General features: G+C 73.5%; 99 protein-coding genes and 1 riboswitch (1 of these 100 running past the window's edge). Of the genes, 59 read left to right on the top strand and 40 right to left on the bottom strand.

Going from position 1 to position 114241, the window contains the following annotated elements; translation table 11 throughout:
* Together xylB and ACQPYD_RS22285 are read right to left on the bottom strand one after the other, a co-directional pair.
* Nucleotides 1-269, bottom strand: the beginning of a protein-coding gene (gene xylB / locus ACQPYD_RS22290; RefSeq protein WP_433697521.1) for a xylulokinase. Its footprint begins 1114 nt before the window's first position; the window shows 269 of its 1383 coding nt (coding positions 1-269); its start codon is at nt 267-269; its stop codon lies beyond the left edge, outside the window.
* A 121-nt stretch (nt 270-390) separates the two neighbouring features.
* The gene (locus ACQPYD_RS22285; protein WP_402913029.1) at nt 391-1338 is read right to left on the bottom strand and encodes a sugar-binding transcriptional regulator; all 948 of its coding nucleotides are present in this window, start codon (nt 1336-1338) and stop codon (nt 391-393) included.
* A 206-nt stretch (nt 1339-1544) separates the two neighbouring features.
* Here ACQPYD_RS22285 and ACQPYD_RS22280 point away from each other — a divergent pair, with 206 nt between their 5' ends.
* The 5 genes from ACQPYD_RS22280 to ACQPYD_RS22260 are packed head-to-tail and all read left to right on the top strand — an operon-like array spanning nt 1545 to nt 6870.
* Nucleotides 1545-2906, top strand: a complete 1362-nt coding sequence (locus ACQPYD_RS22280) for an ABC transporter substrate-binding protein (protein ID WP_433697520.1) — start codon at nt 1545-1547, stop codon at nt 2904-2906.
* 58 nt (nt 2907-2964) lie between these two features.
* Nucleotides 2965-3891 carry a carbohydrate ABC transporter permease gene (locus tag ACQPYD_RS22275; protein ID WP_330158345.1) on the top strand — a complete coding sequence of 309 codons (927 nt, stop codon included), beginning with the start codon at nt 2965-2967 and terminating at the stop codon, nt 3889-3891.
* Nucleotides 3888-4769 carry a carbohydrate ABC transporter permease gene (locus tag ACQPYD_RS22270; RefSeq protein ID WP_433697519.1) on the top strand — a complete coding sequence of 294 codons (882 nt, stop codon included), beginning with the start codon at nt 3888-3890 and terminating at the stop codon, nt 4767-4769. The genes ACQPYD_RS22275 and ACQPYD_RS22270 overlap by 4 nt, the downstream gene beginning before the upstream one ends.
* Nucleotides 4769-5764, top strand: coding sequence for a zinc-dependent alcohol dehydrogenase family protein (locus ACQPYD_RS22265; RefSeq protein WP_344181858.1), 996 nt, complete (start codon nt 4769-4771; stop codon nt 5762-5764). The genes ACQPYD_RS22270 and ACQPYD_RS22265 overlap by 1 nt, the downstream gene beginning before the upstream one ends.
* A 14-nt stretch (nt 5765-5778) precedes the next feature.
* Nucleotides 5779-6870, top strand: a complete 1092-nt coding sequence (locus tag ACQPYD_RS22260) for an ABC transporter ATP-binding protein (RefSeq protein ID WP_433697518.1) — start codon at nt 5779-5781, stop codon at nt 6868-6870.
* A 135-nt stretch (nt 6871-7005) separates the two neighbouring features.
* On the opposite strand, the gene ACQPYD_RS22255 is transcribed toward ACQPYD_RS22260, so the two are convergent.
* The 4 genes from ACQPYD_RS22255 to ACQPYD_RS22240 are packed head-to-tail and all read right to left on the bottom strand — an operon-like array spanning nt 7006 to nt 10589.
* Nucleotides 7006-7521 carry a flavin reductase family protein gene (locus ACQPYD_RS22255; protein WP_433697517.1) on the bottom strand — a complete coding sequence of 172 codons (516 nt, stop codon included), beginning with the start codon at nt 7519-7521 and terminating at the stop codon, nt 7006-7008.
* 40 nt (nt 7522-7561) lie between these two features.
* Nucleotides 7562-8125, bottom strand: a complete 564-nt coding sequence (locus ACQPYD_RS22250; RefSeq protein ID WP_433697516.1) for an NADPH-dependent FMN reductase — start codon at nt 8123-8125, stop codon at nt 7562-7564.
* 24 nt (nt 8126-8149) lie between these two features.
* A complete protein-coding gene (locus ACQPYD_RS22245; RefSeq protein WP_433697515.1) occupies nt 8150-9313 on the bottom strand; it encodes an LLM class flavin-dependent oxidoreductase in 1164 nt (387 codons plus the stop codon).
* 25 nt (nt 9314-9338) lie between these two features.
* Nucleotides 9339-10589 carry an SfnB family sulfur acquisition oxidoreductase gene (locus ACQPYD_RS22240; protein WP_433697514.1) on the bottom strand — a complete coding sequence of 417 codons (1251 nt, stop codon included), beginning with the start codon at nt 10587-10589 and terminating at the stop codon, nt 9339-9341.
* 702 nt (nt 10590-11291) lie between these two features.
* Between ACQPYD_RS22240 and ACQPYD_RS22235 the strand changes: the two genes are divergently transcribed.
* From ACQPYD_RS22235 to ACQPYD_RS22220, 4 genes are all read left to right on the top strand, one after another.
* Complete coding sequence (locus ACQPYD_RS22235; protein WP_330158338.1) at nt 11292-11831, top strand: cysteine dioxygenase; 540 nt, start codon at nt 11292-11294, stop codon at nt 11829-11831.
* Nucleotides 11828-12250 (top strand): rhodanese-like domain-containing protein, encoded by a 423-nt coding sequence (locus ACQPYD_RS22230; RefSeq protein ID WP_433697513.1) that lies wholly within the window; start codon nt 11828-11830, stop codon nt 12248-12250. The genes ACQPYD_RS22235 and ACQPYD_RS22230 overlap by 4 nt, the downstream gene beginning before the upstream one ends.
* A 249-nt stretch (nt 12251-12499) precedes the next feature.
* Nucleotides 12500-12655 carry a hypothetical protein gene (locus tag ACQPYD_RS22225; protein WP_433697512.1) on the top strand — a complete coding sequence of 52 codons (156 nt, stop codon included), beginning with the start codon at nt 12500-12502 and terminating at the stop codon, nt 12653-12655.
* Nucleotides 12655-13914, top strand: coding sequence for a YeiH family protein (locus tag ACQPYD_RS22220; RefSeq protein ID WP_433697511.1), 1260 nt, complete (start codon nt 12655-12657; stop codon nt 13912-13914). The genes ACQPYD_RS22225 and ACQPYD_RS22220 overlap by 1 nt, the downstream gene beginning before the upstream one ends.
* 200 nt (nt 13915-14114) lie before the next feature.
* On the opposite strand, the gene ACQPYD_RS22215 is transcribed toward ACQPYD_RS22220, so the two are convergent.
* Nucleotides 14115-14699, bottom strand: a complete 585-nt coding sequence (locus ACQPYD_RS22215; RefSeq protein WP_433697510.1) for a winged helix-turn-helix domain-containing protein — start codon at nt 14697-14699, stop codon at nt 14115-14117.
* 239 nt (nt 14700-14938) lie between these two features.
* Between ACQPYD_RS22215 and ACQPYD_RS22210 the strand changes: the two genes are divergently transcribed.
* Both ACQPYD_RS22210 and ACQPYD_RS22205 read left to right on the top strand, forming a co-directional pair.
* Entirely contained in the window at nt 14939-15823 is an 885-nt protein-coding gene (locus tag ACQPYD_RS22210; RefSeq protein WP_433697509.1) for a MetQ/NlpA family ABC transporter substrate-binding protein, read from the top strand.
* 292 nt (nt 15824-16115) lie between these two features.
* Nucleotides 16116-17174, top strand: a complete 1059-nt coding sequence (locus ACQPYD_RS22205; protein WP_433697508.1) for an ABC transporter substrate-binding protein — start codon at nt 16116-16118, stop codon at nt 17172-17174.
* A gap of 80 nt (nt 17175-17254) precedes the next feature.
* Here the strand turns inward: ACQPYD_RS22205 and ACQPYD_RS22200 are convergent, their stop codons facing one another.
* From ACQPYD_RS22200 to ACQPYD_RS22190, 3 genes are read right to left on the bottom strand one after another with little or no spacing between them, the layout of a single operon-like run.
* A complete protein-coding gene (locus ACQPYD_RS22200; protein ID WP_433697507.1) occupies nt 17255-18052 on the bottom strand; it encodes a VOC family protein in 798 nt (265 codons plus the stop codon).
* 59 nt (nt 18053-18111) lie between these two features.
* Nucleotides 18112-18522, bottom strand: a complete 411-nt coding sequence (locus ACQPYD_RS22195; protein ID WP_433697506.1) for a VOC family protein — start codon at nt 18520-18522, stop codon at nt 18112-18114.
* 20 nt (nt 18523-18542) lie between these two features.
* The gene (locus tag ACQPYD_RS22190; protein ID WP_330158330.1) at nt 18543-18977 is read right to left on the bottom strand and encodes a helix-turn-helix transcriptional regulator; all 435 of its coding nucleotides are present in this window, start codon (nt 18975-18977) and stop codon (nt 18543-18545) included.
* A 382-nt stretch (nt 18978-19359) separates the two neighbouring features.
* Between ACQPYD_RS22190 and ACQPYD_RS22185 the strand changes: the two genes are divergently transcribed.
* From ACQPYD_RS22185 to ACQPYD_RS22170, 4 genes are all read left to right on the top strand, one after another.
* Nucleotides 19360-20415: an ABC transporter substrate-binding protein gene (locus tag ACQPYD_RS22185; protein ID WP_433697505.1), complete on the top strand. Its 1056-nt coding sequence runs from the start codon at nt 19360-19362 to the stop codon at nt 20413-20415.
* Nucleotides 20416-20420: 5 nt separating this feature from the next.
* Nucleotides 20421-21191, top strand: coding sequence for an ABC transporter ATP-binding protein (locus tag ACQPYD_RS22180; protein WP_267945428.1), 771 nt, complete (start codon nt 20421-20423; stop codon nt 21189-21191).
* Nucleotides 21184-22065, top strand: coding sequence for an ABC transporter permease (locus ACQPYD_RS22175; RefSeq protein ID WP_433697504.1), 882 nt, complete (start codon nt 21184-21186; stop codon nt 22063-22065). The genes ACQPYD_RS22180 and ACQPYD_RS22175 overlap by 8 nt, the downstream gene beginning before the upstream one ends.
* 254 nt (nt 22066-22319) lie before the next feature.
* Complete coding sequence (locus ACQPYD_RS22170) at nt 22320-22691, top strand: hypothetical protein (protein WP_433697503.1); 372 nt, start codon at nt 22320-22322, stop codon at nt 22689-22691.
* A 98-nt stretch (nt 22692-22789) separates the two neighbouring features.
* Here the strand turns inward: ACQPYD_RS22170 and ACQPYD_RS22165 are convergent, their stop codons facing one another.
* Both ACQPYD_RS22165 and ACQPYD_RS22160 read right to left on the bottom strand, forming a co-directional pair.
* Nucleotides 22790-23587 carry a TSUP family transporter gene (locus ACQPYD_RS22165; protein WP_433697502.1) on the bottom strand — a complete coding sequence of 266 codons (798 nt, stop codon included), beginning with the start codon at nt 23585-23587 and terminating at the stop codon, nt 22790-22792.
* A 135-nt stretch (nt 23588-23722) separates the two neighbouring features.
* Nucleotides 23723-24112, bottom strand: a complete 390-nt coding sequence (locus ACQPYD_RS22160; RefSeq protein WP_330158323.1) for a winged helix-turn-helix transcriptional regulator — start codon at nt 24110-24112, stop codon at nt 23723-23725.
* A gap of 83 nt (nt 24113-24195) precedes the next feature.
* On the opposite strand from ACQPYD_RS22160, the gene ACQPYD_RS22155 reads away from it, so the two are divergent.
* Nucleotides 24196-25146, top strand: a complete 951-nt coding sequence (locus ACQPYD_RS22155; RefSeq protein ID WP_433697501.1) for an NADP-dependent oxidoreductase — start codon at nt 24196-24198, stop codon at nt 25144-25146.
* Nucleotides 25147-25366: 220 nt separating this feature from the next.
* Here the strand turns inward: ACQPYD_RS22155 and ACQPYD_RS22150 are convergent, their stop codons facing one another.
* From ACQPYD_RS22150 to ACQPYD_RS22140, 3 genes are all read right to left on the bottom strand, one after another.
* Nucleotides 25367-25963 carry a Dps family protein gene (locus ACQPYD_RS22150; protein WP_433697500.1) on the bottom strand — a complete coding sequence of 199 codons (597 nt, stop codon included), beginning with the start codon at nt 25961-25963 and terminating at the stop codon, nt 25367-25369.
* Between the two features lie 193 nt (nt 25964-26156).
* The gene (locus tag ACQPYD_RS22145) at nt 26157-27362 is read right to left on the bottom strand and encodes a cytochrome P450 family protein (RefSeq protein WP_433697499.1); all 1206 of its coding nucleotides are present in this window, start codon (nt 27360-27362) and stop codon (nt 26157-26159) included.
* 309 nt (nt 27363-27671) lie between these two features.
* On the bottom strand, nt 27672-28853 hold the full coding sequence (locus tag ACQPYD_RS22140) for a PucR family transcriptional regulator (protein WP_433697498.1): 1182 nt from the start codon (nt 28851-28853) through the stop codon (nt 27672-27674).
* Between the two features lie 240 nt (nt 28854-29093).
* On the opposite strand from ACQPYD_RS22140, the gene ACQPYD_RS22135 reads away from it, so the two are divergent.
* Nucleotides 29094-29921: an aldo/keto reductase gene (locus ACQPYD_RS22135; protein WP_433697497.1), complete on the top strand. Its 828-nt coding sequence runs from the start codon at nt 29094-29096 to the stop codon at nt 29919-29921.
* A gap of 75 nt (nt 29922-29996) precedes the next feature.
* On the opposite strand, the gene ACQPYD_RS22130 is transcribed toward ACQPYD_RS22135, so the two are convergent.
* The gene (locus ACQPYD_RS22130; protein WP_433697496.1) at nt 29997-30158 is read right to left on the bottom strand and encodes a hypothetical protein; all 162 of its coding nucleotides are present in this window, start codon (nt 30156-30158) and stop codon (nt 29997-29999) included.
* A gap of 92 nt (nt 30159-30250) precedes the next feature.
* Between ACQPYD_RS22130 and ACQPYD_RS22125 the strand changes: the two genes are divergently transcribed.
* The gene (locus ACQPYD_RS22125) at nt 30251-30787 is read left to right on the top strand and encodes a RidA family protein (RefSeq protein WP_433697495.1); all 537 of its coding nucleotides are present in this window, start codon (nt 30251-30253) and stop codon (nt 30785-30787) included.
* Between the two features lie 85 nt (nt 30788-30872).
* On the opposite strand, the gene ACQPYD_RS22120 is transcribed toward ACQPYD_RS22125, so the two are convergent.
* Entirely contained in the window at nt 30873-31757 is an 885-nt protein-coding gene (locus ACQPYD_RS22120; RefSeq protein ID WP_433697494.1) for a sulfotransferase family protein, read from the bottom strand.
* Nucleotides 31758-31918: 161 nt separating this feature from the next.
* Between ACQPYD_RS22120 and ACQPYD_RS22115 the strand changes: the two genes are divergently transcribed.
* Complete coding sequence (locus tag ACQPYD_RS22115) at nt 31919-32728, top strand: SIR2 family NAD-dependent protein deacylase (protein WP_433697493.1); 810 nt, start codon at nt 31919-31921, stop codon at nt 32726-32728.
* Here the strand turns inward: ACQPYD_RS22115 and ACQPYD_RS22110 are convergent.
* The 3 genes from ACQPYD_RS22110 to ACQPYD_RS22100 all read right to left on the bottom strand — a co-directional run bounded on the left by ACQPYD_RS22110 (nt 32725) and on the right by ACQPYD_RS22100 (nt 38566).
* Nucleotides 32725-35973 (bottom strand): NACHT domain-containing protein, encoded by a 3249-nt coding sequence (locus ACQPYD_RS22110; protein ID WP_433697492.1) that lies wholly within the window; start codon nt 35971-35973, stop codon nt 32725-32727. The two genes, ACQPYD_RS22115 and ACQPYD_RS22110, sit on opposite strands and share 4 nt — an antisense overlap.
* Nucleotides 35974-36079: 106 nt before the next feature.
* Nucleotides 36080-36727 (bottom strand): uracil-DNA glycosylase, encoded by a 648-nt coding sequence (locus ACQPYD_RS22105; RefSeq protein ID WP_433702104.1) that lies wholly within the window; start codon nt 36725-36727, stop codon nt 36080-36082.
* 153 nt (nt 36728-36880) lie between these two features.
* Nucleotides 36881-38566, bottom strand: coding sequence for a protein kinase domain-containing protein (locus ACQPYD_RS22100; RefSeq protein ID WP_433697491.1), 1686 nt, complete (start codon nt 38564-38566; stop codon nt 36881-36883).
* Between the two features lie 170 nt (nt 38567-38736).
* Between ACQPYD_RS22100 and ACQPYD_RS22095 the strand changes: the two genes are divergently transcribed.
* A complete protein-coding gene (locus ACQPYD_RS22095) occupies nt 38737-41043 on the top strand; it encodes a protein kinase domain-containing protein (RefSeq protein WP_433697490.1) in 2307 nt (768 codons plus the stop codon).
* 83 nt (nt 41044-41126) lie between these two features.
* On the opposite strand, the gene ACQPYD_RS22090 is transcribed toward ACQPYD_RS22095, so the two are convergent.
* A complete protein-coding gene (locus ACQPYD_RS22090) occupies nt 41127-42932 on the bottom strand; it encodes a glycoside hydrolase family 15 protein (protein ID WP_433697489.1) in 1806 nt (601 codons plus the stop codon).
* A gap of 423 nt (nt 42933-43355) precedes the next feature.
* The gene (locus ACQPYD_RS22085; RefSeq protein ID WP_433702103.1) at nt 43356-43988 is read right to left on the bottom strand and encodes a YczE/YyaS/YitT family protein; all 633 of its coding nucleotides are present in this window, start codon (nt 43986-43988) and stop codon (nt 43356-43358) included.
* Nucleotides 43989-44358: 370 nt separating this feature from the next.
* Here ACQPYD_RS22085 and ACQPYD_RS22080 point away from each other — a divergent pair, with 370 nt between their 5' ends.
* Complete coding sequence (locus ACQPYD_RS22080) at nt 44359-45828, top strand: PLP-dependent aminotransferase family protein (protein WP_330158308.1); 1470 nt, start codon at nt 44359-44361, stop codon at nt 45826-45828.
* Nucleotides 45829-46087: 259 nt separating this feature from the next.
* Here ACQPYD_RS22080 and ACQPYD_RS22075 read toward each other — a convergent pair whose 3' ends face one another.
* On the bottom strand, nt 46088-46924 hold the full coding sequence (locus tag ACQPYD_RS22075; RefSeq protein ID WP_433697488.1) for an alpha/beta hydrolase: 837 nt from the start codon (nt 46922-46924) through the stop codon (nt 46088-46090).
* A 382-nt stretch (nt 46925-47306) separates the two neighbouring features.
* Between ACQPYD_RS22075 and moaA the strand changes: the two genes are divergently transcribed.
* The 4 genes from moaA (at nt 47307) to ACQPYD_RS22055 (ending at nt 54255) form a co-directional block, all read left to right on the top strand.
* Nucleotides 47307-48314, top strand: a complete 1008-nt coding sequence (gene moaA, locus ACQPYD_RS22070; protein ID WP_433697486.1) for a GTP 3',8-cyclase MoaA — start codon at nt 47307-47309, stop codon at nt 48312-48314.
* A 139-nt stretch (nt 48315-48453) separates the two neighbouring features.
* Entirely contained in the window at nt 48454-49641 is a 1188-nt protein-coding gene (locus ACQPYD_RS22065) for an RtcB family protein (protein WP_433697485.1), read from the top strand.
* Between the two features lie 51 nt (nt 49642-49692).
* Nucleotides 49693-50334: a molybdenum cofactor guanylyltransferase gene (gene mobA / locus ACQPYD_RS22060; protein WP_433697484.1), complete on the top strand. Its 642-nt coding sequence runs from the start codon at nt 49693-49695 to the stop codon at nt 50332-50334.
* A 117-nt stretch (nt 50335-50451) separates the two neighbouring features.
* Nucleotides 50452-54255, top strand: a complete 3804-nt coding sequence (locus ACQPYD_RS22055; RefSeq protein WP_433697483.1) for a HEAT repeat domain-containing protein — start codon at nt 50452-50454, stop codon at nt 54253-54255.
* A gap of 90 nt (nt 54256-54345) precedes the next feature.
* Here ACQPYD_RS22055 and ACQPYD_RS22050 read toward each other — a convergent pair whose 3' ends face one another.
* Nucleotides 54346-54564: a hypothetical protein gene (locus ACQPYD_RS22050; RefSeq protein WP_433697482.1), complete on the bottom strand. Its 219-nt coding sequence runs from the start codon at nt 54562-54564 to the stop codon at nt 54346-54348.
* Nucleotides 54565-55102: 538 nt separating this feature from the next.
* Here ACQPYD_RS22050 and ACQPYD_RS22045 point away from each other — a divergent pair.
* Complete coding sequence (locus ACQPYD_RS22045; RefSeq protein ID WP_267945396.1) at nt 55103-55312, top strand: dodecin; 210 nt, start codon at nt 55103-55105, stop codon at nt 55310-55312.
* Between the two features lie 61 nt (nt 55313-55373).
* Here ACQPYD_RS22045 and ACQPYD_RS22040 read toward each other — a convergent pair whose 3' ends face one another.
* The 3 genes from ACQPYD_RS22040 to ACQPYD_RS22030 all read right to left on the bottom strand — a co-directional run bounded on the left by ACQPYD_RS22040 (nt 55374) and on the right by ACQPYD_RS22030 (nt 58867).
* Nucleotides 55374-56159: a hypothetical protein gene (locus tag ACQPYD_RS22040; RefSeq protein ID WP_433697481.1), complete on the bottom strand. Its 786-nt coding sequence runs from the start codon at nt 56157-56159 to the stop codon at nt 55374-55376.
* 154 nt (nt 56160-56313) lie between these two features.
* Nucleotides 56314-57015: a cell wall anchor protein gene (locus ACQPYD_RS22035; RefSeq protein ID WP_433697480.1), complete on the bottom strand. Its 702-nt coding sequence runs from the start codon at nt 57013-57015 to the stop codon at nt 56314-56316.
* Between the two features lie 319 nt (nt 57016-57334).
* Nucleotides 57335-58867, bottom strand: a complete 1533-nt coding sequence (locus tag ACQPYD_RS22030) for an LCP family protein (RefSeq protein ID WP_433697479.1) — start codon at nt 58865-58867, stop codon at nt 57335-57337.
* Nucleotides 58868-59363: 496 nt separating this feature from the next.
* On the opposite strand from ACQPYD_RS22030, the gene ACQPYD_RS22025 reads away from it, so the two are divergent.
* Together ACQPYD_RS22025 and ACQPYD_RS22020 are read left to right on the top strand one after the other, a co-directional pair.
* Nucleotides 59364-60272 (top strand): Lrp/AsnC family transcriptional regulator, encoded by a 909-nt coding sequence (locus ACQPYD_RS22025; RefSeq protein ID WP_352984927.1) that lies wholly within the window; start codon nt 59364-59366, stop codon nt 60270-60272.
* Between the two features lie 259 nt (nt 60273-60531).
* A complete protein-coding gene (locus ACQPYD_RS22020) occupies nt 60532-61296 on the top strand; it encodes an RraA family protein (protein ID WP_433702102.1) in 765 nt (254 codons plus the stop codon).
* 91 nt (nt 61297-61387) lie between these two features.
* Here the strand turns inward: ACQPYD_RS22020 and ACQPYD_RS22015 are convergent, their stop codons facing one another.
* Nucleotides 61388-62089, bottom strand: coding sequence for a FadR/GntR family transcriptional regulator (locus ACQPYD_RS22015; protein WP_267945391.1), 702 nt, complete (start codon nt 62087-62089; stop codon nt 61388-61390).
* Nucleotides 62090-62257: 168 nt separating this feature from the next.
* Between ACQPYD_RS22015 and ACQPYD_RS22010 the strand changes: the two genes are divergently transcribed.
* The gene (locus ACQPYD_RS22010; protein WP_433697478.1) at nt 62258-63544 is read left to right on the top strand and encodes a CynX/NimT family MFS transporter; all 1287 of its coding nucleotides are present in this window, start codon (nt 62258-62260) and stop codon (nt 63542-63544) included.
* On the opposite strand, the gene ACQPYD_RS22005 is transcribed toward ACQPYD_RS22010, so the two are convergent.
* The 3 genes from ACQPYD_RS22005 to aceA form a co-directional block, all read right to left on the bottom strand.
* Nucleotides 63513-64331: a CPBP family intramembrane glutamic endopeptidase gene (locus tag ACQPYD_RS22005; protein WP_433697477.1), complete on the bottom strand. Its 819-nt coding sequence runs from the start codon at nt 64329-64331 to the stop codon at nt 63513-63515. The two genes, ACQPYD_RS22010 and ACQPYD_RS22005, sit on opposite strands and share 32 nt — an antisense overlap.
* A 67-nt stretch (nt 64332-64398) precedes the next feature.
* A complete protein-coding gene (locus ACQPYD_RS22000; protein ID WP_433697476.1) occupies nt 64399-64677 on the bottom strand; it encodes a DNA primase in 279 nt (92 codons plus the stop codon).
* A 260-nt stretch (nt 64678-64937) separates the two neighbouring features.
* On the bottom strand, nt 64938-66236 hold the full coding sequence (aceA, locus tag ACQPYD_RS21995; RefSeq protein WP_433697475.1) for an isocitrate lyase: 1299 nt from the start codon (nt 66234-66236) through the stop codon (nt 64938-64940).
* Nucleotides 66237-66453: 217 nt separating this feature from the next.
* Here aceA and ACQPYD_RS21990 point away from each other — a divergent pair, with 217 nt between their 5' ends.
* The gene (locus ACQPYD_RS21990; RefSeq protein ID WP_267945386.1) at nt 66454-67902 is read left to right on the top strand and encodes an XRE family transcriptional regulator; all 1449 of its coding nucleotides are present in this window, start codon (nt 66454-66456) and stop codon (nt 67900-67902) included.
* A 342-nt stretch (nt 67903-68244) separates the two neighbouring features.
* A complete protein-coding gene (locus ACQPYD_RS21985) occupies nt 68245-68595 on the top strand; it encodes a hypothetical protein (RefSeq protein WP_433697474.1) in 351 nt (116 codons plus the stop codon).
* 156 nt (nt 68596-68751) lie between these two features.
* Here ACQPYD_RS21985 and ACQPYD_RS21980 read toward each other — a convergent pair whose 3' ends face one another.
* Both ACQPYD_RS21980 and ACQPYD_RS21975 read right to left on the bottom strand, forming a co-directional pair.
* Nucleotides 68752-68898: a hypothetical protein gene (locus tag ACQPYD_RS21980; RefSeq protein WP_433697473.1), complete on the bottom strand. Its 147-nt coding sequence runs from the start codon at nt 68896-68898 to the stop codon at nt 68752-68754.
* A 480-nt stretch (nt 68899-69378) separates the two neighbouring features.
* A complete protein-coding gene (locus ACQPYD_RS21975; protein ID WP_433697472.1) occupies nt 69379-70608 on the bottom strand; it encodes an acyl-CoA dehydrogenase family protein in 1230 nt (409 codons plus the stop codon).
* Between the two features lie 588 nt (nt 70609-71196).
* Here ACQPYD_RS21975 and ACQPYD_RS21970 point away from each other — a divergent pair.
* The 13 genes from ACQPYD_RS21970 to ACQPYD_RS21910 all read left to right on the top strand — a co-directional run bounded on the left by ACQPYD_RS21970 (nt 71197) and on the right by ACQPYD_RS21910 (nt 86649).
* Nucleotides 71197-72075 carry an SPFH domain-containing protein gene (locus tag ACQPYD_RS21970; RefSeq protein ID WP_433697471.1) on the top strand — a complete coding sequence of 293 codons (879 nt, stop codon included), beginning with the start codon at nt 71197-71199 and terminating at the stop codon, nt 72073-72075.
* Nucleotides 72076-72272: 197 nt separating this feature from the next.
* The gene (locus ACQPYD_RS21965; protein ID WP_433697470.1) at nt 72273-73067 is read left to right on the top strand and encodes a hypothetical protein; all 795 of its coding nucleotides are present in this window, start codon (nt 72273-72275) and stop codon (nt 73065-73067) included.
* A 56-nt stretch (nt 73068-73123) separates the two neighbouring features.
* A complete protein-coding gene (locus ACQPYD_RS21960; RefSeq protein WP_433697469.1) occupies nt 73124-73801 on the top strand; it encodes a TetR/AcrR family transcriptional regulator in 678 nt (225 codons plus the stop codon).
* A gap of 99 nt (nt 73802-73900) precedes the next feature.
* Nucleotides 73901-74299 carry a MerR family transcriptional regulator gene (locus tag ACQPYD_RS21955; RefSeq protein ID WP_433697468.1) on the top strand — a complete coding sequence of 133 codons (399 nt, stop codon included), beginning with the start codon at nt 73901-73903 and terminating at the stop codon, nt 74297-74299.
* Entirely contained in the window at nt 74299-75276 is a 978-nt protein-coding gene (locus ACQPYD_RS21950) for an aldo/keto reductase (RefSeq protein ID WP_433697467.1), read from the top strand. Before ACQPYD_RS21955 ends, ACQPYD_RS21950 begins: the two co-directional genes overlap by 1 nt.
* Before the next feature lie 296 nt (nt 75277-75572).
* A complete protein-coding gene (locus ACQPYD_RS21945; protein ID WP_433697466.1) occupies nt 75573-78410 on the top strand; it encodes a hypothetical protein in 2838 nt (945 codons plus the stop codon).
* 370 nt (nt 78411-78780) lie between these two features.
* A complete protein-coding gene (locus ACQPYD_RS21940; RefSeq protein WP_433697465.1) occupies nt 78781-79191 on the top strand; it encodes a spore-associated protein A in 411 nt (136 codons plus the stop codon).
* A 292-nt stretch (nt 79192-79483) separates the two neighbouring features.
* Complete coding sequence (locus ACQPYD_RS21935) at nt 79484-80806, top strand: DUF5685 family protein (RefSeq protein ID WP_433697464.1); 1323 nt, start codon at nt 79484-79486, stop codon at nt 80804-80806.
* Between the two features lie 216 nt (nt 80807-81022).
* On the top strand, nt 81023-81733 hold the full coding sequence (locus ACQPYD_RS21930) for a Crp/Fnr family transcriptional regulator (protein ID WP_433697463.1): 711 nt from the start codon (nt 81023-81025) through the stop codon (nt 81731-81733).
* Nucleotides 81734-81852: 119 nt separating this feature from the next.
* A complete protein-coding gene (locus tag ACQPYD_RS21925) occupies nt 81853-82692 on the top strand; it encodes a hypothetical protein (protein WP_433697462.1) in 840 nt (279 codons plus the stop codon).
* 256 nt (nt 82693-82948) lie between these two features.
* Nucleotides 82949-84742 carry a hypothetical protein gene (locus tag ACQPYD_RS21920; protein ID WP_433697461.1) on the top strand — a complete coding sequence of 598 codons (1794 nt, stop codon included), beginning with the start codon at nt 82949-82951 and terminating at the stop codon, nt 84740-84742.
* Complete coding sequence (locus tag ACQPYD_RS21915) at nt 84739-85506, top strand: hypothetical protein (RefSeq protein ID WP_433697460.1); 768 nt, start codon at nt 84739-84741, stop codon at nt 85504-85506. Before ACQPYD_RS21920 ends, ACQPYD_RS21915 begins: the two co-directional genes overlap by 4 nt.
* Before the next feature lie 162 nt (nt 85507-85668).
* On the top strand, nt 85669-86649 hold the full coding sequence (locus ACQPYD_RS21910) for an SEC-C domain-containing protein (RefSeq protein WP_433697459.1): 981 nt from the start codon (nt 85669-85671) through the stop codon (nt 86647-86649).
* Between the two features lie 128 nt (nt 86650-86777).
* Here the strand turns inward: ACQPYD_RS21910 and ACQPYD_RS21905 are convergent, their stop codons facing one another.
* Nucleotides 86778-89060, bottom strand: coding sequence for a HelD family protein (locus ACQPYD_RS21905; protein WP_433697458.1), 2283 nt, complete (start codon nt 89058-89060; stop codon nt 86778-86780).
* Nucleotides 89061-89416: 356 nt separating this feature from the next.
* Between ACQPYD_RS21905 and ACQPYD_RS21900 the strand changes: the two genes are divergently transcribed.
* The 4 genes from ACQPYD_RS21900 to ACQPYD_RS21885 all read left to right on the top strand — a co-directional run bounded on the left by ACQPYD_RS21900 (nt 89417) and on the right by ACQPYD_RS21885 (nt 93638).
* On the top strand, nt 89417-91651 hold the full coding sequence (locus tag ACQPYD_RS21900; protein WP_433697457.1) for an anthranilate synthase component I: 2235 nt from the start codon (nt 89417-89419) through the stop codon (nt 91649-91651).
* Nucleotides 91652-91791: 140 nt separating this feature from the next.
* The gene (locus ACQPYD_RS21895) at nt 91792-91932 is read left to right on the top strand and encodes a GPGG-motif small membrane protein (RefSeq protein ID WP_402912862.1); all 141 of its coding nucleotides are present in this window, start codon (nt 91792-91794) and stop codon (nt 91930-91932) included.
* A gap of 252 nt (nt 91933-92184) precedes the next feature.
* Complete coding sequence (thyX, locus tag ACQPYD_RS21890; protein WP_330162378.1) at nt 92185-92982, top strand: FAD-dependent thymidylate synthase; 798 nt, start codon at nt 92185-92187, stop codon at nt 92980-92982.
* A 182-nt stretch (nt 92983-93164) separates the two neighbouring features.
* Complete coding sequence (locus ACQPYD_RS21885; RefSeq protein ID WP_433697456.1) at nt 93165-93638, top strand: SRPBCC domain-containing protein; 474 nt, start codon at nt 93165-93167, stop codon at nt 93636-93638.
* A 21-nt stretch (nt 93639-93659) separates the two neighbouring features.
* Here ACQPYD_RS21885 and ACQPYD_RS21880 read toward each other — a convergent pair whose 3' ends face one another.
* The 4 genes from ACQPYD_RS21880 to ACQPYD_RS21865 form a co-directional block, all read right to left on the bottom strand.
* Nucleotides 93660-95783 carry an ATP-binding protein gene (locus tag ACQPYD_RS21880; RefSeq protein WP_433697455.1) on the bottom strand — a complete coding sequence of 708 codons (2124 nt, stop codon included), beginning with the start codon at nt 95781-95783 and terminating at the stop codon, nt 93660-93662.
* A complete protein-coding gene (locus ACQPYD_RS21875) occupies nt 95780-96340 on the bottom strand; it encodes a DUF6879 family protein (RefSeq protein WP_433697454.1) in 561 nt (186 codons plus the stop codon). Before ACQPYD_RS21875 ends, ACQPYD_RS21880 begins: the two co-directional genes overlap by 4 nt.
* Nucleotides 96337-96555, bottom strand: a complete 219-nt coding sequence (locus ACQPYD_RS21870; protein WP_330162382.1) for a hypothetical protein — start codon at nt 96553-96555, stop codon at nt 96337-96339. The genes ACQPYD_RS21875 and ACQPYD_RS21870 overlap by 4 nt, the downstream gene beginning before the upstream one ends.
* A gap of 91 nt (nt 96556-96646) precedes the next feature.
* Nucleotides 96647-96808, bottom strand: coding sequence for a hypothetical protein (locus ACQPYD_RS21865; protein ID WP_433697453.1), 162 nt, complete (start codon nt 96806-96808; stop codon nt 96647-96649).
* A gap of 340 nt (nt 96809-97148) precedes the next feature.
* On the opposite strand from ACQPYD_RS21865, the gene ACQPYD_RS21860 reads away from it, so the two are divergent.
* Nucleotides 97149-98330, top strand: a complete 1182-nt coding sequence (locus ACQPYD_RS21860) for an amidohydrolase (protein ID WP_433697452.1) — start codon at nt 97149-97151, stop codon at nt 98328-98330.
* 34 nt (nt 98331-98364) lie between these two features.
* Here the strand turns inward: ACQPYD_RS21860 and ACQPYD_RS21855 are convergent, their stop codons facing one another.
* Nucleotides 98365-98721, bottom strand: coding sequence for a hypothetical protein (locus ACQPYD_RS21855; RefSeq protein WP_433697451.1), 357 nt, complete (start codon nt 98719-98721; stop codon nt 98365-98367).
* A 201-nt stretch (nt 98722-98922) separates the two neighbouring features.
* Here ACQPYD_RS21855 and ACQPYD_RS21850 point away from each other — a divergent pair, with 201 nt between their 5' ends.
* Nucleotides 98923-100176 carry a right-handed parallel beta-helix repeat-containing protein gene (locus ACQPYD_RS21850; RefSeq protein ID WP_433697450.1) on the top strand — a complete coding sequence of 418 codons (1254 nt, stop codon included), beginning with the start codon at nt 98923-98925 and terminating at the stop codon, nt 100174-100176.
* A gap of 133 nt (nt 100177-100309) precedes the next feature.
* Nucleotides 100310-100831 (top strand): DUF6309 family protein, encoded by a 522-nt coding sequence (locus ACQPYD_RS21845; protein WP_330161945.1) that lies wholly within the window; start codon nt 100310-100312, stop codon nt 100829-100831.
* 139 nt (nt 100832-100970) lie between these two features.
* Here ACQPYD_RS21845 and ACQPYD_RS21840 read toward each other — a convergent pair whose 3' ends face one another.
* On the bottom strand, nt 100971-101519 hold the full coding sequence (locus tag ACQPYD_RS21840) for a chorismate mutase (RefSeq protein WP_433697449.1): 549 nt from the start codon (nt 101517-101519) through the stop codon (nt 100971-100973).
* A 289-nt stretch (nt 101520-101808) separates the two neighbouring features.
* On the opposite strand from ACQPYD_RS21840, the gene ACQPYD_RS21835 reads away from it, so the two are divergent.
* The 8 genes from ACQPYD_RS21835 to gcvP all read left to right on the top strand — a co-directional run bounded on the left by ACQPYD_RS21835 (nt 101809) and on the right by gcvP (nt 114167).
* Nucleotides 101809-102642: a PRC and DUF2382 domain-containing protein gene (locus ACQPYD_RS21835; protein WP_433697448.1), complete on the top strand. Its 834-nt coding sequence runs from the start codon at nt 101809-101811 to the stop codon at nt 102640-102642.
* A gap of 111 nt (nt 102643-102753) precedes the next feature.
* The gene (locus ACQPYD_RS21830) at nt 102754-104145 is read left to right on the top strand and encodes a flavin monoamine oxidase family protein (RefSeq protein WP_433697447.1); all 1392 of its coding nucleotides are present in this window, start codon (nt 102754-102756) and stop codon (nt 104143-104145) included.
* A 324-nt stretch (nt 104146-104469) separates the two neighbouring features.
* Nucleotides 104470-105225, top strand: a complete 756-nt coding sequence (locus ACQPYD_RS21825) for a CDP-alcohol phosphatidyltransferase family protein (RefSeq protein WP_433697446.1) — start codon at nt 104470-104472, stop codon at nt 105223-105225.
* Nucleotides 105226-105429: 204 nt separating this feature from the next.
* Complete coding sequence (locus ACQPYD_RS21820) at nt 105430-107934, top strand: sugar phosphate nucleotidyltransferase (protein ID WP_433702101.1); 2505 nt, start codon at nt 105430-105432, stop codon at nt 107932-107934.
* Nucleotides 107935-108554: 620 nt separating this feature from the next.
* Nucleotides 108555-109097: an FHA domain-containing protein gene (locus ACQPYD_RS21815; RefSeq protein WP_267945351.1), complete on the top strand. Its 543-nt coding sequence runs from the start codon at nt 108555-108557 to the stop codon at nt 109095-109097.
* Between the two features lie 171 nt (nt 109098-109268).
* Nucleotides 109269-109742, top strand: a complete 474-nt coding sequence (locus ACQPYD_RS21810) for a bifunctional nuclease family protein (protein ID WP_267945350.1) — start codon at nt 109269-109271, stop codon at nt 109740-109742.
* 438 nt (nt 109743-110180) lie between these two features.
* Nucleotides 110181-110666 (top strand): MerR family transcriptional regulator, encoded by a 486-nt coding sequence (locus ACQPYD_RS21805; RefSeq protein WP_433697445.1) that lies wholly within the window; start codon nt 110181-110183, stop codon nt 110664-110666.
* A 419-nt stretch (nt 110667-111085) separates the two neighbouring features.
* Nucleotides 111086-111174: riboswitch (glycine riboswitch) on the top strand.
* Between the two features lie 98 nt (nt 111175-111272).
* Nucleotides 111273-114167, top strand: coding sequence for an aminomethyl-transferring glycine dehydrogenase (gene gcvP, locus ACQPYD_RS21800; protein ID WP_433697444.1), 2895 nt, complete (start codon nt 111273-111275; stop codon nt 114165-114167).
* Nucleotides 114168-114241: the final 74 nt, after the last annotated feature.

Below are 114241 nucleotides of genomic sequence, written 5' to 3'. Positions count from 1 at the left end.
TCGTTCCACAGCAGGGCCGGGCGGACGACCCCGCCGTCCGCGTCCACGGCGATCATGCCGTGCTGCTGTCCGGCGACGGCGACCGCCGCCACGTCGTCGAGCAGGCCCGAGGAGGCCTCCTCCAGGGCGGTCCACCACTCGCGGGGGTGGACCTCGGTTCCGTCGGGGTGCGGTGCGCGGGCCTCGCGCACCACCGCTCCGCTGTCGGCGTCGCAGACCACGATCTTGCAGGACTGGGTCGAGCTGTCGATTCCGGCGACCAGTGCCATGTCGGCTCCGTGAGGGTGAGGGGGGTGGGTGCTTCGGAGGGTGGCGGTTCGGAGTGGGAGGAGGGTTCGGCGCGCGGGCCGGCGCGCGGCGGGGAACGGCCCGGGCGGGCCCGCCGGCGGCTCAGAGGCCCGCCGCCTCGATGAGCGTGCGCGCCGTCGTGGTGTCGGTGACCAGGGAGGACACCACGCCGGTCTTGAGCACGGAGTGGATCGCCTGCGCCTTGCCGGCGCCTCCGGCGACCGCGACGACCTCGGGCACGTCGCGCAGCTGCTCCAGGGTGATGGCGATGATCCGCGAGGTCAGCTCCGGTGCGGTCGGCGTGCCGTGGACGTCCACGGTCCGCGCGCACACCTCGGCCTGCACGCCGTCGCGTTCGAGGGCGGCGCCCTCGGCCGGGGAGAGGGCGTCGCGGACCAGGGACAGGGTCGGCGACCAGGATCCGATGGCGACCACCGCCTTGTCCAGCTCCGCGTAGCGCTGCATCGCCCCGGCCACCTGGGGCTGGGCGCGCAGGGCGTCGGCGGTCGCGGGGTCGGAGACCACGAGCGGGGCGTAGATGGGGTAGGCCGGGCCGCGCGCCAGGCTGGCGACCCGCCGGACCAGCTCCACCGAGTTCTCCTCCACGCCGCCGGGGAGCACCCCGGTCAGCTGCACGACCGTGCACCGGGGCAGCTCGGCCAGCGCCAGCGTCATCGCGTTGAGCGTGCGCGAGCAGGCCAGGCCGAGGGTGTCGTCCTCCTCCAGGATCTCGGTGAGGTACTCGGCCGCGATCCGCCCCAGGCCGCGGTGCATGGCGCCGCCCTCGCCGGGGTCGACCACGGCGATCGCCTGGTGCAGCCCGTAGGCGGTCCGCAGCTGGTGGGAGAGGTCGGTGTCGACCTCGGTGGGCTCGGCGATCTCGATGCGCACGATGCCCGCCGCGCGCGCGTCGTCGAGGATGCGCGCGACCTTGAACCGGCTGATGCCGAAGTCCTCGGCGATGCGGATCTTCGACTCCCCGGCGATGTAGTACCTGCGCGCGATGGCGGTGGCGCGGATCAGTTCCGCCGGTCGGAACGCGGGTTTCATCGACAGCCTCCAGGGGTTCGCTCATATGAGCATACTGGCGCTCATTATTGCATCCCGTCTTGACCCGTGGCGCCAGTCACAACTTAAATGAGCCGCACGTTGCTCATCTGCTCTGGGCTCTGCTCATATGAGCAAACCCGTGGCGGCCGGACGCGCCCACGGGACACGGCTCCCCCGCACCCCGGGCCGCCCCCAGGAGGAAGAACATGCTCACACGCACGACGCGGCGCGGACTCCCGGCCGCGGCCGCCGCCACCGGCCTGGCGCTCCTCGCCACCGCCTGCGCCGGCGCGGGAGGCGGCGGCTCCGGCGGGGAGCGCGTCGTCACCGTCGCCACGGTGGCCAACCCCCAGATGGACGACATCCAGGCCCTCGCGGACGAGTTCAACGCCTCGCACCCCGGCATCACCGTCGACTTCGTCGTCCTGCCCGAGAACCAGCTCCGCGACCGCGTCACCCAGGACATCGCCACCCGCGGCGGCCAGTACGACGTGGTCACCGTGGGCACCTACGAGGTGCCCATCTGGGCGGAGAACGGCTGGATCCTCGGCCTCGACGAGTACGCCTCCGACCCCGGCTACGACATCGACGACATCATCCCGACCGTGCGCTCGGCCCTCTCCCACGAGGACCAGATGTACGGGGCGCCCTTCTACGGCGAGTCGTCGCTGCTCATGTACCGCGAGGACCTGTTCGAGGAGGCGGGCCTGGAGATGCCCGACGAGCCGACCTGGGAGGACGTCGCGGCCTTCGCGGAGGAGCTGGACAACCCCGGAGGAGGCGTCTCCGGGATCTGCCTGCGCGGCGTCCCCGGCTGGGGGGAGCTCCTCGCCCCGCTCAACACGGTCATCCTCACCCACGGCGGCCGGTGGTACGACGAGGACTGGAACGCGCACCTGGACTCCCCCGAGGTCGAGGAGGCCGTCCGGACCTACGTCGACCTGGTGGACGAGTACGGGCAGCCCGGGGCGCCCAACGCCGGGTTCACCGAGTGCCTGACCACCATGGCCCAGGGCGACGCCGCCATGTTCTACGACTCCACCGTCGCAGCGGGCAACCTGGAGGACCCCGACTCCAGCAGCGTCGCCGGCGACATCGGCTACGTCCCCGCCCCGGTCGCCCGGACCGAGCACGCGGGCTGGCTGTGGGCATGGGCGCTGTCGATCCCCACGACCTCCACCGACCCCGGGGCCGCCTGGGAGTTCGTCTCCTGGGCCACGTCCCGCGAGTACCACCGCCTGGTCGGGGAGCGCCTCGGCTGGGAGCGCGTGCCGCCCGGCGCCCGCGTCTCGACCTACGACATCCCCGAGTACCGGGAGGCGGCCGAGGCCTTCGCCGGACCCACCTACGAGGCCATCGGCAACGTCGACGTGGAGCAGCCCGGCCTGCACCCGCAGCCGTGGACCGGCGTCCAGTACGTCGCCATCCCCGAGTTCCAGGACCTGGGCACCCGGGTCTCACAGGAGATCTCCGCGGCCATCGCCGGACGGCAGTCCGTCGAGGAGGCGCTGCGCAAGTCCCAGGAGTACGCGGAGGAGACGGCTCTGTCCGGCGGCTACCGCGACTGATCCGGGGCCGGGCCGCCCCCGGCCGCACCGCACCGCCACGACACCTTCGAGGAAGCCCATGACCGCTCAGACCACGCCGGACACGGCGCGGCGCGGGCCCACCACGCGCGAACCCGCGCGGGGGGAGCGCTGGATACGCCGGACCCCGCTGCTGCCGGGCCTGCTGTTCGTCATCGCGATGACGCAGATCCCGTTCCTGTTCACCGTCTACTACAGCTTCCAGGACAGCAACCTGCTGCGCCCGGACTCCGGCTCCTTCGCCGGGATCGCCAACTACGGCCGGGTCCTGGGGGACCCGCTCTTCCGCAACGCCGTCGCGAACACGGTCGTCCTGACCGTCGGCGCCGTCCTGCTCTCCCTGGCCCTCGGGCTGGCGCTCGCGGTCCTCCTCGACCGCTCCTTCCCCGGCCGGGGGATCGTGCGCACCCTCCTGATCACACCGTTCCTGGTCATGCCCGTCGCCGCGGCACTGCTGTGGAAGACGTCCGTGTACCACCCCGTCTACGGACTGCTCAACTGGGCGCTGTCCCCGTTCGGGGTCGAGGCGGACTGGGTCAACGACTTCCCGTTGCTGTCCGTCGTCATGGTCCTCACCTGGCAGTGGACGCCGTTCATGATGCTCATCATGCTCGCCGGCCTGCAGAGCCAGTCCCCGGAGGTGCTGGAGGCGGCGCGCGTCGACGGCGCCCGGCCCCTCGCCGTCTTCCGCCGCATCACCTTCCCGCACCTGCGCCGCTTCGTGGAGCTGGCGCTGCTGCTCGGCACGATCTACATCGTCCAGACCTTCGACGCCGTCTACATGATCACCCAGGGAGGCCCCGGCCAGGCCAGCACCAACCTGCCCTACTTCATCTACCTCCAGGCCTTCCGCGCCTTCGACGTGGGCGAGGCCGCGGCCGCCGGGGTCATCGTGGTGGCCGCCACCCTGGTCGTCGCCATGTTCGCCCTGCGGGTGGTCTCCAGCCTCTTCGAGGAGGAGTCGTGACAAGCGTGACCGAGGCGCCGGCCCCCGCCGCAGCCCCCGAGGAGGGGCCCGCCCCCCGCAGGCGCCGGCGCCGACCGCTCCGCCCCGCCGTGGGCCTGCTCGCCTGGGCCGTGGGACTGCTGTTCTTCTTCCCGGTCCTGTGGATGTTCCTCACCGGGTTCAAACAGGAGTCGCAGGCCTCCACCGACCCGCCGACCCTCTTCTTCCGACCCACCCTGGACCAGTACGCCGCCGTGCTCGGCCGCGACTTCGTCCCGTACCTGCTCAACTCGCTCCAGGCCTCGGTCCTGTCCACGCTCCTGGCCGTCGTCCTGGGCCTCCCGGCCGCCTACGCGCTCTCACTGGTGCGCGTCCCCCAGTGGCGGGACTCGCTGTTCTTCTTCCTGTCCACCAAGCTGCTGCCGCCGGTGGCCATGATCCTGCCGCTCTACGTCATCGCCCAGAACCTCGGCGCCCTGGACGACGCCCGCACCCTCACCCTCGTGTACACGGCCATGAACATGCCGATCGCGGTGTGGATGATCCGCTCCTTCCTGGTCGAACTGCCCAAGGAGGTGCTGGAGGCCGCCCGGATGGACGGCGCGCCCAGGCTCACCGAGATGCGGCGCGTCATCCTGCCGATGATCGCGCCCGGACTGGCCGCCACCGCCCTGATCTGCTTCATCTTCGCCTGGAACGAGTTCTTCTTCGCCGTCAACCTCACCGCCACCCGAGCCGCCACCGTGCCCGTGTTCCTCGTCGGCTTCATCAGCGGCGAGGGGCTGTTCTGGGCCCGCCTGTCCGCCGCCTCCACCATGGCGGCCCTGCCCGTGATCATCGCCGGATGGACCGCCCAGCGCTGGCTGGTCCGCGGCCTCTCCCTAGGAGCTGTGAAGTAATGCGTGCACTCGTCGTCAGCGAACCCGGCCACTTCTCCCTGGAGCGGGTGGAGGACCCCGCCCCCGGCCCCCGCGAGGTGGTCGTCGCCCCCTCCGCCGTGGGCGTCTGCGGCACCGACCTGCACATCATCGACGGGGAGTTCGCCCCCACGCCCTACCCGATCGTCCCCGGACACGAGTTCGCGGGAACGGTCGTCGCACTCGGCTCCGAGGTCACCGGCCTGGCCGTGGACGACCGCGTGGCCGTCGACCCCTCCCTGTTCTGCGGCGCGTGCTCCAAGTGCGTCGTCGGCCGGGGGAACCTGTGCGAGAGCTGGAACGCCATCGGCGTCACCGGCCCCGGGGCCTGCGCCGAACTCGCCGTCGCCCCCGCCGCGTCCTGCTACCCGATCCCCGAGCACATGCCCTTCTCCCACGGCGCGCTCATCGAGCCCCTGTCCTGCGCGGTGCACGGCTTCGACCTGCTCCCGGGCCGGGTCGGGGAGCACTACCTCGTGTACGGGGCGGGCACCATGGGCCTGCTGATGGCCCAGCTCGCCCGCTCCGCCGGGGCCGCGAGCGTGTCCGTCGTGGACCCCAACAAGGACCGGCTGGCGGTGGCGGCCTCCCTGGGCGCCGACGCCGTCGCCCCCGGCCCCGACGAGCTCGACCGCCGCGACTGGGAGGTCGTCGTCGACTGCACCGGCGTGGTCGCCGCCATCGAGGACGGGCTGACCCGCGTCGCCCGGGGCGGCACCTTCCAGGTGTTCGGGGTGGCGCCGGCCGAGGCCACCGCGTCCTTCTCGCCGTTCCGCGTCTACAACGACGAGATCACCGTCGTGGGCAGCATGGCCGTCCTGCACAGCTACGGGCGGGCCGTGGACCTCATGGCCAAGGGAGTGGTCGACGCCGACGCCATGGTCACCGACACCTTCGCCCTGGACGGCTTCGGGGACGCCGTCGACGCGTTCCGGGCGGGCCGTGGCCGCAAGCTCCAGATCAACCCCCAGTTGTAGAGGAGGGATCCGCCGTGGCATCGGTCGGTTTCGAGAAGGCCACCCACTTCTACCCGGGCTCGGAGGCGCCCGCCGTCGACGAGCTGAGCCTGGAGGTGGAGGACGGGGAGTTCCTCGTGCTCGTGGGCCCCTCCGGGTGCGGGAAGTCCACCTCTCTGAGGATGCTCGCGGGGCTGGAGGAGGTGGACTCGGGCACCATCCGCATCGGGGGTGAGGACGTCACCGACAGCGGCCCGCTGGAGCGCGACATCGCGATGGTCTTCCAGTCCTACGCGCTCTACCCGCACATGTCGGTGGCGCAGAACATGGGGTTCGCCCTGGAGATGGCCAAGGTCGCCAGGCCGGAGCGGGAGCGCAGGGTCCTGGAGGCCGCCCGGCTCCTGGACCTGGAGCCCCTGCTGCACCGCAGGCCCAAGGCCCTCTCCGGGGGCCAGCGCCAGCGCGTCGCGATGGGGCGCGCGATCGTGCGCGAGCCCCGGGTGTTCCTCATGGACGAGCCCCTGTCCAACCTGGACGCCCAGCTGCGCGTGTCCACCCGCACGCAGATCGCCGCCCTCCAGAAGCGGCTGGGCGTGACCACCGTCTACGTCACCCACGACCAGGTCGAGGCGATGACCATGGGCGACCGGGTGGCGGTGCTCAAGGACGGGGTGCTCCAGCAGTGCGACAGCCCCGTGCGGCTGTACGAGCGCCCCGCCAACGCCTTCGTCGCCGGGTTCATCGGCTCCCCGGCGATGAACCTGAGGGAGTTCCCCCTGGTCCGTGAGGGGGTCCGGGTCGGCGACGCCGACCTGCCGCTCACCCCCGGCCAGCGGCGCAGGCTCGCCGCCGAGGGCGCGTCCTCCGCTCTGCTGGGCTTTCGCCCCGAGACGGTGGACCTGGTGGGGGAGGGCGAGGGGTTCGCGATGGAGGTGGTCCTGGTCGAGCACCTGGGCGCCGACTGCTACCTGCACGGCGGCCTCCCCGGGCACCCGGCCGACGGCGACCTGGTGGTGCGGGTGGCGCCGCACGCGGCTCCGGCGGCGGGCGCGACCGTGCGCCTGGGTGTGCGCCCCGGACGGGTGCACGTGTTCTCTCCGGGAACGGGGGAGCGCCTGGACGGCTGAGCGCCCCGCCGCCGCCCGGCCTCCGGGCGGCGGCGGGCTCCGAGGTCCGGACGCCCCCGCGCGGGCGGCCCCTCCCGGTGGAACGGCCCCGGGAGGGGCCCGTGCGCGGGGAGCCCTCCGCGGTACGGGAAGGGGTCAGCGCAGAGCCGAGACCCCGCCGAACGCACCCCGGTGGTAGACGAGCGGCGGACGCGGATCGTCCAGCACCAGCGTGTGCGTCACCTCCCCGACCACCAGCCAGTGGTCGCCGATCAGCCGGGTGTCGAACCGGGAGCAGACCAGGTGCGCGGCGGCCCCGTCCAGCAGCGGGACCTGCGACGGCCCCCGGCTCCACGCCGTCGGCGCGGCGAACCGGTCCTCCCCCCTGCGGGCGAACCGGTCGGCCAGGTCGGACTGCTCCTCGGTCAGCAGCTGCACCCCGAACTCGCCCGCCCTGCGCAGCGCCGGCCAGGTCGTGGAGGACTCCGCGATGTAGAAGGACACCAGCGGCGGGGCGAGGCTGACGCTGGTGAAGGAGGTGGCGGTCAGCCCCACGGGCCGTCCCTCCACGCTGGCGGTGATGATGACGACCCCGGCCGGGTGGTTGCGCAGTGTCGCGCGGAAACGGTCGGCCTCCGCCAAGGACGGGGAAGCGGTCTCGGCGATACTCAACGGACTCTCCCTTGTGGTGGGTGAAGAGAGGGGGGAGGACTCAGGCGGCGGCCGGCCGGCTGCGCACCGCCGCGCGCAGCACGGGGGCCGCGCGCCCGGCCCACGGCGCGAGCACCCCGTCCAGGCGCGGAGTGCCGCCGGTCCCGCCGTCGGCGGGGACCGCGTCCTGGAGCAGGGCCAGTCCGGACGCCGGAACGGTCGCGCCCAGTTCGAGCAGCAGCGGGCGCAGGTGCACGTCCACGGCCAGGGTGTGGGCCGCGGACGCCATCACCAGCACGGGCACGGCCGTCACCCCCGCCAGCCCGCCGGGCGGCAGCAGGTCCAGGAACACCTTCAGCAGACCGGTGTAGGTCGCCTTGTAGGTGGGGCTGGCCACGACCAGCAGGTCGGTGGCGCGCACCCTCTCCAGGGCGGCCTCCACCTCCGGCCGGGGGCCGGGGGCGAGCAGCAGCTGCCGGATCCGCGACAGGTCGAGCAGGTCGTCCGGTCCGGGCGCGTCCGGCAGCCCGGCCGCGCCCGCGGCGTGGCGGGCCACGGCCAGGCCGGCGGTGGCGGTACGGGAGTTCGGCCGGGGATTGCCGACGAGGACGGTGGTGGTGGTCATGGCGGTCTCCAGGACGGGGGGCGGTCAGGACGTGGCCGGGGCGGACACGGCGAAGGGGACGTGGGGGGCGGCGGACTCCTCCCCTCCCTCCGGGTGCTCCCACAGCCCTCGCTCCCGCAACAGCGGAAGTACCCCCTCGCCGAACCAGTAGGCCTCCTCCAGGTGGGGGTACCCGGACAGGACGAACTCGGTGGCCCCTGCCCGGTGGTACTCCTCGATCAGGTCGGCCACCTGGGCGTGGCTGCCCACCAGGGCGGTGCCGGCCCCGCCCCTGGCCAGGCCCACACCCGCCCACAGGTTGGGGTGGATCTCCAGGTCGGCGGCGCTTCCGCCGTGCAGTTCGAGCATCCGGCGCTGGCCCTCGGACTCGCTCATGGCCAGGTGGTGCTGCACCTGCCCCACGGTGTCGGGGGCCAGCCCGTCCAGCAGGCGCTGGGCCTGGGCCCACGCCTCCTCCTCGGTGTCCCGGCTGATCACGTGCAGCCGCACGCCGTAGTCGAGGGTGCGGCCGCGCTTGGCCGCCAGGGCGCTGACCCGGTCGATCTTGTCGGCGACCGCGCCGGGCGGCTCGCCCCACGTCAGGTACGTCTGCACGCGGCGGGAGGCCACGTCGAGCGCGGCGGGGGAGGAGCCGCCGAAGTAGACCGGCGGCAGGGGGTCCGGCGCCTTCGCGAGCCGGGCCCCCTCCACCGTGACGTGCTCCCCCCGGAAGTCGACGGTCTCCCCGCGCCAGAGCCGTTCGACGACCTGGAGGAACTCGTCGGTGCGCGCGTACCGGGCGTCCTTGTCGAGGAAGTCGCCGTGCTGCCTCTGCTCGGCGGACTCGCCGCCGGTCACCACGTTGAGCAGGAGCCGCCCGCCGCTGAGCCGCTGGTAGGTCGCGGCCATCTGCGCCGCCAGGGTGGGCGAGAGGAGCCCGGGGCGGAACGCCACCAGGAACTTCAGCCGCCTCGTGCTCCCGGCCAGCATCGCCGTGGTCAGCCAGGCGTCCTCGCACCACGCGCCGGTGGGGGTGAGGACGCCCTCGAACCCCAGCCGCTCGGCGGCTCCGGCGATCTGGGCGAGGTAGTCCAGGGTCGGCTCGCGGGTCCGCCAGGCCGAGGCCACGACGTCCGCGCCGTGGCCGCCGCCGACGATGCCGCGGCTGTCCCCCTGCGTGGGCAGGAACCAGTGGAAGGTCAGGGGCATTGAGGGACGCTCCTCCGTTGCGGGATCAGATCTGACCGTGCCGCGGTGGGCGGCGACGGTTGAGGGAGTACTCCCCGACGTGCTGGACCTTCCAGCGCACCGGGTCGTGGACGGTGTGGGTGCGGGCGTCGCGCCAGTGGCGGTGCAGGTTCTCGGAGTCGGCCGCGGCCCGCGTGCCCGCCACCTCGAACAGGGCGGAGGAGACCTCCACGGCGGCCCGTCCGCCGGAGACCTTGGCGGCGGCCACGGCGACCGAGGCCTCCGCGGTGGCGTCCTCCGCGCCGGGGGCGCCCGCGGCCAGGACGGCGTCGGCGGCGTCCACCCGGCCGGCGGCGGCGGCCAGCAGGGCCTCCGCGGCGCGCACCTGGATCTCCAGCTCGCCGAACCGGTGGACGAGCAGCGGGTCCTCGGGCGCGGTGTCGACGCCGCTCTCGAACCAGGGGCGGCTCTTGGAGCGCACGAAGGCCGCCGCCTCGGCCAGGGCGCCGCGCGCCGCGCCGACGTCGATGGCGGCGTGCAGCAGCTGCGCGAACGCGCCGTAGGTGGTGGGCCCCTCGAACGTCAGGTACTGGGGCAGGACCAGGTCGTCGGGCACGGCCACGTCGGCCAGGTGCACCGTGCCGCTGGCGGTGGTGCGCTGGCCCATGCCGGCCCAGTCGTCCTCGACGCGCAGGCCCGGGGCGTCGGCCGGGACGAAGGCGATGTGCGGGCGCGGTCCGTCCGGGGTGGCAGCGGGGGCGACCACGGCGATCCAGTCGGCGAGCAGCGAACCCGTGGCGTAGTACTTGCTGCCGTTGATCCGCCAGCCCCCGCCGCCGCGCTCCAGGCGGGTGGCGTGGGTGTGCGCGGTCCTCCCGGACCGCTCGGCCTGGGCGTTGGAGACGAGCGAGCCGGCGAGGACGTCGCCGAACACCCGGGCCCGCGCGCTCCCGCCCCCGCGCAGGCGCAGCGCGTTGAGGAACGCGAAGTGCGGCTGCGGGATCTGCGCCAGGCTGAGGTCGGCGGTGCCGAGCAGGCGCAGGATCTCGGCGACGGTCCCGGCGTCCGCGCCGGCCCCGCCCAGGGCGCGGGGCACGGTGATCCCGAGCAGGCCCGAGCGGGCCAGCTCGCCGACCTGCTCCCGGGGCGGACAGCGGTCGCGGTCGCGCTCGGAGGCGCCCTCCGCGAACCGGGGGACCAGGGCGCGGGCGGCCTCCACGGCCTCCGCGTCCGAGGCGATGACCCGGACCCCGCCGCCGGACGTGCCGGGGGTGGGGCCGGTGATGGTCTCGGACATGGTGGACCTCCTGCTGGGACGCACGCCGACGTGTGCCAGTAAATACCTACCGGAATTATGGGGAATCAAAGCACAGGTCGGTGTGCGGCGGGCGGCGGTTCCGTGTCCTCGGCGTGGTGTTCGACCAGGGGTGTCGTGCGGGGCCGGATGCGGCCGGGGTCCGTGCGGGGTGCGCGGCGGTCCCTGTCGGATGTCGGGCATCGGGCCGGCCTCCCGTCCGGTCGCGCGGCGTGGAGGGCGTTCCGGGCCGAGAGTCGGGCGGCTCCGCGCATGGCAGCCCTCTCGGCCCGGAACGCCGGGACCGGCCTCGCGTTCGTCCGCCCGGCGGGGTGGCCCGGGCGGCGCGGGTGGTCGGCGGGCCCTGGCCGACGGCTCCGCGATTCCGTCGGCCTCGTCCACCAGCTTGATCCGCTAACCCCATTTTGTCAACCGAAAAAGTAGGGAATCTTCGGTGGAGTGTGCACGGGAGAGGGGAGTGCGCAGGTCGGGCGGGGTGTGACGAGGGGTGTGGTGGTGTCGGGGCGGGCGTGACACGTGCGACGGAAGGCTCCTACCAACTAAACCTGTAGGGAATGTGGTTTACTGCGGTCATGGCAGTCAGAACACCGTCACACCTGCGGCCCCTCGCCTTCGACGGGCACTGTTAGCGGCCGCCGGACCAGCGCAGACTCCGACCGCCCACGAATCCGAGAGCAAGAACCCATGACCGACACCGCAGCCGCGCCCGCCGCGCCGACCCCGCTCACCCTGGACCGCCTGTCCGAGCTGACCGCCGCGGTCGCCGAGGAGGTCCGCCAGGGGCTCCACGAGATCCGCTTCGACGCCGAGAACCGCTGGTCGGTCCGCCTGCGCGCCGACGACTACACCGACGTCTGGCTCATCTCCTGGACGCCCGACCAGTCCACCCGGCTCCACGACCACGCCGGTTCGCTGGGCGCGCTCACCGTCGTCGCCGGAGAGCTGGTCGAACGCTACTGGGACGCCGGCCTGCGCGAACGCACCCTCGCCGACGGCGGGGGCGGCCGGTTCCCGCTCGGCCACGTGCACGACGTCGTCAACGCCGCCGCCGCGCCCGCCGTCAGCGTGCACGCCTACTCGCCGCCGCTGACCGCCATGCACTACTACGAGGTCAGCGGCGACAACGCGCTGCGCCGCACCGGCAGCATCCTGACCAGCGATCCCGAGCCCGACGTCCCCACGCTGGACGCCGTGCCCACGGCCGGGGCGGGGGAGCGGCGGTGAGCGCGATCGAACGGCTCCTCGACGGCAAGCGCGCCCGACTCGAACGGCTCTCGCCGGCCGAGGCGCTGCGCGCGCAGGAGGGGGGCGCGCTGCTGGTCGACACCCGGCCCGCGGTCAACCGCGAGGCCGAGGGGGAGATCCCGGGGGCGCTGGTGATCGACCGCAACGTCCTGGAGTGGCGGCTGGATCCCAGCAGTCCCGACCGGGTGCCCGAGGCCGACTCCGCCGACCGGCTCATCGTGCTGTTCTGCAACGAGGGGTACGCCTCCAGTCTGGCCGCCGCCCAGCTCCAAGAGCTGGGGCTGTCGAGGGCCACCGACATGGCCGGCGGTTTCCGCGCCTGGCGCGCCCGCGGGCTGCCCACCACCGAGCCCGTGCTCCGCGCCGAGCCCGGACCCGGGGCCGCGCGCCGGGGCTGAGGTCCCGGCCCTGCGCCGGGGCCGGTCCCGTCGCCGTGGGCCGGACACCGGGGCCGTGCTCCCCGTATCGTCACCGCCGGGCCGTCGGGCCCGGTCCCCTGCCCTTGCCGGGCGCCGGAACCGGGTCTGGCGCCTCGCACGGCCATTAACTACACTAAATGAGTAGGTTTAGTGTATTTAGTCGCCGTTCCGGTCGTATCCCGTCCCGTCCCCCGAGGGCGCCCCCGCGCCCGGAGATCGAGGAGAACCATGAGCGAGACACCCACCACGTCCGCGTCCACGCCCGAACCGCCTCCCCCACGGCCCCGGTGGCGGATCGGCGAGGACTGGGCGGCCACCGTCACCGGACTCGTGCTGCTCGGCCTGGCCCTGCTCGGGGTCATCCCGGCGGGACTGGTCCCCTGATGGCCGCACAGACCCCCGGCCCCGGAGAGGACGCCTCCCGGGCCGACGGCGCCGGCACGACCGGGACCGCGGACGGCGCGGCGGCCGCCCCCGACGACACCGCCGGTACCCCTGAGGGCGGCGCGGTCGGCGACGGCGGGGCCGACGTCCGGGAGGACGCGGACGCTCCGCGCGGACCCGGGGCACCGCTCTGGGCCGTCCTCGGCCTCCTCGTGGTCCTCGCCCTGGCCGCGGCCACACGCTTCCTGGAGTCCTGGGTCCCCGCCGCCGCGGAGGGGACCCCGTTGGGCGGCTTCGCCGAGGCCGTCGAGTACCCCGTCTACGCGATCCTGCTCGGCCTGCTGGGCAACCTGGTGCTCTCCCTCCTGGGGGTGCGCGACCGGCTGGCCCCGGCGTTCAGGACCGAGTTCCTCATCAAGACCGGTCTGGTCCTGCTCGGCTCCACGGTCCTGTTCGACGTCAGCGCCCAGGCCGCCGGACCCGCCGTCCTCCAGGCCCTGTTCCTGGTCACGTCGGTGTTCCTGTTCACCTGGTGGGTGGGCGGCAAGTTCGGCCTGGACGACCGGCTGCGGGCGCTGCTCGCCTCCTCGGTGTCCATCTGCGGGGTCAGCGCCGCCATCGCCGCGGCCGGAGCCGTGCAGGCGCGCAGGGAACAGCTCGCCTACACCGCGAGCCTGGTCATCCTGTTCGCCGTCCCCTCGATCTTCCTGCTGCCGTGGCTGGTCGGCGTGCTCGGGCTGAGCACCGCCCAGGCCGGCGCGTGGATCGGCGGCAACATCGACACCACGGCGGCGGTCGCGGCCTCCGGGGCGATCGTCGGCGAGGAGGCCCTCCAGATCGCCTCCATCGTCAAGGCCACCCAGAACGTCCTGATGGGCGTCGTGGCGGTGCTGCTGACCGCCTACTTCGCCTTCAGGGTCGCCCCCGCCGAGGGCGGCGGCGCGGTGGAGCGCCCCGGCCTGCGCACCCTGTGGGACCGGTTCCCCAAGTTCGTGCTGGGGTTCCTGGCCGCCTCGGTCGTCGCGACCCTGTGGTCCAACGGCCCGGCCGCCGACCCGCAGGCGGGCCTGGACACCGCCAGGGCCCTGCGCGACTGGTTCCTGATCGCGGCGTTCACCAGTATCGGCCTGGAGTTCAAGCTCGGCTCGCTGCGCGAGGCGGGCTGGCGGCCGATCGGCGTGTTCGGCCTCGCCACGGTGTTCAACCTGGCGGTCGGGCTGCTGCTCGCGGTGCTGCTCTTCCGCGGCTTCGCCTTCTAGGGCGTCCGGCCGGGGCCGCTCCGGCCCGCGGAGGAGAGGGGCGCGGCGCCTCCGGGCGGGGGCGCCGCGCCCCGCCGTGTCCGGGAGGTCCGCGCCCCGGACGCCGGCGGCCGACCGCTTCCGCGGGGCCGGGCGGTCCCGACGGCCGTCCCGGGAAGGGGCGGGGCTCCGGTGGGGCCGCCGCCGGGCGGCCCCACCGGTCAGCCGCCCAGGGGCGGCGACGGGGGGCCGTGGTAGATGTAGCCGACCTTGCGCACGGTCGCGATGAGGTCCCCGGCCCGGCCGAGCTTGCGGCGGAGCCGGTGGATGTGCACGTCGATGGTGCGCGAGTGCAGGTCCTTGCGGGAGCCCCACACGCGCTCCATCAGCTCGCGGCGGGCGATCGCGCGGCCGGGGGAGTCGGCGAGGCACTCCAGGAGCTCGTACTCCTGGTAGGTGAGCTCGATTTCCCGCCCGCCGGACCAGACCCGGCGGGCGTCGCGGTCGAGGAGCAGGGCGGCGCCCGGGGCGGGGAGCGGTCTGGCGCGGGCGTGGGGCTCGTCCACCACCACTCCGTAGACCAGCATGTACTTGCCGCTCTCGGGCAGGGGCAGCACGCCGAGGAGCGAGTGGTCGGAGCCGGGCTCCTCGGGGGAGGTCAGGACGGGGCCGCCGACGGCGCCGCCCGGCCCCGCCTCCGGCCGGGGCAGGGCGGCCAGGGACGGTTCGCCGCGCAGCGGGGCCGCGCTCCGCAGGGGCACGGCACGGGTGTCGACGCTGGGGAGTGAGCTGTGTGCGCTGAGCATGCCACCATCATGCGCCGTATTCCCGTTAATTTCTACCGGATTAGTCGGTAATATGGTCCATGTGGTTCACGCCACGCGAAGAGCGGGACGAAACGGATTATTCCTACCAATCCGGTGGGATAGTGTCTGATTGGGTCGGTAATACCCCACAGGGGGCACTGCCCGCCCGGGCCGACGGTGTTCGCGCCGACGCCGGGACCCCCGCGATCCTCCACCCCACGATCCCCTAAGGAGTGCACATGCGCACGACCTCAGCCGTCATCGGCGCCGCCGCCGTCACCCTGGCGCTCTCCGCCTGCGGCGCCCCCAGCGAGCAGGCCGCCGAGACCGAGAACGGCGGCGGGGACGTCCTGACCGTGGGGGTCAGCCCCGTGCCGCACGGCGACATCCTCGCCTTCATCGACGAGAACCTCGCCGAGGAGGCCGGGCTGGACCTGGACATCGTGGAGATCTCGGACTACAACACCCCCAACGCGGCCCTGGTCGAGGGGGAGCTGGACGCCAACTACTTCCAGCACCGCTCGTTCCTCGGCGAGTGGGTCGAGAACGGCCCCGACGCCGAGCTCACCTACATCACCGACGTCCACATCGAGCGCCTCGGCCTCTACTCCGAGAGCGTCGAGAGCGTCGAGGACCTGCCGGACGGCGCCGAGGTCGCGGTGCCCAACGACCCCGCCAACCTCGCCCGCGCGCTCGGCGTCCTGGAGGCCGAGGGCCTGATCACCGTCGACCCGGAGGCGGGCGAGTCCGCCACCGAGAACGACATCACGGACAACCCCCGGGACATCACCGTCACCCCGCTGGAGGCCGCCCAGCTGCCGCGCTCGATCTCCGACGTGGACGCGGCGATCGTCAACGGCAACTACGCCATCGAGGCGAACCTGCCCGAGGAGTCCAACGTCCTGGCCTGGGAGCCGGAGGGCGAGGACTACGTCGAGGCCTACGCCAACGGCCTGGTCGCCCTGGAGGAGAACGCCGACGACGAGCGCGTCCAGCTGCTCGCGGAGCTGCTGCACGACGAGCGCGTCCTGGAGTTCGTCCAGGAGTCCTGGCAGGGCGTCGTCCTGGCGGTCGACGGCGACGGCAACGTCGTCGAGACCGGCGGGGCGGCCGACGAGGAGTAGCCGTCCGGCGGCCCGGCCGGCCGCCGCGCACCCTTCCCCGTTCCCCGAGGGCGGTGGAGCCTCCCGGCTCCACCGCCCTTCGGCGTGTCCGGGGCTCTCCGGGGTGCGCCTGCGGGTCGCCGGTCACGTTCCGGAAGGCGGGGAAGACCCACCGTGACCAGGGCTCTCGCGCGACCGGGAGGCTCATATGTGACCTGCATCACCATGGGGCAAGTTCCACAAAACCTACTCATTTAGTAGAGTTTTACACGACCGGCCCGACCCTCCCCGAACCCCCGAATGAGGACCCGAGATGAGCATGCGCACGTCTGTGCTTCCGACCGCCGCCGCAGTACTGGCACTGGGACTGGTCGCCACCGGGTGCGGGAGCGAGGGGGACGGGGGCGGCGGGGACGGGGGCTCCGGCACCCTCACCCTGGGCTACTTCCCCAACATCACCCACGTCCCGGCCCTGGTCGGCGTGGAGAACGGGACCCTCGCCGAGGCCCTCGGCGACACCGCGCTGGAGACCCAGACCTTCAACGCGGGCCCCGACGCCATCAACGCCCTGTTCGCGGGCGAGGTCGACGCGACCTTCATCGGCCCCAACCCCGCCATCAACGGATGGGCGCAGTCGGACGGCACCGCGCTGCACATCATCGCCGGGTCCACCTCCCGGGGCGCCGGACTCGTGGTCCGGCCCGGCATCGACAGCGTCGAGGACCTGCCCGGCACCACCCTCTCCACGCCGCAGCTGGGCAACACCCAGGACGTGGCGCTGCGCTGGTTCGCCCAGGAGCAGGGCTGGGACGTCGACACCGAGGGCGGGGGCGAGCTGTCCGTCCTGCCCCAGGACAACGCCGAGATCATCGACAGCTTCGTCCTCGGCGAGATCGACGGCGCGTGGGTGCCCGAGCCGCACCTCAGCCGCCTGGTCGACGAGGCGGACGGCGAACTGCTCGTGGACGAGACCGACCTGTGGCCGGAGACCGGCGGCGAGTTCGTCACCACGCACCTGATCGTCAGCGCCGAGTTCCTGGAGTCCGACCCGGAGGCGGTCGAGAACCTGCTGCGCGGCCACATCGAGACCGTCGACTGGATCAACGAGAACCCCGAGGACGCCCAGACGGCGGCCATCGCCCACCTGGAGGCCCTCACCGGCGGCGGACTCTCCCCCGAGGTCGTCGCCTCCGCGTTCGAGAACGTGACCTTCACGGTCGACCCGATCGCCCCCTCCCTCCAGGGCGGCGCCGAGCACGCCGAGGCCGTCGGCCTCCTCGACCCGGTGGAGCTGGACGGCATCTACGCCCTGGACCCGCTCAACGGCCTCCTCGCCGAGGCGGGCCGCGACGAGGTCGCCGGGCTCGGCTGACGGACGGCGGCGGGCCCGCCCCGAGTTCTCGGGGCGGGCCCGGTCGGCGGACGCCGTGCGGCCCGGCCGCGCGGTTGCGGTCACACTCGTGCGGTGACCCTCCAGTGGTGACCGTCGGGATCGGTGAAGCGCCCGACGTAGCCGCCCCCGTCGGTTGGGACCGCCGGGGCGGTGACCCGGCCGCCCGCGGAGTCCGCCTCGGCGAGAAGGGTGTCGACCTCCTCGCGGGAACCGGCGGTGTGCGTGAGGGCGAGCGCGGAGAAGCCCTCGCCCTGCCCGTCGACCCCCGCGTCCCCGGCCAGTGCCCGGCGCGGCAGCAGCCCCAGGCGGCACGCGCCCGCGGAGACGGCGAAGTCGACGAACTTGTCGCCGTAGTCGTGGTCGGCGGCCATGCCCAGCGCCTCGTAGAACACCTTGGACGCCTTCGGCCGGGCGACGCCGAGGAAGACGGCGGTCTCGATCGGTCGCGGTACGGCGGGAACGGGGCCCGTGTCCTTCTTCGAGGCGGCGGCCAGCTTCCAGAGGGCCCCGTCCGGCGCCCGGTGGACGGCTGCGAACTCGCCGAAGAACTCTTTCCTCGCCGGTTTGACGACCGTCGCGCCGCCGGCGGTGGCGGCGGCGAGCAGAGCCCTGACCTCGGCGGGCCGCTGGACGATCGAGGAGAGGACGCAGCCCCGGAAGCCCGAGGTCGCGGGCTCCGCCCCGCAGGCCGCGGCGAGCTCGTCGATCTGCTGGAGCGCGAGTCGGCCGCTGCCGTGGAGGTCCAGTGCGGTGTCGCGGTCGTTGTCGGCCGTGGTCGCGAACGCGGACGCGTAGAAGGCGCGTGCGGCCGCCACATCCGGTACGCCCACGGTGATGATGTCGGGTGAGAGGGTCATCGGGTGCTTTCTTCGTGCTGCTGGTGGTCTGTCGAATGCGCGGGTGCGGCCCGTCCGGCTCAGAGGAGCTGGTGGACGCGGACGAGATTGCCCGCGGGATCGCGGAAGGCGCAGTCGCGGACCCCGTAGTCCTGGTCGGCGGGTTCCTGGACGACGTCGGCGCCCGAGGCCCGGACGCGGGCGAAGAACCCTTCGAGGTCGTCCGTGGCGAGCGTGACGGAGGTGTAGACGCCCTTGGCGATGAGTTCCAGGACGGTGCGGCGCTCGTCCTCGGAGACGCCCGGATCGGTGGCGGGCGGGTGCAGCACGAGGGAGGTGCCGGGCTGCCCGGCCGGTCCGACGGTGATCCAGCGCATGTCCTCGTAGCCCACGTCGTTGCGGACCTCGAAGCCCAGGGCGTCGCGGTAGAAGCCCAGTGCGGCCTCGGGGTCGGTCTGCGGGAGGAAGGCCTGGTGGATGGTGACGTTCATGGGCGCCACGCTACGCAGGACTACCGGGGGCGGGCTTCTCGATTCCTGACCGGCCTGTTCACGCGCTTGGCCAGGCAGGGCGGGATCCCCGCCCCGTCCCGGGAGCGGTCGCGGCGGTAGACGCTCGGCGGCACGCCCACCAGTTCGGTGAACCTCGTGCTGAACGTGCCCAGGGAGGAGAAGCCCACCGCGAAGCAGACCTCGGTGACGCTGAGGTCCCCGCGCCGCAGCAGCGTCATCGCCCGTTCGATCCGCCGGGTCATCAGGTACGAGTACGGGGACTCGCCGTAGACGCGGCGGAACTCCCGGCTCAGGTGCCCGGCCGACATGTACGCCCCGCGTGCCAGCGCCTCGACGTTCAGCGGCTCGGCGAACTCGCGGTCGATCCGGTCGCGGACGCGGCGCATCGCGGCGATGTCGCGCAGACGTTGTGCCTGCGCACCTCCAGGTTCCATGCCTCCATCGTTCCACGCCGCGCCGACGTTCGGGCGGGTTCGGCCCGCAACCGGCCCGTGCGGGGACAGCGGGCCGAACCCGCCGGTCCCGGGCCTCCGACACACCCGGGCGACGCCCGGTGATCTGGATCACATTGTGCGGAGTGGCGCCGATCGTGCGGGCGGGGTGCGGGGGTGCGGCGGGCGCCCGGTGGTGCTCATCGCGGCCGACGCGCCGTTCTGACCTGGGTCTTCTCGGTGGGTGGGATCATCCCTGGAGTGTGGTTCGGGGTATTTGGGCTGGTCATTCGGGAAGCGGGGGACGATTCGCCTGCTTCCACAAAACCTACTTATTAAGTAGAGTTTTGCTCGTCCTCCGACGCAGCACGAAAAGGACCACTCCATGCGTGTGCCCTCCCTCCCGCAGAGAACCGCCCTGGCGGCCCTGGCCGTCGGCCTGGCCGCCACCGGGTGCGGGGCGGCCGGCGCCGAGGAGGCCGACGGGTCCTCGCTGACCCTCGGCTACTTCCCGAACATCACCCACGCCCCGGCCCTCGTGGGCGTCCAGGACGGGATCATCCCCGGGGCCCTCGGCGAGGGCGTCGCCTTCGACACCCGCATCTTCAACAGCGGCCCCGACGCCGTCAACGCCCTGTTCTCCGGCGAGGTCGACGCCGCCTACCTCGGCCCCAGCCCCGCCGTCAACGGGTGGGCGCAGTCCGAGGGCCAGGCGCTGCACGTCGTCGCCGGGGCCGCCACCAGGGGGACCGGGCTCGTCGTGCGCGAGGGCATCGACTCCCTGGACGACCTGCGCGGCGCCACCCTGGCCACCCCCCAGCTGGGCGGCACCCAGGACGTGGCGCTGCGCTGGCTCGCCGAGGAGCAGGGCTGGGACGTCGACACCGCCGGGGGCGGAGACCTGTCGATCGTGCCCCAGGCCAACGCCGAGACCGTTGACGCCTTCGCCCTCGGCGAGATCGACGGCGCCTGGCTGCCCGAGCCCCACCTGAGCCGGGTGCTCGCCGAGGACGACGCGCACCTGCTCATCGACGAGGCCGACCTGTGGCCGCAGACCGACGGCCGGTTCGTCACCACCCACCTCGCGGTCGGCGCCGAGTTCCTCGACCGCAACCCCGAGGTGGTCGAGGACCTGCTGCGCGGCCACATCGCCTCCGTCGACCTGCTCAACGAGGAGCCCGAACGGGCGCGGGCGGCGGCCGGGGACCATCTGGAGTCGCTCACCGGCGCGCGGCTCGACCCCGGCATCACCGCGGCGGCCTTCGACAACGTGGCCTTCACCGTCGACCCCGTCGCCCCCTCGCTGCTCGCCGGCGCCGACAGAGCCGAGGCCGTCGGACTGCTCGAACCCGTCGACCTGAACGGAATCTACGCCCTCGACCTGCTCAACGGTCTCCTCGCCGAGGACGGACGCGAGCGGGTCGCCGGGTTGGAAGGGTAGGGCCCATGACCACCGTCACAGAGACGCCCGCGCGCACCGCCGCCGTGGAGATCCAGGACATCTCCAAGGTCTTCGGACACGGCAAGGGCGCCGTGACCGCGATCGACGGGATGTCCGTCACCGTCGGCACCGGGGAGTTCCTCGCCATCGTGGGCGCGTCCGGCTGCGGGAAGAGCACCCTGCTCTCCCTCGTGGCCGGACTCGAACAGCCCACGACGGGCAGCGTGGACGCGGGCGGCCACAAGGTCGCGATGATGTTCCAGGAGGCCGCGCTGTTCCCGTGGCTGACCGTGGGCGCCAACATCGAGGTGCCCATGAAGGTCAACAAGGTGCCCCGGGCCGAACGCAGGAAGCGCGTCGCCGAACTCCTGGACCTGGTGCGGCTCACCGGCTTCGACCGCAAGCGCCCCCACGAGCTGTCCGGCGGCATGCGCCAGCGCGTCGCCCTGGCGCGCGCGCTGGCCCAGGACGCGGACGTGCTGCTCATGGACGAGCCGTTCGGCGCGCTGGACGCCATGACCCGCGACATCCTCCACGACGAGCTGGAGCGGATCTGGCGCGAGAAGGAGCTGACCATCCTCTTCGTCACCCACAACGTGCGCGAGGCGGTGCGCCTGGGCGACCGGGTCGTGCTGCTGTCCAGCCGCCCCGGGCGGGTGATCGACGCCTTCCCGGTCGAGGGCGAGCGCCCCCGCCGGATCGACTCGGTGCAGATCGCCGAGCAGGCCGCCACCATCACCGACCGACTCCGCGAGGAGGTCTCGCGCCATGCCTGACACCGACGTGCGGGACGACCAGCGCCGCGTCCGCGGACTCGACGCCCTCGAACTCCAGCCCCGGCGCGGTACGGGGGAGCGCAGCGCCGCCGAGACCGCCGGGAAGATCTGGGCCGCGACCTGGCCCAAGCTGGCCGCGGTGGTCCTGGTGCTGCTCGCCTGGCAGGCGGTCGTGTGGTCCGGGTGGCGGACCGAGTTCGTCTTCCCCGGACCGGACAGGGTGCTGCCGACCCTCTTCCGGGAGATCACCACACCCGAGTTCTGGGAGGCCGTCCAGGTCACCATGCGGCGGGCCCTGACCGGCTTCGCCCTGGCCCTGGTCGTGGGCGTGATCATCGGCATCGCGGTCTCGCAGTTCAAGCCGCTGCGGGTGGCGATCGGCTCGCTGATCACCGGGCTCCAGACGATGCCCTCCATCGTGTGGTTCCCGTTCGCGATGCTGCTGTACGGCATCAGCGAGTCGGCGATCATGTTCGTGATCGTGCTGGGCGCGGCCCCCTCCATCGCGGGCGGGCTGACCTCTGGCATCGACTACGTGTCCCCGTCGCTGCTGCGGGCCGGACAGGTGATGGGCCTGCGGGGGGTGCAGCGGTACACGGTGCTGATCATCCCGGCGGCCCTGCCGATGTTCGTCACCGGCCTCAAGCAGGGCTGGGCCTTCGCCTGGCGCTCGCTGATGGCGGGCGAGCTGCTGGTGATCATCAACCAGCAGAACTCCATCGGGTGGGCGCTCAGCCAGGCGCGCCAGCTCAACGACGCCGAGCGGCTGCTCAGCTACATCATCATCGTGCTGGTCGTCGGCATCGTCATCGACGTGTTCTTCAACTGGGCCGACCGGGCGCTGCGCCGCCGCTGGGGCATCACCGGGTCCTGACCGGCACGGGCCCGTCGCAACGGACGGGGAGGACGCGCGCCGCCGCGCGCGTCCTCCCCGTTTTCGGCGTTCGGGGCAGGTCGGAGGCACCAGTCCAATCAAAGCCAATCAAAGCCACAAGAAGCCAACAAAAAAGCCACACAAAGCTGGTTTTTGACCGCTGGTGTGTGGTTGACTGCGTTGCGCCACTACCCCCGGTACGTCCCGGTCCCCGCTCGGCCGACCCGTGCCCCCTATGGTTTTTGGAGACGCACATGTCCATCTTCCGCAGAGGCAAGGCCCTGACGTCGTCGGTGCTCGCCGGCCTGCTCCTCACCTTCGGCCTCGCGCTCGCCGCCGCCTCCCCGGCCGCCGCCGCGGGCACCTTCCGGCTCTGCAACGTCGGCTCCGGCTACAGCGCCCAGGCGACCTTCCCGGATCGCGGCGGCTTCTCCACCTACGTCGTCAACTCCGGCCAGTGCACCAGCGTGAGCACCAACGGCAACGAGGGCTACTACGTGACCATCAGGAACAGCGGTGGGCGCCTGAAGTCGACCGGGGGCTACCGCATCCCGAGTGGCAGGAGCGTGGACTTCTCCACCGGCGGGACCTTCGCCGCTCCGCAGTTCCACGCGCAGGTCTACTAGAGGACCGCTCGTACCGGGGCCGGGCCGCGATGCGCGGTCCGGCCCCGTCGTCGTGCGGAAGGCCGCCGCACCGGGGCCCCGCCCCGACCCCGGCGGCCTCAGGGCAGCAGACCGGCCAGGTAGACCACGCCGGTGGCCGTGACGAGCGCGCCGAGCAGGAAGCGCAGCGGCTGCTCTCCCAGGCGGCGGGAGATCCCGATCCCCACCAGGGAGCCGAGCGCGCCCCCGAGTCCCAGCGCCAGGCCCACGCCCCAGTCGGGGGCCGCCGGGGCCGCGCCGAAACCGATCCGGTCGAACACCGCGTAGGCGGTCAGGCCCACCACGGACGTGGTCAGGGTGGTGGTCAGGGCGACCACGGCGGCCCGCGAGGTCAGCCATCCGGCCGCGCCGATGAGCAGCGGCGACAGCAGGGAGCCGCCGCCGATGCCCACCGCCGCGCCGAACAGCGCCGCGCCGCCCGCCGCGAGCGCGAGCAGGGCGCGGCCCCCGCGTGTGGGCCGCGCGCCCGTCGGCGGGTGAGCGGAGGCCCGTGTCCGGCGGACCGCGAACAGGCGCGCCCCCATGGCGAGCATGAGCACGGCGAGCAGGCCGCGGAAGAGCGCGGGATCGGACAGCCAGGTGACGCGCACGGCGGCGCCCGCCACCGCGCAGGGCACGGCGGCGGCCGTGGCCACGAGCATCTCCGCGCCGTGGCCGCGCGCCGACCGGGCCAGGCGGCTCAGGCCCAGCGGCGTGGCCACCACGTTGTAGAGCAGGTTGGTGGCACTGACCGCGGGTCCGTGCATCCCCAGGGCGCTGAGCTGCACGGGAAGCAGGAGGACGGCCCCCGAGATCCCCACGGGGGCCGTCACGGCCGCGACGGCGAATCCGGCCATGACGGCGACGAGGATCTCCATGCGGATAACTCTACTAAACAAGTGGGTTTTAGGGGGATTTTGGATGCTCCTCCGCGGATGTCCGGTGGCGGTGTCTCCGTCGCCGGAGCCCCGGGCCCCGTCCCGGCGGTCCCGCCCCCGCGCCGTTCCCGGGCGCTACACGGGTTCCACCGGCCGGGACGCGCGCTCGTCGTAGGCCGCGCGCGCCGAGGCGATCTCGTCCATGTGCTCCTCCGACCACAGGCGGATCGACCCCATCAGCGCCTCCACCTCGGCGCCGAGCGCGGTCAGGCTGTATTCCACGCGCGGCGGGGTCGTCGGGTACACCCGGCGGTCGACCAGCCCCGCCCGCTCCATCTCGCGCAGGGTCTGGGTCAGCATCTTCTGCGTGATGCCGTCCAGGCGGCGGCGCAGCTCGCCGAAGCGCGCGGGGCCGGGGGAGAGCACCCCCACCACCAGGCACAGCCACTTGTTGGACAGCAGGGAGAGGACGTTGCGGGACGCGCAGTTCCGCAGGTAGACATCGGCGCCGCCGAGTTCTCGCAAGTCAGGAGTGGTATACACCAGGTACCTACAGATGGGGAAAGTGCCTTCTATACAAGGGATACCTTAGACGGGAAGCTGGGCGCATGACAGAGCACATGCGCACCGTCCAGCAGAAGTCCGTCGGCGGCCCCGAGGTCCTGGAGATCGTCGAGGCCCCGGTGCCCGACCCCGCGCCCACCCACATCCGGGTGCGGGTGCACGCGGCAGGCGTCAACCCGACCGACTGGAAGATGCGGACCACCGGCTACTGGTACACGCCCCCCTTCGGCCAGGGCTGGGACGTCTCCGGGGTCGTCACCGCCGTCTCCCCGGGGGTCACCCGCTTCGCCGTCGGCGACGAGGTCTACGGGATGCCGAACTTCCCCCACACCCCCGGCGCCTACGCCGACCAGGTCACCGGCCCCGCGCGGCACTTCGCCCCCAAGCCCGCCGGGCTCGACCACGTCCACGCCGCCGCCCTCCCGCTCGCCGCGCTCACCGCCTGGCAGGCACTGGTGGACACCGCCGACGTCGGAGCCGGCCGGCGCGTCCTCATCCACGCCGCGGCGGGGGGCGTGGGCCACCTGGCCGTCCAGATCGCGAGGGCCCGGGGCGCCCACGTGATCGGCACCGCCAGCGCGGCCAAGCACGACCTCCTCCTGGGCCTGGGGGCGGACGAGGTGGTCGACTACGCGGCCGAGGACTTCGCCGAGGCCGTCGGCGACGTGGACGTGGTGCTCGACGCCATCGGCGGCGACTACCTGGAGCGGTCGCTGCGCACCCTGCGGCCCGGCGGGCTGTACATCGGCCTGCCCAACCCCTTCGACACCGAGGGGGTCGCCCGGGCCGCGGAGAAGGCGGGCGCGGGCGTCCGCGGCGTGACCCTGATGGTCGAACCCGACCACAAGGGCCTGGAGGCGGTCACCGCGCTCGTGGAGGAGGGGCGGCTGAAGCCGCTGGTCGCCGCGACCTTCCCCCTGGAGAAGGCCGCCGAGGCACACGAGCTGGGGGAGACGGGCCGCACCACCGGAAAGATCGTGCTGACCCTGACCTGACCCGGTCGCGGGGCGCCGCCGGACACGGGCACGCGGAGAGGGGCCGGGCCCCGGCCCGGCCCCTCCCGGTCGCGGCCGGTTCCCGCTCCGGGACCTGCGGGGTCCCCGGAGCGGACCGGAGCGCGAATCCCCGGCGCCCGGGGCGGATCCGCCGAACGCGAACCGGATGCGGGCGCCCGCGGGCCCCGCACGCCGTCCGGCCGTGCGGGGCCCGGACGCCTCAGGCGTGGACGAGCGGGGTGTCCACCAGGTGCTCGGCCACGAACCAGGCCTGCAGCTCGTTGACGCGGATCACCTCCGAGACCAGCAGGTCGTTCGTCCCGTCGTCGCCCATGTCCTGGGTTCGCGCGGCGGCGTCGTGGCAGTCCTCCAGGATGGTCTCGTGCCCCTCCAGGAGGCGGGAGAGCATCGCCGGCACCTCCTCGACGCCGTTCGGCGGACGCGGGATGTTGGTGATCTCGGCGACGTGCCGCGGGTCCCCGACCGCCACGCCGCCCAGGGTCTGGACGCGCTCGGCGATGGTGTCGATCAGCTCGGTCTGCTCGTCGGCGTGCTTGTCCATCAGCAGGTGGAGCTGGTAGAACGTCTGCCCGCGCATCAGCCAGTGGTGCTTCTTGTACAGGTCGTGCAGGATGCGGGTGTCGCACAGCACCTGGTTCAGCCGCTGGCACGAGTACATCCGCGCGTCGTGGGAGAGGCCGACCGGCAGCTGGCGAACCGTGCCGAACTCCTGGATCTCCTTGCCCTTCTGGTGCAGCCACGGCTGGCTGCTCCTGGGCTTGGGCGTCGTACCGGCCTTGCGGTCTGCGGTCGTCACTCTGGTCCCCCTCCAGTCGGTGTGACTCGTCTCGCGACTGGAGCGCACACGGCGGTGCGCTCCGTGTGTCAGTCTCGGTTACCCACCGGCGCCGGGCGGCTAACGTCCAGCCAACCGGGAGTAAGTTTTCTGTGCTTTCGCCGCTTCCGGTGCGGGCCCGGAGGGGGCCGCCCGCGACGGGCCCCGCCCACCGCTACCTCCCCGTGCGCACGGGCAGGGCGAACAGGCCGTGCATGATCATGCTCGGCCACCACCGCAGCTCGGACTCGTCCACCGCGAGGCGGAGCCCGGGGAACCGGTCGAGCAGGGCGCCGACCGCCACCCCGGCCTCCATCCGCGCCAGCTGCGCCCCGACGCAGAAGTGCGCCCCGTGCCCGAACGCCAGGTGCGCGTCCCCGCGCCCGGGCCGGAACCCGTCGGCGTCGTCGTAGCGCCCGGGGTCCCGGCCCGCGGACAGCAGGGAGACCAGGACCGGTTCGCCCGCCTCCAGCGCGACCCCGCCCACGGTGGTCGGCTTCCGGGGGAACCGCCAGGTCGCGTTCTGCAGGGGGCTCTCCAGGCGCAGCGTCTCCTCCACGGCCGGGCCGAGGAGCGCCCGGTCCGCGCACAGGCGCTCCCAGCGCTCCGGGCGGCGCAGCAGGGTGAAGAGCATGTTCCCGATCAGCGCCACCGTGGTCTCGTGCCCGGCGACCAGCAGCAGGAACGCCGTGGACGTCACCTCGTCGCGGCTCAGCTCCCCGGAGCGGTGCGCCTCGACCAGGTCGCCCAGCAGGTCGTCGGAGGGATCGGACAGGCGGGCGTCCACCAGTTCCCCCAGGTAGCGGTCGAACCAGTCGGTGGTCGCGGCGACGGCCTCCATCTCCTCGTAGGACGAGGAGTCGATGACCGCGGCCCGCCGGTGGAACTCGGGCCGGTCCGCCTCGGGAACGCCGAGGATGTCGCAGATGACGGCGATGGGCAGCGGGTAGGCCAGGTCCCGGACCAGGTCCGGCCGGTCGGAGGCCGCGATGCGGTCCACCAGGTCCGCGGTGACGCGTTCGGCGCTCTCCTTCAGGGCTCTGACACGGCGCGGGGTGAACGCCCCTCCCGCGACCCGGCGCAGCCGCGTGTGGTCGGGCGCGTCCACGTTGACCATGCTGCGCACCAGGCTGGGCCGGTGGTCGTAGGGGAGGCCGAGGCCGGCCGCGCGCCAGACGGCGTCGCCCGCCGCGGGGTCCTTGAGCATGTCGGGGTCGGCGAGGACCCGCCGCGCGTCGGCGTGACGGGTGACCAGCCAGGCCCACGCCCCGCTGGGCAGGTCGACGCGGTGCACGGGGGAGTGCTCCCGAAGCCAGCGGTAGGCGGGGTGGGGGTCGGCCTCGAACTCGGGGCCGTGCAGCTGCGGTGGGGAAACGGACATGGCGTGCCTCTCGTACCGGGGGGTGCTCCGGGTGCTTCCTACCCCCCGCGCCCCGCGGGCCTGCGCCGGAGGCCCCCGGCCGGTGGCCGCTTCCGGCCAGGCGCCGCGCACGCGCGGCCGGGGGCTCCTCGGTCGCTCCGCGCACACGGCCGGTGCGGACCGGGGGCGCGGCTCCGGCCCGTCCCGGCCCGTGGGAGGCCCCGCCGCCGGGGGCACGGGAACCCGCCCCCGGGCCGGCCCCGCAGCCGACCGCGACACCGGGCGGCCGCCGCCACGGGCGCCCGCACCCGCGGGTCGGTCCGCCCTGCGTCAGGGCGCGATGGCGCAGGCGGTCTCCAGCACGAAGCGCGGCCAGGGCCGGTGCGGGTCGTGCCCGGTCAGCTCCCGTACCCGGCGCAGCCGGTAGCGCAGGGTCTGGGGGTGGACGTGCAGGGCCTCCGCCGCGGTGGTCGCCGCCCCCTCCCGGAAGTAGGCGCGCAGCGTCTCCAGCAGGTGGGCGCCGCCCGCCGACAGGAGCGGGCCGAGCACGGCGCGGCGGACCGCGGACGGGGTGACCGGGCCGCCGTTCAGGAGGGCCAGCACGCACGCGTCGGCGTCACGCAGCAGCCCCTCGGGGCCGAACGCGTGCGGGGGCGCGGTCTCCAGGGCGTCGTCGGCCAACCGGTAGGCGGCGGACATGTCGGCGAGGGCGCGCGGCGCCAGGACGCACCCCCGCCAGGGGTGCGCGCCGAGCACGGCGGCCACCCTGCCGGCGTCGGCGGGGGAGGCCAGCAGCACCACCCGGCCCGCGCGCGTGGTGAGCAGCGGGTCCGCGCCGGCCGGTTCGACCAGGCCGAGCAGCGCCATCCCCGCCGACACGGCGTCCCCCTGCGGGGCGCCGACGGGGGGAGGCCCCTCCGGCTGCGCCACCACCAGGACCGCGGGGTCGGGCGGGGCGATGCCCAGGGTCCTCGCCCGGTCGCGGATCGCCCCCTGCGAGGCCTGCCGTCCGATGAGGAGGTCGTCCAGGAACGCCCGCCGGGCCCTCTCCAGGTCGGCGTCCAGCCGGTGGGCGGTCTCGGCGTGGCCCACCGCCAGGCTCTCCGAGATCTGGTCGATCGAGGTCAGCCAGAGTTCGCCCAGAGCGAACACGTCCGCCGCGTCGAGCCCGTCGGCCCCGTGCTCGGCGACGGCGCGCACCGCCGCCACCGACCCGACCCGGTGCGCCCGGACGACGGCGCCGATCGAACGCCCGTCCGCGGCCCGGGAGCGCCCGATGCCCCGCAGCCGCTCCACGTCGTCCGGGGGCAGCCGGGTCTCCCCGGCCACCCACAGCTCCATCGACCGGGACACCAGCCACCCGGTGATCGCGCGCACCTCCTCCAGCTGCGACCCGTGCAGCGCGCGGTAGGCCGGGACCTCGGCGTACACCTCGGCGACGATCCGCTCCACCAGCCCGGCGCGCTCCCGCGCCAGTCCGGCGCTGACACGGGCGCGCTGTTCGTGCCCCACCGGCCCACCTCCCGTCCCGGGCCGGCAGCCTACCGGGGGGCCGCGCGCGGCGACACGCCGGGCGCGGCGGTCCGGGCCGGAGCCGCCCCCGGCCCTGGGCAACGGTAAAAAGCCCGCACACGAGCGGCGCAGCTTCGGTCCGCCACCCGTGTTGACATGGCAGTATGCGACTGCGGCACGGGGAATGCCGTGCACTGTACGACAGCAGGGCCGTTCAGGGCCGACGGGGGATGAAAAAAGATGACGGTTCCGGGCATCACACTGGCCAATGGTGTGCGCATTCCACAGCTGGGCTACGGGGTGTGGCAGGTGCCCGACGACGAGGTGGAGCAGGCGGTCTCCACCGCGCTGGAGGCGGGCTACCGCAGCATCGACACCGCGGCAGCCTACGGCAACGAACGCGGGGTCGGCGAGGCCCTGCGCAGATCGGGACTGGACCGCGACGACCTCTTCGTGACCACCAAGCTCGCCAACCCGGACCAGGGCTACGACGCCACGCTGCGGGCCTTCGACGCCAGCGCCGACCGCCTGGGCATGGAGACCGTCGACCTGTACCTGGTCCACTGGCCGCTGCCCCGGCGCAACCTCTACGTGCCGACCTGGAAGGCGCTGGAACGCCTCTACGCCGAGGGGCGGGCGCGCGCCATCGGGGTGTGCAACTTCCAGGTGCCGCACCTGGAGAGGGTCATGGAGGAGGGCGGGATCACGCCCATGGTCAACCAGGTCGAGCTGCACCCGCTGCTCACCCAGAAGGCCGTGCGCGACTTCGACGCCGAGAACAACATCGCCACCGAGGCGTGGAGCCCCCTGGGACACGGAAAGCTCCTCGACCACCCCGACGTCACCGAGGTCGCCGAGGAGCACGAACGCACCCCGGCCCAGGTGCTCCTGCGCTGGCACGTCCAGCTGGGCAACGTGGTCATCCCGAAGTCGGTGACCCCCGAGCGCATCCGCTCCAACTTCGAGATCTTCGACTTCGAGCTCTCCGAGGAGGAGATGGACCGGATCAGCGGGCTCGACTCCGGCACGAGGTTCGGCCCCGACCCCGACGAGTTCGACGGCGACTAGGCGCCGGCCCCGGCCGACCGGCGACGGCCTCCGACCGGCAGCGGCCGGAAGCGGGGTCCGGACCGGAGCGGCGCGCTAGTCGCGCAGCTCGCGGTGCCTGCGGGCGCCGATCAGGGCGGCCTCGGGGCCGTTGCGGCGGACGCGGCCGACGTAGACGGCGCCCGCGATGAAGATGGCGATGAACAGCGCCAGCACGGCGACGAGGGCCAGGGCGGACAGCAGCAGTGAGATCGACATGGGCTCATCGTAGCCGCACGTCCTCGGAACACCCTCCGGGGGACCGTTCCGGGACGGGCGACGGGAGCCGCACCAACCCGGAGGGCACGCCGATGGACCGGACACCGCACGAGATCGTCAACCCGCTCTCCCTCGCCGATCCGGTGGGGTACTCCCACGCGCTCGTGGTCAGACCCGGGCGCCTCGTCCGCGTCGGCGGGCAGACCTCCCGGCGCCCCGACGGCAAGGTGGTCGGGGACTCCGTGGCTCAGCAGTTCGACCAGGCGCTCGCCAACCTGGTGGAGGCGCTGCGGGCCGCCGGCGCCGAGCCCGCCCACGTGGTGGACATGTGCGTGTACACCACGTCGATGCACTCCTACCGGGTCAACAGCGGCACCATCGGGTCCGTCTACCGGCGCCACATGGGCCGCTACTACCCGCCGATGACGGCGGTGGGCGTGACCGACCTGATGGACCCCGACGCCCTCGTGGCGCTGACGTGCACCGCCGTGATCCCCGAGGACGCCGCGGACGACCTCCTCCGCAGGGCCGAGGCGCGGGAGCTGGTCGAGGAGGCCGAGGAGACGCTGGCGGCCGACCCCCTCGCGGCGCGCGACCCGGGCGTCCGGCCCGGGCGCACCCGCCCGTAGCCCCGGGGCGCCGGGGCCTGTCCGGGCCCGGCGCCCCGCCGCGCCCCCGGCGACCGGGGTCAGGCCCCGTGGGCGGGGGCGGCGTTCACAGGTAGCCGAGCCGGGACAGCTCCACGCCCGCCACCTCGTGCACGTCCGTGTGCTGGTTCCGGGACAGGCGCTCGCGCCACGAACCCACGCCCCACGCCTGTTCGGTCAGCAGCTCCGACGCCGACACCCGGGCCCCGCAGAACTCCCGCAGCCGCTCCGCCGTCTCGACCTCGCCGCCGTGCACGTCCTCGTAGCGCAGGGTCAGCAGCCGGTCGGCCCCGATCTCCCGGCGCAGCAGGGCCGACATGCGCACCGCGCCCCGCCAGCGCATCGCGCACTTGGCGGCCGTGGAGCCCTCCGTGAAGGCGTCCAGGTCCGACTGGTCCTCCAGCCCGAAGAAGTGGTTCGGGAACTCGTGGTCCAGTTTCATGAAGCTCGGCTTCAACCAGGCCAGGGAGCGCTCGTCGTCCATCATGTCCGCGATGACGTCGCGGCCGTCCCGGATGATCTGGACGAACAGCGCGTCCGGGAACGCCGCGTGCAGGGCGCTCGCGGCGAACAGCAGGTCGGGGCTCGCGTCGCCGTAGCGGAGGGCGTCGGCGCTGTGCTCGCACGGTTCCGCGGAGGCGTTCGCGGGCACGCGGGCCCACGGACCGGGGCACCTGGGACAGGTCAGCGGGGTGAGCTGCCAGGCCTCGGCGTAGGCCTCGCGCAGGAGGCTCGCCGTTCCCGCGACCTTCTCCCGCGCCAGCGAGGGGCGTCTGGCCACGGCGTAGACGGCGTTGAGCACGCCCGGGGACCCCGCCCCCAGGTGGAAGCCGGGTGCGCGGGCCAGGGCGCGGGCGACCTCGGAGATCCCGGAGTGGGGGGCGCCCAGGACGAACACCGGGCGTTGGACCTTGGTCCCGTTGACCACGAGGATGTAGGACGGCTGCTTCATTTGTGTCGATTTTTGCACCCTTTGCCCCTCTCGCGTGCATCGGCCGCGCGTTTCACGCTCCGCGTCCGCGCGTTCCCGGCGCCGCGGCCCTCCGGAAGGGCGCACCGGGTCGGGGGAGAGCCTCGGGAAGCTCCGGTCCGGTGTCGCTGCAACAATGGGGTATGGCCTCGATGAGCACCCGTTCCGCGCCGTTCGCCGACCCCGAGGAGTTCGAGCGCGCCGCCGACCTCCTGTCCTCCGCCGGGAGCATCACCGTGCTCACCGGCGCCGGCGTCTCCACCGACTCCGGGATCCCCGACTTCCGGGGACCGAAGGGGCTGTGGACGACGAACCCGAGCGCGGAGGCCATGTCGGACATCGACTCCTACATGGGCGACGTGGACGTGCGCCGCGAGGTGTGGTCGCAGCGCCGCGTCCACCCGGTGTGGGAGGCCGAGCCCAACGCCGCGCACCGGGCGTTCGCCGACCTGCGGGCCATGGGCCGGCTGCGGGCGCTCATCACCCAGAACATCGACGGCCTCCACCAGCGCGGCGGGGTGCCCGACGACGCCGTCATCGAGGTGCACGGCACCATGCTGCGCATCATGTGCATGGCGTGCGGGCTGCGCACCCCCACCCCCGTGGTGCTGGAGCGGCTGGACGAGGAGTCCGACCCCCACTGCCTCGCGTGCGGTGGCATCCAGAAGGCGGACACCGTCTCCTTCGGCCAGCGGCTCGACCCCGACGTCATCGGCGAGGCCACCCGCGCCGCCCAGGAGTGCGACGTGTTCATGGCCGTGGGGACCTCGCTGACCGTCCACCCCGTGGCCGGGCTGTGCGACGTCGCGATGATGGCGCGCGCCGCCCTGGTCGTGGTCAACGCGGAGCCCACCCCCTACGACGACTTCGCGGGAGCGGTCCTGCACGACCCCATCGGGGAGGTCCTCCCGGCCCTGGTGAGCCGCGTCCGCGGGACGGCGCCACGGAACTAGCCGCCGCCACCCCCGCTGCCGTACTGGTTCGCGGCGGAGTCCACCCGCCGGAGGGGGAGGGCCGCGTCGACGGGCGGGGGATCGGACGGGGGCGGCGCCGCCCCCGGGCCGGCCGCGCGCAGGAGCCCCAGGACGTGTTCCCTCACCTGGTCGGTGACGACGTCCCCGGGCAGGGAGGCCAGGACCGGCATGACGAGGTCCGCGCCGAGCAGGGGGCCGGGGACGACCTCCCGCAGGTGCGCGAAGTAGCGGCGCAGCAGCTTCGCCAGGTGCTCGGGCAGCACGGTCGGGAAGGGCGCCGTCGAGGCCGCGGCCAGGTCGGCGGCGGCCTGGGTCAGCGTGATGAGTTCGAGGCGGCCCAGACTCGTCTGCGAGAGCAGCCTCCGGTAGCTGTCCAGGCGCTGGTGGGGGTGGAGCTGCGGGGGCTCCATGCGCAGCCGCTGGATCTCGTGCAGCTCGGCCCAGACCCGGTCGTCCTTCGGGTCCTGGTACCAGGTGCCCAGGTCGTCGGAGACGTGGCGCAGGTACGGCACGAGCCCGAGCGCGAAGCGCGCCGCCGTGCCGTTGACGCGCATCGCCATCGACCGGATCAGTCGGGAGGTGACCGAGTCGTAGGGCACGGTGACGCCGTAGGGGTCCATGACCACCGGGCCGGGATGCCTTCGCCTGCTCAGCTCGAACCCCATGCACTCCCCGACGTCGACGGGCGAGCCGTCCTCCCGCTCCAGCACGGTGACCACCCCGTCCTCCGACCAGCCGTCCAGGTGGCGGACGCGGATCGCGGACATGATGCTGTACCACTCCGCGCCGGGCAGGAGGCGCCACATCGACGTCGTGCCCCGGAGGAACTGGTCGGGCTCCTCGGCCCCGGGGAACAGCTCCCGGGCGTCCACCGGCTCCTGTCTGACCAGGACCAGCAGGATCATGAGGTTGGCGGTGTAGTTCGCCTCGCGGTGGGACAGCCGGAGCCGGGCCGGCTCGTACTCGGTGTAGGACCGGTTGGAGGCCGGGAACGGCGCCTCCTGGAACAGCTCCACGAGCAGCCGGGCGTAGTCCTCGCGGGCCTCCGGCTCCTCCGCGAACCGCCGCTCCAGCATCTCCGAGAGGAAGTCCACCACCTTGTCGCGCCCGGCGTAACCCGCGAACGACGACAGGGCGAACAGCTCGCCGTCGTCCGTGCGGACGCTCCGGCCCCGGCGGCGCGACGAACGCGCCCGGGCGTCGTCCAGGTCGGCCAGGGCCGCGTCCACGGCCCTGGCCACCAGGTACTCGCCGAAGGTGGCGTGCAGGAACTCGAACACGCTCGCGGATCCGTCGCCCACCCGGGCCCGGGACTCGTGGACGAAGAAGAAGCGCCCCAGCACCTGGTGCGCGGCGTCGATCCGCCCGTGCAGGCCCGGATCCTCGGGGCGCACCGCCGCGTCGGGCATGAGGACCGCGAGGTCCTGCTCCAGCTCGTCCGCGGTGACGCTCTGCTTGCGCCGGGTGAACATCGCCAGGGCGGCGACCTCCAGGCGGCGCAGCTCGTCCTCGACCGCCGCGGCGAAGTCGCGCGTGCCCAGCCCCGGCCGGTGCTTCTCCACCTCGCGCCGGGCGAACATGGTCAGCAGCCGCTCGTACAGCTCGCCCTGCCCGAGGGCGTCGCCCGCCCGGCGCAGGGCGTTGCCCTCGCCGTCGTACACGAGCAGCATCAGCAGGAGGAGGGGCTGCTCGGCCAGTTCCGAGTACGGCGCCAGCACCCCGGGCGTGAGGGGGGCCAGGCCGGAGGAGGCGAAGGCCCGCGCGTTCGCCCCGTTCCACACCTCCAGCATCTGCCCGATCCGCGGCTCGTCGAAGGGCTCCAGCCTGATCACGGTGGTGCCCTCCGGGAAGCGCGCCCGGTCGGCCACGACCGTGCGGCTGGTCACGACGACCACCACCGGCCGGCCCAGGGCCTCCTGCTGGAGCTGGAACTCCTGCACCCGCTCCAGGTAGTCGGAGCGGTCCACCCCGGTCGCCTGGAGGAGCTCGTCGAAGCCGTCCAGGATGATGACGGGGAGCGCGCCGTCCGCGGACTCCGCGAGTTCGCGCCAGGACACCCTGGTGTGGAGGGTGGCGGCCAGCCCCTCCTCGATCTGGACGTGGATGGGGGAGTTGGGCAGGACCGACCGCAGCTCCACCCGGATCGGCAGGAAGTCGGACTCGGGGAGCCTGGCGGAGAGCATCTCCGTGAACTTGGACTTGCCCGCCCCGGGGTGGCCGAGGACGACGGTGGGGAACCCGGTGCTGTCCGTGTGGACCAGGTGGGCGGCGAGGAACCCCTGGAGGTCGTCGAACAGGGTCTGCCGCTGCCACCACTCCTCGGTCGAGGGCGAGGCGCCGCCGTGGATCCGCGCGATCCGGCCGCGCGGCGGGATGTAGGCCTCTTCCAGGGGAGGCAGGACCAGACCCGGCGCGGTCTCGTTCGTCCTCAGGACGGGCTGCCGCAGGACCGCGCGGTAGGAGGCGGCCAGCTCCCTGCGCCGGACGTCCACCCCGCGCCGTGACGCGATCGCCGAGAGCTGCCGGTGCAGCTCCCCGAGGCCGGTGTCCAGGCTCCGGCGCGTGTGCTCGTGCGCCTCGAGCTGCGCCCACATGCCGAACTCGGGGATCTCCGAGGCGAGCCTGCGGTAGTTCTCCCGGTAGCGGTCGTGCGCGCGCCGGGGCAGGTCCAGCGCCAACAGCTGGAGGGAGGGGTGGTCCACGGACGTGATCCCGTGCTCCGCGGCAGCGGCCGCCCCCGGGATCCCCCGGACGAAGGCCTCGGCCGCGCCCGGGTAGAGCACGTCCCCCTGATCGGGCCCGCCCGTCTCCTGGAGGTGCGCGGAGGTCAGGGCCCCCGGCAGCGCGGGGTCGGCCGGATAGCCGTGGAGGACCGCCGCGAGCTGTCCCTCCGAGGCCGGCCGCAGGTCCTCCAGGGGGAACGGCACCGAGGCCGACTCCCAGGACTCCTCGACCGCCTCCAGGAAGGAGACGGTCAGGAGGATCCGTCGGGCGGCCGCGATCCTCTCGGTCCGCGACATCCGGCTCTCGCCGGAGATCTTGTCCCGGATCCCCTCGACGGCCTGCCGTCCCTTGCCGACCAGGTAGGACCTGGCCCCGAAGAGGTCCGGCACCCCCACCAGGCCGAGCCCGCCGTCGGCCAGCTTCTCCGCGAAGTCCAGGAGGTCCGAGTCGTTCTTGCCGAGGATCTTCAGCGCGTCCGCGTAGGAGAGCTCTTTCGCCATGGCCAGGGGGCCTTTCCGCTTTCAGGGGGTGGAACGCGGTCGGACCCGGCACCGGGGGAGGCGCCGAGTCCGCAGGTCGACAGGGGAAGGGGTGGAGCCGGTGGAGCTAGGGCAGCTGCCAGTCGACCGGCTTGGCGCCCTGCTCCTCCAGCATCGCGTTGGTCTTGCTGAACGGCCTGGAACCGAAGAAGCCGTTGCGCGCCGACAGCGGGCTGGGGTGCGCGGACTCGACGCACGGAACGCCCGGCATCATCGGGCGCAGGTTGCGGGCGTCGCGCCCCCACAGGATCGCCACCAGCGGCTTGTCGCGCTCGGCCAGTGCCCGGATGGCCTGCTCGGTCACGGCCTCCCACCCCTTGCCGCGGTGCGACCCGGCACTGCCGGGGGCCACCGTCAGCACCCGGTTGAGCAGCAGCACGCCCTGCTCGGTCCACGGGGTGAGGTCGCCGTTGGAGGGCATGGTCGTGCCGACGTCGTCCTGCATCTCCTTGTAGATGTTGCGCAGGCTCGCGGGCAGGCGCACGTCGGGGGCGACGGAGAAGCTCAGCCCCACGGCGTTGCCGGGGGTGGGGTAGGGGTCCTGGCCCACGATGAGCACGCGCACGTCGTCGAAGGGCTGCTGGAAGGCGCGCAGGACGTTGTCCCCGGCGGGCAGGTAGGTGCGTCCCTCGGCGACCTCCCTGCGGAGGAAGTCGCCCATCGCGGCGATCTGGGGCGCGACCGGCTCCAGGGCCTTCGCCCACCCGGCTTCCATGATTTCGTTGAGGTCCTTGGCCATGGCCAGAACCCTAGCGGCAGACAGCGACATCGACGCCCCGTCCGGACGATCGGCTTCCTCGCGACCCATAGATCTCACCCCCGTGCGCCGGCTGCCATGGGACCCACGATACTTCCACCGCCGTCCTCGTCACAGGGGCGGCGTGCCGCCTTGGCGGCGGGAGCGGTCCTGCCACTGACGCAGGTGGGCTCGGATGCGCGCCGTCGCCTCGCTCCGGGCGCCGTGCACCCGCGTGTACCGGGCGAGCAGCGCGTGGTACCGCCGGGCGGCCTCCGCCGGGCGTCCGGCGTGGCCCAGGTAGGCGGCGTGGTAGTGGAGGGCCCGCAGCGTCGCGGCGTCGTCCTCGCCCAGCCGCCGGGTCAGGTCCGGAACCAGCTCCTCCAGCAGCTCCACGGCCCGCTCCGGCCGACCCGCCTCGCCGACCTCGAACGCCAGGTACAGGCGCGTGGTCAGCACCCTCTCCGAGCCGGGCCCGTGCACGGCCACCAGGTCGGGCACCAGCTCCTCGTGCACCCTCGCCGCCAGCGCGTGGTCGCCCGCCCGCCCCGCGTTCGTGGCCAGGTAGTACCGGACGGCCAGCGTCTCCGGGTGCCGGGCCCCGTGGACCCGCAGCAGGTCGGACAGCAGGGAGTCCAGGAGGACCACCGCCCGCCGGTGCTCCCCGCTCTTGCCGGTCAGGTACGCCTCCTGGCGGCGTGCCCGCAGCGTGTCCTGGTGGTCGGGGCCGAACGTCGCCCGCAGCCGGGGCAGCAGTCCGCGCAGCTCCCGCGCGGCCGCCGCGAACTGCCCCGTGTCGGCGGGAGCGCGGGCCTCCTCCACCAGCGCCAGGAGGCGCGCGGGCTCCTCCGGGCCGACCGTCTCCGGGCGGGTGGTCCCCGCCCGCGTGTACGGCCGGGTGCCCGGGGCCGGGCCGACCGGCCCCGGCAGGGACCGCGGCCGGGACGGCCGCCCGGTGCGGGAGGGGAGGAAGGGCGCCAACCGGTCCCGCACGTCCTCGGCGCTCACGGGCCGGTCCTCCGGGCGTTTGGCCAGCATCGACGCCACCAGTTCCGACAGCGGCGCCGGCACCTCCGGGCGCAGCTCGGCGGCGGCCGCGGGGGTGTCGACCAGGTGCATGCGCAGCACGGCCAGCGGGTTGTCGGAGTGGAACGGGGGACGCCCCGTCAGCAGCTGGTACAGGATCGTGCCCAGGGCGTAGAGGTCGCCGGACCGCTCGACCTGCTCGCCGCGGACCTGCTCGGGCGGCATGTACAGGGGCGTGCCGATGACCTGGCCCGTCTGGGTGATGCGGCGGCTCTGGGTGGCCGCCGTGATGGCGGCGATCCCGAAGTCCAGCACCTTCACGGTGCCGCCCCCGGAGCCCTCCCCGACCACCATCAGGTTGCCCGGCTTCACGTCCCTGTGCACGACCCCCGCCGCGTGCGCCGCCCCCAGGCCCGACGCGGCCTGCGACACCAGGTCGGCGGCGCGCGGCACCGGCATCGGGCCGCTCTCCCGCAGGACCGCTGTCAGGGAGCGCCCGGACACCAGCTCCATGACCGCGTACACCGAGCCCGGGGCGCCGGGGGTGTCGTCCCGGCCGAAGTCGTGCAGGATCACCACGTTGGGGTGGCCCGCCAGGCGGGCGGTGATCCGCGCCTCGCGGCGGAACCGCGCGGAGACCTCCTCGGACCCCGCCCGGCCGGGCCGGATCAGCTTGACGGCGACATGCCTGTCCAGGAGCTCGTCGACGGCCCGCCAGACCTCGCCCATCCCGCCCCGGCCCAGGAGGGAGAGCAGGCGGTAGCGGCCGCCGAGGACCCGTTCTCCGGTCACCGCGGCCCCCGTCCGTGTTCGCGTGCGAGACGGCCGGCGGCCACTTACGGCCTTCCGGTCGTACAGGGCGTAAGAGTACATCCGCCCGCGTTACTGTGGTCTCCCGCCCGAGGGCGGGATCCCCTGCGCCCCAGAAGCGCCTGCCCCCCGTGTGGAATGAGTGTCAGAGAGTGAGCCTTCATCTCTACGTCGGTCCGGACACCCAACCGGACAAGTACCGCCTGGTGCGATCGGTGGGCCGCGGCGGCGAGGCCACCCTCTACCTCGCCGAGGTGACCCTGGCGGGACAGACCGAGCCCGTCGTGGTCAAGGTCCTCAACTCCGACGTGACCGCGAACGAGGAGCAGTTCGCCGAGCTCAGCGCCAGGTGGGGCGAGCAGGCGGAGCTGCTGCGCTTCATCAACCGGCTCGGGGTGGTCGGCGTCCGCGAGCACTTCGAGGGCGCCCCGGAGCACCCGGCCGAAGGGTCGGGCGAGTACACCGACCGCGCCCTCTACCTGGTCATGAACTACGTCCAGGGCGTGGACCTGCGCGACTGGCGGGCCGAGCACGCGGTGGAGGGGCCGCGCGGCCAGCGGGAGGCGCTGCGCTACCTGGAGCAGGTCGCCCTGGTGCTGGACGTGCTGCACTCCGGCCGTGCCACCCCCTCCAAGCGGGTGGTGGTGCACGGGGACCTGTCGCCCGGCAACGTCATGATCAGCGACGAGGGCCAGGCGACGCTGGTCGACTTCGGCCTGAGCCGGATCGCCGCGCGCCACATGACCGCCCGCCCCTGGTTCACCCCCGGGTACGCGGCCCCGGAGATCTTCACCGGCGAGTACTCGGCGGCCACGGACCGGTACGCGTTCGGCGCCATCGCCTACTTCACCCTCACCGGGGAGGACCCGCCGCCCGCCCCCGAGCAGCTGCGCGAGCGCTTCGGCGCGCTGCCCCTGGTCGCGAACGCGGGGGAGCGGCAGCGCGAGCTCGTCACGGCCATGTTCTCGGCCGAACCTGGCGACCGCCCCGAGGCCGCGGACTGGATCCGGGCCCTGCGGTCGCTGGCCACGTCGGCGCCGTGGACCGGGCCGGCCTCCGACCCGGGCGACGCCGTCCTGGCAGCGGCAGTGACCGAGACCCCCCACGGCGCCGCGGAGCCGTCCGCGCCGGAGTCCTCCGCCGGGGACGCGCCCGGCGCGCCGGAGGACCGTGCGGCGGCCCCGCGGGCCGAGGGCCCCGCCGCCGAGGGGGCCGCTCCGCCGCAGGGCGCCCGGTTCTCCGGCCCGCCCCCGGTGAGCGCCCCGGCCGGGGGCCCGCCCCCGCAGCAGGAGCGGTCCGGCGCCGAGGGGCCGCCCGCGCCCTCGGAGGCGCCCGCCGCGCAGGCGTCCGCCCCCGCTCCGTCCGCTCCGTCGGTGCCGGACGCCGACGACATGCCCCCGCGCCCCGTCGGCGGGCTGCGCGGCGCACCCCAGGCCGCCCCGGGGCCCCGGCGGTCCCAGGCGGCGCAACCCCCCGTCGGCCCCCCGGGCGCGGGGCAGGGCACGGCGCCCCGGAGGCCGGGGCAGACCGGGCCCCAGCCGGGGCAGCCGCCCCGCGGGCCGCGCCCCGGAGCACCGGCACAGGGCATGCCGAACCGGCGTCCGCCCGCCGGCGGAGCACAGCCGGGGGCCGGCGCCTACTCGGGCCCGGCCCTCCCGCCCCACCGGGCGCCGGCCGGATCCCGGCCCGGCTGGAGCGTCCCCCCGCGCCCCGAGGCCACCGGGGCCTTCGCCCCCGCGGCCCACGCGCCCGCCGAGGCCGCGGCGCCCGCCCGGCGGAAGTCGCGCAAGCCCAAGCTGATCGGGCTGGCGGTCGTCGTCGTCCTCGCCATGCTCGCGGGCTCCGCCGGCACCTACTACGTCATGGTCCGGATAGCCTCGGCGACCGCGGCCGCCGAGGAGCCGGACGGAGCGGGAGCAGAGGCCCCGGAGCCGTCCGGGAGCGACGGGGCGGGCACCGCCTCCGAGCCCGCCGAGGAGGGGACCGGGCCGGTTCCGGGCGTCACCGACCCGAGCGGGGACGGGGCGTCCGGTGCCCCGAACGGCGGGGACACCACCCTGCTCACGCAGGTGGTCTCCGTCGACCAGGAGGGGAACTGGGAACCGGAGACGGGCCGTGCGCAGGTCGACGGCCAGGTGTACACGCGGGCGCTGGCGCCCGGTGCCTGCGCGGAGTCCGAGTACAGCGAGTGCACCGGTTGGATCGACTACGACCTCGGCCGCAACTGGACGACCTTCACCGCCGTCATCGGGGTGCAGGACGATTCGCGGGCGGACGCCGCCACCACGTTCATCGTCCACGTGGACGGGGAGCCGGAGCTCACCGAGACCCTGGGCCTGGGCGAGCCCCTGGAGATCGAGGTGGACGTGCGGAACGCCCTGCGCCTGCGGCTCGAGGTGGAGAGCGACGACTACAGCGTCCACCCGGTGTGGGCCGACCCCGCCCTCGCCCGGGACTGACCCGGCCGACCACGCCCCGCGACCGTGCCGGTCGCGGGGGCGGGCGGTCTTCGGGCCGGCGGGGGAGAGGGCCCGTGAGGGCCCTACTCCGCGCGCCAGCCGCCCTGCCGGGCGGACAGGTTGAGGGCGGTGGTCACCAGGGGCACGTGGCTGAACGCCTGCGGGAAGTTCCCGACCTGGCGCCCGGCCCGCGGGTCCCACTCCTCGGCCAGCAGGCCCACGTCGTTGCGCAGGGACAGCAGCCGCTCGAACAGCTCGCGGGCCTCGTCCTGGCGGCCGATCGCCAGCAGGGCGTTGGCCATCCAGAAGCTGCACGCCAGGAACGCGCCCTCGTCGCCCGGCAGCTGGTCGGCGGAGCTGTCCAGGTCGGTGCGGTAGCGGAGCACGAACCCGTCGACCATGAGGTCCTGGCGGACGGCCTCGATGGTGCCGACGACGCGCGGGTCGTCGTAGGGGAGGAACCCGACCTCGGGGATGAGGAGCAGGGCGGCGTCGAGCTCCTTGCTGCCGTAGTACTGGGTGAAGGTGTTGCGCTGGGGGTCGTAGCCGTACTCGCACACCTCGGCGTGGATGGTGTCGCGCAGGGCCCTCCACCGCTCGATGGGGCCCTCCTTGCCGAACTCCTCGATGCTGCGCACCGCCCGGTCGGCCGCCACCCACGCCATCACCTTGGAGTGCACGAAGTGCTGGCGGGGTCCGCGCACCTCCCACAGCCCCTCGTCGGGCTCGTCCCAGCACCACTCCAGGTAGTTGACCAGGGAGCGCTGCAACCCCCAGAGGTAGTCGCCGCCGCGGATGTCGTGGCGGCGGGCCAGGTGCAGCACGTCCATGACCTCGCCGTACACGTCCAGCTGGTACTGGCCGACGGCGGCGTTGCCCACCCGGACCGGGCGCGAGGCCTCGTAGCCGGGCAGCCAGTCGGCCTCCCACTCGGTGAGGCGGCGCTCTCCGCGGATGCCGTACATGATCTGCATGAGCTGGGGCTCGCCCGCGACCGCCCGCACCAGCCACTCGCGCCAGGCCAGGGCCTCGTCCTTGTACCCGGAGCGGATCATCGCCTCCAGGGTGATGGTGGCGTCGCGCAGCCAGCAGTAGCGGTAGTCCCAGTTGCGGACCCCGCCGATCTCCTCGGGCAGGGACGTGGTGGGGGCGGCGACGATGCCGCCGGTGGGCCGGTAGGTGAGGGCCTTGAGCACGATGAGGGAGCGGATGACCGCCTCCCGGTAGGGGCCCTCGTACGTGCACTGGTCGACCCACTTCTCCCAGAACCGCTCGGTCCGGGAGAGCGCCTTCTCGGCGTCCAGGTGGTCGGACTCCTCCACCTGGGAGGGGTGCCAGGTCATCACGAACGGCACGCGCTGGCCCGCGGTGACGTCGAAGGTCGCGTCGTGGGTGAAGTTGTGGCCCTGGAGCTCGACGGGCGTGCTCAGCCAGACGGCCTCGGGGCCCGCGATCGCGACGAGTTCGGCGCCGGTGCGGTGCACCCACGGCACGACGTGGCCGTAGTCGAAGCGGATGCGCATGGTGGTCTCCATGCGCACCGACCCGCGCAGCCCCTCGACGATGCGGACGATGTGGGGGGCGCCGCCGCGGGGAGGCATGAAGTCGATGACCCGCACCGAGCCGGTGGCGGTGTCCCACTCGGTCTCCAGGATGAGGGTGTCGCCCCGGTAGCGCCGGCGGGTGGCCCGGGGGTCGCCGTCGGCGGGCCTCAGGGTCCAGCTCCCGTTCTGGTCGTCGCCCAGGAGGGCGGCGAAACAGGCCGAGGAGTCGAAGTCGGGCAGACACGCCCAGTCGATCGAACCGTCACGCCCGACCAGCGCGGCGGTCTGCATGTCGCCGATCATTGCGTAGTCTTCAATCCAGCCGGGCACGCGGCTCACCCCCATCACGTCGTCCTGGTTGCTGCGGTCGGCGCCGATGACTCGCGGGGGTCTGCCGCACCATCGCGGACGGTTTCGCGCACGACCGCGCGCACACCCATCCGGGGTCCTTCCCCCACCCGCCAACGGGTGGGAACCCGCTGGTGGGACAGGGCGCCGTTCGGGTCACGCGCGTCCTCCGGCCGGCCCGTCCTCTGCCTTCGTACCCGGGTATGTGCCCAGGTAAGGGCAGCCGAAAAGGCCGGTCACCGAGGAACCGTGCCGAAGACGGTCCTTCCGTTCACCGCGGTCCCATCTTCCTCCCTCCGCCGGGCCCGCGCTACCCGCAAGTGCACGTGCATCTGGAGGTGCAGCGAAGTATGTGGGGTATTGGGGGAATTTGGTGAGCAGAAGTTATGACGCGGTGATCAACGACCGGTGACGAAACGGCTAAGACCCCTGTGGGGCCGGGGTTTCGGGTGTCTCGTCCGGCATGCGGAGCAGTGGCAGGAACAGGTGCGCGAGGGGACCGATCGCCACCGCGAAGACCACGGTTCCCACCCCCACCGTGCCTCCCAGGAGCACCCCGGTCACCACGACCGTCACCTCGATCACGGTGCGCGCCAGCCGCACCGACCACCCCCGCGCGGCCAGTCCCGTCATGAGCCCGTCCCGCGGGCCCGGACCGAGCCCGGCCCCGATGTAGCATCCTGTCGCGATCGCGCACACCAGCACCCCGAGCACCAGCAGCCCGACCCGCGCCACCAGGGAGTCGGTTCCGGGCAGCAGCCACAGGAACAGGTCCACCGTCATGCCGACCACGACCACGTTGCTCAGCGTGCCCAGGCCGGGCTTCTGCCGCAGGGGGATCCACAGCAGCATCAGCAGGGCGCCCACCAGCACGCTCCACGTGCCGATGGACAGGCCCGTCTGACGGGCCAGGCCCTGGTGCAGCACGTCCCAGGGCATGGAGCCGAGCCCGGAGTGGACCAGCAGCGCACCGCTCAGGCCGTAGAGGGTCAGTCCCGCGTACAGCCGGACCAGGCGGCGCAGCCGGGGGCGCGGCAGGACCGGGGTGATCATCACCCGGCCGAGCGGGCCGGCTGCCGTCGAGCGGACGGGGCGCTGTTCTGCGGTCACTGGGGTTCCTGTCCTTCGGTCGGGGAGGCGCTCCCGGCGCGGTGCGGACCGCGCGGGTCCCGGCGGCGCAGGGACCGCCCTGGGGAACGCATTCCTGGGATCATCGGATGAAGCGCCGCGGGGCGGGGCGGCGCGGGAGCGGGGCACGGCGGCAGGCCGCCGGGCGCCCGCGGCTCGAACCCCCACCGGCTCGTCCGGACCGGGAGCCATAAGGGGATCCACCTGGGTATCGTGACGGAGGTGGCGCTGGAAATGAAGTGCCAATCCAGTCAACTGGCCCGTTTCGCGACGCGGGGGAAGACGGGGGAACGGCATGGCGAGGCAGAGCGGCCGCCGCCTGGAGCGCACCAGCGGGGGGAGCGGCACCCGGCGGATCAACGGCCGGCTCCTGGCGCGCCTCATCGGCGAGGCCCCCGTCGAACGCCCCTACTACCTCGCCATCTCCCGGGCCGTCAGCGCGCTCGTCCTGGACGGCCGGGTCCCCACCAACACCCGTCTGCCCGCCGAGCGCGACCTGGCCGCCGCCCTCGGCGTCAGCCGCAACACCATCACCGCCGCCTACGCGTGGCTGCGCGACAACCGCTTCCTGGAGAGCCGGCAGGGCGCGGGCAGCTGGACCGTCCTCCCCGACGCGGCCACCGGCGAACCCTCGCCGTTCTCGCACGCCTCCGAGCACATCGACCTCGGCGTGGCCGCGCCGCCCGCCGTGGAGGGCCTGCGCGCCGCCGCCGTCCAGGCCGCCGAGCAGCTCTCCGCGCACGTCGGCGGACTCGGCTACTACCCCTACGGCCTCCCCGAGCTGAGGCACGCCATCGCCCGCCGCTACGTGGAGCGCGGCCTGCCCACCACCCCGGAGCAGATCTTCGTCACCAACGGCGCCCAGCAGGGCATCGCCCTGATCATGGACCTGCTGGTCCAGCCCGGCGACGAGGTGCTGGTGGAGTCGCCGACCTACCCGCACGCGCTGGACGCCGCCCGCCGCACCGGCGCGCGCGTGCGCACCGTCGGGGTGACCCCGCAGGGGTGGGACATGGAGTACCTCACCGACGCGTTCCGCCAGTGGAGGCCCGAGCTGGCCTACCTCATCCCCGACTTCCAGAACCCCACCGGCGCCCTGATGGACGACGACGAGCGCCGGGTGGTGGTGCGCGAGGCGCGCAGGGCCGGCACCCACCTGATCGTCGACGAGTCGGTCTGCGAGCTGGCCATCGACTCCGGGGACCTGCCCGCCCCGGTGGCCGCCCACGACACGGACGGGCGGGTCCTGACCGTGGGGTCGGTGGCCAAGCTGCTGTGGGGCGGACTGCGGGTCGGATGGGTGCGGACCACGCCGCCCATGGTCGCCAGGCTGATGGCCACCCGCCAGCGCTTCGACCTGGCCGGGGCGGTCCTGGACCAGCTCACCGCCACCCACCTGCTCGCCGACGTGATGCGCGTCCGGGCCGAGCGCAGCCGCCAGCTGCGCCGCAACCGCGACGCGCTGCTGCACGCGCTGCGCGAGCGGCTGCCCGACTGGCGTTCCAGCGTGCCCGGCGGGGGGCTGGTGCTGTGGACGACCCTGCCCCACCCCGTCGCGGGGGCGCTGTCCGCGGCCGCCGTCCGGCACGGGGTGCACCCGGCGGCCGGACCGGTGTTCGGCGCGGACGGCACCCTGGAGCGCTACCTGCGCCTGGCCTACACCCAGCCGCCGGACGTCCTCGCCGACGCGGTCGACCGGCTGGCCACCGCCTACTCCGAGACCCTCGCCCACCCCCTCCAGCCCCGCGGCCAGCTGTACGTGTAGCCGTCGGGGCGGGGGGCTCCGGCCGTCGGGGCGGCCGTTCGCCCCTCCCGGAGCGGTCCACGGCGGCCCGGGGCCGCCCCCGTCGGCCCCTGCGGGCCGGAACCCTCCGCCGCGCCGCCCCGGGCGGGACCGGCGGCACGCCCCGGCAAAGCGGTGGCGGGGGCGCTGTTCGCGGCCGCCGCGCCGCTGTGCCGCCGCGGTTCCGCGCCTGGGAGCGGGAACGGCGGACACGGGAGCGGGCCGGGGACGCCCCCGGGTCCTAGAGGGTGACGTTCGCGACCGCGAACCGCTGGGCGAAGCGGACGACCTCGGCCATCACCTCGTCCCGGTTGGTCTCGTTGAACACCTCGTGCCGCGCGCCGGGGAAGATCCGGGCGGTGAAGTCCTCGCCCGCGATCGCCTCGATGCCGACCCTGGTGTCGGCCACCGGCACCAGGCGGTCCTCGGACCCGTGCACCCACAGGAGCGGCAGCGACCCCAGGGTCCCGGATCTGACGCCCCACTCCAGCTCGGCCAGCAGGGCGTCGACGGTGTCCCGCTTGAACGGGCCGTGCCACACCAGTTCGTCGGCCGCGTACGCCTCGCCCACGGCGGGGTCGCGCGAGAGCGTGGCCGGGTCGATGGGGGCCTCGGGGATCCGCTCGGCGGCGGCGATCTGCTCCAGGGCGGTCCAGCGGCCCAGGACGGGGCCGGAGAGCACCAGCGCCTGGAGCGCCTCGGGGTGGACCTGCGCGTAGCGCGACGCGACCAGTCCGCCCATCGAATGGCCGATCAGGACCAGCGGCAGCGTCCGGTAGGCGGTGCGCGCCTGCGTGATCAGGCGGTGCACGTCCTCCACCACGCCCGCGTAGTCGTCGATCAGGACCCGCTCCCCGGACGACAGCCCGTGGCCCCGGTGGTCGGCCCCGTAGACGACGGCGCCGGCCGCGACCAGGTCGGCGGCGACCTGCTGGTACCGGCCCAGGTGCTCGCCGTAGCCGTGGACCAGCACGGCCAGCCACGTCGGCTCGCCCTCGGTCGGCGCCCAGGCCCTCGCCGCCAGCTTCCCGGACCCGTCGGGTCCGCCCGCCAGGGCCCACTCGCGTGTGGTGATCACCGTGTCCTGCCTCCTCGCCCGTGTCGTCGTCCCCGGCGGCCGGTCCCGGCCGCGGCGACGGGTGCCGCCGGGACGCTCTCTGGGATGGTCACCCTAAGGGGCGGCGGAGCCCGTGTACACGAGGCCGGGGCGGGCAGGCGGGGCCCGTCGGATCCGGGGGATCCCGGACGTCCCGGGCCGCGGGCCCCGGGGCCGGGTCCGTACCTGTGCGATCGCCCTACCAGCCGCTTCAACTTCGTGTTCGACAACGAAATGCGTCATAGGGTGTGATCAGGATGTCCGGTAATGAAAGGGATCTTCTACGCTGATCTCTGCCGAACCCCGCGGGCGGGTATAGCCCACAAGACAAGCCCGATGACTCGGACTGGAGAGGGTGGGGCCCGTGCTGGCCGATTCCTATGGGCGACTGGCGACCGACCTGCGTGTGTCGCTCACCGATCGCTGCAACCTCCGATGCACCTACTGCATGCCCCCCGAGGGCCTGGAGTGGCTGCCCAAACCGGACCTGCTCACCGACGACGAACTCCTCCGGCTCATCGGGATCGGGGTGACGCGGCTCGGCATCACCGAGGTCCGCTTCACTGGCGGCGAACCCCTGCTCCGGCGCGGGCTGCCCGGCCTCGTCGCGGGCACCACCGCCCTCGCCCCCCGGCCCCGGACCGCCCTCACCACCAACGGCATCGGCCTCGCCCGCATGGCTCCCGCCCTCGCCGAGGCCGGGCTCGACCGGGTCAACGTCTCCCTCGACACCCTCGACCCCGAGGTGTTCGAGACCCTCGCCCGCCGGCGCAGGCTCGACGACGTCCTCGACGGGCTGGCGGGCGCCGCCCGGGCCGGACTCACCCCGGTCAAGGTCAACACCGTCCTCATGCGCGACATCAACGACGCCGAGGCCGCCGGCCTCCTGCGCTACTGCGTCGAACGCGGCTACGAGCTGCGGTTCATCGAGCAGATGCCGCTCGACGCCCAGCACGGATGGCGGCGCGACAACATGATCACGGCCGAGGAGATCCTGGGCCGTCTCGAGGCGGAGTTCACGCTGGAGCCCGCCGACAGCGACACCCGGGGCAGCGCCCCCGCGGAGCTCTTCCACGTGCGCGGGGTCCGCTTCCCCAACGGCGAACCGGCCACCGTCGGAGTCATCGGCTCGGTCACCAGGCCCTTCTGCGGCGCCTGCGACCGGGTCAGGCTCACCGCCGACGGCCAGATCCGCAACTGCCTCTTCGCGCGCGAGGAGTCCGACCTGCGCTCCCTGCTGCGCGGCGGCGCCACCGACGACGAGATCGCCGAGCGCTGGACCGCGGCCGTCTCCGCCAAGCTGCCCGGACACGGCATCAACGACCCCAGCTTCCTGCAGCCGTCCCGCCCGATGTCGGCCATCGGCGGCTGACCGCACACCTCCCGGCCCGGAGCCCCGTCCGAAAACCCGTTGCCGCCGCGCCCCCGTTCTGGCTTGATGTCCGGGGGCACGGCCACGTGCCCGGACCGACGACGTACAGGCCAGATCTGGAAAGGGAGGTGGCCTGACCATGCCCTACACCGAAGTTCCCGGTGATCGCGTTCCCATCCGTATGTGGGCCGCACCCGACGGGGTCGAGGCCGCGGCGATGGAACAGCTGCGCAACGTCACCCGCATGCCCTGGGTGCACGGGCTCGCCGTCATGCCCGACGTCCACTACGGCAAGGGCGCCACGGTCGGCTCGGTCATCGCCATGCGCGACGCCGTCAGCCCCGCCGCCGTCGGCGTCGACATCGGCTGCGGGATGACCGCCGTGCGCACCGACCTGACCGCCGAGCGCCTGCCCGACGACCTCGGGCGGCTCCGCTCCGCCCTGGAGGCGGCCGTCCCCGTGGGGTTCCACGCCCACGACGAACCGGTCGACCCCGCCACCGTCCCCACCGTGCGGGAGACCGACTGGAGCGGGTTCTGGAAGGGGTTCGACGACCTGGCCCCCGCGGTACACCCCCGCCGGACCCGCGCCCGGCGCCAGATGGGCACCCTGGGCGGCGGGAACCACTTCCTGGAGGTGTGCCTGGACGACGACGGGACCGTGTGGCTGGTGCTCCACTCCGGCTCGCGCAACATCGGCAAGGAACTGGCCTCCCACCACATCGAACAGGCCCAGGCGCTGCCGCACAACCAGGACCTGCCCGACCGGGACCTGGCGGTGTTCGTCACCGGGACCCCGGAGATGGACGCCTACCGCCGGGACCTGTTCTGGGCCCAGGACTACGCGCGCCGCAACCGCGACGTCATGATGGGCCTGGCCTGCCGGACCCTGGTCGAGCAGATCCCCGGCACCCGCTTCGAGCAGTGGATCTCCTGCCACCACAACTACGTCGCGGAGGAGACCTACGACGGGGTGGACGTCCTCGTGACCCGCAAGGGCGCCATCCGCGCGGGATCCGGCGACCTGGGGATCATCCCGGGGAGCATGGCCACGGGCACGTACATCGTCCGCGGGCTCGGGAACCCGGCCTCGTTCAACTCCGCGTCGCACGGCGCGGGCCGCAGGATGAGCCGGAACAAGGCCCGCAAGACCTTCACCGAGGCCGACCTGGTCGAGCAGACCCGGGGCGTGGAGTGCCGCAAGGACCTGGGCGTGGTCGACGAGATCCCGGCCGCCTACAAGGACCTGGAGTCGGTGATCGCCGCCCAGACCGACCTGGTCGAGGTGGTCGCCCACCTGCGCCAGGTGGTCTGCGTCAAGGGTTGACCCGCGGGCCCCTCCTCGCCGGAGGGGCCCGCCGTGGTCCATCCTGGGGGCATGGACACCCCGAGCACACGGAGCACGCCGCCGCCCCAGGAACGCCCGGGGGCGCTCGACGCGGTGATCCTCGCCGGGGGCGGGGGACGCCGCATGGGCGGCGTCGACAAGCCCGGGCTGGCCGTGGCCGGGCGCACGCTGCTGGAGCGCGTGGCCGACGCGGTCCGCGCCCACGGCGCGGCCGCGGCGGGGACGGGGCCCGGCCCCCGCCTGGTCGTGGTCGGCCCGCACCGGGAGAGCCCACGCGCGCTCTACGTGCGCGAGGACCCGCCGGGCTCGGGACCGGTGCCCGCCCTGCGCGCAGGGATCGCCCACGTGCGCTCCGGCTGGTTCGCCCTGCTCGCCGCCGACCTGCCCCACCTGGCCCCGGAGCACCTGGACGCCCTGGCGGGAGCCGCGGTCCGGGCCGGATCCGGAGCCGTGTTCGTGGACCCCGCGGGCCGGGAGCAGTGGCTCACCGGCGTGTGGCGCACCGACGCCGTCCGCGACGCCCTCGCCGGGTACACGGGCCGCTCGCTGTACGGGCTGCTCGGCCCCCTGGAACCGCGTCCGGTCCCCGCCGACGACCTCGCCGCGGCCGACTGCGACACCCCCGAGGACCTCGCGCGGGCCCGCCGGCTCCTGGAGCCGCCGGCCCCCTGACGCGGCGGCCCGCGCCCGCGCCGCGCCCCCGCCCACCAGCACGGCTTGCCGGATCCGGCCGCGGTGGTCCATCATGAGCGCCATGACGATCAGGAAGGGCGGATCCCGCCCGGGCCTTTGAGCCCCACCGCGCCGGCGTACGGGTCGGCCGACCACCTCCTCCGCTCCCTCCGGGACGAAGCCGCGTCCCCGCGCATGCGGGCCCTCGCGCTCTACGCCCGCGACCACGCGGGCACACCCCACCTCGCCGGAATCCTCCGGCAGCTCGAAACCGGCGGCCACGGCCGCCTCGCCGTGCACATGGCCACGGCCGCGCGCGACACCGCCGCCGTCGCCCGCCACCTCGCCGGACCCGACCACGCGCTCCGCCGCGCCGCGCTGCGCGCCGTCCGCGAGTTCCCGCTCCCCGACGAGGCCGTCCCGCCCGTGCTGACGGACGCCCCCACGGGTCTGCGACGCGCCCTCTACCGCACCCTCTTCCACGCCCGACGCACCTCCGTGGCCGACCTCCTCCTGCCCCGCGTCCGCGCCGACCACGGCGACGCCGAGGCCGCCGCGCTCCTGCCCGCCTGCTCACCCGGGCAGGTGGCCCGCCACCTGCCCGAGCTCCGCCACGCGGTCCGCTCCTGGACCCGCCTGGCCCGGCGCCACCCGGACATCCTCGTGGAACTCCTCTCCGGCGTCCGGGACGACCTCCGGGAGCACGGCGGCCACCTCCACAGCGTGTTCCCCGACTGGCGGCGCCTCTGCCGGGCGCTCGACCCGGTCCGCCCCGCCGAGCTCGGCGGCCTCGCCAAGGACCTCGGCCCGCGCGTCGCACTCCGCTCCGGGGCCTTCCCGCACACCCTGCGCGCGCTGCCGCCGGACCCCGGCCGCCGACGGTATCCGCAGCGCTTCCCCGCGCTGCCCGACGGAAGCCGCGACGTCCGTGTCCTGTACAGGGAGATGCGCCGCCGCCCCACGGTGGCCCTGGCGGTCCTGCGGCCCATGCCCCCGGCGGTGCGCGACGAGTACGTCGACGCGTTCGCCGACACGGCCCACGACCGCGGCGGGTTCGAGCTCCTGCCCTTCCTCGGACTGCTGCCCCGCGACCGGGCCGAGGCCGAGGCGCGCGTCCTGCTGGAGCGGCTCACCGCCTTCCAGGCCCGCCGCCCCGGACACTCCGACCCCCACGGCGACCTGGACGCCGTCGCCCACCTGCCCTACGGCGAGGCGGTCGCACCGCTGGAGGAGGCGGCCTCGGCCGGGGACGCCGACCGCCGCGCCCGGGGGCTGGCCCGGCTGGTGGAGGCCACCGCGCGCACCGGGGATCCGGGCCTCCTCGCACGGGTCCTCACGGAGCGGGTCGACCGGTCCCGCTCGGAACGCGATCCGGTCCGCCGCGCCCTGCTGGCCGCACTGGCAGCCGTCCCGCCGGGACTGCTGGTCGGCGACGAGCCGCACGGGCGCGCCGCACCGGACGGGGAGGCCGACGGATCCGGCGTGCGCACGGCCACCTCGCTCCCCGCCCTGCGCGGGCTGCTCGCCGACACACTCCGGACCCGCGACACCTCACCGCCCACGCGGCGCGCGCTGCGCGACCTGGCCGCCCGCCTGCTCCGCCACCCGGACACACGCGGGGTCCCGGAAGCGGTCGGATGGGCGCTGGACGCCTACGCCGGCCTCGTCGCGCGCTTCGGCGCGGACGGGCTCGGCGAACCGGGACGCCCCCGGTCCGGTCCGCCGTGGTGGACCGGCGGGGCGCGGGCGGACCGCGTGCCCCGCGCCCCCGAACCCTTCCTCGACCAGGTGATGCCCCGGGGATCGGAACAGGACCTGTACCGGAGGCTCGCGCCGGTGCTCCGGGCCGCCCGCGCCCGGGACGACTTCGCGCCCGCGGTCGCCCTGGCCCGGGAACTCGGCCGCCGCGCCCGTTCGCTCCCCGGCCTGGGGGACCAGCTGGTGGCCGCGATCCGCCACGACCCGTCCGGCGCCACCGCCGCCGAGGCGGCGGACCTGTACCTGGCCGGGCCGGACCTCCGGGCCGGCGCCCTGGCGCTGTTCCGGTCCGACCACGCCACCGCGCTGGTCCCGCGCGTGTGGGACGTCCTCTCCCGCCACCACGCCCCCGGGGTCGTCCACGCCGCCCTCGGCGCGGCCGAGGCCCGCCGCGCGGCGGCCGCCGCGGACACGGGGGGCCGGGGCGCACCGGGCCCGGACACGGGCCCCGGAACGGCAGACGCGGCCTCCGCCCCCGCCGGACCGGCGCACAGGAGCAGGGCGCACACGCCCCACGGCGCCGCGCTCCCCCTGCCAGGGGGCGGCGCCGGCCCCGGCGCGCCCGCGGACCGCGCGGTCGGCGCCGGCGAACTCGACACCCGCCCCTCCGTCCCCGCGTTCACGGACCCCGCGGCCGGCCTCGGCCGGCCCGGCGCCCGCACGCCCGCCTGGGTGCCCCGCATCGACGCCCGGACGGCCCGCGACTGGCCGGGGGACCTCCGGGACCGCGTCGCCGCGTACCTGGAGGGGCTCGTCGGCGATCCCTCCCTCGCGCTCGACGAGCGCGAGGCCGCGCTGTCCGGCCTGGGCCGACTGCCCGGGACGACCGACCGCGTCGCCCGCTTCCTGGACGGCCCGGACATCGTCCTGCGGGAGGCCGCCGCCGGGGCGCTCGGCCACGGCGACAGGCCCGAGCGCGCCCTGCGCCTGGTGCTGGCCCACGCCGACGGCCCGCAGTCCCGGGCCGCCGCGCCCGCGATGTCGCGCTGTGCCCTGGCGGTCGCGCCCTCCCGGCTGGGTCCGGTCCTGGGGCGGGCCCTGGAGGGACCGGCCAAGGTCACCGTCCGCAAGGCGGCGGCGCGGCTGCTCGCACACCACCGGCCGCCGGGAGCCGTCGACATCCTCGCCCGCGCCCTGGACGCGGAGGGGCTGCACCGGGACGTGCGCGCCGCCGTGGCGGGCTCGCTGATGCGCGTCCTGGACCACCCGGCCGCGCTTCCCGCGCTGACCGCGCACGTCCGGGGGTTCACGGAGGTGGAGGTCCAGTTCTCCCTGCTCCAGGCGCCCCCGATGCACTGTCCGCCCGCGAGTCGTGAGGCCGTCGCCGCCCTGGTGGCCGCGCTGCCCGACCCGGGCCGCGACCACTGGCGGCTCGGCGGGTGGGCCGGCCGCTGGGCGCCCTGGACCGAGTACGACCTCGACGACGCCGTGGAGGCCCTGTGCGACCCGGGCCGTCCCATCGGCCAGGCGTTCCGCGTCTTCCACGCACTCCTGGACAGGGGCAGGGGCCGCGACCGGATCGCGGAGGCGCTCTCCCGGCTGCTGGCCTCCGTCCCCGGGCCGGGCGAGGGCGTTCCCGTGCGGCGGCCGGACGGCGGGTCCGGCGACGGGCCCCACAAGCGGGTGCTCCGCCTGGTGGACCTCCTGTGCGACGAGGCCGTGCGGGCCCCGGCGGGCGACGGCCCCGCCCTGCGCCGACAGGTGTTCTCGGCGCTCGACCTGCTGGCGGCCAGGGACGAGTACGGGCCCGAGGCGGTGCGGATCGTGCAGGCGCTGATCACCCGGGAGGTCTCACGGGCGGACGGAGCCCCGGACCCGGGTGCGCTCGGCGGACTGCTCCTGCGCGCTGCGGGGATCCTGCCCCGGCACGCGCTCCTTCCCGAAGGGGGCGCCAAGGGCGTGGTCGACACCGTGGCCCCGAGCTTCGGGCGCGACCGGGTCCCGCCGGAGACGCTGGCCTCGGTGGTGCGGCACGTGTTCGGGGCCGCGGCACGGACCGCGGGACCGGCGGGGGAGGCGATGGGCCTGATCGGCCTCGGCATCGTGCGGCGGGCGGGGCGCGCCGACGGCTGGCCCGCCCCCTGGCCCGAACTGCTCTCCCGGGCAGGGGAGCTCGGCCACGAACCGGTGCGCCTGGCCGCCTGGCGGCTGGCCGTGGAGTGAGCCCTTCCGGGGCGGGGCCGGCGGTGTAGGGCCGGTCCCGCCCCGGAGCCGCGGACGGGGCCGGACCGGGACAAGGCGGTCCGGCCCGTCTCAGCCCTCGAACTCCGCCATGGGGACGCACTCCCGCAGGAACCCGCGCACCTCCAGGAAGCCGGACAGGTACTCGCGGTGCTCGTCGCAGGCCAGCCACACCTTGCGGCGGTCCGGGGTGTGCAGCTTGGGGTTGTTCCACACGAGCGCCCACGCGGCCTCGGCGCGGCAGTCGCGCCTGGAGCACCGCGTCGGGGCGACGGAAGCGGTATTACCCAATGGTGACCCCCAGGGAGCGAATCGGCTGCCCCGGTCAAGCCGGGGCCACGATCGGGTCTGTGCACCGATCGAATGCGAACAAAAGGCGACGCCGGGTGGTTACGGGGGCAAACCACCCGGCGTCGCACGCGATGTTCCAACGGGGGCTCGGAACATCGCTCCCGCGCTTCGACGGGGGACCGAAGCGCTAGACCCAATGTACACCGACGCCCTCCGGTGTACATCAAGAGTCAGTTACGACGTTGTCTCGGGAGAGTCCCGCCGGGCGCGTGTCCTCAGCCCCAGCTCAGGACTTTCCTGGCACGTCGTCCAGGGAAAAGGGCGCTTTCCGGGCGGGACTCCACACCACCCCGGTCACGTGCGTCCCACGCGTGTACAAAGCATCCCCCGGCTGGGGGTAAAGCGCCCCGGAGGCGCTCCGACCTCGGAACGAGCCGGCCGGGAGGCGTCCTGTGTGGCTCCTGGGGAATCAGGGGAGGCAGTGAAACGGGGGTCGCGCCGTGCGCGACCGCGCAACCGACTACCCAGGGGGTCCCACATGTCCCACCACACCTACCGCGTCACGGAGATCGTCGGCACCTCCCCGCAGGGGATCGACCAGGCCATCCGCAACGGCGTCGACCGCGCCTCGGCCACGCTGCGCGGCCTGGACTGGTTCGAGGTCACCGAGATCCGCGGGCACATCGAGGAGGACGGCGTCGCCCACTTCCAGGTGGGGCTCAAGGTGGGGTTCCGGCTGGAGGACTGACGCCGGGGGACCCGCGCGCGCCGCCGGCCGGGCCCGGTCCGCCGGCCCGGCCGGCGGACCGTCAGCCGCCCCCGGACTCGCTGCCCCGCTGGACGTCCACGTGGACGTGGTCCAGGTGCCGCAGGATCTCGTTGTCCGGGTCAGCCTCGTAGTCCCGCCATCCCAGCGACGGATAGTAGGTGCTCCAGATGCGGTCGTCGAAGATGATCACGTCGACGGCGTAGTCCGGGGCGTGCGCGATCAGCCAGTGCGCCATCACCCAGCCCTCGCGCCGGTTGTCCTCGTCGACCGGCCGGTAGAAGACGTCGATCGCCCGGCCCTCGTAGTGGGCGGACCCCTCGCCGTGCCCCGTGTCGTAGCCGCCCGGGTAGTAGCCGCCGAGGCTGAGGTCGGAGAAGTGCTCCTCCATCCCGTCCTTGAGCTCCTCGGCCCGGGGGGTCAGGCCGGAGGGCTCCAGGTCCTCCTGGACCCGCAGGTCGGGGTCCTTGACGGACCGGCAGGTCAGCGAGGGGCCCGCGTCCTCCTCCGGGCCCTCCTCCAGGACCGTCATGACGGCGTCCGGGATGTCGTCGGTGTCGGGGGCCTCGACGGGGGCGGAGTCGCCCTGTGCGGAGACGGCGGCGGCCGTGGTCGCCCGCCGGGCCTGGTCCCGGTCCAGGCGCACCTGGTCCTCGCCGGTCCATACCGAGCACTCCGGTCCCCACGGCGTCGACACGGGGAAGACGTCGGTGTTGCGGGCCAGCCAGCGGGCGCCCACGACCGCCACGAGGCCGAGGACGGCCAGGATCGCCACGGCGGCCAGGAGCCCGTGCCAGCGGCGCCCGGGCCGCGCGCTTCTGTGTGTCATGCCCTTTCCGCCCCTCCGTGTTCGTGCCCGGCGGCGTGCGGGTGCCGCCGACGCGCGTTCAAGAGTGGTCAGTCTCCGAATATTCCATCAGATTTCAGGCACTAGGGACATATTGCCCAGATCGGTTCCCGTCTACCGCCGCGGCGCACCGGGGTCACCGGATCGACCAGAGGACGAACACACCCCCCAGGACCAGGGTCAGCGCCCAGATCCGGTCCATGGTCACGCCCTTCCAGCGCAGGGCGTGCACCCCCAGGAAGTCGTAGGCGATCAGGGCCGCGACCCCCGAGGCGAACAGCATCGCCGCCGTGTGCACCCCCGTCGCGGCCAGCCCGGTCAGGGTCGCGTCCCACAGGGACCACCCCCCGTCGGGCACGCCGGGCGCCGGGGCCGCCTGCGCGGCGGCGTCCGGCGGCGTCCCCCCGTGCCCCGCGTGGCCGCCCCCCTCCGCGTGCGAGAGGCGGCCGGCCAGGACCGGCATGAGCATGAGCCCCGCCCCGTGCGCGGACGACATCAGGAACGACCAGGCGGCCACCTGCCACAGGGGGAGGCGCACCTCCCGCCAGTGGAAGTGCCGGCGCGAGAGCAGCATCAGCAGCCCCACGAGGACGATCACGGACCCGCCCACCACGGGGAAGAGCACGGAGGCGGTCATCGAACCGGTGACGGTGACGGCGACCGCGGCGACGGCGACGCTCCCCGCGTGCCCGGCCGCGACCGCGGGGAGGGAGCGGAGCACCTCGGAGCGGCCCCCCTCCTGGAGGCCGCGGGACACGGCCAGCAGCCAGCCCATGCCCGGGTGCAGGCCGTGGAAGGCGCCCAGCGCGACGAGGGTCCAGAGCTGCGCGGTGGTCACCGCGTCAGAGTCACACGGCCCGGACGGGGCGGCAACGCCCCCCTGCGCAGTTGACCGACTCCGGTCAGTCACGGTTGCGCGGGGCCGCGGAGGGGCAGCGGGGACGTCTTCCGAGCTCCCCGCCGGGTGGTGGGAACGGCGGAGGCCGCGGACGGGGCGGCGGGCCGCGCGCCGCCCCCGGCCGTGCGGGCGCCCGGGGGCGCCGGGCGGTCCGCGGAGGGGCTGTGCGCGGCGGCGGCCCCCGCCGCCGGAAGCCCCCGGGACGCGACGGCGCCCGGGGCCCGGCGGGCTCCCGGGCGCCGTCGCGCGCCTGGTCGGATCAGGGGCAGATCGTGTTCAGATCGGTGGCCTCCGCGCCCACCTGGCGGCCCGGGTCGGCGGGCTCCTCCTCGTCCAGCCCGGTGTACTCCTGCCACTCGGTGCGGTCGTCGCCCTCACCGGCGGCCTCCTCCGCGTCCTCGCCGCCCTCCTCGGGCGAGGCGGAGGGGGATGCCTCGTCGGGGATGTCGTCGGACTCCACGCTCCCGGCGGCGATCGCCTCGGTGACCAGGTCCCTGACCTCGTCCCAGTCGGGGTTGGCGGTGTTGACCTGGGGCGGGGACAGCTGGAACGTGCTCATCCGCCCGGTGTCGGTGACCAGGTCGGCCAGTTCGATGAACGCGGGCACCTTGCTCTGGGGGATGTCCGTGCTCAGGGTCCGCTTGGTGGCGCCGGCGAGCCTGCGGTAGCTCGTGAGGATCGTCGTCGGCTCGACCTGTTCCGTGACGTACTTGATCAGGCAGCCCTGGCGGCCCATCCGCCCGTAGTCGTCGCTGTTGACCCGGGACCGCCCGTACCAGAGCGCCTCGTGGCCGTCGAGCCTGCGCAGGCCCGGTTCCAGGACCCCTCCGTGGACGCCGTAGGGGATCGGCTCCTCGATGCGGACCTGCACGCCGCCGATGGCGTCGATCAGGTCGCGGAAGCCCATCATGTCGACCATCGCGTAGTAGCCGATGTCCAGGCCGACGTTGTGGCCGATCACCTTCTTGAGGGTGTCGGCGGACGGGTCTCCCACGGCGGGGTTGAGCGCCAGCTCGTCCGGCTCCTCGGCCACCGTCTGGTACACGTCGTTGAGGAGGAGGTCGAAGCCGTACGGCTCGGGGTAGCGCTCGGCGAGGGCGCTGTCCTCCGGGAACCGCACGTTCTCCAGGTTGCGGGGCAGGCCCACCAGGACGGCGTCGCCGGTCTCGGGATCCATGCTGGCGACCATCATGGTGTCCGTGCGGACCCCGTAGCGGTTGTCCGCCGAGTCCGCGCCGATCAGCAGGACGTTGACCCGCTCGGCCCCGTTCCAGGGGTCGGCCGCGTCGTGCGGGGGCAGTTCGGGGTCCTCGTCGCCGCTGAACACGTCGGCAAGGGTCTCGTGGGCCGTGTACCCGCCGTGCAGGGCCAGGGCGGAGGGCGCCGCGATGGCCAGGCACAGGACCAGGACCACGGCCCCGCTGAGCAGCCGCCGGCCCAGGGGCATCCCCGCGGGTCTGGTGATCGTCCAGGAGTGCAGGACGACCGCCAGCCACAGGACCGCGGCCACGAACACCAGGCCCATGGCGCCCAGCAGCCAGCGGCTCTGGACCGCCATTCCGGCGAGCAGGGCCATGGCCCCCGAGTCGTGTGCGCCGATGCGCCAGGCCGAGAAGGCCAGGGCCGCGATCCCGGCCAGGTACAGGCCGAGGATCACCGCCCCCGCGACCCTGCGCCGCATGCGCAGGTGGGCCAGGCCCGGGAGGGGGACCGACGCCGCGGTCCACAGCAGCGCCCGCCCCGTACTCAGGCGCGCGGGCGCCTCGTCCCGCTGATCGTCCTCCGCTGCCACCGACGATTCCTCTCCAGCATCGGGACGGCTGGGTCCGCCCCGTTCGGTTGTCCCCCGTCGCCCTCGCCGCGCGACGGTCACGCCCCGGGACCCGGCTCCGTGTCCGGGGCCCCTGTCGGGTCCGCGTCCGGCGGGGCCGCGGGGAACCCTCCCCGGCGGCGCCCGTCACGTCGGACGCTCGGTGCGGTACGCCTCCCGCCCCGGGGCACGTGTGCCCTGCCGAGCGGTGTGCGAGGGTCCGCAAGTTCAGTGTGGCGCTTTGTGAGAGTTGTGCGCACGACTACTCACTCAAGAGGGATGTTCTATACAAGTCTGTTATGTGGTCTCGACGCCGTGGTTGGGGGATTGGATGACGCTTTCGGGCCGATCAAAGGGGTGAATCAACCGATTTCTTTCGCGATCAGTAGTGAACGGGCTCCACAGCTGCGATGATCTGGCCGCAGGAGGGGGCGTCGTCCGGGGGAAGGGCGGCGTCATGGGAACGAAAGGCACCATCGTGCTTGATGCGGTTGACGCCGCGCTTATGCGCGCGTTGCAGGGGGACGGCAGAGCGACGTTCCAGGCGCTGGCCGACGGAGTCGGCCTGTCCCGGACGGCGGTTCGCGCCAGAGTGCGCCAGCTGGTCCAGTCGGGGGCGATCCGGATCGTGGGGGTGCTGCACGCCGGAGTCGTGGGCATGGAGGTCCTCGGTCATGTGTCGTTCCGGGTCAGCGGTCCCGTGGGGCCGCTGCTGGAGGCGCTGGGCGAGCGCGAGGCGGTGACCTTCGCGGCGCAGTCGGCCGGGAGGTTCCCGGCCGTCGCGCAGGTGCGGGTGGCCGACGACGGAGCCCTCACCAAGGAGCTCACCGACCTCCGCTCGCTACCGGGGGTGGAGGGCGCGGAGGTCTTCCGCGCCAACGCCGTCTTCAAGGACGCCCACAGCAGCGTGCGGGAACTGCGCGACATCGAGTTGGACGCCCTGGACTGGCGTCTGGTTCGGCAGTTGCTGAAGGACGGCCGGGCCTCGTACGCGGACCTGGCCCGCCAGGTGGGCCTGTCGCAGGCGGCGGCCCGCTCGCGGGTCGTGCGGCTCCTGAACTCCGGTGTGGTGCACGTGACCGCGCTGGTGGAGCCGTCGGCGGTGGGGGCCAACGAGCAGCTGGGCTTCGGCCTGCGCTGCCGGGGCGACGCCGAGGCGCTGGGCTCCGCGCTGGCGAACATGCCCCGCGTCTCCTTCATGGCCAGCGGCTTCGGCCGCTACGACATCATCGGCACCCTCACCGCGCCGGACCGCTGCCAGCTGGTGGAGGCGCTGGAGTCGGTGCGGTCCGCGCCGGGCGTGGGCTACGTGGAGACCTGGGACCACCTGTCCGTGCGCAAGGAGCGCAGGGGCGGGGAGCGGCCGGTGGAGTGGTTCCCCGGCTGAGCAGGGCCGTCCGGGCCGACCGGCCCCGACCAGGCGCGCGCCCGGTCGGGGCCGGCCCTGTGCGTGACGCAGGGTGTGAGGCCGCGTGCGCTTCGGGCTCATCTGTAACCATCGGTAGCATTTTTACGTGTTTCCGCCACGTATGGCTTGCGTCACGCTTAAGTTACCCGTGAGTATGGAGGAGGTCGGTTCGAACCGGCCGCACCGGGCGCGGGTGTAGTGGGAGGCTGACGTGGCGCTTGCGAAGACGTTGACGGCTGTGGGAACGGTGGCACTGGCCCGCTGCGGCGGCCGGCCCTTCGGCACGCACCTGTTCTCGGTCTGGCCGGGGGCCGCGTTCGCCGCGACCGCCTTCCCGGTGCGCTGTACACCGGGGGACAACCTCGCCCTCCACGTGGCGGTGGCCCAGGCGCCGCCCGGGTCCGCCCTCGTCGTGGACGTGGCGGGGGAGTCCGAGTACGGCTACGTCGACGAGATCCTCGCCGTGGCCGCCCGGACCCGCGGCGTGAGCGGCATCGTCCTGGACGGCTGCGTCCGCGACATCGCGGCCATCGCGCGCTGCGAGCTCCCCGTGTTCGGGGCCGGGGTCGCCGTTCGCGAGGCGGGCCACGAGGCGGGCGGCTCCGTCGGCCGGGAGATCAGCATGACCGCGAGCGGCCCGGCGCCCCTGCCGGTGCGCCGCGGCGACTGGATCGTCGCCGACGACGACGGCGTGGTCTGCCTGCCCCGGGGGCAGGTGAGCGCCATCATCGCCGAGACCATGAGCAGCCTCTCCCGGGAGCAGGAGATCATCGACGCCGTGTACGCGGGGGAGAGCACCCTGGACCTGCTCGGCCTGGACCCGTCGCGGGTCTCGGGCTGGGAGGGGGCCGCGGGGAGCGGGAGCCGGCTCGCCGCGGGGCGCTCCCGGGCCCTGGGCGCGGTGCGCCGCGACACCGCGTCACTCGCGGCCGAGGGCCACCCGGCGGCGCGACCCCGTGTGGGGCCGCGCCCGGCTGTGGGCGAGGCCTACCGGGGCGACTGAGTCCCGTCCGCGTGCGGGAGCCCGGACCCGTCCTCTCCGGGCGGGTCCGGGCTCCCGCACGCGCGGCGGCACGCGGGGAGCGTCCGGTGCGTCAGTCCTCGGTGAGGGACAGCAGCTCGTCGATGTAGCAGGTGGCCTCCCGGGCGGCCGCCGCCGGGTCCGCGGAGCGGATGGCCTCGGTCAGCTTCGAGTGGTCCACGCCGTCGGTCTCGGACGAGGGCTGGTTCGTGGCGCCGTCGTTCTGCTCGTACGCCGTGTGCGCGATGCTGGCGTACACGACCTGGGCGATGTCGTCGTACAGGTCGATGAGCAGGGTGTTGTGGGTGGCGTTGACGACCGAGCGGTGGAACGTGAAGTCGGCCTCCACGAACGCGCTCATGTCGCGGTCGCGCCAGGCGGCCTCGCGCAGGGCCATCGCGCGGTCGATGTCGGCCATGTCCTCGTCGCTGTGGCGCAGGGCCGCCAGCCTGGCGGCCTCCACCTCCAGCGCGCGGCGCACCTCCAGGTTCTCCCGCAGGCGGGAGCGCTCCAGGCGGCGCCGGAGCGCGCCGCCGAGCTCGCTGGAGGCGCGGACGAAGGTGCCCGCACCCTGGCGGATCTCCAGCAGGCCCGCGTGGGCGAGGGCGCGGACGGCCTCACGCACGGTGTTGCGGCCCACCTCGAGCTGGTCGGAGAGCTCCGACTCGGTGGGGATGCGGTCGCCGACGCCCCATTCACCCGAGTCGATCTGCGCTCGTAACTGACTGATGACCTGGTCTACGAGACCGGTCCGGCGTGTCGAGGCGAGGGGCACGCGTTTACCTCCTAGGGGCGGGTCGCCGGATGACAGGGCCAGCGCACAGGTACGGAACGGTTAAGGCCGGAGCTTAGACCAGTTACCGTCGGGAATTGGCCTCGAACGGCAATGCGTTATCCTCATGAAGTACATCCGGTCATCCTACGAATCTGCGAGTCGCCTTCCATGAGCGCCGGATCAGCGCCCCACACGTCCGTGACGAGCGGTCCCCCCGCAGGCACGACCGCCCCCGCCCGCCCGCCGCGGGCCGTCCTCCTGCTCCTCGCGGCCGGCATCGCCCTCGCCGCCCTCAACCTGCGCACGGCGATCACCAGCGTCGGACCCGTGCTCGGCGAGGTCACCGCCGGACTCGGGATGACCGCGGTCGGCGCCGGCCTGCTCACCACGCTCCCCGTGCTGTGCTTCGCCCTCTTCGGCGGCCTCACCCCGACCCTGGCCCGCCGCCTGGGGGAGCACCACCTGCTGGTCTACGCGCTGACCGCCGTCACCGTCGGCCTCGCCACCCGCGCGCTGGTGGCCGAGCCCTGGATGTTCCTGGCACTGAGCGCCGTGGCGCTCTCCGGCGGAGCGGTCGGCAACGTCATCCTCCCCGCCCTGGTCAAGCAGCACTTCCCCGACCGCGTCGGCCTGATGACCACGGTGTACACCACCGCCCTGGCCCTGGGCACCACCATCGCGGCGGCCTCCACCGTCCCCCTGGAGCAGTCCACGGGGGAGTGGCGGATCGCCCTGGGCGCCTACGCCCTCTTCGGCGTCGTCGCCGCTGTGCCCTGGCTGCTGGCGCTGCGCCACGAGCCCGCCCCCGGAGACCCCTCCCAGTCGCTGGGCTTCCGCCAGGTGCTGGGCACCGGCATCGGCTGGCAGGCCATGCTGTACTTCGGCACGCAGTCCTCGGTGGCCTACATCATGTTCGGCTGGTACGCGCAGATGCTGCGCGACCAGGGCATGTCCCCCCAGACGGCGGGGCTGGCCCTGTCCTACCTGACCGTCCTGGGCATCCCGATGTCCCTGGTGCTGCCCACCCTGCTGACCCGGCTCCGCGACCAGCGGCCGTTCGTGGTCATGTTCGCCGCCGCCTACCTCGCGGGCCTGGCCGGGCTGTGGTTCTCCCCGCTCTCGGGGGTGTGGGTGTGGACCACCCTCGTCGGCATCGGCATGGGCAGCTTCGTCTTCGCCCTGACCTCCTTCGCGCTGCGCACCCGCACCGGCGCGGGCACGGCCGCCCTGTCGGCCTCCAGCCAGAGCCTGGGCTACCTGATGGGCGGCGCCGGCCCCTTCCTGTTCGGCCTGCTGCACGAGGCGAGCGGTGGCTGGCACGCCCCGCTGCTGCTGGTGGTGGCCCTGGTCGCGGTCAACCTGGGTGCGGGCCTGCTGCTGGGCAGACCCGGCCACCTGGAGGACGCCATCCGGGACCGCGCGCTCAGAAGGGAAGCCAGTCGATCCGGCCGATGAGGTACACGGAGCCGACGAAGGCCACGATGTCGATGACGGTGTGCGCGACCACCAGCGGCATGACCCGCCCGTAGCGCAGGTAGAACCAGCCGAAGACCAGCCCCATCACCAGGTTGCCGAAGAACATGCCCACCCCCTGGTAGAGGTGGTAGAAGGCGCGCAGCACCGAGCTGGCGAGCACCGCCTTCCACGGCGCCCAGCCGAGCTGGCCCAGCCGGTGCAGCAGGTACCCGACGACGATGACCTCCTCCAGGACGCCGTTCTTGGCGGCCTGGAGCACGAGGACGGGCACGTCCCACCAGTTGCCCTCCAGGGTGCTGGGCACGACCGTCAGGGTCAGCCCCAGGTTCCAGGAGACCACGTACACGGCCAGGCCCCCCGCGCCGATCAGCGCGGCCAGGGCGGCGCCGGTGCCCAGGTCGAAGCCCGGCCTGCGCACGTCGAAGCCGATCGTGCGGGAGGACTCCCCCGAGCGGCGCATGAGGTAGGCCACCAGCAGCACCGGGGCCATCGAGAAGACCAGCGCGTACAGCTGGCGGGACAGGTCCAGCCAGGGGCGGGCGTCGGCGCGCGGGTTCACCAGGCTCGCGGTCTGCTCGGCCAGACCCCCCGGCGCCGTGAGCACGCCCGCGAAGGAGATGATCGCCGAGACCGCGGACGCGCCCAGGGAGAGCGCGAGGACGCACACGACCTCCCATCGCAGCAGGCCCCGCTCCGGCGGCGCTGTGGGGGAGGACGGCGTCCCCGCGTCCTCGGCGGTGTGCGGTGCTCGGATCTTGTCGGTCACGCGTCGCAATCTACGCGCTGTGCGCCGGACGCGTGACCGGGGGGCTCAGGGACGGGGCTCCCCGGCGTCAGCCCTCGCCGTCGTCGTCCTGGTCGTCCTGGTCGTCGCCGCCGTCGTTCTGGTCGTCCTGGTCATCCTGGTCGTCGCCGCCGTCACCGTCGCCGCCGTCGTCGTTCTGGTCACCGTCGTCGTCCTGGTCGCCGTCGTCCTGCTGCTCCGTGTCCACGTCCGGCAGGACGTCGTCGCAGGCGGCGGTGCCCAGGACCACGAACGCCGACAGGGCGCCCACGGCGAGGACGCGGCGCAGGACGGGAAGGGTCGCGAGGAGCGGGTCGAGGAGTTTCACGGGTGCCTCCTGGTCTCGTGGCGGGCCGGCGGGCGCCGACCCCGCGCGGTCGCCAGCCTAGGTCCCGGTACGGCGGGCGGCCAAAGCGACGCGTGCGCGAATGCGTGTCGGAGGACGCCCGAAACCGGACACGGACAAGCCGCCGGCCATACGCGTGTGACACGGACCGCGTATGGCCGACGGCCAGGGGGCGGAGTCCGTCCCGCCCCGCCCCAGCCACGAAAGCGGGGAGGGACGGACTCCTGGGAACGAAGACCAGGTCAGTGAGCCGCTGAGAACTGGTCTTCTTCGGTGGAGCCGGTGAGAGCCGTGGTGCTGGCCTCGGGGGAGATGGTCGTGCTGATCGCGTCGAAGTAGCCGGTGCCGACCTCGCGCTGGTGGCGGGTGGCGGTGTAGCCGTCGGCCTCGGACGCGAACTCGGCCTCCTGGAGCTCGACGTACGACGTCATCCCGTTCCGGGCGTAGCCCTTGGCCAGGTTGAACATCGAGTGGTTGAGCGAGTGGAAGCCCGCCAGGGTGATGAACTGGAACTTGTAGCCCATGTGGCCCAGCTCGCGCTGGAACTTCGCGATGGTCGCGTCGTCCAGGTGCCGCTTCCAGTTGAAGGACGGCGAGCAGTTGTAGGCCAGCATCTGGTCCGGGTACTCCGCCTTGATGCGCTCGGCGAAGTCGCGGGCGACCTCCAGGTCGGGGGTCGCGGTCTCCATCCAGAGCAGGTCGGAGTGCGGGGCGTAGGCCAGGCCGCGGGCGACGCAGGCGTCCACCCCGTTGCGGAAGCGGTAGAAGCCCTCGGCGGTGCGCTCGCCGGTCACGAAGGGCCGGTCGCGCTCGTCGATGTCGCTCGTGATCAGGGTCGCGGCCTGGGCGTCGGTCCGCGCGATGACGAGGGAGGGGACACCGGCGACGTCCGCGGCCAGGCGGGCGGCGTTCAGGGTCTTGACGTGCTGGCCGGTCGGGATGAGGACCTTGCCGCCCAGGTGGCCGCACTTCTTCTCGGAGGCCAGCTGGTCCTCCCAGTGCACGCCGGCCGCGCCGGAGGCGATCATGCCCTTCATCAGCTCGTAGGCGTTGAGGACGCCGCCGAAGCCGGCCTCGGCGTCGGCCACGATCGGGGCGAGCCACTCGGGGGCGGTGTCGTCGCCCTCGGACCAGGTGATCTGGTCGGCGCGCAGCAGGGCGTTGTTGATGCGGCGGACCACGGCCGGGACCGAGTTGGCGGGGTAGAGGCTCTGGTCCGGGTAGGTGCTGCCGGAGAGGTTCGCGTCGGCGGCGACCTGCCACCCGGAGAGGTAGATGGCCTTCAGGCCGGCGCGGACCTGCTGGACCGCCTGGTTGCCGGTGAGGGCGCCGAGGCTGTTGACGTAGTCCTCGGTGTGGAGCAGGTCCCAGAGGCGCTCGGCGCCCCGGCGGGCCAGGGTGTGCTCCTCGGTGACCGAACCGCGGAGCCTGACCACGTCGTCGGCGGAGTAGGTGCGCTCGATACCGGCCCACCGGGAGTCGGTCTCCCAGTCGCGCTGGAGTTCGGCGCTGGCTTCCTGACGTCGAGCGCTGGTGCTCATGTTCGTTCCCGCCTTACGTGTAGTCCCCAAGGTGTTCGCACCGGTCGAGGGAGTTCCTGCCAGGACCAGGGGCCGAGCCCTGGGCGTATGTTCCCCGCCGGTAACTATGATTCTTGGTGAAGTTCCAGAGCTTTTCCACTTGAAATCGTGCGAAGATCAGCGATTCTTTCCGTAAGATGAACCCATGGCGTACTTTGGTGCTGAAGAAATACCGTCTTTGACAGGTGACCTAGATCTCGTCACCTTTGGCCAGCGGCTCCGTCATCTGCGGCGCGCGCGAGGTATGACCCTCTCCGACCTGGGAGAACGCGTCGGCAGGGCCCCTTCCCAGCTCTCCCTGCTGGAGAACGGCAAGCGCGAGCCCAAGCTCTCCCTCCTCACCTCCCTGGCCTCCGCCCTCGGCGTCTCCGTCGAGGAACTCCTCTCCAAGCAGCCCCCGAGCCGGCGCGCGCAGCTGGAGATCTCCGTGGAGGAGGCCCAGCGCGACTCCCTCTACCAGGAGCTCAACCTCCCCCACCTCAAGGTCGGCAAGAGGGTCCCCAACGACGTGCTCGAACACATCGTCGGCCTCTACGACGAGCTCAAGCGGCGCCACGCCAAGCCCACGGCCAGCCCCGAGGAGGCCAGGCGGGCCAACGCCGACCTGCGCCGGCAGATGCGCGAGCGCGGCAACTACTTCGAGCAGATCGAGAAGGCCGCCACCGAGACCCTGGACGCCGTCAACTACACCGCGGGCGCCCTCTCCCAGGGGCAGATACTCGCGATCGCGACGCACCACGGGTTCAGCCTCAGGTACGTGCAGGACCTGCCCCGCTCGGTGCGCTCCCTCACCGACCACGTCAACCGGCGGATCTACCTCAAGCGCGAGACCACGCTGGGCATGCACAGCCCGCGCACGATCCTCCTCCAGACCCTCGGCCACGTGGTGCTCGGCCACGGCCAGCCCCGGGACTTCGGCGACTTCCTGCGCCAGCGGGTCGAGGCCAACTACTTCGCGGCGGCCGTCCTCATCCCCGAGAGCACCGCCGTCACCTACCTCCAGGAGGCCAAGCACGCCCGCGACCTCTCGGTGGAGGACCTGCGCGACGTCTACTCGGTCTCCTACGAGATGGCGGCCCACCGGTTCACCAACCTGGCCCACCGCCACCTGGACCTGGTCTGCCACTTCATCCGCAACGACGAGACCGGCATCATCTACAAGGCCTACGAGAACGACGGCCTGGTCTTCCCCACCGACGAGACCGGCGCCATCGAGGGCCAGCGCATGTGCCGCCAGTGGTCGGGGCGCCAGGTGTTCGCCTCCCCGGACCGCTACTCGATCTACTACCAGTACACGGACAAGCCCAACGGCACCCACTGGTGCGTCGCGCACGTGGACCCGAGCCGGGAGCGCAACTACGCCATCACCCTCGGCGTGCCCTACAAGGAGTCGCGCTGGTTCCGCGGACGGGAGACCACCAACCGGACCCAGTCCAACTGCCCCACCGGGGAGTGCTGCGTGCGCCCGCCCGCGGACCTGGCCGCCCGCTGGGAGGGCAACGTGTGGCCGTCGGCCCGCGCCCACTCCCACGTGCTGTCGGCCCTGCCCTCGGGCACCTTCCCGGGCGTGGACGAGCACGACGTCTACACGTTCCTGGAGAAGCACAGCGGGGAGGACCGCGTCTGAGGCGCCGGAGGAGGACGGACGGAGAGGGGTCGGGGCCGGGGGCCCCGGCCCCTCGGTGTTCCCGTGGCGGCGACGGCCCCGAGCGCGCCGGGGCGGCGGCCGCTCACGCGTGGCGGGGAGGCCGCGCGGGGGACGCCGGGCGCGGGTGCGCCCGCCCGGGATTACCCGGCCGTCCGCCGTGCCGGCCGCTGCGGAGGTCCCCCCGAGGGGAGCGACCGCACCTCAGGGGCCGGTACCGGGCGTACCAGCTCCTTGTCGTTTGCCCGAACCGCCTGTACCGGTAGTGGTACCGCCTTCGGGTGGTGCGTGTGCCGGTGCTCCGCCGAGGGGGAACCGCTTCGCGTGGTGCGCCGCTCCGTCCCCTTCGACACCCCTGAGAGGGAGCCCATGAACCTGCCCGCGAACATCCGCACCCTGATTCCCGTCATCGTCGGCGTCATCGTCGGCGCGGCCGTCCACTACGCCAGCTCACGGGGGATCGTCATCCCCGAGGGGTCCCTGGCCGAGGTGGTGACCCCGGTCGTGTCCGGCGCCGTCACCGTGGCCTACTTCGCGGCAGGCCGGTTCCTGGAGACCCGGGTCCCCGCCCGCGTGCGCACCGTGGGGCGTGTGCTGCTGACGTGGGGGCTCACCCGCCAGACGCCGGCGTACGGCCCGGCGGGGGAGGTGGAGGCTTCCCGCGCTGCCGCGTGAGGCGCCCGCCCCCGATGCCCCGCCTCCGGTGAGCACGCCCTTCCCGGGCGTGCGTCCGACGGGCGGCGACCGGCCCCCGCGTCCCTTCCCCGGACGCGGGGGCCGCTCCCGTGTTCCACCGGGCGGTTCACGTGGTCGCCGGTGGTCGCTGATGAGCTATCCGGGCTGGGGCACCCACACCGTGGCCGTGACGGCAGGCCGGTCATCCCCCCAGCCGCCCTCCGGTCCGGTGGCCGCCGCTGGTGCCGCCAGTGCTCCCAGAGCGGCGATGGTCAGGGCGAGCGCGGCGACGGTGCGGCGCATGACGGTCCTCCTCCGGCTGGGGCTGCTTCCCCCAGTGTCCCGCCGGCACGGGCAAGGGAGGGGATGGTGGGCGGCAAGACTCCTTGGGCCGGTGTGTCCCCGCTTCGCCTTCCGCCGTGCCCAGGGTTTCCCCTGGTCAGGGTCCCGTGCCCCTGCCGCTCGCGGCGCCGGCGCGCGGGACCGGCCGGGGGCGTCCCGGAGGCCGGACGGAATCCCGTCCGGCGTCCGTCGTCGCCGGGGTCGAGCCGCTGCGCCCGTCCCCTCGTCGTGCCGCTTCCCCAGGTCCCGGGCTGCCCGACCTTGCGCACGGAGGGGGTCGTGCGTCCTATTGCCGCGGCAATGGCAGCGGCAATACTCATCCCCATGAAGCAGGGAAATCCCGGTAAGTGTGGGTAACTCGACTGGTGCCCGCGCACCGCACACGCGCCGTTCGAGACCTAGAACTCCCTTACGAAACAAGTGTCCTGAGCTGAACGGATGTCACCGCACCGGGAGACCGGTGACGGCGCGGCCGATGATGAGCCTCTGGATCTCGCTGGCCCCCTCGAAGATCGTGAAGATCGACGCGTCGCGGTGCCAGCGCTCCACCGGGTAGTCACGCGTGTAGCCGTTGCCCCCGAGGATGCGCAGGGCGTTCTGGGTGACGAAGGTGGCGGTCTCCGAGGCGTAGAGCTTGCTCATGGAGCCCTCCGCGTTCGTGAAGTCCTTGCCGTTGCGGGCCATCCAGGCGGCGCGCCACACCAGCAGGCGGGCGGCGTCGATGCGGGTGGCCATGTCCGCGAGGAGGAAGGCCACGCCCTGGTTGTCGCCGATGGGGCGGCCGAACTGCTCGCGCTGGGTGGAGTAGTCGCGCGCGTACTCGTAGGCGGCGCGCGCGGTGCCCACCGCCATGACCCCGACGCTCGGGCGGGAGGCCTCGAAGGTCTTCATGGCGGCCTGGCCCTTGGAGCTGCGGCCCTCGCGGGCGCGGGCGAGGCGTTCGTCGAGCTTGTCCTTGCCGCCCAGCAGGCACGAACCGGGGACCCGGACGTCGTCCAGGACGACCTCGGCGGTGTGGGAGGCGCGGATGCCGTGCTTCTTGAACTTCTGGCCCTGGGACAGGCCCGGGGTCTTCGGGGGCACGATGAACGAGGCCTGGCCGCGGGAGCCGAACTCCGGCTCGACCGAGGCGACGACGACGTGGACGTCGGCGATGCCGCCGTTGGTCGCCCACGTCTTGACGCCGTTCAGGACCCACTCGTCCTTGGCCTGGTCGTAGACGGCGCGGGTCCTGATCGCCGAGACGTCGGACCCGGCGTCGGGCTCCGACGAGCAGAACGCGCCGAGCTTGACGTCCTCGGCGCTGCCGAACATCTGCGGGACCCACTCGAAGAGCTGCTCCTGGGTGCCGTTGGAGGCGACGGAGACGGCGGCCAGCCCCGTGCCGGTGATGGACAGGGCGATGCCGGGGTCGCCCCAGTAGAGCTCCTCGAAGGCGACGGGGATGCCGAGCCCGCTCGGCTCCAGCCACTGGTTGGCGAAGAAGTCGAGGGAGTAGAGCCCGATCTTGGCCGCCTCCTGGATGATCGGCCAGGGGGTCTCCTCGCGTTCGTCCCACTCGGCCGCGGCGGGGCGGATGACGTCGGCGGCGAACCCGTGGGCCCAGTCCCGGACGTCGCGGACGTCCTCGCTCGGTTCCAGGCTGAAGGCGGGCGCGGGGGCCTCACTCATGCGCTTACATCCTTTGTCGGACCCTCCGGGGGCGGAGGGGCGGTCAATGTGTGTTACCAACGGTAACAGCAGGATCTTCCAGGCACAATCGTCCGCCGGGCGCGGCCTGCCCCCGGCGGCGATGTGCAGGCCGCGCGGCCGGGGCGGGCGGGTGCCGCCGGTCGCGCCCCCGCCTCCTCCTCGCCGTTCGACCGGCCCCGCCCTGGCCGGATCCGGCCACGGCGCCCGGCCGTCCCCTTTCCGACGAACCCCCGGCCACCGAGGCGGATCGTAGAAGGCCCGCGGAGAACGGGGACACGGCCGCCCGGGGCCTTCCCGACACCACCGGGAGTCCTCCGGCGGGCACAGGCACCCCACCGGACGGCACACCGACGAGCAGTACGACACCCTCCGCGCCGCACGGCGCGGGGAGCCCACCCGGCGGACGCTCCGCGCCGGTCCTGTCCGCGGCCGCTCCGGACCGCGCCGGGCCCCGCGCCGCCCGCCCCCGCCCGCCGTCACGACGAGACCGCCGACCGGACCGGTACACCGGCCGGCGGCAGAGCGGTCCACCTCATCGACTCCCACGACACCCCCCAAGGACCCCCGATGACCCCCAACCGCACCACCGCCGCCCTCGCGACCGCCGCCCTCGCCCTCGGCCTCACCGCCTGCTCCGTCAGCGTGGACCCCGACGAGATGGGGCTGGAGTACAACGCCGGCCTGTTCTCCTCCACCGCCTTCGACCAGTGCGTCGAATCCGGGAACCGGGAGTACTACGGCCCGGGCGACGAGGTGTACGTCTACCCCGGCGGCCAGCGCACGTTCACCTTCTCCGGCGGCGACGAGGCGGAGATGTCCTCGGAGACGGTCGTCACCGCCGACAACCTGGAGATGACCTCCACCGGCGTCGTGACGTTCCAGCTCAACCCCGACTGCGCGGTGTTCCAGCAGATGCACGAGCTGGTCGGGACCAAGTACGGGGCCCACGAGGACGAGGGCTGGAACGAGATGATCCGCGACTACGTGGGGCAGCCGCTGCGCCGGGCCCTGGACGACGCCAGCGCGGAATTCGAGTGGCAGGCCCTGTACTCCGACGACGACGCGAAGCGGGAGTGGGAGTCCCGTGTCGGGGAGCTGCTGGTCGACTACGTGACCGAGATGGGCGGCGGGGCGTTCTTCATCAGCCCCACCTACACCACCGAGGACGGCGACGACCTGGGCGCCCCGCAGCTCACGCTCCAGCGGCCCGTGCCGCCGGAGACCGTCCGGGAGGCCATGACCGAGGCCCACCAGGTCGCGGAGCAGATCCAGACCGCGGAGGCCCGGGAGGAGCTGGCGGACGCCGAGGCCGAGGCGATGCAGTCGCTGGTCGACCTGCTCGGCCCGGAGGGCGCGGTCCTGTACGAGGCCATCAAGAACGGTGACGTGGACGTGGTGGCGCTGTCCCCGGGCGCGGGGGTGTCGGTGACCGGGAGCGGGGACTGACGCGTCGGCGCGGGCCGGGGAAGCGCCCCGTCCCGCGCCGTGCCGTCCCGTCGTCCGGTGCGGGGCCGTGCTGTGACGCCCGTCCGCGCCGGTCCGGCCGACCGGGCGCACCGGCCCCCGTCCGTGTGCGCGCCGGGGCGGTTCTCCGGCCGCGGGCGCCCTGGCGATCCGATTCATCCGACGTCTACGCTGGCGCCATGAACGCCACCACGGGCGAAGGCGCCCCCACCATCACCGTCCCCGCCGCCTTCAACGGGCCGGACGGGTCGGGCAACGGCGGCTACACCGCGGGCCTGCTCGCCGCACGGCTCACCGCCGTCGGAGGGCCTGCCGTCCAGGTCACCCTGCGCACCCCGCCGCCCCTGGACCGCCCCCTGGCGGTGGAGGGCGGCCCCGGCGCCGGCCTCCGCCTCACCGATCCGGCGGTCGGGGAGGGGCAGCCGGGCCACCTGGTCGCCGAGGCCGCGGTCGCCGACCTCCCCGGCGGGCCCGGAGCCCCCGCGGTACCGGGAGGCCCGATCGGGGTCGCCGAGGCCGCGGAGGCCGAGAGCCGCTACGCCGGACTCGCCGGGCACCCCTTCCCGCGCTGCTACAGCTGCGGCCCCGAGCGCGCCGAGGGCGACGGCCTGCGCCTGTTCGCCGGTTCCGTGCGCCCCGGCACCGGACCCGGCGGCGCCGGGAACACCGTCGCCTGCACCTGGACCCCGCACCCCGGGCTGGACGACGGGTCCGGCGCCGCCGAGCCGGTCCAGGTGTGGGCCGCGCTGGACTGCCCCGGCGGCTGGTCCAGCGACGTGGTCGGCCGTCCCGCCGTGCTCGGCCGGTTCACCGTGCGGATCGACGAGGCCCCGCGGATCGGGAGCACCTACGTGGTGGCGGGCCACCTGGCATCGGTCGACGGGCGCAAGATCCACACCACCAGCGCGCTCCTCGACGGGACCGGGAGGACGCTGGCCCGCGCCGCCGCCACCTGGATCGCGCTCCGGGCCTGAGCCGGGGAGCGGTCTGTCCGCCCTCCCACCTCGCAGAACCGCTACCGTGAACCCTTGTGGCCCTCGAACACCCGCGCCCGACCGCGCCGACCGACAGCACCGACGCCTCCGGAACCCCCGCCCCGGAGATCCCCCCGGCACGCGGGGGGCGCGGGGGCCGGGGACGCGACCCCGAACGGCGGCGCGCGATCCTGGACGCCGCCGACCGGGTGATCCAGCGCGACGGACCGGACGCGTCGATGCTGGCCATCGCCGCCGAGGCCGGGATCAGCAAACCGATCCTCTACCGCCACTTCGGTGACAAGGGCGGGCTGTACCGCGCCCTCGCCCGGCGCCACGTGGACCCGCTCATCGAGCGCATCCGCGAGGAGCTGCACCAGCACACCCGGTTCGAGGTGAGGGCGCGGGCCACCGTCGGCGCGTACCTGTCGATGATCTCCCAGAACCTCAACCTCTACCGGTTCCTCATGGACCGGGCCACGTCCGAGGACTCCCGCATGCGCGGTGACCTGGGCATGATGGTGCGCCGGCTCGGCGAGGAGCTCGCCGAGCAGCTCCTCGCCGAAGCGCGGGTCGGCAGCCGCCTGCGGGCCCAGATCGTGGCGCACGCCGTGGTCGGCATGGTGCAGGCCGCGGGGGAGTGGTGGCTGGAGCATCCCGAGGTCAGCGAGCGGGAGATCATCGACGACCTCACGGACGCGGTCGTCGGTGCGATCCGCGGCGGACGCGGCTGAGCGCCCCGGCCGGGGGCAAGGCCCCCGCACGAGGAACTTTCCGGCAATTCGCCGGAACCCCTTGACCTGGAGCGCACTCCAGGTCCCATGCTTCTCGACATGAGGGACTACTACACGCCGGGCGAGGTCGCCGAGAGGTTCGCACTGACCCTGGACACACTGCGCTACTACGAGAAGGCGGGCCTGCTCCGCCGCGTGGAGCGCTCGCCCAGCGGACACCGCCGCTACAGGACCGACGACGTGGAACTCCTCCACCTGGTCCGCTGCCTGCGCGACACCGACATGCCCATCGCCCGCCTGCGCGACTTCGCCGAGCTGGTCCGCGCCGGGGACCACACGGTCCCCGACCGCGTCGAGGTGCTCCAGGGGCACCAGCGTCGGCTGGACGAGCGCATCGCCGAGCTGCGCGACCGCCAGGCCGTCATCCAGCACAAGATCGACTACTACCTCGGCGTGATCGCCGAACGCACCCACGAACCGGTCGAGGAGACCATCTGATGCGCCACACCACCATCGGCGACCGCAGTGTCAGCGCCCTCTGCCTGGGCGCGATGAAGTTCGGCAGCCAGACCGACGACGCCACCTCCGCCGCCCTGCTCGACCGCTTCGTCGAGGCCGGGGGCACCTTCGTGGACACCGCCGACTGCTACCAGTTCTGGGTGGAGGGGTTCGAGGGGCACGAGAGCGAGACCTTCCTGGGCCGGTGGCGCCGGGAGCGGGGGATCACCGACGAGGTCGTGATCGCGACCAAGCTCGGCGCCCAGCCCACCGTGCCCGGCACGGGGCTGGAGACGAAGGAGGGGCTGTCGGCGGCGGCCGTCGCCACGGCCGCCGAACGCAGCCGCGAGCGCCTGGGGGTGGACCGGCTCGACGTGCTCTACGCCCACCACGAGGACCGGTCGGTCCCGATGGAGGAGACCCTGGGCGCGTTCGCCAAGCTGGTCGCCGAGGACGCGGTCGCCGAACTGGGCCTGTCCAACCACCGGACCTGGCGGCTGGAGCGTGCCCGCGCCGTCACCGAGGCCAACGGCTGGCCGCGCCCCCGCGTGCTCCAGTACCGGTACAGCTACCTCCAGCCCCGGTTCGACCGGCCCCTCGCCTCCACGGGGCACATGCACGTCACCCCCGAACTCCTCGACTTCGTGCGGGAGGAGGCCGCCGAGGGCCGGGAGCACACGCTGGTCGCCTACACCTCCTTGCTGTGGGGCGCCTACACGAGGCCGGAGAAGGCCGCCGGGCTCGACCCGGTCTACGACCACCCCGGGACCCCGGCGCGGCTGGCGGTCCTGGACGAGGTCGCGCGGGAGACCGGTGCCACCCGCAACCAGGTGGTCCTCGCGTGGCTGATGGACAGCGACCCGCGTGTCGTGCCGCTGGTGGGGGTGAGCGGCCTGGACCAGCTGAACGAGGCGATCGAGGCCACCGACCTGAGGCTCAGCGCGGAGCAGTGGGGGCGTCTGGCGGACGCCGGGTAGCGGCCACGGGTCGCCGGGCCCGTCGGCCGTGCGCCCGGCGGGGCGGCGCCCGACCGGCGCGGCGACGCCTTCCCGTGCCGGTGCGCGGCGGCCCACGGGGCGGGAGGGGCGGTGCGGGGGCTCCGCGGGGGGCAGGGGTGGCGTGGCCGGGGCCGGTCAACAAGATCGGGGCAAAGTACGCATACGCGCACATAAAACTGTGTGTACGGTTTTTCTCAAGCCATGACCGGATACCTTCCCTAGTGGCGGCGGGGCGGCCGCGCCGCCTCGGTCCGCGAACCCGTGGGAGGGGCGACTTGCCCGAGAGCACGTACCACCAGATCCACTTCGCCTGGGCCGAACCCACCCTCCTCGGCAGAGTCGGACCCGGTCCCGCCTCCTCCTCGCTGCCCGAGACGGAGCAGCCCGTCCTGCGCTCCTGGCGCGACCGGCTCATCCCCGCGCTCACCGCCGACTACCGGTCCGCCCTGCCCGACACCGACCCCGCCGACTACCCCGAGACCCTGTGGTCGCACACCTACCCCGACGGGCAGGCGGCCCTGGTCTACCGGTGGCCCGGGGACGTCCGCTCCGCGCACGCCTGGGCCATCGTCGGCCCGGGGTACGGACTGACCCTGCCGCGCGTCCTGGCGCTGCACGAGAACCCCAACACCCGCCCGGCGCAGCGCCGCCCGCCCGCCCCCGGCTGGGCCGCCATGGACACGCTGCCCGTCCCCGAGCCCTGGGAGCGCACCGCCGCGCCCGGCGCCGTGCGCACCCGCGACCGGCACGCCGCCGAGACCGCCGTCGGCGGAGAACCCCTCCTGGTCGGCGCGGTCGCCGCCGCCCTGGCGCGGCCCGACCTGCCCGTCCACATCGCCCTGGACCCGGAGCGCGCCGACCTGTGGCAGGCGGTACAGCTGCGCTTCCTGTGGGGGATGCACCGGGCGCTGCACGACGTGCTCACACCGCCCCGGGCGATCCCGGCGGCCGGGTGGAGCTGGTCGTTCTCCACCTACGACCCCGTGCTCGGCACCGCCGACGGCCGGCACCTGGCTTTCGGTCCACCCGTCGCCCCGGCGGCGGCGCCGTTCCTCAACCCGCCGCCCCCGGACCACCGCAGGACCGCCGAGGCCCTGGTCGCCGTGCTCCGCGAGGAGGGCGGGGACGCGCTCGCCGCCCACCTGGCCGAACGGGGGATCCCGGAGGCCCCCACCTTCGCCGACCGCCGCGACCTGCTGTCCGACTGGCTCGCCCCGTCCCCCCGGCCGTCCCGGACCGTGCCCGCGCAGGCCCCGCGGGCCGTCCCCCTCCCGCCGTCCGACGCGGGGACGGGCGCCGCGTTCCCCGAACCCGCGGAGGGGTTCGAGGCGCACAGAGCCCCGGAACCCGCGCCGCCGCGCGGGTTCGGTGAGGAGTTTCCGGAGCCCCCGGCCGAGACCCGCGCCCCCGGATACGGCGTTCTCGACGACGACCTCGGACTGGAGGACGTCCCCGAGGCCGAGGCGCTGCCGGACGGCGAACCGGAACCCGGAAGCGGGGACGGCCTCCCGGGGGAACCGGACGCCGACGCGGACGGGGGGACCGACGGCGACCGCGGTCTCGTCCGCGACGGGTACCTCGGCGGCGACCGCGCCCCGCACGGTGGACGCGGCTCCGCCGGTGACCGCGCCCCTGCCGGTGACCGGCGTTCCGACACCGCGTCCGAGCAGGACGACATCCCCCTTCCGGACCTCCCCGAGGCCGAGGCCCCGGGGGAGGAGGAGACCGGGCCCCGCCCGCCCTCGGAGCCATGGGCGCCCGCCGAGCGCGCCGAAGCGCCCCGCCCCGCCCCCGGCGCCCGGCTGGGACAGGGCTCGCTCCGGGCGTTCGCCGAGGAGATCGCCCGGGCCGCGGACGCGGAGCGCGAGGCCGGACGCGCGCGGTCCGCCGCGGGGCCCGGACGCGACCCGGACGGGAACGCCCCGCAGCGCCGGACCAACGAAGCGCTCTGGCCCTCGTCCGACCCCGAGCCCATGCCCGAGGGGCCGGAGCCCGGGGACGGACCCGACGGCGCCGCCGACGCTCCTCCCAGGACCCGCATGCCCCGCATCGCCCCCGCGCCCGGGGAACCGTCGACCTCCGGCGCCCTCCGGACGGGGGAGGCGGGCGGGGACGAACCGCAGGGCGGACACCGGCGGACGACGGGGATCTTCGACGCCCCGGAGCCCTACGCGCAGCCCGGGCCGGTTCCCGCCCGCGATCCCCTGGCGCCGCCCGCCTACTACGAGGCGGGCGAGATCGTCACCGACGACCCGACCCCGGTCGCCGGGCGACCGCGCATGTTCGGCCGTACCCTCCGCAGGGCCGTCGACCGGGACGCGAGGGCCGCCCAGCGCCGCGCCGCCGAACGCCGGGAGGCCGAGGAGGCCGCCCGGGCCCCCGGGGCGGGGGAGGCCCCGGAGGCGCCCGAGGCCCCGGAGACCCAGGAGTTGCGGGAGACGCACGAGCGGACGGTCGCCGTGCCCCCGGCCGACCGCCGAGACCTCTCCGCGGACACTCCCCCCGAGCACTTCGCCCCTCCGGCCCCGCCCGAGCCCGTCGCCGCCCCGGAACTCCGGGCCCCCGCCGACGCCCCGCCCCTCGGCGTGGTCGCCGCGGCCGACGGGGAGAACGGGAACCGGGGCGGGGACGAACCCCTCGACTACGCGGCCGAGACCGAGCCCGGGTTCGACGACCCCTTCGACGAGGGGCCGGCCGAAGACAACTGGCCCACCCAGTACGCGGACCTGCCCCTGGCCCGCCTGGAGCGCTGGCACTCCCGCCGCGGCCCGGAAGGGGCCCGCGTGGACGTGGTCGACGCCCGCGCCGCCGTCCGCGCCGAACGCGCCGAACTCCGGCGGGTGCGCGAGGAGCGCGACCACTACCACGCGGAGGTCCAGGACCTGCGGCGCGACGTCGCCCGGCTGGACCGCCCCTGGCTGGACCCCGAGGACGAGGAGGAGCACGACGCACCCCTCGCCCACCGCCCCCGCCGCCGGCTCCCGCGCGTCCTGGTGCTGATCCTCCTGGTGGTGCTCCTCGCCACCGGCCTGGAGGCGGGCGCCCGCCTCGACCTGGGCGCCCTGGACCTGCTCGCCCTCCTCGGCGACGGGATCGCCTCGCTGTTCGGGTGACCCCGCCCGGCTCCGGCCCCGAAGGCGCCGACGCCCCGGCCCGGCCGTCCCCTCCCCTCCGGCGGGACGGCCGGCCTCCGCGGGCGCCCCGCACCGCCCAGGGGCGTTCCGCGCGTCCTCCGGTGGAGGCGTGCAGACGCCGTCCGTCCCGGCGCGCTGTGCCCGCGGCGGAAGAAGCCGTTCCCCCTTTTTCCGTTTCCGGTGAAACCCGTCGGACCGGTGGTGCGGGCGGGACGGGAACAGCGATACGAGACCCGTGAAGGCGGGGGCATTCACGGCGTGCGAAGGAAAACAAAAGTCGGCGATAAGCGGGGACTGAAACCATCCGTTCCGGCGCTCGAACGAGTGCGAACGATACGAAAGGAACGACATGAACGTACTGCGTGCGGCCGCTGCCGCAGCCGCCTTCGGGGTCGCCGTGACCGCCGGGGCCCTGGTGGCGTCCCCCGCGCACGCCGCCACCTACAACGGTGCCTGCGGTTCCGGGTACAACGTCGTCAACAGCGTCGCCGTCGGCAATTCCGGCACCACTTTCCTCACCTACAACAATTCCAATGGCTACAACTGTGCCGTCACGGTGCGCAACAACCCCGGAGCGGCCGTCGAGATGGTGGTCGCCCTCAAGCGGACCCAGGACGACGCGAGCCAGGCGGTCCAGGACGCCGGCTACTACACGACGTACGCCGGTCCGGTCTACCTCCACGCGGCCGGGAGCTGCGTCGACTGGTTCGGCTACATCGACGGTGCCAACGGTTCCAAGAACGGGACCAACTGCGGCTGAACACCGGACCCGTGAAAAGTGCCAGGAGGAGATCCGTCCGGCGCGCGGCCGCGTCGGCGGGTGCGACCGCGCTGGGAGCGGCGGCGCCGTCCGCCACCGCGTCCCCTGCAGCGGCCGCCCGGGTCCCGGCCCCGCGCGGGCCTTGTGAGGGCGGGCCGCCTCGCCGACGAGACGGTCCGCCCGCCGGGCGCCGGTCCACTCCGGAGCCGGAACAGCGAACCCCACGGCCACTTCGGGCGTCGAACCCCGTCGTCAACGCGAGATCGTCGCGTCGAATGATGAGGAGCGGTTCGTGTTCGGAATCCTGCGTCCCTGTCGGCACACCCTGCCCGACGGGCTCGCCGAAGAGTGGATGTCCCACATGTGCGGGCTGTGCCTGGCCCTGCGCGACGACCACGGCCAGGCCTCCCGGGTCGCCACCAACTACGACGGGCTGGTCGTCTCGGTCCTGACGGCCGCGCAGTCCGAGAGGGAGGCCGACACCCGCGCCGCCGGCCGCTGTCCGCTGCGCGGCATGCGCGGCGCCCGGGCGGCCAACGGTTCGGGGGCGTACCTGGCGGCCGCGGTCTCCCTCATGCTGGCCTCCGCCAAGATCACCGACCACATCGAGGACGGCGACGGCCTCTACGGCCGTCGCGGCGTCCGCTCGCTCGCGGGCCGGGTGGCCGCGCGCTGGCGGCAGGGGGCCACGGAGGCGGGAGACAGGCTCGGCTTCGACGGCGCCGGGCTCGTCGCGGTGATCGACCGGCAGCGGGAGGTCGAACTCGCCGCGGGGGAGGGGACCGACATCCTCACGGTCACCGCTCCCACCGAGGAGGCCACCGGGGAGGCGTTCGCGCACACCGCCCTCCTCGCCGACCGCCCCGCCAACGCCGCTCCGCTGCGTGAGGCGGGGCGCCTCTTCGGCCGTATCGCCCACCTGCTGGACGCGGTCGAGGACCGTGGGGAGGACCTGGCACGCGGAGCCTGGAACCCGCTCACCGCGACGGGCACCGGCCCCGACCGCGCCCGGGAACTGTGCGACGGAGCCGTCCTGGGCGTGCGCCTGGCACTGGAGGAGGCCGAGTTCACCGACGACCGCCTGGTCCGCGCCCTGCTGGTCCGCGAACTCGGGCGCTCGGTCGACAGGGTCTTCTCCCAGGCGGGATACCCCGCGCCGGGGCCGCACGGCCCCCACCAACCCCACGGACCCCACCACCCTCAAGGCCCGCACCAGCATCAGGCTCCGGGGCCCCACACGCCCCGCTACTCCCACGGCCCCCACGACGCCTACGGCGTGGAAACCCCGCACCGGGGAGGAGGCCACCACCACGGGGATCACGGCCCCGGCGAGGGCGGCCACGGCTCCGGCTCCGGGGGCGGCAAGTCCGGCGGCGGAGGGTGCTGCGGCGCCTGCTCGTGCGACACCCCCGCGGCCTCCCACCCGCCGAAGGCGCGCGGCTTCTTCAGCGGGTGCGCGGTGGCGCTGTTCATGTGCGGCACGTGCCAGTTCTGCTGCCGGGACCCGCACCCCGGGCCCTGGACCGGGAAACCCCGCAACTCCTGGTGCGACCTGTGCGAGTGCTGCAACTGCTGCCAGTGCTGCCAGTGCTGCGCCTGTTGCGACGGAATCTGAGGCGGGAAGCCCCGCACCCCTGGCTTCCGGCGGCGTGCGCGACCGCGCCCGCCGGAGGCCGGGGGCGCCCCGCCCGGCGCCCGCGCCGCCGCCGGCCCCCGGCGGTCCCCGCGCCCCGGGCAGGGGCCGTGACCGGAGTCGGCCAACCCGACCGCCCGCCGCCGACGGCGAAGGAGAATCCCCGAGTACCCCCAGAGGAGAAGAGGACGATCCCCCATGCCCCGACACGGTTTCGGCGGGCTGCTCACCGACCTGCAGTGGGCCCGCCTGACGGTCTCGATCCCCCGGACGCCCTTCACCCCGGGGCAGACCCTGTTGCGGCAGGGGGAGACCGGATCAGGAGTGCACCTCATACTCAGCGGGAGGGCACGCGTGGAGACCACGCGCACCGACGGTACGTCGGTCCCCCTGGCCTTCCGCTCCTACGGAGACGTGCTGGGCGAGTCGGTGCTGGCGGGGGAGGGCCGTGCCCGCAACGCCACCGTGACGGCCATGTGCGAAGGCAGCACCGTGTACCTGACCGCGCCCCACTTCCAGAGCAGGCTCTCCGAGCTCAAGCTCGTCGCCGCCCTCTGGCGCAGTGTGTTCGAGCGCCAGGACGAGAGCGACCAGATCCGGGTCCAGCAGGCCGTCCTGCCCGCCGAACGCAGGCTGCCCGCCGCACTGGTGCACCTGGCCTCGATGCTGGGGGAGCCGATCCCCGCCATGCTCACCGACCGGCCCGGCGTGCGGAAGGAGGGCCGCCTGCTGCGCATCCCCCTCCCCCAACAGGAGATCGCGGCCTTCGCGGGCCTCTCCCGGACCTCTGTGCACAACGCCTACACCCAGTTGAAGGAGCGGGGACTCATCCGCACCGGAAGGCAGTACGTGGCCATCCTCGACCTGGTCGGACTGGAGGCTCTGGCGCGCGGAGACAATCGCGACTGACGTGGCTTGCGTCACTCTGCTCCTGCTTTGTTCAGAAGTGAACAGAGCGTCACCGATCCTCCCGGAATGCTGTCGGCAGGCAACAGAAGCCCTGCCGCGCACCCGACGAGGAGATCCCCATGGAACTGATTCCGCCCCGCTACGGAACGGTCGCGCCCCTCCCTCCCTACCGCGCCGTCCTGGCCGTGGACATGGAGAAGTTCAGCGCCACCAGCTCCCTCAACCAGCAGACCATCGGCATCCTCATCCCCCACGTGCTGGAGCTGGCCCTCAACCGCTCCGGCCTGAGCCATGTCTGGGAGGGACGCCGTTTTCCGCGCCACGGAGGAGACGGCTACGTGTTCGGCACCGATCCCGAGCACCTGCCCTTCCTCATCAGCCCCTTTCTGGAGAACCTGCAGCAGGTGCTGCAAGAGGTCCAGCCGAACCTCGCCGGCCTGGACCGGGCGCTCCGGATGAGGCTGCGTGTCAGCGTCGACGTCGGTCCCCTTCCCGACCTCGGGGAGGGGGACCCCATGAACGCCATGGGCGAGGCCATGATCAGCACCCACCGCCTCCTGGACTCCGAACCGGTGCGGGAGGAACTGCGCCGGACCGACGCCGACACCACCCTGGTGGCCGTCATCGTCTCCCGGCGCGTCTACGAGGACGTCGTCCTGGGCGGCTTCACCTCGGTCAAGGCCCCCCGATGGCAACCGGTGCAGGCGACCGTCCCCGAGAAGGGCTTCCAGGCCGAGGGGTACCTGTTCGTCCCGACGCCGTCGCGGGCCCAGGACGACGCGGTCGCGCCGGAGAAGACGGACCGGGCAGCCGACGTGTCGGCCCCCGTGAACGGTGCTCCTGGGGTCGGTGAGACCCACATCGGCAACTCGATCAACACCAACCACGGTCAGGTGGTTCAAGCCGAGACCCTGAACGGTGGGGCGGTCTTCGGAGGCGGTGCATCACATGGCGGATGATGTGCCGCCTCCCGAAGATGCGCGAGGAGACGGAGGAAGCGATGAGACCGGACGCCCCCCAGACACGCCGAAGCCACAGACGGGCCACGACGGCAAGGACGTGCCTCGGCAGTCGCCATGGGGCAACCGGGTCGATGAGAACCGGGGCCAGGCGGTCACCGCAGGTCGGATAGACGGTGGGGTCCATTATCACGAGTACATCGGGGAGGGGACCACTCGACGGCTCCGCCAGACGGCCAAGCTCTCGCCTGAGCGGGTGGGTGAGGTGCGCGCCACCTTCTGTTCCCCCGACGAGGGCAAGTACGCGGCGTTCCAGAGCGACCTGCGGTCCCATGGCGTGGGGGTCATCACCGGTAAGCCTGGCACCGGCCGTGCCTTCACCGCGGTGCACGCATTGGACGGGGTCCGACCCAGGACGTCGATCGAGGAGCTCACCATCGACACGGGGGAGAAGGACGCCGGTATCTCCCTGATCAGTGTGAACTCCGACCATTCCCGTTTCCTCGATCTCACCTCCCTCACCAGGCCGACGACAGCCCAGTTGGTCGCTCTGCGAGGTCTGGTGGAGGATGCCCGTGACGCCCGGGCGCTGCTGGTCCTCATCGCGGGGCCGGGGCAGCGGCAGGAGTTCCTGGCCGAGTACCAGGCCTGGCTGCACATCGACGCCCACGCCAGCGCTGTCGACGTCTTCCGCCGGGCCATGGGGCAGCGCTGCGGGCTCGAAACCGCTGACCGGTGGTTGAGGTATCCCGAGGTTCGGGACGTTCTGGAGGGGGCCGAACCCTCGAGAGCGCTCAGGCTTGCGCAGGAGGCGGACCGGAGTCGTCGCCACGGGCGGATGCCGGGGGAGGACGAGGCCGTCTGGATCAAAGAGGTCCTCGACAGCTTCGCCGACGCCACCGAGGAGATGGCGCGGTGGTTCAACAGGCATGACGCCGAGACGGAGTTCAGCCGGGTGCTGATGGCGACGGTCGCCCTGCTCGAGGGCGGACACCGCGAGGTGATCACGCGCCAAGCGGATCGGTTGGCCCGAGAGTGGCACATCCCGCCGCTGTGGCGCACGCCCATCTCCGGCGAAGGACTGACCTCGCACCTCTGGGAACTCGGCGCACACGTGATCGAGGACCGGGTCCACTTCAAGCGTCGTGGAGGTGCGGACGATGCGCTCGACTACCTTTGGCGCGAGCATCCGGGCACCCGCGAACACATCCAGGAATGGGCGAGCACAGCCGTGACCGACCTGGACAGTCCGCAGCGGGCCGTGGCCGCACAGCGGTGGCTGCGCCTTGCACGGCGCCATCGTGACGCCGCGCCCGTACGGGCGCTGATCGAAAGGTGGGGCCGTTCCGGAACCGGTATGTGGGAGGCGGTGCCTGCGATCGCGGAGGCCGCCGTCACGCCGGAGCTGGGGACACAGGTGCGTTCCGTGCTGTACCAAGTGGCCCGGGGGGCGGGGGTGACCCTGCGGGACCGGACCGTTCTCGAGGCATGCCGGGTCTACGGTCGGGTCCAACCGTCGACGGCTCTGACCCGGATACGCCACATCGCGGAAAAGGTACCGACCCACTGGGACCAGGCGGTGATCCGGGCTCTGGAGGACATCGCCGGGGAAACCCCCAACGACTCCGTCGTCCTCGAGGAACTGGTCTCCTGGACGGAACGGCCCGAGAGGGGCCGACGGACCTTCGTGGCGGCACTCGCACTGTGCCGGATCCTGGACGCCCGGGAAGACGACACGACACCGCGGGTGATGGCCGAGGTGAATCGGCGCGAGATCGACAGAGACCTCGTGGCTGTCGCGTGGCGTGCGGCCTCACGATCGGGCAGCAAGGTGGGAAAACCCCTGTGGTCCTGGTTCGACGCTCTCGAGGCAGGAGGGGGAGGACACCCCGGAGCTTTCGATGTCCTGCGCCGCGCGGGTAGCGGTCACGAAGCCCTCTCCCGCACCCTGGCCCGCTCCATCGGGCGGTGGAAGCACGCCCATGCACGCAGGTCGCCCGTTCTCGACGATCTGGCCCACTGCCTGAGCACACATGAGGAGAAGCGATGAGCGCATGGCGACGCAAGGGCGACGGCGGGGAAGTGCCCTCCTGGAGCATCGCCTTCAGGACCCCGGACACGACGCACGCCTTCCAGGCCCGGGTACCGACCAACACCGAGGGCATGTGGTTCGAGGGGGCATTCGAGGTGACCGTCTCCTGGAACGGGGCAGGGGCGGCGGCGCGGGCACATGCACTGGCAAGGATCCAGCGCGAGGTCATCCGCATGGCCTCGAAGGAAAGTGCCCGGTTCTCCCTGGGGGACCACGGCTCGGCCGAGGCCGAGATCGCCTGTGGGCTGGCGGAGGCACGGAACTTCCGTGAGGAGGTGGTGCGCGAGGTCGCGGTGCTGGTGAGCCTGACCGCCGACCAGGAGGACCTGGCGTTGGACCGCGAACGTGAACGGATCGGTCCGCGCAAGGAGATCCAGAGGGCGTTGCACCGGGCGAGCATGGAGAGGGTCGGGGAACTCCGCAAGGACGTGCTCAGCGACCCCCAGGTCGCGCGCGTGTGGTGGTACGAGCAGAACCCGGACCTGCTGCACGACATCGAGAACGCGGGGTTGGCCCTCGACACCATGGCCACCTCCCGTGAGGAGGTGTCCGGAGTCGGGGAGGGTCGGGAGGCCGCGGGCGACCCTGTTCTGGACGCTTTCCTGGAAGGACTGGAGGAGTGGGAGGTCCCCGCGGTTCTGGAGCGCCTGACCACGTTGCTGGAGGGCTTCGAACGTCCCGACCTGGTGAACCTCCTACGCGAGAAGTGGCCGAGCGCATGAGCCCGGGCGACCGGTCCGCTCACGGGTGAAACGGGCCGGGACGGCGGGGCGAACCGGGGAGCGGTCCGGCCGGCCAGGGACCCGGGGAGGGGGTCCGGGGGCGGACCGGAGGCCACGGGCGGACCGGTCACCGCACGTCCGGGCCGCTCCTAACCTGGGAGCATGACCGACAGCGCACCCCTGCCCCCGCCCCCGCTCCCCCCGGAACTGGTGGGGGCCCTCTTCGAGATGGACCTGCCCCAGCGGTACCTGGACGACCTGGCGGCGGCCCCGGACGAGGCGGGGGAGATCCTCCTGAACGCGGCTCAGGGGCTGGGCCCCACGAACCCGCAGAAGGCGCGGGATCTGCTGGAGACACTGCGGGAATTCGCCCCGAACCCCGACCACCGCCAGTACGCGACCCACATGCTGGCGGCGTCCCTCCGCGCCGAGGGCCGCGTGGACGAGGCCGACCGCCTGATCGAGGGGCTCATGCGCCCCGGGGTGCTCGGCCGGGCCACGGCCGTCGTGCTCGCCGACGAGTTCGCCCGCGAGGGAGACCTCGACAAGGCGCTGTACTGCTACAACGTCGCCTGTCGCGCCATCCTCGCCCAGCCCGCGCAGATCATCTCCCAGCTGGACCCGTACGGACTCCTGCCGCTCGTCGGCCGGGCCGTGGCCCGCGAGAGGCTCGGACTCGCCCCGGACGCCCACGACCGCGCGGCCCTGGCGGCGGACGGGGCGCAGTCGTCGCTGGAGACCGCCCTGGACCGGGCCGACGACGCCGTCCCCGGCCGAGGATTGGTCGTCCACGCGGCCTTCGCACGGGACTCCCTCCCCGAGGCCCGGAACCTCGGCCTCCTGGCCGACGACGCGGACACGGACGCCCACCACCACGGCGTCGAGCGGTCCCTGCGCGCGGAGTCCGCGGAACACACCGGCGCACCCCTGGCCACGGTCCTCACCACCCCGGAGGAACTGGGCGCCTTCGCCGACGCCCGAGGACTCGACGCGGCGGACGGAGATGCCCTCCGGCTCTGGGCCGCAACGCTGTCCCCGGAGTCCGGGCGCCTGATGCCCTGGCCGCCCGGGCGCAACCACCCCTGCTGGTGCGGTTCGGGGCGCAAGTACAAGAAGTGCTGCGGATCCCCGTCCGTGCGCTGAGCCCCGCGGTCCCGGGCACGCCGCCCCCCGCCCCTGCCGACGGGCGGGGGCGGCGGATCGTCCGCCGCCCCCGGCCGACCGGCCCAGGGCCTGTCCGACGCCGCCAACGCGGTGGCCGGGGCCCGTTCTCACCCCTCCAGGCGCTTGAGGACCTCGGGCAGGTCGGCGGTGTGCGCGACCGTCAGCCGCCGGGTGGCGCGCGTGACCGCCACGTAGAGGTCGTTGGCGCCGCGCGGCTGCTCCAGCAGCGTGTCCGGTTCCACGACCACCACCGAGTCGAACTCCAGTCCCTTGGACTCGGTCGCGGTCAGCACCACCACCGACTCCTCCAGGGCGTCCCTGACCGGGCCGGGGCGGGCGGCGTCCGGAAGCGCCTCCGCGACCTCGGCGAGCCGGCGGTCGGACGTGACGACCGCGACGCGGCCCGCGCCGACCGCCGCCGCCTCCTCGGCCACGATCCCGGGCAGCCCCTCGGACAGCGACGTCAGCCGCACGGCGCGCGGCGGCTCACCGTCCTCGCGCACCGACTCGGGGACCTCCTCGCCGGGCGCCGCCTCGCGCAGCACGTCGGCGGCCACCGCCATGATCGGCGCCGGGGTCCGGTAGTTCACGAGCAGCCGCTCCACGTGCACCTTGCCGGGGGCGTAGGGCTCCAGGACGTCCGTCCACGAACGGGCGCCCGCCGCGCTGCCGGTCTGCGCCACGTCGCCGACCACGGTCAACGACCTGGTCGGCACCCGCCGCATCACCGTGCGCCACGCCATCGGCGACAGCTCCTGGGCCTCGTCCACGATCACGTGCCCGTACGCCCACTCCCGGTCCTCGCCCGCCCGCTCGGCGGTGGTGCGGCGCGGACCGCTGTCGCGGTGCCGGTCGGCCAGGGCCTCCGCGTTCATCATCTCGTCCTCGGCCAGGCCGGTGAACTCCAGCACGCCCTGGGCGAACCGCACCTCCTCGGCGCGCTCCTCCTCGGCCCGGCGCTCCCGGATCCGCTCGTCGGTGTCGTCGCGCCCCAGGACGTCGGCGGCCTCGTCCAGCAGGGGAACGTCCTCGATCGTCCACGGTGACCCGGGGGAGCGCAGCAGCGCCGCCCGGGAGGCCCCGTCCAGGCCGACCCGCGTACCGACGCGCTCCAGCGCCGCCGCGTCGGTGAGCAGTTCGCGGACCAGCCGCTCCGGCGACAGGTCCGGCCACAGCGCGTCCAGCGCCTGCCGCACCGGCGCCTCGTGCCAGAGCCGCTCGCCCACGAACGGCAGGTCGTCGTCCTGGACGGGGCGGGACAGCAGCACGGACTCGGCCCGCGCCAGCTCGCTCAGCAGGGTCCGCACGACGTACTTGCGCGCCGTGTTGTGGGCCAGAGGAAGCCCGCGCGCGGTGTCCAGCACCCGCCGGCAGACCTCCTCCGGGACGGTGAGCGCTCCCGCGTCGGCCTCCACCACCAGGTCTCCCGACCCGAACGCCTCCAGTGGAGTGCGCTGGCGGTCGAGCACGGCCGCCGCGACGAGGTCCGCCATGAGCGGGGAGCCCTTGACCGCGGCGGTCGCGTACACGTCGTGCGCGGTCGCCTCCACCCCCGGGAAGAGTTCCCCGAGGGTGCGCATCACCACGTCGGTCTCGCCGAGGGAGGGCAGCACGTCGCTCACGTAGCGCAGGAACGCCGTGTTGGGGCCCACGACCAGCGCCCCGCGGCGCTCCAGCACGTTGCGGTGGGTGTAGAGCAGGTAGGCGGCGCGGTGCAGGGCGGCGACGGTCTTGCCGGTGCCCGGCCCGCCCTGGACGACGAGGACCCCGGCGAGCCGGGCGCGGATGACCCGGTCCTGCTCGGACTGGATGGTGGCGACGATGTCGGCCATCCGCCCGGTCCGCTCGCGGTGCAGCGACTCCAGCAGGGCCGCCTCCCCGACCAGCTGGCGCCGGTCGCCCTCGGAGAGGCCGGCGGAGTCGAACACCTCGTCGTCGAGTCCGGTCACCCTGCGCCGACGCACCCGCAGGTGGCGGCGGCGCGTGAGCCCCTGCGGGTCACCGGGGGTGGCGGCGTAGAACGGCCGGGCCGCCGGGGCGCGCCAGTCCACGAGGATGGTCTCGTGCTCGGTGTCGCGCAGGCCGATCCTGCCCACGTAGCGGGCCTCGGGGCCGTCGTCGTGGGAGAAGTCGATCCGGCCGAAGCACAGCCCCTCCTCGACCGCGCTGAGCTGGGCGCGGCGCCGGGCGTGCTCGTAGGCGCGCGTCTCGCGCTCCACGAGCGCCGCGTAGCCGGTCTGCGCGTCGAGCTGGACCTCGGCGAGCTGCTCGGCGGTGCGGGCGCGCAGGACGTCGAGCCGCTCGTACATCGTGCCGACCCGGGTCTGTTCCGCGGCCAGTGCGGACTGCTCCGGTGACGCCTCCCCGGCGCCGTCTTGACAGAACTGCATGTGCTTGATATCCTACCTGTTGCAGGTAACTATGTTTTTGCTCGGAAAAGGCACAGTGGGTTCCGAAGCCTAGCACAGTCCTCCGCTCTTCGACCGACCGGCTCGTCCGGCGTCCCGCCCTCCTCCCGCGGGATCACGGGCGCCGACTTCCCCGTCGGACTCCCCGAGCCTCCTCGCACCCGCTACACTCGGGCCCATGCGAACCACCTCGCCCCGAGCCCAGTGGTGGCGCCGCCTCTAGGCGGTGCTCCGATTTCGCATACCCCAGCGACCGCCCCGGACCGGCGGTCGTTCGTGTTTTCACGGCCCCGGCCGGTGCGGTCAACCCGTCCGCACACTGCGCAAAAGGACCGGCCGTGAACGCCAGCGCCACACAGACCACCACGTACAGCACCCCGGGCGGCGTGACCGTCCACCGCAGCGCCACCCCCTGCGACCCGGAGGTCCTCACCGACCTCGTCCGGTCGGTCGAGTACCGGCGCGGGGGCGTCCTCTCCTCCGGGATGGAGTACCCGGGCCGCTACGACCGCTGGCACCTGGGGTACGTGGACCCGTGCCTGGAGATCACCACCCGCGGGCGCCGCGTCACCGCCACCGCCCTCAACGACCGCGGACGCGTGCTCCTGCCGGTCCTGGCCCGGGCGCTGGGTACCGTCGGCGCCACCGACGGACGCGACCGCGACCAGGTCTGCGTCGTCGTCCCCGAGCCCGACCCCGACGTGTTCTTCACCGAGGAGGAGCGCAGCCGCCGCCCCAGCGTCTTCACCGCGCTGCGGGCCGTCATCGCCTCCCTGCGCAGCCCCGAGGACGCCAACCTGGGCCTGTACGGGGCGTTCGGCTACGACCTGTCCTTCCAGTTCGAGCCGATCGAACAGCACATCGAGCGCGACCCGGACGACCGCGACCTGGTCCTGCACCTGCCCGACGCCGTCATCGTCCGCGACCGCAAGCGCGAGACCTGCGTGCGCTACACCTACGAGTTCACCGTCCCCGCCGAGGGGGACCGCCCCGAGGCCACCACCGAGGGCCTGCCGCGCGAGACCGAGCCGACCCCGCCCGTGGTCGCCTCGGAGGTCCCCGAGGGCCCCGAACCGGGCTCCTACGCCAGGGTCGTCGCCCGGGCCAAGGAGAAGTTCCGCCGGGGCGACCTGTTCGAGGTCGTCCCGGGCCACCGCACCTACGCCCGCTGCTCCTCGCCCGCGCGCTTCTACGAGCTGCTGCGCGAGCGCAACCCCGCCCCCTACGAGTTCTTCTTCAACCTGGGGGAGGGCGAGTACCTGGTCGGCGCCTCCCCGGAGATGTTCGTGCGGGTCACCGGTGAGCCGGGGACCGGCCAGCGCGTGGAGACCTGCCCGATCTCCGGCACCATCCGGCGCGGGGAGGACGCCCTCGGGGACGCGGAGAACATCCAGGAGCTGCTGTCCTCCGTCAAGGAGAAGTCCGAGCTGACCATGTGCACCGACGTGGACCGCAACGACAAGTCGCGCGTGTGCGAGCCCGGCACCGTCCGGGTGATCGGCCGCCGTCAGATCGAGATGTACTCCCGCCTCATCCACACCGTGGACCACATCGAGGGCACCCTCCGCCGCGATTTCGACGCACTGGACGCCTTCCTGACCCACATGTGGGCGGTCACCGTCACCGGCGCCCCCAAGACCTGGGCCATGCGGTTCATCGAGCAGAACGAGTCCAGCCCCCGCCGCTGGTACGGAGGCGCCGTCGGCGTCGTCAACTTCGACGGCTCCATGAACACCGGCCTCACCCTGCGCACCGCCCACATCCGTGACGGGGTGGCCGCCGTGCGGGTGGGCGCCACCCTCCTCTACGACTCCGACCCCGAGGCGGAGGAGCGCGAGACCTTCCTCAAGGCGCGCGCGCTGCTGGAGACCCTCGCCCTGGGAGAGGAGGCCGCACGCCGGGAGGCCCTCGCCGCCGAGGGGGCGCCCGCGGCCCCGGAGCCGGTCGCGGCCCCCGCGGCGGACCTGCCCGGCGAGGGGATGAAGGTCCTGCTCGTCGACCACGAGGACTCCTTCGTCAACACCCTCGCCGACTACGTGCGCAGGCACGGGGCCGAGGTCACGACCGTCCGCTACGGGTTCGACCCGTCGTTCCTGGACCGGCTCGCCCCCGACCTGGTGGTGATCTCGCCCGGCCCCGGCCTTCCGGAGGACTTCGGGATGTCCGCCCTGCTGGACGCCCTCGCCGCCCGGAACCTGCCGGTGTTCGGGGTCTGCCTGGGTCTCCAGGGCATGGTGGAGCACGCCGGCGGCGAGCTGCGCACCCTGGTCGATCCGGTGCACGGCAAGCCGGGCCGCGTCAGGGTGTCCGGCGGGCGGCTCCTCAGCGGGCTGAGCGAGGAGGAGGCCTTCCCCGCGGCCCGCTACCACTCCACCTACACCCTTCCCGACCTGGTGAAGGGCTTCGAGGTCACCGCCGTCCTGGAGGACGGCGCGGACGGGGAGGAGGTCGTGATGGCGATCGAGGACCCGGCGACGCGCCGGTACGCCGTCCAGTTCCATCCCGAGTCGATCCTGACCGCGAGCGTCGGGGAGGGGATCGTGGCGCGGGCACTGCGCCTGGCGCGGGACTGACGCCTCCGGAGGGGCCGGCGGATCGGGGCCCGCGCGTGGCCTGTGCCACGTGCGGGCCGCCTCACCTGCACAGATGCCACCAAAGCAAAACAAATCACCGCACGCTGTTTGATGATTTCGTTATAGGACAGTGGTTGTGTATGGGTATTTTGCTAACGATCCTCGGAGTCATCCTCATCGTCGCCGGTGTTCTCGGAGTGCTGCGGGGGCAGCTCCTCTGGGGCATCATCTCCATCGTCGTCGGGCTGGTTCTGGCCCCCGGTACCTTCTACGGCCTCTAGCCGGTGAAGGCAGGCCCGCCGCCGAGCGGGAAACCTCCACCACGCAGACACCGCCGATACCGGTCCGAGGGCCGGGTGTCAGTCCGGGCGCATCGCCCGGGAGGACACCCGGCCCTCTCCCGTCCCCGGACGTGTACCCTCGGGTGAGGCTAATCGGCCCCGCCCCCACACACGCCCCCGTGCCCCCGGAACCCCTGGTCACGGCGTTCAAGCGTGCCCGGAGGCGGGGTCCACCGAACGGGAGGCAGTGCTGTGAAGAGGGTCGAGCCGCAGGTTCGTCTGGTCGCGCGTCCGCAGGTCGACTACGACGCGATCACCGACTACCTCAAGGAGGTCGGCGGTGAGGCGTGGATCGAGCGGTTCGACCGCGGCGAGCTCGACGCGCACCTCAACGATCCGCAGAACCTCGCCGAGTTCGCCGGGCGCCTGTGCTACCGCTCCTGGGAGCCGGGCCTCAACCCGAACGTCACGCGTGTGCGCACCGACCAGGACCAGTACCTCGGCAACATCCTGGCCAGCCTGCACGGCTCGGTCCTGGAGCACGTCAGCTTCAGCTTCGTCCTGCACAACGTGTCCCGGGTGCTCACCCACGAGCTGATCCGGCACCGTCCCGGCGTCGCCGTCTCGCAGGAGTCGCTGCGCTTCGTGCGCCTGAGCGACCTGCCGTTCTGGTTCCCGGACTGGGCGGAGGAGGACCCGGAGCTGATGGAGCGGGCCACGGCCATGCTCCAGCAGATGGAGGAGTTCCAGCTCTGGATGGCCGACCACTTCGGCCTGGACGACGACGGCGTCAAGTTCGCGGAGAAGAAGCACAAGACGTCCTTCATGCGCCGATTCGCCCCCGAGGGCGTCGCCACCGGCCTGGTGTGGACCGCGAACGTGCGCACCCTGCGCCACACCCTGGAGGCGCGCACCGCCCCGGGCGCCGAGGAGGAGATCCGCCTGCTCTTCAACCTGATCGGCGAGACCCTCAAGAAGGAGGCTCCCGCCCTCTTCGGCGACTACGAGGTCGAGGACGGCGCGTGGGTGCCGCGGTGGCGCAAGGTCTGACCCCTTTCCGCGCGCGACCGGGCGGTCCGGTCCCGCGCCGGCACACGGCTCGTCCGCCCCGGTTCGCCCCGGGGCGGGCGGGCCGTTCGCACGGGGGCTCGGCGCCGCGTCCCCCCGCTGCGCGGGGGACCGCGTCCGCTAGGTTCGTGGGCACGGAGCACCCGAGCGGAAGGACTGTGGGCATGGGCGGCGAGGAACCGCGTACCGACCGGGGGGCCAGGACGGTGCGGGCGTCCGCCGCAGCGGTCTACCGCGCCATGACCGATCCGGGTTCCCTCGAGGCATGGCTGCCGCCGGAGGGGATGACCGGCCGGATGGAACGCTTCGAGCCGTGGGTCGGCGGAGGTTTCCGCATGGTGCTGACCTACCTCGACCCGGCCGCCGGGCACGGCAAGACCTCCGATGCCGACGACGTCACCGAGGTCGGCTTCGCCGAGCTGGTCCCGGGGGAGCGGATCGTGCAGCGCGTCGCCTTCGAGTCCGAGGACCCCGCGTTCGCCGGGACGATGACGATGACCTGGCGGCTGGCCGAGACGGAGGACGGCACCGAGGTGGCCGTCGAGGCGACCGATGTGCCCCTGGGCATCTCGCAGGCCGACCACGAGGACGGTCTGGCCTCGTCCCTGGCCAACCTCGCGGCACACGTCGAGGCCTGACCGCCCGCCGGCGCGTACGCCTCAGCCGTCGGCGGCCAGCTGGAGCAGCCGCGCCTCCACCCCTTCGGCACGGGGGTCGCCGTGGTCGCGCAGGTAGTCCAGGGCGGCCCCCAGAGCCTCCCGGGCGCCCTCCCCGTCACCGAGGGCGACGCGGGCCTCCGCCAGCCCGATCAGTGCCACTGCCCGGCTGTCGCGGTCGTCACGTTCCTCGAAGACCTCGATGGACGACAGGTACTCCGCCACCGCGTCCCCGGCCCGAGCCGAACCGGTGAGGATCCGCCCCAGCGTGCAGCGTGCCCACGCCGTACTCCACACGTCACCGATGTCCTCGAACATCCGGATGGCGGCCCGGCAGTGTCCGAGTGCGGCGTCGAACCCGCCGAGGTCCGCGCGGAAGTCGGCCAGGCTGAGCAGCCCCATGGCCTCTCCCCGCGGCTCTCCGGCCTCGTGAAAGACCCCGATGGCCCGTTCGACGGTCTCCACGGCACCGCCGCCGCGCTCCCCGCGTTGCCAGGCCACCACACCGAGTTGGCGCAGAGCGAACCCCTCCACCCACGGGTCACCGGCCTCGCGGTTGGAGGCCAGGGCAGCCCGGTAGTGGCGCACAGCCGCGTCCAGATCGCCCAGCAGCCATTGCGCGTCGCCCATCCCCAGGTGGTTGCGAGCCGTCCCGAAGGCGTCGCCCGCGCTCTCGGCCGCCCGCAGACCGAGGGTGTGGAGGTCACGCCACTCGTACCAGTACCGGCGCAGCTCGAACAGACCGTAGACGGTCGCGGGCAGTCTCCAGGCGGTGTCGTGGTGGCCGTGCTCCAGAGCGGCATCCACAACGGCGACCAGGTTCGTACGCTCGGTCTCGAACCAATCCAGCGCGTCACGGACGGAGTCGATCCCGGGAAGCTCGTGGCACTGCTCCGTTCCTGGCACGGCGGGGAATTCGGGGTGCTCCGCGAGCTGTGCCCGGGCGGCGGCGTGCGTGTACCACTTCGCGACCCTCCCCACCGCCTCGCCCACGGCCCCGGCCTCCTCCTCGGCACGGACCCGCTCGATGGCGTAGAGCCGCACCAGGTCGTGCAGTCGGTAGCGGTTCTCCCGCAGACGCTCGACCAGGTTCGCGCGGGTCAGGTGGTCCAGGCGCCGACGGGCCTCGGGCAGCGGGGTGTCGGTGAGCGCGGCGGCGGCCTCGCCGGAGAACTCCGACCCCGGATGCAGTCCCAGCCGTCGGAAGAAGCGGGTGGTGTCGTCGTCCAGGGCCTGGTACGAAGCCGTCATCACTGCACGCAGATCACTCAACTCGTCCTCCTCTGCGAGGGCGTCCAGACGGGAATCCTCGGAGGCGAGTTCGCTCACGAGGGCGCTCAGCGTCGCGTCCGGCCGGGCGATGAGGCGCTCGGCGGCCACACGGAGAGCGAGGGGGAGGCGTGCGCAGTGCTCGGCCAGTTCATGTGCCGCGTGCGGTTCCGAATCCACCCGGACCCCGACCGTGTGGCGTAGCAGGTTCACCGAATCGGCTACGGGAAGGACGCCCAACGCGAGACGCCGGGCCCCTTCGCGTGCGACGAGCCCGGCCAGCGCGCTGCGGCTGGTCACCATGACCATGCAACCGGGTGACGCCGGCAGGAGGGGGCGTACCTGTGCGGGGTCGAGCACGTCGTCGATGACGACCAGGAGCCGCTTGCCGTCGAGCTCGGACCGGTAGAGGGCCGAGCGTCCGTCCAGGTCCATGGGGATGCGGTCCGGTGGGACGCCGAGAGCACGCAGGATGGTGTCGAGGATCTGGCCGGCTTCAGCGCGTGGGCCGGGGCCGTGCCCGTGGACACCGGCGTAGAGATCCCCGTCGGGGAACCGATCGCGCGCCCGGTGCGCCCAGTGGACGGCCAGAGCGGTCTTGCCCACACCCGGTGGGCCGACGAGCACCGCGACCGGAACCCCGGCCCCAGCCTCGGCTGCCAGCGCGTCCAGGTGTTGAAGATGAGCGGTACGGTTCACGAACGCGGTGGCGGCCAGCGGTAGTTGTCGCGGGACCCGAACGGATCTGGCGGGCCCGGAGACGATATGGACGCCGCCGTGCACGAGACCCGCTTGTACCGCCACATCGGGATTGCCGTGCACGGTGTTCGCGGTCCGGTGGTTGTCGATGTCGGTCACAGGGGGCGCATGTCGGCGTCGAAGCGCCTCTGGTATTCGGTGAAGGGGATCGCCCGGTGCAGTGCCCGGTCACGCACCGCGTTGGCCTGGACGATCTCCTCCGTGTCGCAGACCAGCTCGGGGGTGAGCATGGTGCCGTCCGGGCCGTAGTTCATGCGCACCAGTCGCTCGGAGTCGAAGAGCCAGTAGTCGTGCCGGGGGATGCCCTCGGGCCAGGTGGCCTCGGTGACGGGGAGGATGTTGACCTCCTCGCCCGCTTGCACGCTGGAGCGGTAACCCCACACCGATTCGAACCGAAGGTAGTCGGTCAGCGGTTCGACGACCACGTGGACCCGGCTGAACCGTCGGCTTCCGCCGACGAGGCGCGCCCAGGCATCGTGCGACTCGGACATGGCCACCTCCCCGTCCTCAAGAAAGCGGCGGAACGCCTCTTTCTCGTAGCCCACGTCGTAGACCTGGAGGGTCTCCAATCGGAACGCCGTGTACCGGCAGTCCTCGAAGAAGCGGTCGAACTCGTCCCCGCCCACCGGCCGAGAGCGGACACCTGTCAAGGTCACGCGTCCCTCCGCCGGAAGCGTTCGACGGCGGCGAGGACGATCTCGGGGGAGATGCGGACCGCGGTCTCGCCCGGCAGGGGATCGACCAGCTTCGCGAAGTCGGCGTCGTCGAGGCCGGCGCCCTGGACGACGAAGTCACCCGTATCGCTCAGGTAGACAGAGGGGCAACCCTTGTTCACCGACTTGTCGTCCTTGGCGAGCAGTTCCAGTTCCATGGCTCTCCGTTCAGGCCCCAGCGGAACGTTCCCAGGCCTTCGAAGCTAACACGGAACCCTTGCGCCGTAGGGCTTTCGGCCACATCTGGTCTCAGCCCTCCACGTACCTTCGCCGTATCCGTTCTACTTCGTCCCCATCGTTCTCACGCGACGCGCGAACGAGCCGCTTGACGTCGGCGGCGGCGAGCGCGTCGCGCAGGACACGCATCTGGGCCGTGTCATGCGGGTCGGTGCGTTCCCCGGCGTTGTCCATCTCTTCCCTCCTGCATGTGTCCTACCCGAACGGATCGAACGTACGGGGTAGAACGGCCCTCTCCGGCGCATTCGCGTCCGACCGCGGTCGCCCGGTGCCCGGAGCGGCCGTGGGGAACGAGGCCCTTCCCGTGCCGTGGCCGGCGGGCCCTCCTCCAGTGAAGCGCATCCGCCTCCTCCTCAGGGACCCCGCCCGTCCAGGACGGCCCGTACAAGGGGAAGCCCCGCGTCCGGCCCCACCTGCGGGGCGGCGCGGTCGGAGGCGTAGCATTCGCCGCGCGTCCGGGGCCTGCCGGCCGGTCCCCGGCGCACGCACCGGCACCCGTGTGGAGAGGCCCACCATGGACGAACAGCCCCGTACGACGGTCTTCCGCGACCTGCGCCCCCTGGGCGGCGACCCCGTCGACCTGGTCGTGGTCGACGGAACCGTGGCCGCGGAACCCGAGGGGGAGGCGGCCGTCGTCGACTGCGGAGGGCTGATCGCCCTGCCGACCCTGGTCGACGCCCACATCCACCCCGACAAGACGGCCTGGGGCGAGCCCTGGCACTCCCGGAGCCCGGCCCAGGGCATCGCCGGGTTCGGGGCCCAGGACGCCGAGCTCTTCCGGACCTCGCCCACGCCGGTCGGCGTCCGCGCGGAGCGGCTCATGGCCCATGCCGTCACCCGGGGCACACGGGCCATGCGCGCGCACGCCGACGTCGCGCCCGTCTACGGGCTCGAGGGCCTGGAGGGGGTCCGGCGGGCGGCGAGCAACCTGGCGCACGCCCTGGACGTCCAGACCGTGGCCTTCCCCCAGCACGGCGTCCGGCGCTCGCCCGGGACCGACGGCCTTCTGGAGGAGGCCGTCAGGACGGGGCTCGCCGACCTGGTCGGCGGCATCGACCCGGAGGGCTTCGACGGGGACCCCGACGGCCAGCTCGACCTGGTCTTCGACATCGCGGACCGCCACGGCGTCGGCGTCGACATCCACCTGCACGACCACGGCGACCTGGGAGTGCGCACCATGGACGCCGTCATCGAGCGCACCCGCGCCCTCGACATGGGCGGCTCCGTCACCGTCAGCCACGCCTTCTGCGTGGCCCGGGCCGGTGACGGCTTCGACCGGTTGGCCGCCCGGATCGGCGCCGCCGGGATCTCCCTGACCACGGTCGCCTCCGACGCGGCCCGGGTCCTGCCCGCCGCGCGCCTGCGCGAGCACGGGGTCCGCGTGGGCGTCGGCTCGGACGGGGTCCGCGACTCCTGGAGCCCCTTCGGGGACGCGGACATGCTCCACCGCGCCCACATGATGGCCAGGGCGCTGCGCTCGCGCCTGGACGGGGAGCTGTCCGACGCCTACCTCACCGCCGCGCACTCCGGCGCGGAAGTGGTGGGGCTGCCCGCCGCCGACCTGGCCGTGGGCTCTCCCGCCGACTTCCTGCTGGTGGACGGGGAGTGCCTGCCGCAGGTCGTGGTGGACCTCCCCCCGCGCCGGGCGGTCGTCCGTGCAGGGCGCGTGGTCGCCCGGGACGGACGCCTGGTCTGACCCGGGCGCGGCGGGTCGCGCCGCTCCCCGGCCGTCAGTAGAGGTCGTCGAGAGTCCGGAGGAGGGCGCGGAACTCACGGGCGCGGCGGGAGGTCATGCGGTGGGCCACGGCCTCCAGCAGGGCGCGGGCCTCGTGGGGGTTGCCGCAGCACTGCCATACGCCGCAGCCGCCGTCGCCCTCCTCCCACAGCCGGTGGGACGGGCTGTGCACGAACCGCCGCCAGATCCCGAGCAGCTCGCGCGTCCACCCCGGGGACATCCTCGGGTGCCGGTGTTCGAGCCGCGAGATCTCGGCCGCCGCGGGTCCGGAGAGGCCGTCGATCGCGGTGTGTGGTCGCCGCCCCCGGGGCGGGGCCCCGGAGCGGATGTCTCCCGGCCGCCTACGCGGCACGGTCCTCTCGGTCGTCGTGCATGGGACGGATTGTGCCAGAACCTCTGTCTCCGTGGCCATACCCGTGTTCCGTGCGTAGTTGCACGGCTACCCGGAATGCGCTTTCCGTGTTAGGTTCCGGACTCCTGGGAGCGCTCCCTGTCCCCCCGCTCACCCCTCCCGGGACGCCGCCGTCCCGGAGTTCGCACAGGAGAAGCACCGATGACACCCACCCCCACCACCGGAGGGCGCGGCCGGACCCGCGCCCCCGGACCGCGACGGCGCACCCGCCGCCTCCTGCTGAACGCGGCGCTCGCCGCCGGCCTGGCCCTGGGCACGGTCGCCGCGGCCGCCCAGGCGCCGGCCGCACCCGGGCCCCGCGACATCCCGAACGCGGGCGGCGACCGCGGCACCGCGGCCGCCGCGTGCGGCGACAGCGGCTTCGACGCCGAGGCCTACCTGCTCGGCTCCACCTGGGTCGCGCGCAACGGCGGCACCGTCCTCTACGAGGGCGGTGACATGCTCACCGCCATGCGCACGGCCGTCGGCAGCCTCACCCCCGGCCGCTCCTCCCAGGAGCGCGTGGTGGTGTGGCAGTCGGGCACCGTCCCGGGCAACGCCTCGCTCGACCTGCCGAGCCACACCTCCCTGGAGGTCTGCGGCACCATCCACGTCTCCGGCGCGGTCGCCGCGGACCACGCCCCGGTACGGGTGCGCAACGCCCAGAACGTCTCCGTGCCCCACCTGTCGGTCACCGGCGCCCCCTACTTCGGGGTCTTCGTGCGGGGCTCCCAGCAGGTGCACCTCGGCCAGATCGACCTGCGCCTCTCCTCGGGCCTGGGCATACGCGTCGACAGCCGCGGCAGCGACGCCGCGCGCACCACCCGCGACATCACCATCGACGACGTCTACGTCTCCGGCACGAACAACCACGGCGTGGAGACCTACAGCGTCGACGGGCTCACCATCGGCACCGTCACCGCCCGCGACACCGGGTACTCCGGCCTGCTCCTCAACAACACGGTCAACGCCGACGTCGGCCTGGTGGACGCGGTGGACGCCGGAACGGGCACCGGCTACGCCGCCTTCCGCATGGCCAACCGCAACGGGCGGGTCGGGAACGGGTACCCGGACAACATCCGGGTCGGCGAGGTGCGCGCCCGGGGAGGCGGTCGCGGGATCTTCTGCGTCTCCGAGAGCGGAGGCGCGGTGATCGAGCGCGTCGACATCGCGCAGACCGGGAGCAACGCCGTCCTGGTCGAGAACTGCCACAACGTCACCGTCGCCGAGGACGGCGGGACGATCGCCGGTCCCGGCGACATCCGGATCGCCGCCCGCTCCGAGTTCGCCAACACCTCGGACATCACGTTCGAGAACCTGAGGCTCGTGAACACCGCGCTCAACGAGAACCCGTGCGCGGCGGGCACGGTCGTCCGGAACATCACCTGGGACAACAGCCGGGACAACACCTGCTGATCCCGTCCGGCGACGACGTCGGGGGCCCGCCGGACCGCTCCGGACGGGCTCCCGGCCGCGCCCCGGGCCGTCTATCCTTCTACGCACTCGACGCCCGGACCCTGTCGGGCGCGGAACGGAGGAAGCCGAGCCCGTGAAGACCATCGCGACCGTCACCCCCGACGACGTGCTCCGGCGCTTCCGCGCCACCCACCCCGTGAGCGACGAGGTCTCCCGGCGCACCAACGAGTACGCGGAGGGGATCCTCGACCTCGCCTCCCGCCAGCTGGGCGGCACGTGGCACAGGGTCGCCCTGGACCGCGAGGACGTCCTGGCGACGGTCCTGCCCTGGCACACGGGGGAGGGCGGCGAGCTGGTGCTGGTCGACCCCGAGGGGACGACCGTGGCCGACGCCGTGGCCACCCTCTCCTCGTGGGAGGGCCGCTACACCGAGAGCAACCCGGTGTGCTGGGGAAAGCTGGCTTGGCACGCCGCGGCCGACCCCAGTCCCGTCTTCCTGAGCTCCTCGGCCGTGGACCACCCCTACTACGAGAGGCTCGAACGCACGGACGCACTGACCCACCTGGACGGCCTGCACCGCATGCTCGCCTGGGCGCTCTGGGGGCGGCTGCCGGACGGGCCCCGCCTGGAGGCCTACGTGGCCGGCCCCCTGTAGGCCCACGGCCCCGCGCCCGTGCGCCCTCCCGGCCCGTGTCCCCTCGGGCCCGCTCCCCGTTCCCGGAGCCCCCGCCCCGGGGCCGCGGCCGACGGGGTCCCCTCCTCCGTCGTCCCGGCGCCCTCGGCCCGGGCACGGGTCAGGGGCAGACCGAGGCCAGGGAGCGTGCCAGGGCCGCGGCGCCGACCCGGTCGAGCCCCCGCTCGTCCGCGACCTCCCGGGTGCTCCGGGCGAGGTCCGCCCCGCAGTCCGGGGAGCGAAGGGCGGGGCCGGCGTCGGCCAGCGCACGCACCAGCTCGGGGGTGAGCCGGTCCAGTTCGGCCCGGACCCGGGAGAGGTCGGGTTCCGGCCCCGGCCCGCCGCCGGGGGCCGCGTGCCATCGGGCGTGCAGGCTCCGCTGGACCGTCTTGTTCGCCTCGATCTGGTCGCGCACCACCGCCGCGACGGCCTCCGGCTCCACCCCGAGCGCCAGCGCGTGGCGCTCGGCCGCGGCCAGGACCTCCTCCTCGCGTTCGGGGGAGTCGACCGGGTCGCCGCTGTGCCACTTGGCCGCCGCCACGGGCAGGGCCGTCGCGAGCCGGTCGGCGGACAGTTCCACGACCGCGCCCGGCCCCACGGCACGGGCGGAGCCGGCGGCGGGACAGGCGAGCAACAGGACGGCCAGCGGGACGGCCACGGCTGGGCGCACGGCGGATTCCTTCGGACGGTTCGGGCGGGGACCCCTGGAGTGTATCCCTGCGTGTTCGTCCGTGCGCCGGGAGTGACAGGTCGCGGTCGAACGTCCATGGAGGACAGCGGCGCCCCTCGCGCGCGTCAAGGACGGGAGGCCGGGAAAAACTTCTGCTCAATTCTCGACCTCGGCCCGTTAGCGGCTCCCTTCCACGGCTCTTCCCGCAGGCCACGAGGGGTAGGGGTGAGGTCGTACGAGGCCGGGGCACCCGGTGTTCCGGCGGGGACCGCAGAGAAGGGGAGGGACCATGGCACGCGACCGCGCACCCGGAGATCTCATCGGGCACCACGTCCTGGACGAGGAGGGCCACAACGTCGGCAAGATCAAGCAGGTCTACCTGGATGACGAGACGAACGAGCCGAGCTGGGTGTCGGTCGAGACCGGCCTGTTCGGCCGCAACGAGACCCTCGTGCCCCTCCAGGGCTCCCGGCCCAAGGAGGAGGACATCCAGGTGCCCTTCGACAAGTCCACGGTGAAGGACGCCCCGAACATCGACGCGGACAGGCACATCTCCCCGGAGGAGGAGCGGCTGGTCCGCGAGTACTACGCCCGCCACGGCAGCGCGGACGCCTCCGGCGGCGAGCGCGCGGGCGGCGCTCCCCCGGCGGGCATGGGGGACCGTGCCGGTACGGCCGGCGCCGCGGGGACCGCCGGGGTGGCCGGGGCCGCCGGAACGGCCGCCGGAACGGGCGGGCCCGAGGCGGACGACATCTCCATGGTCCGCTCCGAGGAGCGTGTGGACATCGGTGTGGAGCGCCGCGAGGCCGGCCACGCCAGGCTCCACAAGTACGTGGAGACCGAGCAGTACGACGAGACGGTCCCGCTGCACCACGACGAGCTCCAGATGGAGCGCCGTCCGGTGACCGACGAGACCAGGGCCGACGACGCCGGGGACATGCACGAGGAGGAGCAGACCTTCACGCTCTACGAGGAGCGGCCGGTCGTCTCCAAGGAGCGCGTGCCCGTCGAGGAGGTCCACGTCCGCAAGCGCGACGTCACCCGTGAGGAGCACGTCCAGGGTGAGCGCCGCAGGGAGAGGATCGAACTGGAGGACGAGGACGGGGAGCCCTCCGGCTCCTGACCGGGGCGGGGGCCGAGCGGTTCCGACCGAGGGCGGGGTGTCGTCCCCGGGCGCGGCCCGGGGACCGCCTACAGTCGCTCGTGTCGGTCACCGGCACGGAGGGGGAGTTCCATGACTGACCCGGGTGACGCGGGCGGGGAGAACACGCAGGGGGAGGACACCGGGCGGGAGGCCGGGCACGAGCCGGTCGAACCGCGCGGGCGCGAGGCGGGCCCCGGGCGCGGCCACACCATCGTGGTGGGCGCCGGCATGGCCGGACTCGCCGCCGCGGACCGCCTGGCGCGGGAGGGGGAGCGCGTCACCGTCCTGGAGGGCCGCGACCGCACCGGCGGGCGCATCCACTCCGTGCGCGACTGGGGCGGCTCCACGACGCTGGACGTGGGTGCCTCCTGGATGCGGGGCGAGGAGAACAACCCCCTCGCCGACCTGGTCAACGAGATCGGTCTGCGCACCGCCGTGTTCAACAGGTCCACCGAGACCGCCTACGACCCCAAGGGGCGGAGGCTGCTCTTCGACCGCCACCGCCGCAACATGGAGGACGTCCACCTCCTCCAGGAGCACATGTACTGGGGGACCGTGGGCGCCAACCCCCGGGAGTCGATGGAGGAGGGCATCAAGCAGGCCCTCTACGACGCCAACCTGGTGCGCGCCCGCGCCCGCGACGCCGACGAGATCGTGCACCGCATCGCCGAGAGCGACCACGGCGCGGACGCGGAGGAGATCGCCTTCTCCGCGGTCGCCGCGCGGCACGAGTTCAGCGGTGACGACGTGGTCTTCCCCGACGGGATGGGCCAGATCACCGACCACCTGGCGCGCGGTCTGGACGTGCGCCTGGAGCACGTCGTGCTGTCGGTGGGCCACGGCGGCGACGGCGCCAGGGTGCGGGTCGACACCCCCGAGGGGGAGAGGACCCTGACGGCCGACCGCGTCCTGGTCACCGTGCCCCTGGGCGTCCTCAAGGCGGGGCAGGTCGGGTTCGACCCCCCGCTGCCCGAGGAGAAGCGGGACGCCGTCGAGCGCCTGGGCAACGGCAGCCTGGAGAAGCTGTTCCTGCGCTTCGACGAGGTGTTCTGGGGCGACGCGGAGGTCATCGTCCACCTGGGCGCGGAGGAGGGCACCTGGTTCCACTGGTACGCGGGCCAGCGGGTCCTCGGGGCGCCGGTCCTGGTCAGCCGCAACGGCGGCGGCGCGGCCCGGTTCCTGGAGGGGAAGGAGGACGGCGAGGTGGTCGAGCACGCGATGGCCACCCTGCGCGGCATGTTCCGCAAGGCGCCGGACCCGGTGGACCACCTGGTGACCCACTGGGGGGACGACCCGTTCGCGCGGGGCGCCTTCTCCTACACGGCCGTCGGGTCGGGCGACGCGGACCGGGTGGCGCTCGACAACCCGGTGGGGGACAGCCTGTTCTTCGCGGGGGAGGCGACCGAGATCGAGCACACCGCCACGGTGCACGGCGCCCTGCTGTCGGGCCGCCGCGCGGCCGACCGCATCCTCACGCTCTAGCGGCCCCCGCGGTGTCCGGGGGAGCGGCCGCGTCGGGGAGGCCCGCGCGCCCGGGAACCCCGGGGGAGGCCCCGTCGTTGGAACCCGTGGGAGGGGGCGCGCGCCGTGGCCGGAGTCGTCCGGATACGCGTCCGCGCTTTCCGAAACAGACACTGCGCTGGTAAAAGGCCCAAAACGTACACGGTACGATTGGCGGACGATCGTCCCTCGGGCCACGTCGGGGCCGTCGGCCCCCGTGATGGCGGGAAACGACCCACCCGCCCGTTATCGTGGGCGCCATGGGGCGATCCGCGGAAGATGGCAGACTCGAGGCGGGGGGGCGATGTGGCCAGCCCGGCGGTCAGTGACCGCATCTGGACGGTTCCCAACCTGCTGAGCATGCTCCGGCTGTTGGGCGTGCCGCTGTTCCTCTGGCTCGTCCTGGTCCCCCAGGCCGACTGGTGGGCGCTGCTGGTGCTCGGCTTCGCCGGGCTCAGCGACTGGCTCGACGGCAAGATCGCCCGCGCCTGGAACCAGACCTCGCGCCTGGGCACGGTCCTGGACCCGCTCGCCGACCGGCTCTACATCTTCGCCGCGCTGCTCGGCCTGGTGATCCGGGACATCGTCCCGTGGTGGCTGATGGCCATCCTCGTCCTGCGCGACGTTCTCATCCTCGGCGCGCTGCCGCTCCTGCGCCACTTCGGCTACGGGCCCCTCCCGGTGAACTTCGCCGGGAAGGCCGCCACGCTGTGCCTCCTCTACTCGTTCCCCCTGCTGTTCATCGCGGGCTACGAGTCCACCGTGGCGGATGTGGCGAGAATTATAGGTTGGGCCTTCGCGCTCTGGGGAACTGCTCTCTACTGGTGGGCCGGACTGCTCTACGCCGTACAGGGCCTGCGCCTGATGGCCCAGACCCGCCGCGACGAAAGCGCTGATCACCACGGGGACCGACCGGTCTCCGGAGACAGCGACCACGTCCGCGGCCACGACACGGATCGACCCGATCCAGCCACATCGGCGACCGCTGACGGCGATCATGGAGCGGTAGCCGAAGGCTCGGACCGGCCGAGCCGCCCGGATCAGGGACGGACCGGACCCTGATCCACCGACGGACCGGCTCACCGCGAGTCCTGTCGGATCGAAAGGGAGTGTCGTCTCCGTCATGAGAACATGTCCCACCGCGCGCCACGGCGCGCGCTCCGAGAACCCGTCCCCCGCCGCGTCCTCCCACGGCACCGTCCTACGGAGGCACCGGCGATGAGCACCCACGAGGAAACCCCGGAGAGCGCTTTTCAGGCGCCTCCCATGAAGGCCGTCGTGATGGCCGGCGGCGAGGGGACCCGCCTCCGCCCCATGACCGCGAACCAGCCCAAACCCCTGCTTCCGGTGGTCAACAAGCCCATCATGGAGCACGTTCTCCGCCTGCTGCGCAAGCACGGTTTCACCGAGACCGTGGTCACCGTCCAGTTCCTGGCCACCCTCATCCGCAACTACTTCGGGGACGGCGAGGAGCTCGGGATGAAGCTCCACTACGTCGCCGAGGAGGTCCCCCTCGGCACCGCGGGCAGCGTCAAGAACGCGGAGGAGCACCTGCGCGGGGAGCCGTTCATCGTCATCTCCGGCGACGCGCTCACCGACATCGACCTCACCGACATGGTGCGCTTCCACAAGGAGAGCGGCGCCAAGGTCACCATCGCGCTCAAGCGGGTCCCCAACCCGCTGGAGTTCGGCATCATCATCGTCGACGAGCAGGGCCGGATCCAGCGCTTCCTGGAGAAGCCCACCTGGGGCCAGGTCTTCTCCGACACCGTCAACACCGGCATCTACATCATGGAGCCGGACGTCCTGGACCGGGTCGCCGAGGGGGAGGTGGTCGACTGGTCGGGCGATGTCTTCCCCCAGCTCCTGGAGGAGGGCGAGCCCCTCTACGGCTACATCGCCGACGGCTACTGGGAGGACGTGGGCACCCACGAGAGCTACCTGAGCGCCCAGGCCGACGTGCTGTCCGGCAAGGTGGACGTCGACATCGACGGCTTCGAGGTCTCCCCCGGGGTGTGGGTCGGCGAGGGTTCGGAGGTCGACCCCCGCGCGATCCTCAAGGGCCCGCTCTTCATCGGCGACTACGCCAAGGTCGAGGCGGGCGCGGAGCTGCGCGAGTTCACCGTGGTCGGCAGCAACGCCGTGGTGCGGTCCGAGGCCTTCTGCCACCGCACGGTCCTGCACGACAACGTCTTCGTCGGACGGGGCGCCAACCTGCGCGGCTGCGTCGTCGGCAAGAACACCGACGTCATGGCCGCCGCCCGGATCGAGGAGGGGGCGATCGTCGGCGAGGACTGCGTCATCGAGTCCGAGGCCTACGTCAACGCCGACGTCAAGGTCTACCCCTTCAAGACCATCGAGGCCGGCGCGGTCGTCAGCACCAACGTCATCTGGGAGTCGCGCGGGCAGCGCTCGCTGTTCGGCCCCCGCGGCGTGTCCGGGCTGATCAACGTCGAGATCACCCCCGAGCTGGCGGTGCGCCTGGCCAACGCCTACGCCACCACCCTGAAGAAGGGCGCGCTCGTCACCACGTCCCGTGACGTGTCCCGGGCCGCCCGGACGCTCAAGCGCGCGGTGATCAGCGCGCTCACGGCCGCCGCCATCGACGTGCGCGACCTGGAGGTGGTGCCGCTGCCCGTGGCGCGCTTCCACACCTCCCAGAGCGGGGTCAGCGGAGGCATCACGCTCCGCACCACCCCGGGCGACCCGGAGTCGGTGGACATCCTCTTCCTGGACGGGGGCGGGGCCGACCTGTCGCCGGCGGCCCAGCGCAAGCTCGACCGGGTCTTCTCCCGCGCCGAGTACCGCAGGGCCTTCCCCGGGGAGATCGGGGAGCTGACCTTCCCCTCGCGCGGTGTCGAGAACTACTCGCACGACCTGCTGCGCTCGGTCGACACCTCGGGGGTCGCCGAGGCCGAACTCAAGGTGGTCGTCGACTGCGCGGGCGGCAGCGGCTCGCTCATCCTCCCCTCCCTGCTGGGGCGGATCGGCGTGGACGTCCTCACGGTCAACAACCGGCTCGACGAGGCCTCGCCCACCGACACCGTCGCCAAGCAGAACCGCGACCTGGAGCGGCTGGGCGAGCTCGTCTCGGGGTCGGGGGCCGACTTCGGGGTGCGCTTCGACCCCGTGGCCGAACGGCTGGCCATCGTGGACGGCAACGGCGAGCTGGTCGACAACGACCGCGCCCTGCTGGTCGTCCTGGAGCTGGTCTGCGCCGAGCGCGGGGGAGGCCGGGTGGCGCTTCCCGTCACCACGACCCGGGTCGCGGAGACGGTGGCGGCCGCGCACGGGGTCGAGGTGCACTGGACCGCCACCGCCACGGGCGAACTCACCAAGGCCGTCCAGAGCGGGGGCGAGGACGTCGTTCTGGCCGGGGACGGCCGGGGCGGTTTCGTCGTCCCCGAGTTCAGCCCGACCAGCGACGGCATCGCCGCGTTCGTCCGGCTGCTGGGACTGGTGGCCAGGGACCGCCGCTCGCTGAGCCAGATCGACCGGGCGATCCCCCAGGCGCACCTCCTGCGCCGTTCGGTGCCCACCCCCTGGGCGGTCAAGGGGAGCGTCATGCGCGCCGTCGTGGAGGCGGCTGGGGGCCGTCAGCTGGACACCACGGACGGCGTCCGCGTCCTGGAGTCCGACGGCAGCTGGGCGCTCGTCCTCCCGGACACGGCGGAGGCCGTGACCCATCTTTGGGCCGAAGGTCCCGACTCCGACACCGCTCACCGTCTGCTGGACGAGTGGGCGGCCGTGGTCGAACGGGCCGAGGGCTGACCGGTGCGACGCGCGGGCGAGGGCGGTCCTCCCGTCCCCGCCCGCGCGTCGCGTCCGGGGCGGTCACGGCCCTCCGGGTCGCCCGGGACGCGCTTTTGAGGGATAAAATGGACATATCACCAGGTTGAGGCCGTCCGATGGCGGCGGTGCGAATCCGTGGGGGTTCACCGAGAACCAAATCCCCCGGACGAGCATCAGCATCAGGACAGGTGTTTCACTGTCCCGAGGCCGGCCACCGGTGGAGGCGGCGCCCCGGGCGCCGGGTCCACCGATCCCCGCGCCGCACGAGCGGCCGGGGGCGTCTACGGCAGGCCGAGGAGGAGCGAAACCCTTCCTGGACAGGGATATGGTTTAAAGTCGAGTGTTCCCTGGAGCGCCGCGTCGCCCACCGGACCGGGTATCCCGGCAACGGCGGACACCCTGACCGGGGGTGACGAGGAGTACGACACGGGGGATGAGACCTAGCGACCGACCGTGTGGGGCGCACCGCTGCCGCGACAGCGAACCGTCCCACCACGTGCCGGGCGACGTGTGGACCAGGTGTCCGCGCGGAACCCGGGACGTGTCACCGATCAGCCGAATCAAGCACCGCCCCGTGCGGTAGGAGGCCGAGCCGACCTATGTCGAGCGTTTACTGCACGCAGTGCGGTCACGCCGTTGCGGATGATGCCCGTTTCTGCTCCCACTGTGGAACCCCCGTCCGCAGGGCCGAACAGCAGGGCCCCCGACCCGGTTCGGGTGGGGACGCCGCCGGAGACGTCACGTCCACCATCTCCATCTCGGGGATACAGGCCCTGGAGGAGGAGGAGTCCGGCGACGAGCTGGGCGGTGACGACCCCGCCAACGCCGACGCCCTGCCTCCGGGCACGGCGCTGCTCGTCGTCAGGCGTGGCCCCAACGCGGGAAGCCGCTTCCTGCTGGACAGCGACGTGACCACCGCCGGACGGCATCCCAACAGTGACATCTTCCTTGACGACGTCACCGTGTCCCGACGCCACGTGGAGTTCTTCCGCCGCGGCGACGGGTTCGGCGTCCGCGACGTGGGCAGCCTCAACGGCACCTACGTCAACCGTGAGCCGGTCGACGAGGCCCAACTCGGTGGCGGGGACGAGATCCAGATCGGCAAGTTCCGCATGGTTCTGCTGACCAAGCCGCGCCGCTGAGGGGTCGCTGACCACGGACGACGGCGGCGGGCGGGCCGATGAGGTTTGCGGCCCCCCGCCGCCGGAGAGCTTTGTAACGAAGGGTGCCGATTTCGCCTTCGGGTCCTGAATCCGACGGCGGTCAGGTGACGAGCGCCCATCCGGTATGACGACGCGTGGGACGGAGCCGCTGTGAAGCACATGGAGGTTGTCGGCGTCCGGGTCGAGATGCCCTCGAACCAGCCGATAGTCCTGCTCAAGGAATCCGAGGGGGACCGCTACCTGCCGATCTGGATCGGCGGCGTGGAGGCGACCGCGATCGCGCTGGCGCAACAGGGCGTCGCGCCGGCCAGGCCGCTCACCCACGACCTGTTCAGGGATGTCCTGGACGCCCTGGACACCGGCCTCACCACGGTGAACATCACCGGTCTCAGCGACGGCATCTTCTACGCCGAGCTGGTCTTCAGCAACGGCGTGGAGGTCAGCGCCCGCCCCTCCGACTCCATCGCCCTCGCCTTACGCACGGGTGCGCCGATCTACGCCCACGAGGACGTGATCGCCGAGGCCGGTATGCCGATCCCGGACGAGCAGGAGGACCAGGTCGAGGCGTTCCGCGAGTTCTTGGACAACATCTCGCCCGAGGACTTCGGCAGGAAGGCCGAATAGACCGCTGCGGGGTCCGTGCGGCGTGGGCTCCGACCAGCGTGGAAGCAGAAGGGACACAGCTGCGACCTGCGGCTTTGTCCGACGTGCCGGTGATAGATTGGGCTGGGGAAGTGACCGTGGCGGTCAGGGCCGAAATCCGTGGAGGCGCACAGGGCGCCTCCGGGCGGGCCCCGGGGCACCAACGGCGCGCGCACTTGGCGACGCGCCGGGCCCTGTCGTTGACGCTGCCGGTCGGTAGTCCTACCGTCAGTGCAGTGGAACCCGCGGCGCACCCATCCCCTGAGTGGATATCCCCTGTCGAGGCCGCCGCGGGACGAGAAGCCGGAGGTCGGCGTGGCGGTAGCGAGCGGCAAGCGGAATCCCCATGACAGGCGGTCCGCGCTGCGGCTAGCGGGGCAGCAGGGCCTACTGTGCGAAGAGGACGTGGTGGCGCGGCCTATGGACGTCGGGTATCGGGGCCCAGCGGCGTGTACCGCCGCCGGGATCACCTACCGTCAGCTCGACTACTGGGCGAGAACGGGCCTGGTCGAGCCGAGCGTGCGCACCGGAGCCCAGAACGCCCCCCTGTACAGCCTGCCCGACGTCCTGATGCTCAAGGTGGCCAAGCGGCTGCTGGACACGGGCATATCGCTGCAGCAGATCCGGACCGCGGTGGACCACCTGCGGGGACGCCCCGCCCCCGATCTGGCCCGCATCACCCTCATGAGCGACGGCGTCAGCGTCTACGAGTGCACCTCCCCCGACGAGGTCGTGGACCTCATGCAGCGCGGCCAGGGCATGTTCGGCCTGGCGCTGGCCCACGTGTGGCGCGAGCTGGAGGAGGCTCTGGGCGTGGTCCCCGACGAGGAGCGGACCGAGCTCCCCTCCGCGCCCCCGCCGGTGGACGAACTCGCCAGGCGGCGCAGGGAGCGCCGGACGGGCTGACCCCGGGGACCTCCGGGCATCCGCCGGTGTCGTCCGCGCGTGCCGGAGCGAGCAGGCATTCGAGAGCCGTTCCCGGGCCGCGTCGTGCCCATGTCCGACCGTGCCGGCGCCCCGGCGACCGCGGGCCTGCGGCGTGCCCGGGGACCGGGAGGGGAGCGGCCGCCCGCCCGGTCCGCCGGCGGGACCCCGGGCACGGGGACCCGGCGCCCGAGGCCGCCCCGCCGGCGGCGGGGAGCGCACCCGCACGGCGCCGGTGTACGCGGACCCCGGACGGGCGGCGGACCCCTGCGCGCAGGTGGTCGAAACGCGTGGGCGGGCTCTGCGCCTGCGGCGATGATCGAGTACCGTCGTACTCACAACAGGGACGAAGGGTGGAATTCGCCCTGTCCCCACATGCGTACATAGCGTCAGCAGGCTGTCAATACCGCGCGGGAGAGACCCCGACAGGGGCGCCGACGGGGCAATACTCCCCAGTAACCTCTCAGGCACCACGGACCGCGCGGAGGAGGCCGCTCTGAAGCCGGGGCACGTCCGTGCCCGGTGACAGAGGGGGAGACCGTGAGGAACACCGCCGAGTCGACTCGGCCCTGTCACCAGGAGGTCTCCGTGCCCGATCAGCCCGTGAACACCCCCGGCGCGCCCGCCCGGGTGTTCGCCGACCGCCACATCGGCCCCACCCCGGCCGAGATCCAGGAGATGCTCAAGACGGTCGGCCACGGCTCCACCGCCGAGCTCATGGCGGCGGCCGTACCGGAGTCCATCCTCACCGGCCCCGGCAGCAGCGCCCCGCTCGCCCTCCCCGACGCGATCGGGGAGGCCGAGGCCCTGGCCGAACTCCGCGACCTGGCCGCGCGCAACGACGTGCGCACCTCCCTGCTCGGCCAGGGCTACTACGGCACCTTCACCCCGCCGGTCATCCTGCGCAACATCATGGAGAACCCGGCCTGGTACACGGCCTACACGCCCTACCAGCCCGAGATCTCCCAGGGCCGGCTGGAGGCCCTGCTCAACTTCCAGACCATGGTCTGCGACCTGACCGGCCTGCCGGTCTCGGGCGCCTCCCTGCTGGACGAGTCCACCGCGGCGGCCGAGGCCATGACGCTGGCCCGCCGGGCCTCCAAGAGCAAGGCCGACGTCTTCGTCGTCGACGCCGACGTCTTCCCGCAGACCCTCCAGGTCCTGCGCACCCGCGCCGAACCCCTGGGCATCGAGGTCGTCGTCGCCGACCTGGCGCAGGGCCTTCCCCGGGGCGACGCCTTCGGCGTCCTCGTCCAGTACCCGGGCGCCGGCGGCGCCGTGCGCGACCCGGGCGACGTCATCGCCGCGGCCCACGAGCGCGGGGCCCTCGCGGTGGTGGCCGCCGACATCCTCGCCCTGACCCTGCTGCGCAGCCCGGGCGACCTCGGCGCCGACATCGCTGTCGGCTCCACCCAGCGCTTCGGCGTCCCGCTCGGCTTCGGGGGCCCGCACGCCGGCTACATGGCCGTCGGGGAGAAGCTGCGCCGCCAGCTGCCCGGCCGCCTGGTCGGGGTCTCGGTGGACAACGCGGGCAAGCCCGCCTACCGGCTCGCCCTCCAGACCCGGGAACAGCACATCCGCCGCGAGAAGGCCACCAGCAACATCTGCACCGCGCAGGTGCTCCTGGCCGTCATGGCGGGGATGTACGCGGTCTACCACGGCCCCCACGGCCTGCGCGCGATCGCCCGCCAGGTGCACACCCGCACCGCGGCGCTGGCCGACGCCCTCATCGAGCGCGGTTTCGAGATCGTCCACTCCGCCTACTTCGACACCCTCCGCGTGCGCGTGCCCAGCGCCGCCCGCGTCGTGGAGACCGCCCTGGAGGCCGGGTACAACCTCCTCCCCGTCGACCAGAACACGGTCGGCGTGAGCGTGGACGAGACCACCTCCGTGGCCGACCTGGAAGCGGTGCTGGCGGCCTTCGGCGAGGCCGAGCGGGGCTCCGCCAGGGGCCTCCCGGACGTGGACCCGGAGGCCGCGCGCCTCCCCGCCGGGCTGGCCAGGGAGGTCGACTACCTCGCGCACCCGGTGTTCAACACCCACCGGAGCGAGACCTCCCTGCTGCGCTACATGCGCCGCCTGTCCGACCGCGACCTGGCCCTGGACCGCACGATGATCCCGCTGGGCTCGTGCACCATGAAGCTCAACTCGACCACGGAGATGGAACCCGTCACCTGGCCCGAGTTCGCGGGCCTGCACCCGTTCGCGCCGATCGACCAGGCCGCCGGGAGCATGACCGTGATCCGCGACCTGGAGGCCTGGCTGGCCGAGGTCACCGGCTACGACGCCGTGTCCCTCCAGCCCAACGCCGGGTCCCAGGGCGAGTTCGCCGGCCTGCTCGCCATCCGGGGCTACCACCGCTCGCGCGGCGAGGCCCACCGCGACGTGTGCCTCATCCCCAGCTCCGCGCACGGCACCAACGCCGCGAGCGCCGTGATGGCGGGCATGCGCGTGGCCGTCGTCGCCTGCGACGACAACGGCAACGTCGACCTGGACGACCTGCGCGCCAAGACCGCCGAGCACGCGGACGACCTGGCCGCGATCATGGTCACCTACCCGTCCACGCACGGCGTGTACGAGGACACCGTCACCGAGGTGTGCCGCCTGGTCCACGAGGCCGGCGGCCAGGTGTACGTCGACGGCGCCAACCTCAACGCGCTCCTCGGCTGGGCCAAGCCGGGCGAGTTCGGCGCCGACGTCAGCCACCTCAACCTGCACAAGACGTTCTGCATCCCGCACGGGGGCGGGGGCCCGGGCGTGGGGCCGGTCGCGGTCCGCTCGCACCTGGCCGGCTTCCTGCCCAACCACCCGGCCCAGTCCGAGGCGGGCCCGCACACGGGGGTGGGACCGGTGTCGGCCGCGCCGTTCGGTTCGGCGGGCATCCTGCCCATCTCCTGGGCGTACGTCCGGATGATGGGGGAGGAGGGCCTGCGCTCGGCCACCGAGGTCGCGGTCCTGTCCGCGAACTACCTGGCCAAGCGGCTGGAGCCGTACTTCCCGGTCCTCTACACCGGCGCGGGGGGCCTGGTGGCCCACGAGTGCGTCATCGACATCCGCCCGCTCCAGAAGGCCAGCGGGATCAGCAACGAGGACGTGGCCAAGCGCCTCATGGACTACGGGTTCCACGCCCCGACGATGTCCTTCCCGGTCAACGGCACCCTCATGGTGGAGCCGACCGAGAGCGAGAACCTCGCCGAGCTGGAGCGGTTCGTGGAGGCGATGATCGCGATCCGCGCCGAGATCGACCGGGTGGCCGGCGGGGAGTGGGACTCCGAGGACAACCCCCTGCGCAACGCCCCGCACACCGCCGAGGCGGTCACGGCCGAGAAGTGGGAGCACGGCTACACCCGCGCCGAGGCCGCGTACCCGCTGCCGTCGCTGCGCACGGACAAGTACTGGCCGCCGGTCGGCCGTATCGACCAGGCCTACGGTGACCGCAACCTGGTCTGCTCCTGCCCGCCGCCGGAGGCCTTCGCGATGTAGGCGAGCGGGACGGACGAGGGGCGCCGGTCCGCCGACCGGCGCCCCTCCGCGTGTCCGGGCCACGTGCCCCCGAA

It is taken from the genome of Nocardiopsis sp. CA-288880, from assembly GCF_050955985.1.
In the GTDB taxonomy this organism is placed as follows: Bacteria; Actinomycetota; Actinomycetes; order Streptosporangiales; family Streptosporangiaceae; genus Nocardiopsis; species Nocardiopsis tropica.
Note: the sequence above shows the minus strand (reverse complement) of the source record. Positions and strands in the feature narration are given on the sequence as shown.

What these genes read in the sequence shown, in the direction of transcription:
- ACQPYD_RS22285 (WP_402913029.1), bottom strand. Translation starts at nt 1,338, where the DNA reads ATGAAACCCGCGTTCCGACCGGCGGAACTGATCCGCGCCACCGCCATC.
- ACQPYD_RS22280 (WP_433697520.1), top strand. Translation starts at nt 1,545, where the DNA reads ATGCTCACACGCACGACGCGGCGCGGACTCCCGGCCGCGGCCGCCGCC.
- ACQPYD_RS22275 (WP_330158345.1), top strand. Translation starts at nt 2,965, where the DNA reads ATGACCGCTCAGACCACGCCGGACACGGCGCGGCGCGGGCCCACCACG.
- ACQPYD_RS22265 (WP_344181858.1), top strand. Translation starts at nt 4,769, where the DNA reads ATGCGTGCACTCGTCGTCAGCGAACCCGGCCACTTCTCCCTGGAGCGG.
- ACQPYD_RS22250 (WP_433697516.1), bottom strand. Translation starts at nt 8,125, where the DNA reads ATGACCACCACCACCGTCCTCGTCGGCAATCCCCGGCCGAACTCCCGT.
- ACQPYD_RS22245 (WP_433697515.1), bottom strand. Translation starts at nt 9,313, where the DNA reads ATGCCCCTGACCTTCCACTGGTTCCTGCCCACGCAGGGGGACAGCCGC.
- ACQPYD_RS22240 (WP_433697514.1), bottom strand. Translation starts at nt 10,589, where the DNA reads ATGTCCGAGACCATCACCGGCCCCACCCCCGGCACGTCCGGCGGCGGG.
- ACQPYD_RS22235 (WP_330158338.1), top strand. Translation starts at nt 11,292, where the DNA reads ATGACCGACACCGCAGCCGCGCCCGCCGCGCCGACCCCGCTCACCCTG.
- ACQPYD_RS22225 (WP_433697512.1), top strand. Translation starts at nt 12,500, where the DNA reads ATGAGCGAGACACCCACCACGTCCGCGTCCACGCCCGAACCGCCTCCC.
- ACQPYD_RS22220 (WP_433697511.1), top strand. Translation starts at nt 12,655, where the DNA reads ATGGCCGCACAGACCCCCGGCCCCGGAGAGGACGCCTCCCGGGCCGAC.
- ACQPYD_RS22215 (WP_433697510.1), bottom strand. Translation starts at nt 14,699, where the DNA reads ATGCTCAGCGCACACAGCTCACTCCCCAGCGTCGACACCCGTGCCGTG.
- ACQPYD_RS22210 (WP_433697509.1), top strand. Translation starts at nt 14,939, where the DNA reads ATGCGCACGACCTCAGCCGTCATCGGCGCCGCCGCCGTCACCCTGGCG.
- ACQPYD_RS22205 (WP_433697508.1), top strand. Translation starts at nt 16,116, where the DNA reads ATGAGCATGCGCACGTCTGTGCTTCCGACCGCCGCCGCAGTACTGGCA.
- ACQPYD_RS22200 (WP_433697507.1), bottom strand. Translation starts at nt 18,052, where the DNA reads ATGACCCTCTCACCCGACATCATCACCGTGGGCGTACCGGATGTGGCG.
- ACQPYD_RS22195 (WP_433697506.1), bottom strand. Translation starts at nt 18,522, where the DNA reads ATGAACGTCACCATCCACCAGGCCTTCCTCCCGCAGACCGACCCCGAG.
- ACQPYD_RS22190 (WP_330158330.1), bottom strand. Translation starts at nt 18,977, where the DNA reads ATGGAACCTGGAGGTGCGCAGGCACAACGTCTGCGCGACATCGCCGCG.
- ACQPYD_RS22185 (WP_433697505.1), top strand. Translation starts at nt 19,360, where the DNA reads ATGCGTGTGCCCTCCCTCCCGCAGAGAACCGCCCTGGCGGCCCTGGCC.
- ACQPYD_RS22180 (WP_267945428.1), top strand. Translation starts at nt 20,421, where the DNA reads ATGACCACCGTCACAGAGACGCCCGCGCGCACCGCCGCCGTGGAGATC.
- ACQPYD_RS22175 (WP_433697504.1), top strand. Translation starts at nt 21,184, where the DNA reads ATGCCTGACACCGACGTGCGGGACGACCAGCGCCGCGTCCGCGGACTC.
- ACQPYD_RS22170 (WP_433697503.1), top strand. Translation starts at nt 22,320, where the DNA reads ATGTCCATCTTCCGCAGAGGCAAGGCCCTGACGTCGTCGGTGCTCGCC.
- ACQPYD_RS22165 (WP_433697502.1), bottom strand. Translation starts at nt 23,587, where the DNA reads ATGGAGATCCTCGTCGCCGTCATGGCCGGATTCGCCGTCGCGGCCGTG.
- ACQPYD_RS22155 (WP_433697501.1), top strand. Translation starts at nt 24,196, where the DNA reads ATGACAGAGCACATGCGCACCGTCCAGCAGAAGTCCGTCGGCGGCCCC.
- ACQPYD_RS22145 (WP_433697499.1), bottom strand. Translation starts at nt 27,362, where the DNA reads ATGTCCGTTTCCCCACCGCAGCTGCACGGCCCCGAGTTCGAGGCCGAC.
- ACQPYD_RS22135 (WP_433697497.1), top strand. Translation starts at nt 29,094, where the DNA reads ATGACGGTTCCGGGCATCACACTGGCCAATGGTGTGCGCATTCCACAG.
- ACQPYD_RS22130 (WP_433697496.1), bottom strand. Translation starts at nt 30,158, where the DNA reads ATGTCGATCTCACTGCTGCTGTCCGCCCTGGCCCTCGTCGCCGTGCTG.
- ACQPYD_RS22125 (WP_433697495.1), top strand. Translation starts at nt 30,251, where the DNA reads ATGGACCGGACACCGCACGAGATCGTCAACCCGCTCTCCCTCGCCGAT.
- ACQPYD_RS22120 (WP_433697494.1), bottom strand. Translation starts at nt 31,757, where the DNA reads ATGAAGCAGCCGTCCTACATCCTCGTGGTCAACGGGACCAAGGTCCAA.
- ACQPYD_RS22115 (WP_433697493.1), top strand. Translation starts at nt 31,919, where the DNA reads ATGGCCTCGATGAGCACCCGTTCCGCGCCGTTCGCCGACCCCGAGGAG.
- ACQPYD_RS22110 (WP_433697492.1), bottom strand. Translation starts at nt 35,973, where the DNA reads ATGGCGAAAGAGCTCTCCTACGCGGACGCGCTGAAGATCCTCGGCAAG.
- ACQPYD_RS22105 (WP_433702104.1), bottom strand. Translation starts at nt 36,727, where the DNA reads ATGGAAGCCGGGTGGGCGAAGGCCCTGGAGCCGGTCGCGCCCCAGATC.
- ACQPYD_RS22090 (WP_433697489.1), bottom strand. Translation starts at nt 42,932, where the DNA reads ATGGGGGTGAGCCGCGTGCCCGGCTGGATTGAAGACTACGCAATGATC.
- ACQPYD_RS22085 (WP_433702103.1), bottom strand. Translation starts at nt 43,988, where the DNA reads ATGATCACCCCGGTCCTGCCGCGCCCCCGGCTGCGCCGCCTGGTCCGG.
- ACQPYD_RS22080 (WP_330158308.1), top strand. Translation starts at nt 44,359, where the DNA reads ATGGCGAGGCAGAGCGGCCGCCGCCTGGAGCGCACCAGCGGGGGGAGC.
- ACQPYD_RS22065 (WP_433697485.1), top strand. Translation starts at nt 48,454, where the DNA reads ATGCCCTACACCGAAGTTCCCGGTGATCGCGTTCCCATCCGTATGTGG.
- mobA (WP_433697484.1), top strand. Translation starts at nt 49,693, where the DNA reads ATGGACACCCCGAGCACACGGAGCACGCCGCCGCCCCAGGAACGCCCG.
- ACQPYD_RS22045 (WP_267945396.1), top strand. Translation starts at nt 55,103, where the DNA reads ATGTCCCACCACACCTACCGCGTCACGGAGATCGTCGGCACCTCCCCG.
- ACQPYD_RS22040 (WP_433697481.1), bottom strand. Translation starts at nt 56,159, where the DNA reads ATGACACACAGAAGCGCGCGGCCCGGGCGCCGCTGGCACGGGCTCCTG.
- ACQPYD_RS22010 (WP_433697478.1), top strand. Translation starts at nt 62,258, where the DNA reads ATGAGCGCCGGATCAGCGCCCCACACGTCCGTGACGAGCGGTCCCCCC.
- aceA (WP_433697475.1), bottom strand. Translation starts at nt 66,236, where the DNA reads ATGAGCACCAGCGCTCGACGTCAGGAAGCCAGCGCCGAACTCCAGCGC.
- ACQPYD_RS21980 (WP_433697473.1), bottom strand. Translation starts at nt 68,898, where the DNA reads ATGCGCCGCACCGTCGCCGCGCTCGCCCTGACCATCGCCGCTCTGGGA.
- ACQPYD_RS21975 (WP_433697472.1), bottom strand. Translation starts at nt 70,608, where the DNA reads ATGAGTGAGGCCCCCGCGCCCGCCTTCAGCCTGGAACCGAGCGAGGAC.
- ACQPYD_RS21970 (WP_433697471.1), top strand. Translation starts at nt 71,197, where the DNA reads ATGACCCCCAACCGCACCACCGCCGCCCTCGCGACCGCCGCCCTCGCC.
- ACQPYD_RS21965 (WP_433697470.1), top strand. Translation starts at nt 72,273, where the DNA reads ATGAACGCCACCACGGGCGAAGGCGCCCCCACCATCACCGTCCCCGCC.
- ACQPYD_RS21955 (WP_433697468.1), top strand. Translation starts at nt 73,901, where the DNA reads ATGAGGGACTACTACACGCCGGGCGAGGTCGCCGAGAGGTTCGCACTG.
- ACQPYD_RS21950 (WP_433697467.1), top strand. Translation starts at nt 74,299, where the DNA reads ATGCGCCACACCACCATCGGCGACCGCAGTGTCAGCGCCCTCTGCCTG.
- ACQPYD_RS21940 (WP_433697465.1), top strand. Translation starts at nt 78,781, where the DNA reads ATGAACGTACTGCGTGCGGCCGCTGCCGCAGCCGCCTTCGGGGTCGCC.
- ACQPYD_RS21930 (WP_433697463.1), top strand. Translation starts at nt 81,023, where the DNA reads ATGCCCCGACACGGTTTCGGCGGGCTGCTCACCGACCTGCAGTGGGCC.
- ACQPYD_RS21925 (WP_433697462.1), top strand. Translation starts at nt 81,853, where the DNA reads ATGGAACTGATTCCGCCCCGCTACGGAACGGTCGCGCCCCTCCCTCCC.
- ACQPYD_RS21915 (WP_433697460.1), top strand. Translation starts at nt 84,739, where the DNA reads ATGAGCGCATGGCGACGCAAGGGCGACGGCGGGGAAGTGCCCTCCTGG.
- ACQPYD_RS21910 (WP_433697459.1), top strand. Translation starts at nt 85,669, where the DNA reads ATGACCGACAGCGCACCCCTGCCCCCGCCCCCGCTCCCCCCGGAACTG.
- ACQPYD_RS21905 (WP_433697458.1), bottom strand. Translation starts at nt 89,060, where the DNA reads ATGCAGTTCTGTCAAGACGGCGCCGGGGAGGCGTCACCGGAGCAGTCC.
- ACQPYD_RS21895 (WP_402912862.1), top strand. Translation starts at nt 91,792, where the DNA reads ATGGGTATTTTGCTAACGATCCTCGGAGTCATCCTCATCGTCGCCGGT.
- ACQPYD_RS21885 (WP_433697456.1), top strand. Translation starts at nt 93,165, where the DNA reads ATGGGCGGCGAGGAACCGCGTACCGACCGGGGGGCCAGGACGGTGCGG.
- ACQPYD_RS21870 (WP_330162382.1), bottom strand. Translation starts at nt 96,555, where the DNA reads ATGGAACTGGAACTGCTCGCCAAGGACGACAAGTCGGTGAACAAGGGT.
- ACQPYD_RS21865 (WP_433697453.1), bottom strand. Translation starts at nt 96,808, where the DNA reads ATGGACAACGCCGGGGAACGCACCGACCCGCATGACACGGCCCAGATG.
- ACQPYD_RS21860 (WP_433697452.1), top strand. Translation starts at nt 97,149, where the DNA reads ATGGACGAACAGCCCCGTACGACGGTCTTCCGCGACCTGCGCCCCCTG.
- ACQPYD_RS21850 (WP_433697450.1), top strand. Translation starts at nt 98,923, where the DNA reads ATGACACCCACCCCCACCACCGGAGGGCGCGGCCGGACCCGCGCCCCC.
- ACQPYD_RS21835 (WP_433697448.1), top strand. Translation starts at nt 101,809, where the DNA reads ATGGCACGCGACCGCGCACCCGGAGATCTCATCGGGCACCACGTCCTG.
- ACQPYD_RS21830 (WP_433697447.1), top strand. Translation starts at nt 102,754, where the DNA reads ATGACTGACCCGGGTGACGCGGGCGGGGAGAACACGCAGGGGGAGGAC.
- ACQPYD_RS21820 (WP_433702101.1), top strand. Translation starts at nt 105,430, where the DNA reads ATGAAGGCCGTCGTGATGGCCGGCGGCGAGGGGACCCGCCTCCGCCCC.
- ACQPYD_RS21815 (WP_267945351.1), top strand. Translation starts at nt 108,555, where the DNA reads ATGTCGAGCGTTTACTGCACGCAGTGCGGTCACGCCGTTGCGGATGAT.
- ACQPYD_RS21805 (WP_433697445.1), top strand. Translation starts at nt 110,181, where the DNA reads ATGGACGTCGGGTATCGGGGCCCAGCGGCGTGTACCGCCGCCGGGATC.